We start from the raw sequence: 115343 nt of genomic DNA, 5'->3' as shown, positions 1-115343 counted from the left end.
TCATGACCGCGTAGCCCCACCCGACGGCGCACAGCACGGCGAACGCCGCCGCGATCACGAAGAAGACCGGCCCGTTGCCGTGGCGTTTGCGCAGGGCGGGCGCGGTCTCCGCGGCGGGGGCGGCCGCGTCGGCGGCCGGTTCGTCGGCGCTCTTCACGGCGTCTTCCTCCGGGGTGGTGGGCATCGGGAATCTCCGTACACGGGGACGGTGTTGTCTAAGATATCCCCGACCTGACAGCCCCCCCGCGCGGCCCGCACCAAGTCGCCGGATGTGCCGTGATCAGGGGAGCAGGACGGTACGCCCCTGCGACCGTCGACCGAGTCAAGGAGAACCCTTCGTTGTCCGAGCGCCTGCGGCTCATGGCCGTGCATGCCCACCCCGATGACGAGTCCAGCAAGGGCGCGGCCACCATGGCGCGCTATGTCGCCGAAGGAGCCGACGTGCTGGTCGTCACCATGACCGGTGGTGAACGCGGTGACATCCTCAACCCGGCCATGGAGCGGCCCGACGTCCGCGAGAACATCGCGGAAGTGCGCCGCCGCGAGATGGACCGGGCCCGCGAGATCCTCGGGATCCGGCAGGAGTTCGCCGGTTTCGTCGACTCCGGCCTGCCCGAGGGCGACCCGCTGCCCCCGCTGCCCGAGGGCTGTTTCGCCCTCACCCCGGTGGAGGAGGCCGCCGCGCCCCTGGTGGAGTCGATCCGCCGCTTCCGTCCGCACGTGATCCTCACCTACGACGAGAACGGCGGGTACCCCCACCCCGACCACATCATGACCCACAAGGTGTCGATGCACGCCTTCGACACGGCGGGGGACCCGGACGCCTACCCGGGCACCGGCGACCCCTGGCAGCCCCTCAAGCTGTACTACTTCGTCTCCTTCCCGTTCGAGCGGTTCGAGGCGATCGCCGCGCTGCTGGAGGAGAAGGGGCTGGAGAACCCCTACCAGGAGTGGATCGACCGCATCAAGGACCGCGGCGACCGGCCCACCTGGGAGATCACCACGCGCGTGGAGTGCGGCGAGTACTTCGACCTCGCCGAGAAGGCGCTGAAGGCGCACGAGACCCAGGTCGACCCCAACGGGTTCTGGTTCGCGGTGCCCAACGACCTCCTCGCCCAGGCCTGGCCGACCGAGGACTACCACCTGGTGCGGTCCCTGGTGGACACCGAGGTCCCGGAGACGGACCTCTTCGCGGGTGTCCGCGACGCAGTGAGAGTATGAACCCATGAACAGCCTTCTCGTGTCCGCCGCCGCGAACACCGACACGTTCACCCTGGACAAGTACACGGTCACCCCGGGCGTCCTGGGGTTCCTCGTGATCTTCGCCGTCGGTGTGGCCCTGTACCTGCTCATGCGCAGCATGACCGGCAAGCTCAAGACGGTGCGCGGTGAGCGCACCATCGAGGAGCCGGTGGACGTCGCGGCCGCCCCGACCCTGATCGAGGACGACGCCGCGAAGCGGAAGGACTCCTAGGACGCGTTCGGCGGATCGTTCCGGGTCGCGGCCGCGGGGCCGCCTCTCGCCGCGCCGCCCGCGCTCGGACGGCCGGCCCCGGGCCGACCCGCGCCGGTCGTCTCGCGAGAGACCGCCCCGCGGCCGCTCCCGGCGTCCGGCGCGAGCGCCGGAACGCTCGAGAGCATCCGCCGAACACGCCCCGGCCGGGCACCCGGCCCGCGGCGCGCCCGGACCCCTCCGGTCGCGCGGCGGGCCGCGGACGGCGGGCCCGGAACGGCCCGCCGGACACGGCCTACGATGGGGTCCATGCCGCCCGCGCCCTCACCGTCCCCGTCGCTGCGCGACCGGGCCTACGCCGAGCTCAAGTCGCGGATCATGGACCTGCACCTGCCGCCGGGCCACCGCATCACCGAACGCGAGACGGCCGCCGAGCTGGGCGTCTCCCGGGTGCCCCTGCGCGAGGCCCTGCGGATGCTGGAGGCCGAGGGGCTGATCGTCCTGGTCCCGCGCCAGGGCGCCATGGTGGCCGGCTGGTCGCGGGAGGACATCGTGCACCTCTTCGAGGTGCGCGAGGAGCTGGAGCCGCTGGCCGCGCGCCTGGCCGCCGCCAAGCGGAGCGAGGACGACCTGCGCCTGATGCGGCGGTGCCTCGACGAGGCGGCCCGGGCGCTGGACGCCGGTGACGACTCCGCCACCGCCGCCGCCAACGCCGGGTTCCACCGCGCCGTGCTGGGCGCCTGCGGCAACCCCCTGCTCCAGGAGATGATGGCGCCGCTGGACGCCCGCGTGCAGTGGCTGTTCCACCTCACCCGGCACCGCGACACCCGCGAGCAGCGGGAGGAGCACGTCCGGCTGCTCGGGCTGATCGAGCGCGGCGACGGCGAGGGGGCGGCGGCGCTGTACCGCGAGCACGTCGCCGCGGGGCTGGAGCCCACGCTGGCCATCGCCGAGACCTGGGAGCGCTTCGACCCGGTCGACGTCACCCGCACCCGCACCCGCAGGTAGCGCCGCCCGTCGGGCGGGCCGGCCCGGTGCGGGGAAACGCGGTGTTTCCCGGCGGGCAACACGGAGGTCACGGGCCGCTCCCATGCTGAATTTAGTGGTATACCGCTAACTCGGCAGAGGAGCACGTCATGTCACCCCGAACCACCCGAGGCGCCGCCTGGGCCGCCGCCGCACTGACCGGATCCCTGACCCTGGCGGCCTGCGGCTCCGGGGGCGGCGGGGGCACGGACGACCGGCTCCGCGTCTCCGTCCTGCTGCCCGGGTCCATCAGCGACACCGGGTTCATGCAGTCCGGGCACGCGGGTGTGGAGCGCATCCGGGCGGAGCGCTCCGACGAGGTGGACATCACCTTCGTCGAAGAGGTCGCCGCCGCCGACTTCGAGCAGGTCCTGGGCCGGATGGCCGGGGAGTCGGACCTGGTCGTCTCCGTCGGCGGCCAGACCGACGCCGACGTGCGCGCCGTCGCCGCCGCCGCGCCGGACGTCACCTTCGTGGAGATCGGCGGACCCGCCGACGCCGAGCCACTGGAGAACCTGGCCTACTACGACCCCCGCCAGCCGGAGGGTGCCTACCTCGCCGGGGTCGTCGCGGCCCTGACCTCCCGGAGCGGGAAGATCGGCTTCATCGGCGGCGCCGAACTGCCCGAGATCGTCAACTCCTCCCACGCCTTCGAGAACGGCGCCCGCAGCGCAGACCCCGGCATCGAGGTCGTCGAGCCCCAGTTCCTCGGCGACTTCAACGACCCGGCCCGCGCCCTCCAGGCCGCCTCGGCCGACCACGGGGTCGGCGTCGACGTGATCGGCCAGATCCTCAACCTCGGCAAGTCCGGCCTGGAGCAGGCCGCGCTGGAGGCCGGGGCGCACGTGGTCGGCGGCCCCATCGCCGGCGACTGCGCGGACGGCTCGCCCTACGTCGGATACGTCGTCACCGACACCGGCGTCCAGATCGAGTACGCCGTCGACGCCGTCCTGGACGGCACCTGGGAGGCCGCCCAGGTCCCCTTCGGCCTGGCGGGCGACCGCGTCGGCACCGACTTCGTCCTGTGCGCCGACGACCCGGAGGTCGAACAGGCCCTGGACGAGGCGGCGGAGGCCATCGCCTCCGGCGCGGTCGAGCCCTACTAGACCGGTGCGAACGGAAAGGCCCCCCATGACCGGCTCCGACGGCCGCCCCGCGGTCCTGCGCCTGGACGGCGTCACCCGAAGCTTCGGCGACCTGGTCGCCCTGGACGGCGTCGACCTCTCCGTCGCCGCGGGCGAGATCCACTGCGTCCTGGGCGAGAACGGCGCGGGCAAGTCCACCCTGTGCAACATCGTGTTCGGCGGCACCCCGCCCCTGCGGGGCCGGATGCTCCTGGACGGCGAGCCCTACGCCCCCGCTTCGCCCGCCGACGCCGCCCGCCGCGGCATCGCCATGGTCCACCAGCACTTCAGCCTCGTCCCCACGCTGACCGTGGAGCAGAACCTCCTGCTCGGGCGGTCCCGGTTCCGCCCCGACCGGCGCGCCCTGCGCCGCAGGCTCGAACGCATCGGGGAGGAGTACGGGCTGACCGTGGACCCCGGCGCACGGGTCGACCGGATGTCGGTGGGGCACCGCCAGACCGCCGAGATCGTCAAGGCCCTGGTGGACGGGCCGCGGCTGGTCCTCTTCGACGAGCCGACCGGGGTCCTGGGCCCCCGGGAGATCGACGCGTTCCTGGCCACCGCGCGGCGCATCGCCGACTCCGGCACCGCGGTCGTGCTCATCACCCACAAGCTCCAGGAGGTCCGCGCCGTCGGCGACCGGGCCACGGTGCTGCGCCACGGCCGTGTCACCGGCGGCGGGCGCCTGGCCGACCTCGCCGACGACGACCTCGTCTCCCTCATGGTCGGCCGCCCGCCGCGGGACCCCGCCTCGGCCGCCGCCCTGGGCCTGCGGGGCGGCGCCGGGCGCGCGCGGCGCGGGGAGGCCGGCCCGCCCGCCCTGGAGGTGGCCGGGCTGCGCGCCCGCGACGCCCACGGGGCGAGCGCCGTCGACGGCGTCGACCTCACCGTCCGGGCCGGGCGTATCACCGGGATCGCCGGTGTGGAGGGCAACGGCCAGTCCGCCCTGGCCGACGCGCTCTCGGGGGCGGTCCCGGTCGGGTCCGGGACGATCCGGCTGGCCGACCGCGACATCACCGCGGCCTCCCCGGGCGAGCGCACCGCCGCCGGACTGGCGGTCATCCCCGAGGACCGCCACCACGAGGGCGTCGTGGAGGACCTGAGCCTGGCCCAGAACCTCATGCTGGGCCGCCTGCGGGAGTTCACCGGCCGCTTCGGGGCCCTGGACCGCCGCGCCCTCCGGGACCGGGCCGCGGACCTGGCCGCCCGCTTCGACGTCCGCGCCCCCGGGCCGGACGCCCCGATGTCCGCCCTGTCCGGAGGCAACCAGCAGAAGGCCGTCCTGGCCCGCGAGCTGTCGCTGGACCCGCTGGCCTGCGTGGTCGCCGCCCACCCCACCCGCGGCCTGGACGTCGGCGCGGTCGCGGCCGTGCTCGGCCACCTGCGCGCCGCCGCGGACCGGGGCGCGGCCGTCCTCGTGATCTCCGGGGAGCTCGAAGAACTGCTGGCGGTCTGCGACGAGGTCCGCGTCGCCTACCGCGGGACGCTGGCCGGACCGGTGGACCCCGCGGACCCCGCGGCCCGCGACCGGATCGCCCACCTGATGGCGGGGGCCGCCGCATGAGCCCGCTCCGTCCCGACCCCCGCCACCCCCTCTCCCTCGGACTGCTCTGCGGAGCCGGGGCCCTGCTGTTCACCGTGCTCGCGGCGGTCGCCGCCGGGTCGCCGCCGGGCACCACCCTGAACGCGCTGTGGACCTCGACCGCGGGCAACCCCTTCGCGCTGGGGGCGGCCGTCAACACCGCGGCCGCGATCCTGCTGGTCGCCTGCGGGTTCGTCATCGCGTTCCGGGCGAACCTGGTGAACGTCGGCGGCGAGGGGCAGTTCGCCCTCGGGGCCGTCGGCGCCACCGCCGTGGGGGTCCACCTGCCCGAGTCCGCCCCGGCCCTCCTCGCCCTGCCGCTGGTGCTGGGGGCGGCCGCCCTGGGCGGCGCCGCCTGGGCCGCGGTCGCCGCCGGGCTGCTGGTCCGGCGCGGGGTCAACGAGATCATCACGACCCTGCTGCTCAACTTCATCGGGCTGGCCCTGCTCATGCTCGCCGTCCACGACGAGCGGCTGCTGCGCCAGCCGGTGACCAGCGCGGAGACCCTGCCCCAGTCCGAACCGCTGGTCGAGGCGGCCCGTATCCCGCTGCTCGGGCTGCCCGGCTCTCCGATGACGGCCGCCGCCGTCCTCGCCCTGCTCGGCGCCGCCGGAACGGCGTTCCTGCTGCACCGGACCGCGACGGGGCTCCGGCTCACCGCGGTCGGGCGGGGCGCCGCGGCGAGCCGCCGCCTGGGCGTCCCCGTGGGCCGGGTGCGCTTCGGCTCGCTGACCGCGGCCGGGGCCTTCGCGGGCCTGGCCGGGGGGACGGTCGTCGCCTCGGCGCCGTACGTCCTGGCCGACGGGATCGCTGCGGGGTACGGCTTCACCGGCCTGGTGGCCGGGCTGCTCGCCCGCGGGTCGATGACGGCCCTGATCCTCATCACCCTGGCCCTGGGCCTGCTGGCGGCCGGGGGCATCGGCGTCCAGCTGGCCGCCGGGGTGCCCGCCGCGATCAGCCAGATGACCGAGGCCGTGCTCGTGCTGCTCGTGGCCGGCACGGCACTGCTGGTCCGCACCCGGCCGAGGGCGCGCCGGACCGCGGGGCCGCCGCCCGCCGGCCCCGTTCCCTCGGCCGCGCCGCCGGAGAAGGGGACCGCGCGATGATCCACACCCTCACGGAACTGCTCGCCATGAGCGTCGCCCTGGGCCTGCCGATCATGGTCGCCGCGGCGGCCGAGGCCGTCTCCGAACGCGCCGGGGTCCTGAACATGAGCGTCGAGGGCATGATGGTCACCGGCTGCCTGGCCGGGGTCCTGGCCGCGGTGGCCACCGGCTCCCCCTGGACCGGACTGGCCGCCGGGACCGCGGCGGGCGTCCTGGTCGGCGTCCTCCAGGGCCTGCTGAGCGTGACCTGGCGGGCGGACCAGATCGTCACCGGCCTGGCGCTGAACACGCTGGCGCTCTCCGGCACGGTGTTCGCGGCCCGGCTGCTCCTGGACCGGGACACGGTCACCCCCGGCTTCGACCGGGCGGCCCTGCCGCTGCTCTCCGACCTGCCGGTGCTGGGCCGGGCGCTGTTCTCGCTGCCGGCCCCGGGCTACCTGCTGATCGGCGCGGTGGTCGCGCTGACCCTGCTCACCTCGCGGCGCACCGCCTGGGGCCTGGCCGTCGACGCCACCGGGGAGGACGCGGTCAAGGCCGACCGGGCCGGGCTGCCGGTGGCCCGCATCCGCCACCTGGCGGTCCTGCTGGTCGGCGGGGCGGGCGGGCTCGCCGGAGCCTACATCGCCCTCGCCCAGGTCAAGACGTTCACCGACCACATGACCGCGGGCGTGGGCTACCTCGCCGTGGTCGCCGTCATCGCCGCGCGGTGGCGGACCGGGCGCGTGGCCGCCGTCGCCCTGGTGTTCGGCGCGGCCCAGGCGCTCCGGTTCACCCTCCCCGCCCTGGGCGTCGCGCTGCCCGCGGCCCTGCTCGTGGCACTGCCGTACCTGCTGGCGCTCGCCGCCGTGGCCGGGCTGGTCTCCGGATCCCGGCGCCCCTCCGACCTGACCGTCCCGTTCGTCCGAGCCGGACGCACCGGCTGAACCACCGGAAAGGCCCCCATGACGCTCATCCTCACCCGTTCGGAACTCACCGGCCTGGTCGCGCCCGCCCGGGTCGCCGCGGCCGTGGAGGCGGCCTTCGCGGAACTGGCCGGCGGCCGGGCGGCGCAGCCGTACGGGGAGCCCGCGCGCGTCGCCGGGCTCGACCCGCAGTTCGTGCCGATGACCGCGCTGCTGCCCGCGAGCGGCCTGGCCGCGGGCAAACTGCTCAGCGACATCCCCGGCAACCGCGCCCGCGGGCTGCCCGCCCAGCAGTCCGTGCTGGTCCTGGCCGACGCCGAGACCGGCGGCCCGCTGGCCGTGATGGACGGCGCGGTGCCCACCCGGCTGCGCACCGCCGCGACCACGCGCGTGGCCACCCGGCACCTGGCCCGCCCGGGCCCGTACGTGCTGGGTGTGGTGGGCGCCGGCCCGCTGGCCGCCGCCCACGTGGTCGCGCTCGCCGACGAGCGGCGCCCCGAGCGGGTCCTGGTGTGGTCGCGCCGGGAGGAGACCGTGCGGGCCCTGCGCGAGGAGGTGGCCGCCCACGTGCCGGGCCTGGAGGTCGCCCCCGCGGACTCGCCGCGCGCGGTGGTGGCCGGGGCGGACGTCGTCTGCACCGTCACCCCGTCCAGGGAACCGCTGGTCGAGGGCGCCTGGCTGCGCCCGGGGCAGCACCTCAACGTCGTCGGGGCGCCGCCGCGCACCGACCACCGCGAGGTGGACGCCGCCGCGCTGGCCGCCGGCCTCCTGGTCGTGGACTCGTCCCCGGTCGCCCTGCACGAGTCCGGGGCCGTGGCCACCGCGATCGCCGAGGGTGCGATCACCGCCGGGGACTGCGCCCTGGACCTGGCCGCGGTGGTCTCCGGGCGGCACCCCGGCCGGACCTCCGAGGCCGGGATCACCGTGTTCGCCTCCGTCGGCCTGGGCCTGGAGGACGCCGCGGTCGGCCGCCTGCTGCTCGACGCCGCCCGGGAGAGGGGGCTGGGCACCGAGATCGCCCTGGCGGGCTGACCCCGCCGTCCCGGTACGGCCGTCCGCTCCCCGCCGCGGGCGGCCCCGGGATGGCAGAGTGGGGACATGTCCAACCGCCTGCGCGACGCGACCAGCCCGTACCTGCTCCAGCACGCCGACAACCCCGTCGAATGGTGGCCCTGGGGGGAGGAGGCCTTCGCCGAGGCGCGCCGCCGCGACGTGCCCGTCCTCATCTCCGTGGGCTACGCGGCCTGCCACTGGTGCCACGTCATGGCACACGAGTCCTTCGAGGACCGGGCGACCGCCGAGCGGATGAACGCCCTGTTCGTCAACGTCAAGGTGGACCGCGAGGAGCGCCCCGACGTCGACGCCGTCTACATGGAGGCCACCCAGGCCATGACCGGCCAGGGCGGCTGGCCGATGACGGTCTTCGCCACCCCCGACGGCGCGCCCTTCTACTGCGGCACCTACTTCCCGCGCGACCACTTCCAGCGCCTCCTGGAGGGCGTCTCCCAGGCCTGGCGGACCAGGCGCGGGGAACTGCTCGACCAGGGCCGCCGGGTCGTCGAGGCCCTGGGCGCCCCCCGGGCCCTGCCCGACGCGCCCCCGCCGGACGCCGCCGTGCTCGACCTGGCGGTGCGGGCGCTGGTGCGCGACTACGACACCCAGGAGGGCGGGTTCGGCGGCGCGCCCAAGTTCCCGCCGTCGATGCTGCTGTCGTTCCTGACCGCGCACGACGAGCGCACCCGGCCCCTCCAGAGCGCGGCCGAGCCCACCCCCTCGTGGCTGATGGCGCTGGGCACCGCCGACGCCATGGCCCGCGGCGGCATCTACGACCAGCTCGGCGGCGGGTTCGCCCGCTACTCGGTGGACCGGGAGTGGGTGGTGCCGCACTTCGAGAAGATGCTGTACGACAACGCCCTGCTGCTGCGCGCCTACGCCCGGATGGCCCGCCGCCCCGCCGAGCCCGGCCCGGCCGGGGAGGCGTCCGCGGCCCTGCTGCGCCGGGTCGCCGGGGAGACCGCCGACTGGATGCTGCGCGACCTGCGCACCCCCGAGGGCGGGTTCGCCTCCGCGCTGGACGCCGACAGCGACGGGGAGGAGGGCACCTACTACGTGTGGACCCCCGGTCAGCTGCGCGAGGTGCTGGGGGAGGAGGACGCCGCCTTCGCCGCCGAGGTGTTCGGGGTGACGGAGGAGGGCACCTTCGAGCACGGCTCCTCGGTGCTGCGCCTGCCGTCCACGCCCGCCGACACCTGGCGCTACGAGCGGGTCCGCGCCGCCCTGCTGGCCGCCCGGGAGGAGCGCACGCCGCCGGCGCGCGACGACAAGGTGGTGGCCGCCTGGAACGGGCTGGCGATCGCGGGCCTGGCCGAGGCGGGGGTCCTGCTGGACCGGCCCGACCTGGTGGACGCCGCCCGGGAGGCCGCCGACCTGCTGCTCTCGGTGCACCTGGGCGGGGGGAGGCTGGTGCGCACCTCCCGCGACGGGGCCGCCGGGAGCAGCCCCGGTGTCCTGGAGGACTACGCCGACGTCGCCGAGGGGCTGCTCGCCCTGCACGGCGTCACGGGGGAGGCCCGCTACGCCCGGGCGGCCGGAGAGCTGCTGGACGTGGTGCTGGAGCGCTTCGTCGACGACGAGGGCGGTTTCTACGACACGGCGGACGACGCCGAGAAGCTGTTCAACCGCCCCCAGGACCCCACCGACAACGCCGTGCCCTCGGGCCGCTCCGCGGCGGCCGGCGCGCTGCTGTCCTACGCGGCGCTCACCGGCTCGCGCCGCCACCGGGAGGCCGCCGAGCGGGCGCTGGTGCCGGTGGGCCTGCTGGCGGAGAAGGCGCCCCGGTTCGCCGGGTGGGGGCTGGCGGTCGGCGAGGCGCTGCTGGCCGGTCCGCTGGAGATCGCGGTCGTCGGCGACCCCGGGGACCCGGCCACCGGCGAGCTGGTGCGCACCGCGCTGACCCACGCCCCGCTGGGCACCGTGCTCTCGCGCGGCGACGGCCTCGACGACGGGGGAGTGCCGCTGCTGCGCGACCGCGTCCGGGTGGACGGGCGGCCCACGGCGTACGTGTGCGAGGGGTTCGTCTGCCGCCTCCCGGTCACCTCGCCGGACGACCTCCGCGACCTCCTCGCCCGCAGGGCGTGAGGGCGGGCCCCCGGGCCCGCCGGCGGGCCCGGTGGCGGGGCACGCGCGGGAGGCGGCGGCCGGCCGTCAGCCCAGGACCGTGTTGTCGATGATCTCGTTCACCAGGTCGGGCCGGTAGTCCGGCTGGCGGATCTCCATGTACACCGTGGAGGGCTCCCCGGGCCGGTGCACGGCGGCGCTGGTGAAGGCCCCGTTGCCGTTGCACTCGGGCCAGTCCCACACCGTGCCCTGCCAGTCGCCGGTGTCGACCCGGCGGCTGGCGGGGTCCCCCGGGCAGGGGTCCTGGTCGGCGACCCCCGACAGGTCGCGGGCCCCGGGCATCACGGTGGCGTACACGCCGTAGGACGGGACCTCGGTGGAGTGCCAGTCGTCGGCGTCGGTGGCCACCAGCAGGCCGGGCCCGGCCCCGGCGTCGGCCGCGGCGGGCTGTGCCTCCAGGTCGGTGTGGAACTCCCGGGCCCACACCGCGGGCACCCCCATGCGGATGTTCTGCCCGGCGTGGCGCACCGTGGTCAGCGACAGCCCCGGGGCCCCGCCGGACATGGTGAGCACGCCCGCCCCCAGCACGGACGCCGCCACCAGGGCGGCGGCCCGACGCCACGGCATCCGGTACCGCTGCCACCACTGGTCGGCCCGGGGCAGGTCGGGGGCCATACGGATGGCGCGGACCCGGTCGGTGAAGGTCTTGGCGTCGGCCGGGCGGCTCTCCCGGTCGACGGAGAGCGCCGACAGGATGAGCTCGTCCAGCTCCCGCGGCAGCCCCGGCCGGATGCGGCCGGGCGGGACGCGCACCGGCGGGCGGGAGGGCGGCTTCCCGGTGATCAGCTCGTAGGCGACGGCGCCCAGCGAGTACACGTCCGAGCGCACGTCCAGGTCGCCGCCGGGGATGCTCTGCTCCGGCGACATGTACCCGGGGGTCCCGGCCGCGGCGGTGAACCCCGACGCCTCGTCGATGGCCTTGGCGAAGCCCAGGTCGGCGACGAGCACCCGCTGGCCCACCGGGGAGGACTGGAGCAGCACGTTGGACGGCTTGATGTCCCGGTGGATGGTGCCGTGGTTGTGCAGCACGGTGATGCCCTGGCCGATCTCGGTCAGCAGCCTCAGCGCCTCGTCCAGCGGCAGCGGCCCGCGGCGGATGAGGTCCGCGACGCTGCCTTGGTCGGCGTAGGTCATGACCATGTACGGGCGGCCGTCGGGGAGGACGTCCACGTCGTGGACCGCGACCAGCCACGTGGAGTCGGTCTGGCGCAGGATGCGCGCCTCCTCCAGGAACCTGTGCTGGATGTCCATCTGGTGCGCCCAGTTCTCGGCGAGTACCTTGATGGCCACCGGGTAGTTCAGCAGGTCGTCCTGGGCCAGCCAGACCGTGGCGAAGGAGCCCGACCCCAGGCGTCTGATGACGCGGTAACGGCCGAAGGCCTCGGGTTGGCTCATTTCCGCCTCGGTCTGTCAGGGGTGAATACGCGGTCGTTGCCCACTAATACACCATCTACACCTTCGCGTTGACTCTTGCGGATATGATCCCCTCTCCGGGTGGCGCGGATCCCGCCGGGGGAGGGAAACTGGTGGAAACCCCCACGGGCACCCCCGCGCCCGCGGAATGGCAGTGTGAAATGTGAACTTTCGTTGTCCGTGGGACTCCGGGTGACGGAGAACCGGGAGGATGGAACGAGGCGGAGCCGATGGGGGCCCGTAGACGTCCTATTGACGTGTGACCCTCGAATCGTGGACGCACAGCGCCGAACAGCGGACGGCCGGACGTCTGCCGTCAGTCAGGGAGAGACCAGCCATGCGCAGTAGTGACAACAACGAGCACGAGGTGACCCCGGCGCCCCGTCGACGGGTGGCGAGCAACGTCGACGAGGAGCTGGAGGAGCTCGCCCGCAGGTCCAGGGACGGCGACGCCGTCGCCCTGGACGAACTGCTCCGGCGGATCCAGCCCGAGGTGCTGCGCCGGTGCGCGCGCTTCCTGCCCTACCGGCAGGACGCCGAGGAGGCCTGCCAGGACGCCCTGCTCCGGGTGGCCCGCAAGATCGACAGCTTCAAGGGCGACTCCCTGTTCACGACGTGGCTGTACACCGTCGTGTCCAACTCCGCCCGCCAGACCTACCGCTCCATGAAGCGCCGCGCCGCCGAGTTCCCGACCGAGGCCGAGCGCATGCCCCACCAGCGCGACCCGCGCACCACCAGCGTGATCGCCGGTTCCCGGATCGACCTGCTGGAGGCCCTCGACCAGCTGGAGAAGGACCGTCCGAACCTGGTGGCCCCCCTGGTCCTGCGCGACCTGTGCCAGATGGACTACAACGAGATCGCCTCGGAGCTGAACCTCGCCCTGGGCACCGTGAAGTCCCGCATCCACCAGGGGCGCAAGCACGTGCGCAAGTCCCTGGCCGTAACGTGACCTCTCGCGGCGAACTACCCTGGACGGTATCCCCGTCGGCACCTCCTGGCACAGGAGGGTGCTGTCCCTGATCCAGCTCTGAGAGGTTTTCGCCCATGGGGCTTCGCGACCCCTTGTACTGGCTCTACGAGCGGCGCCTGGAACGCCAATTGCAGGGCCGGCAGATTCCCCGCCATGTCGGTGTCGCCATGGACGGCAATCGCCGGTGGGCGAAGAACAGCGGTCTGGCGGAGGCGGCGGAGGGCCACCGGGCCGGAGCGGACAAGATCTTCGAGCTGCTCCGGTGGTGCGACGAGATCGGCGTCCAGGTCGTCACCCTCTGGATGCTGTCCACCGACAACCTCTCGCGCGACGAGGCCGAGCTCGGCGCTCTCGTGCAGATCATCGAGGAGACCATCGCCCGGCTGCGCGAGGAGGGGTGGAACACCCGGCCGGTCGGGGCCCTGGACGTGCTCCCCGCGTCGACCGCCCGCGCCCTGAAGGAGGCGGAGGAGGCCACATCCGGCAACCCGGGCCTGGTTGTCAACGTCGCCGTCGGGTATGGAGGTAGACGTGAGATCGCCGACGCGGTTCGGTCGCTCCTCCACGAGGAGGCGGCCAAGGGCACCGGTATCCAGGAGCTCGCCGAGCGCCTGGACATCGCCGACATCGCCCGGCATCTCTACACGCGCGGCCAGCCCGATCCGGACCTGCTCATCCGTACCTCCGGGGAGCAGCGCCTGTCCGGGTTCATGCTGTGGCAGAGCGTGCACTCGGAGTTCTACTTCTGCGAGGTCTTCTGGCCGGCTTTCCGCAGGGTGGACTTCCTGCGCGCTCTGCGCTCCTACGGCGCGCGCAACCGGCGCTACGGTTCCTGACCCCCGGCTCCCGTCACGGCATCGCCCCTTAACACGGTGTTCACCCCGCGGGGCGGAAACGGACTGGAAAACGGGTTCGCGGACGCGTAGCTTCGGAAGAAGCGGGTGGCGTTCGTCCACCCGTTCGGGAGGCCCCGGCTCATTGATCCCCTCCGCCACCGCGGAACGTCAACGAGGAGGGCCGGACCCGGCCCTGTGGGGCCTGGTCCCGGTCCTCCATGATCCCGTGACAGCGGGGCGCCCCCGCGGCGCCCAAGGGGAGAACGAGTGGCTAGTTCCTCGACCGATCGCCGTGACACCCAGTCCCCCATCGCCCCCTCTGCGGAGACGGGCGCGGAACGGCGCGTCTACGTGCTCGACACCAGCGTCCTGCTCGCCGACCCGCTGGCCCTGACCCGGTTCGCCGAGCACGAGGTGGTCATCCCCGTGGTGGTGATCACCGAGCTGGAGAGCAAGCGGCACCACCCGGAGCTCGGGTACTTCGCCCGCAACGCGCTGCGCTTCCTGGACGACCTGCGGGTCGCCAACGGTCGCCTGGACGTCCCGGTCCCCGTGAACGACGACGGCGGCAGCGTGCGCGTCGAGCTCAACCACAGCGATCCGGAGATCCTCCCGGCCGGTTTCCGGCTGGGCGACAACGACACCCGGATCCTGACCGTCGCCCGCAACCTCCAGGAGGAGGGCGGCGAGGTCGTGCTGGTGAGCAAGGACCTGCCGATGCGCATCAAGGCCTCCTCGATCGGCCTGGCGGCCGACGAGTACCGGGCCGAGCTGGCGATCGAGCACGGGTGGACGGGCATGGCCGAGCTGGACGTGGCCGCCCACCAGGTGTCGGAGCTGTTCGAGCACGGCGCCACCGACATCGAGGCGGCCCGCGAGCTCCCCTGCCACACCGGCCTGGTGCTGGTCTCCGAACGCGGCAAGGCGCTGGGGCGGGTCCGCCCGGACAAGTCGGTGCGCCTGGTGCGCGGCGACCGCGACGTGTTCGGCCTGCACGGCCGCAGCGCCGAGCAGCGCGTCGCCCTGGACCTGCTCACCGACCCCGAGGTGGGCATCGTCTCCCTGGGCGGCCGGGCCGGCACGGGCAAGTCGGCGCTGGCGCTGTGCGCCGGCCTGGAGGCGGTCCTGGAACGCCGCCAGCACCGCAAGGTGATGGTGTTCCGCCCGCTGTACGCGGTCGGCGGCCAGGAGCTGGGCTACCTGCCGGGCACGGAGAACGACAAGATGACCCCGTGGGGGCAGGCGGTGCACGACACCCTGTCCGCGGTCACCAGCGAGGACGTCATCGAGGAGGTCGTGGACCGGGGGATGCTGGAGGTCCTGCCGCTCACCCACATCCGCGGCCGGTCGCTGCACGACGCGTTCGTCATCGTGGACGAGGCGCAGTCGCTGGAGCGGGGGGTCCTGCTCACCGTGCTGTCGCGGCTGGGGGAGAACTCGCGGGTGGTCCTCACCCACGACATCGCCCAGCGCGACAACCTGCGGGTCGGCCGCCACGACGGTGTCGTCGCGGTGATCGAGAAGCTCAAGGGGCACCCGCTGTTCGCGCACATCACGCTGACCCGGTCGGAGCGGTCCCCGATCGCCGCCCTGGTCACGGAGATGCTGGAGAACTGACGCAGGGCACGGCGGCGGCCCGCTCCCGGCCGGGAGCGGGCCGCCCGCGTCAGCCGGGGCCCGGTCGGAGCGGCCCGCCGGTCAGCGCATGCCCCCGATGAAGTGCCCGAGCCTGCGCACCCGCTCCAGGCTCGCCTCGTAGCGGGCGCCGATCAGCAGCAGCAGCGCGCCGATCACCGCGAACGGCACCCAGTTGGGCAGCAGCCGGGTCAGGTCCCACAGCGGCGGGCCGAACGCCCGCAGCGCCGTGCCCAGCAGGGTCAGGCCGCCGATGACCAGCGCCGCCTGGCTGCGTCGGCGCAGGCCCCACAGGACCACGGCCAGTGCGGCGGCCAGCAGCGCGGGCACCCGCCACAGCGTGTCCTCGCCGGCCAGCACCATGCCCAGGCCGGGCAGGAGCAGCAGGCACAGGCCGCCGGACAGGGACGCCCAGCTCGACGGGGTCCGCTCCGCCTTGCGGGTCCACTCCCAGCCGACGACCAGGGCGGCCAGGGCAGGGAGCACGGTGTAGGCCTCGGGGACGGTCACGTCCCACGCGGCCAGTGCGGTCCACAGGGCGGCGAGCATGAGCAGCGCGCCGACCGCCGCGGCCCACCGGCGCTCCGGCCGGACCGCCGTGGCCAGGGCGATCACGCCGACGACCGCCAGCGCCAGGGCGGTGATCCCGCCGTGCGCGCCGTGGACCGCGGCGACCGCCACGGACACCGCCGCCCACAGCGCGGCCGGGACCTCGGCGGCCTCCACCAGCGGAGAGCGCATCCGCGGCGCGGCGGCGGCCACCCCCGCCACCAGGGCGATGGGTGCCAGCGCCGCGTACTCCGCCGGGGCGCCCAGGGCCAGGGCGAGCGTGAAGGCGAACCCGCCGGTGGCCGCGGTGGCCGCCGCCGTCGCCGCCACCGCGGGCGGGACGGTGCGGGCCAGCGCGGCCACCGCCGAGCCCAGCGCCGCGACGGCCAGCAGGACGGCGATGGTCGCGTACCGTTCGGCCAGCGCCCAGCCCAGCGCCTGGGCCAGGACCAGCAGGCCGGTGAGCCCCGGCAGCCAGGAGAAGGACCGGTCCCGGGACAGCGCCGACCACAGGGCCAGCCCCGCGCCGACCGCGACCGACACCGCCAGCGCCACCGCGAAGGGCGCGCCGACGAGCACCGCCACCGGTACCAGCGCGGGCGGGACGGCCAGCGCGGCCGTGTGCCCGGTCCACCGGCGGGCGGCCAGGGAGGCGGCGCCGACCGCGGCCGCGCCGGCCGCCACGACCCCCAGGGCCACCAGCGGGTCGGGCCGGTCGCCCAGGCCCAGGAACACGTACGCGGGGTCGAGCAGGGCGCCCGCTCCGGCCGCCGCCACCCCGTGGTTCCAGGAGACCGGGACCAGGGCGGTGGCCGCCGTCGTCCCGGCCACCAGCGGGGCGGCGCCGCCCAGCAGCAGGCCGACCGCGGTGAGCGGGAGCGCGTCCGTGCCCTCGCCCAGCACCAGCGCCGTCGCCCCGAGCAGGATGGGGACCGCCGCGAGCAGCCACCAGGCCGCAACCCCGGTCTCCGCACCCGCGGCGCCCGCCAGGCACAACGCCCACGCCGCCGCGGCCGGGAACCCGGTGCCCAGGGCCGCCCCGAAGGCCGTGCCGATCCTGATGCCCGGGGCGGCCCCCGCGGTGCCGGCCACCGGCCCGGCGGTCGGCACGGGCGGCAGGGCCCGGGCCTCCGCCGGGTGCCGGGGCGCGGCGGCCCGGCGGGAGAGCAGCGCGCAGCCCAGGGCGGCGCCCGCCGACAGCAGGACCACGAGCAGCGTCGTGTGCTGTTCGGGCAGCGACCAGTACAGCGCCGCCGCCAGGGTCAGCGGGCCGGTGACCGCCGGCGCCCACGCCAGGCGGTCGCGGACCAGGGCCGCGCCCAGGGCGAGCAGGGCGCCCACCGCGGCGGCCCACAGGACGGCGACGGCGAACGGCGCGCCCAGCATCACCGGCAGCGGGACCAGCGCGGGCGGGGCCGCCAGCGCCGCGGCGGGCAGCAGCCACCGGCGGTCGACGGCCCCGACCAGGGCCACGGCCAGCGCCCCGGCGACCAGCAGCCCGGCCGCGGTGCCCGGGCCGACGGCGACGGCGGTCCCCAGCACCTCGGTCGCGGGTTCGAGCATCACCTCGGGCGGCGCGCTCCAGACCTCCAGGGAGGTGCCCCCGCTCCACAGGGCGCCGCCCGGGGGCGCCAGCACCAGGGCCAGTGGCAGGAGCAGCAGCCCGAACACCGTGAAGGCGGTGCGGGCGTCGGGGGCGCCCGGCACGGCCGGGCGCGGGGAGGTGCGGCCCAGCAGCAGCGCGGTCACCCCGCTGAGCAGGATCGCGGCGGCGGTCCACCAGCTGCCCTGCGCGGGCATCACACCGGCGCCCAGCGCGGCCCACGCCGAGGCCCAGGCAGGCAGGCCCACCGCCCACAGGGCCAGGGCGGCGCCGTACAGGGCCCGGCCCGGCGGCACGGGGACCGCCGTCCCGGGCGGAACGGGGGCGGCCGGGGCCCCGAAGCCGGGGAACCGGTGGCGCAGGAGCAGCAGCGCGGCCAGGGCGACCAGGCCCACGCACGGCAGCGCGGCCATGAAGGTCCAGAACAGCCCTGCGGACCACAGCAGGGCGGTGACCAGGGTCGCCACCCCGGCCGCGGCGGACGCCCAGGCGTACGGGCGGGCGGGGATCGCCGCGGTGCCCAGGACCAGGAGCCCGCCCAGGCACAGCGCCCAGGCGACCGCGACCGGGTGCGGCAGGCCCAGTAGCAGCGGCGGGGCCAGCAGCACCGGCGGGGCCGCCAGGAACGCCACCGTCGGCAGCAGGTCGCGGCGCAGCAGCGCCGTCACACCGGCGGCCAGCGCCGCGCCGACCGCGATCGCCGCCAGGTAGGGCAGGCTCTCCGGCCAGGCGGTGCCGGGGCCGTCCACGCCCAGCACCGTGGTCGCCGGGACGTCCGCCGAGCGCAGGCTCCACGGTTCGCCGGCCGGCGGACGGGGCAGCACCGGCAGGACCGCCGGACCGGCGGCGAGCGGGACCAGGACCAGGGCGGCGACGGCGGGGAGGGCGGCGATCCGGCCGTTGGCGCGGTCGCGCGCCAGGACCAGCCAGGTCGACCCGGACAGCAGCAGGGCCAGGGCCGGGCCCCACCAGCCAGGCGGGTCCGCTTCCGTGACGGCGAAGACCAGCAGCGCGGAGACGGCGGCGGTGAGCACGGCGAGGACCACCGACAGCACGGTCAGCGTCCTGCGCGGCGCGTGTTCGCCGAGGGGCGCGGTCACGCGGGCCAGGACCAGGTCGGCGAGCCCGGTGGCGGCCAGGACCGGCAGGATCCAGGGGAAGGGGTCGTCCAGCGGCAGGGCGAAGAGCAGCAGCAGCGGCACCGGCTGGGCGGCCAGTGCCGCGATGATCCGGGGCGCGCGCAGCGGCACCAGCAGCGGGTAGAGGGCCGTCAGCGCGGCGATGCCGGCCAGCGCCCCGGCCGAGTAGCCGGGGCCCTCGGGCAGGCGTTCGGGCATGAGCAGCCACAGCGCCAGCGCGTCGATGCCCAGCAGCGCGGCGGCCAGCACGCCGAAGGTCTCGGCGGTGGCCTGGAGGCCCCGGCGGTACAGCGGCACGGCGACCAGGGCGAACGCGAGCGTGGTCGCCCCGAGCACCAGGGCCCGGGTGCCGGTGCCCATGTCGCTCCACGTCCAGATCGCGAACACCAGGGCCGAGATGCCGACGAGCAGGCCGCCCAGGCCGAGGATGACGTTCTGGGCGGAGCGGCGGCGCATCTCGCCGTCCGGCCGGGGCGGCACGGCGGCGTGCGGTGCGGCGGCGGGGACGGCCGCCGGATGGGCCGCGGGCGGTACGGGACCGGCCGCCGGGGGGACGGCGGCCGCCCGGCGGGAGGCCGCGCGCAGCGCGTGCAGCAGCCCCGAGCGTTCGCTGCGCAGGCGTCTCAGGTGCTCGTCGGCCCGGCCGATCTCGGTGTCGACCTCCCACAGGCGCTGGGCGAGCGGGCCGGTGAGCAGCAGTCCGCACCGGGCGCAGGCCGCGGACCCGGCCGCCAGCGGGGAGCGGCAGTCCGGGCAGCGCAGGGACGGCCCTGCTGCGGGCGGCGGGGATGCGTTGACGTCCATGTTGGCCATCCTGTCCCCGGGACCGGGCCGGGCACATCCGTACGCGTACTCAGTCCGGACCCGGATCCGGGGGCGGCGGCCGGAGTGGGAACGCCCACTCCTTGGAGTCCCCTTGGTCACCCCTTGACTCTCCGTGTCCCAGCGCAGGTCAGGGTCCGACAACGCGGACACGTTACGTGATGTGAGTCAAGCCACAGTATCTACGGTGTTACGTGGTCGTAATGATGGTGCAGGCTGAATCCGCTGCACAGAGCACCCCCACCGTGCGGACCCGCCGTGCGGGCGGAGCGCGATCGCGCCCGTCCCCCTTCTCTCCCGGCCCCGAGGCCGACGGCGGAGATCCACCGCACGCGCGCGGCCCCGGCCCGGCCGGGCGTCCCGTAGGCGCGTGCGGCCGTCTACGCGAAAGGGCGATCTTGCCACTCCCACGGATTCAGTTGCGTTACGCGGGCGCCGCAGGCGCCGCGGTCCTGGTCGCCGCGGGCACCTTCGGTGTCGCGGCCTTCGCCGACTCCGGGACCCCCGACCCCCGTGACGCGGCCTCGGCGGCCCTGCCGCCGGAGCCCTCCCCGGTCCCGACCGCCCAGGAGGACGACGACTTCTTCCAGACCCCGGCCGCCGCAGACCCGCAGCGCCGGCAGGAGGACCTCGAACAGGCCCGCGAGTCCGCCGAGCAGGCCGGGCGCGACGCGGTCCTCAGCGGCGACGCGCAGGCCTCCGACATCCTCGAGGAGCCCGAACCCGAGCCCGACCCCGAGCCGCGGGACAGCGGATCCTCCGGCGGCTCCGGCACCCCGGTCCCCGCCGGGTCGGCCAAGGAGATCGCCCTGGAGATGGTCCTCGCCGAGGGCTGGTCCGAGAGCGAGTTCACCGACTGCCTCGAACCGCTGTGGCAGAAGGAGAGCGGCTGGAACCACCTGGCCGAGAACCCGAGCTCGGGCGCCTACGGGATCCCCCAGTCGCTCCCCGGCGACAAGATGGCGTCCCACGGCTCGGACTGGCGGACCAACCCCGCCACCCAGATCGCCTGGGGCATCGACTACATCAAGGGCCGCTACGGCACCCCGTGCGGTGCGTGGGCCCACTCCCAGGCGAACAACTGGTATTAATAGGGCTTTCCCGCCCCATGACCCCCTCTTGGGAAAGGTAACCGTGTTACTCAACCGCATGTCGCTGCGCAGTACGGCGGCCATCGGTGCGGCCACCCTCGTCGCGGGCGCGACGTTCGCCGTCTCCGCGTTCGCGGACGAGGGCGTCGACCCGGAGGTGGCGGCCAGCGCCGCCCTCCCGGACGAGGAGGCCCCTGCCGAGGAGGCCGTCGAGGACGACTTCTTCTCGTCCTCCGAGCAGCCGACCGAGGAAGAACTCCAGGCCGCCCGCGACGAGGCCCGCGCCGAGCGCGACGCCGCCGTCGGGGCCCGGACCCAGACCACCGCCTCCGAGGCCCAGGACATCGAGGAGGAGCCCGAGGAGCCCGAGACCCCCGTCTTCACGGGCGACGCCCAGGGCCTGGCCCTGGACATGGTCCTCGCCGAGGGCTGGCCCGAGAGCGAGTTCACCGACTGCCTCCAGCCGCTCTGGCAGAAGGAGAGCAACTGGAACCACCTGGCCGAGAACCCCAGCTCGGGCGCCTACGGCATCCCGCAGGCGCTTCCCGGCAGCAAGATGGCGTCCCACGGCTCGGACTGGCAGACCAACCCCGCCACCCAGATCGCCTGGGGCATCGACTACATCAAGGGCCGCTACGGCACCCCCTGCGGTGCCTGGGCCCACTCCCAGTCCGTCGGCTGGTACTGATCCCGACGCGCACGACGGCCCCCGGCGATCGCCGGGGGCCGTCGCGGTGTCCGGCACCGGTCACAGGTGCGGCTCGAACGAGTCCATCACCTCGCCGGGCAGCTCCTCGTAGTAGCCCGAGTCGCCGCGCGGCACGTTGACCGTGACCATGTAGAACACCCGCTCGCCCTGGTGGTCCATGCTGACCGCGTAGGCCCAGAAGCGGCGGGCCGGGCTCGGCCACGTGTCATTGGTGAGGTTGGACCGGACCAGCGCGACGTCCCAGCCGTCCTCGTACTCGTCCTCCCCGAACTCGTGCAGGTTGAGCTGGAGGTAGTCGGTGGTCACATCGCCCTCGACGTCGGTGCCGCCCTTGGTCTCCTCCAGGTACTCGGCGCTGGTCCCGGTGAACTCCTCCTCGGTCCACCCGGCGACCCACACCTGGTGGTCGGACCCGGGGGCGACGAACACGACGAGGCTCTCGTCGATCCTGCTGTCGTCCACCGACCAGGTCTCGGGGTAGTCCACGTCGAACCACTGGGACTCGAAGGTCTCCATCTCCTCGTAGGACGGCGGGCCGTCCTGGTCGTCCCCGGCGTCGTCGGGCACGTTCGAGGGGGTGGGCTCCACGGGGGCGCTCTGCTCGCCGGGGAGCGCGCTCTCCGACGGGTCGGCCTGCGGGGCGGGGTCCTCCCCGCCGCCGTTCGACAACAGCATGCCGCCCACCGCGACCACCGCGATGAGCACCAGCGCGAGGACGCCGCAGCCCAGGCCGATGAGCAGCTTGTTCACACCGCCGGAGGACCGCGCCGGGGGCCGGGGCGGCGCCAGGGTGCCCTGCCCGCCGGTGGGGCCGCCGTGGCCCGGGCCGTGGCCGCCGCTGTGCGAGGCGAAGGACGGCTGCGGCCGCGAGGGGCCGAAGGGGGTGCCCGGGGTCGTCGGGCCGTGGGGCGGGAACGGGCGCGGCGGGGTGTGCGGGCCGCTCGGGCCGCCCATGCCCGGGTGCGGTCCGCTCAGGGGGCCGCTGGTCGCCCCCGGGCCGGGGCCGGCCGGGTGGCCGCCGGTCGGTCCCGTGACGGGGCCGCTGGGGTGGCCGCCGACCGGGCCGCCGGGGATCGGACCGCTGGGGTACCCGCTCCCCGGGCCGGGGACGGGACCGCTCGGGTACCCGCCGCTCGCCGCCGCCACCGGACCGCTGTCGGAGGCCGGGCCGGGACCCGGGAAGTGGCCGCCGGCGTACGCCGCGGCGGCGTCCGCCCCGCCGCGTTCGTCGAGCAGGGCCAGCGCACCGTCCACGGTCAGCCGCCGGTCGGGGTCGCGCTCCAGCAGGCCGGCGATCACCGGGGTGAGCCGGCCCGCCCTGCGCATGGGGGGCAGCGGGGAGCCCAGCACCGCGGCGATGGCCGCGGTGATGGAGTCGCGGCGGAAGGGCGAGAGCCCCTCCACCGTGGCGAACAGCGTCACGCCGATGCTCCACAGGTCGCCCCGGTGCTCGGCGGGGCCGCCCTCCAACCGCTCGGGCGGCATGTACTCGGGGGACCCGATCAGCGCCCCGGTGCGGGTGATGCTCGGCCCGCCCTCCATCGTGGCGATGCCGAAGTCGGTGAGGATGACCCGGCCGTCGGCGGACATCATGATGTTGCCGGGCTTGATGTCCCGGTGCAGGACCCCGGCGGCGTCGGCCGCCTGGACCGCCTTGAGCAGGGCCTCGGCGATGGTCGCGGTGGTCTCCACGTCCAGGGCGCCGCGCTGTTCGAGCATGTCCTGGAGGGAGCCGCCCTCGACGAGCTCCATCACGACCCACGGGTCGCCCTCGAAGTCGAACACGTCGTGGATGGTGATCACGGAGGGGTGCGAGATCCGGGCCGCCGACCGGGCCTCCCGGCGCACCCGGGCGTGGGCGTCGGCGCGCTCCTCGTCGGTGAAGTGATCGGGCAGGAGCACCTGTTTGATCGCGACCGTCCGGTCCAGGGAGGGGTCGAACGCCTCCCAGACCACTCCCATGCCACCCCGGCCGAGTTCTCGGCGCAGGATGTAACGGTTCGCGACGATGCGCTCACTGTCGCTGTTACTCGACATGTACTGCCCTCTCGGACGCGGGCTCGTGCTCACGGGTGCTCTGTCAAGAATGTCCGACGCCTCCCGAATGGGGAAGGTTCCTGAACAGTGGGCATCGGAACGGAAGTGTCACCTTCCCGCGCCCTCCCCGGGGAGGGCGCGGACACATGACGGGGCACCCCGCCCGGCGGGGTGCCCCGCGGTCACCTCGGGTGACCGGTGCCGTCGTGTCCGGCGTCCCGGAGGGCGGGGACCCCCGGCCCCGGGACCCCGGCGGCGCTACTGCGAGTTGGTCATCTTCAGGACGTCGAGGGCGGCGTCGAGCTGCTCCTCGGTGAGCTTGCCGTCCGCGATGTAGCCGCGCTCCAGGACCACCTGGCGGATGGTCTTCTTCTCCTTCAGCGACTGCTTGGCGACCTTGGCGGCCTCCTCGTAGCCGATGTAGCGGTTGAGCGGCGTGACGATCGACGGGGAGGACTCCGCGTAGGTGCGGCACTGCTCCTCGTTGGCGGCGATCCCGGCGACGCAGCGGTCGGCGAACACCCGCGAGACGTTGGCGAGCAGGCGGATCGACTCCAGCACGTTGCGGGCGATCAGCGGCAGCTGCACGTTGAGCTCGAAGTTGCCGCTGGCGCCGCCGAAGGCCACCGCGGCGTCGTTGCCGACGACCTGCGAGGACACCTGGAGCACGGCCTCGCACAGCACCGGGTTGACCTTGCCCGGCATGATCGAGGAGCCCGGCTGGAGGTCGGGCAGGAACAGCTCGCCCAGGCCGGTGGTCGGGCCCGAGCCCATCCAGCGGACGTCGTTGGCGATCTTGGCGAAGCCGACCGCGATGGTCCGCAGCTGGCCGGACAGCTCCACCAGGCCGTCGCGGGCCCCCTGGGCCTCGAAGTGGTCGCGGGCCTCGGTCAGCGGCAGGCCGGTGTGCGCGGCGATCTCGGCGATCACCCGGGCGGAGAAGCCCTCCGGCGTGTTGATGCCGGTGCCCACGGCGGTGCCGCCCAGCGGCAGCTCGGCCACCCGGGGCAGGGAGGCCTCCAGGCGCTCGACGCCGTAGCGGACCTGGGCGGCGTACCCGGCGAACTCCTGGCCCAGGGTGACCGGGGTGGCGTCCATCAGGTGCGTGCGACCGCTCTTGACCACCGAGGCGAACTCGACGGACTTGCGGGTCAGCTCGCCCTCCAGGTGGCGCAGCGCCGGGATCAGGTCGTTGATCACCGCGGAGGTGGCGGCGATGTGGATGGAGGAGGGGAAGACGTCGTTGGAGGACTGCGACGCGTTGACGTGGTCGTTGGGGTGGACGTCGAGGCCGGTCCGCTCCTTGGCGATGGTGGCGATGACCTCGTTGGTGTTCATGTTGCTCGACGTGCCCGAACCGGTCTGGAACACGTCGATCGGGAACTCGGAGTCCCACTTGCCGTCGGCGACCTCGAGGGCGGCCTCGCGGATCGCCTTGCCCAGGTCGTCGCCGATGACGCCCAGCTCGGCGTTGACCTTGGCGGCGGCGGCCTTGATCTGGCCCAGGGCGGCGATGTGGGCGCCCTCCAGCCCCTGCCCCGAGATCGGGAAGTTCTCGACGGCGCGCTGGGTCTGGGCACGCCACTTGGCGTCGGCCGGGACCTTGACCTCACCCATCGAGTCGTGCTCGATGCGGAACTCACTCATTGGCTACCACACTCTCCTGGGAAAACCTGTGAATCCCAGCCTGCCAGACGCACGGGGGCACACCGCCACCTCACCCCGCCAAGGCGGTGTTACGCGCATCATGTTGACATCGGGGCAGGTCAGGACCCGATGCCGGGACGCCGTTCGCGCCGCCGCAACCGGGTGAGGAAGGGCCGCCGGGGCGCCCTGATCCGGACGGTGCCCAGCAGGCAGAACCCGTTGATCTCCAGGACCGGGGGATCGGACAGGTCCGACCTCCGCGCCGTGGTGCTCCGCAGCCCCAGCACGGAGCGGCCGTTGACGCGCACCTCCACCCCGTCGGGCACCAGGATCTCCACCCGGCCCAGCACCGCGGTGACGGTCATCCGGTGGTGGCCGCGCAGCAGCAGCGCCTCGCGCATGTCCACCTCGACCCGGCCCGCCACGGCCAGGGCCAGGTCGCCGGGGTAGGCGACCCACCGCCCCCTGCGGACGGCCGTGCCGAACACCCCGAAGGCGGGCTGGTGGTCCAGGCGGATGGGCTGCTCCTGCGCGGGCAGCAGGTCGGCGGTGAGCGGCGGCAGCTCGCCCAGGGTCCTGGCCTCCTGGGCCCTGTCCGAGCGCTCTTGGAACTCGTCGAGGTCCAGGCGCCCGTCCGCGGCGGCCTCGCGCAGTACCTTCAGCACCCGTTCGCGGTCGCTGTGGGAGGCCCGCAGCCGTTCAGGGGGGATCCGCTCGCTCACACCGCCAACCCTAGACGACCGGGGTCCCCGGCGCCGGTACGGGTTCGCGCGCTGTTCCCCACACCGACGCCCGGCCGCCCGCGCCCGGTTCACCGGGCACTCCTAGCATCCGGTCCGTTGCTGCGAGTACGGACGCGGAGGACGGAGACCCCCCATGCGCGCGACCGGAACGTGGAAGACCCCGACCCACCGGGCGGTGGCCCTGGGAGCGGCACTGGCGGCACTGGCCGCCACCGCCCCGGCCGCCGCCGAACCCGCTCCCGCGGGACCCCCGGCCGACACCGCCACCGCCGCCGCGGCCGCCGCCGCGGACCTCCCGGCTTCGGTGGACGGCGGAGCCTGGGACTCCGGGCATGTCCAGGGCATCGGCCTGGACCCCGAACGCGGGCACATGTACTTCTCCTTCACCGACACCCTCGTCAAGACCGACCTGTCCGGCACGGTCGTCGGCACCGTCACCGGGCTCACCGGGCACCTGGGCGACCTCGACGTCGACGAACGCGACGGCCGGGTCTACGGCTCCCTGGAGTACAAGGCGGCGGAGGCGTTCTACATCGCCGTCTTCGACCCCGAGCGCATCACCCGGGTGGGCATGGACGCGGAGGACGACGGCGTGCTCACCACCGTCCACCTGTCGGAGGTCGTCGCCGACTACACCGCCGACATGGACGGCGACGGCGTCTTCGACGGCAACGTCGCCGACACCGCCGACCACCGGTACGGGTGCAGCGGCATCGACGGCGTCTCCTTCGGCCCCGAGTTCGGCCGCCCCGGCGGGCGGACGATGCTGACCGTCGCCTACGGCGTGTACTCCAACGCCGACCGCGGGGACAACGACCACCAGGTGCTGCTCCAGTACGACGTGTCCCGCTGGCGCGGCCTGGACCGCCCCCTGGACCAGGACGACCCGCACACCAGCGGCCCCCGCCGCCCCGAGGGCAAGTACTTCGTGTACACCGGCAACACCACCTACGGGGTGCAGAACCTGGAGTACGACGCGGCCACCGGCGACTGGTACATGGCGGTCTACAACGGGGTGAAGCCGGACTTCCCCAACCATTCGCTGTACGTCGTCGACGGGTCCCGCCGCCCCGTGCACGGCCCGATCCGGGGCCAGGCCCGGGACGAGCGGGGGTGGCTGCTGCACCTGAGCCGGGAAGGCGAGGTCCACGAGCCCTCCGGGGTGTCCGGCTGGCCGGTGAGCGGGGGGCCGTACGGACTGGCCTCCCTCGGCGACGGCCGCTTCTACGTGGTCGAACGCGGCCGCCGGGAGGAGGGCGGGACCACCCTGGAGACGGGCGTCGCCCGACTGCACCGGTGGACCGGCGCGGTCCCGGACCCGTTCGAGCCCCTGCGGGGCTGACCGGGTCCGGGACCCGCGCTCACAGCCGGACCAGGGCGTCGCGGGCCACGGAAGCGAACCCCGACGGCGCCCCGGCCAGCGGGCGGACCGCCAGCCGCACCAGGGCGCGGGCGTTGTCGTCGCCCGCGATCCGGTTGACGCTCAGCTCACCGCAGCGGGCGCAGCGGTGGACCAGCATCCATTCGCCGTCGGCGCGGCTGGCCATGCTCACCGCGGACATCGGGCCGCGGCAGTCCGCGGCCCGGTCGCCCGGGACCCGCAGGTCCACGTGCAGGCTGGTCAGGCAGTGCGGGCAGTGGTTGCGGTGGGAGGTGCCCGGAGCGGTCGCGGGCACCTCCAGCCGGCAGCCCGCGCAGCGGAACGACCCGGCCCGGCCCGCCTCGCCGTGGGCGTGCAGGACGGTCTTGGGCCGCTGGGGCCGCCGTTCGCGGCGGTCCCGGTTGCGTCGTGCCACGTCACACCTCCCCGAACAGGTCGAGCGGGAAGGGCGGGTCGGCCAGCGGCCGGACCGCGATGCGCATGAGCACGAGGTGGTTGTCGTCGGCGGCGACGGCCGCCTCGGCCAGCTCGTCGCACCGGGTGCACCGGTGGATGAGGACCCAGGCGCCGCTGCGCGGCACGGCGATGGAGATGGGCACCATCCGCCCGCCGCAGTCGGAGGCCCCGCCGTCGACGCGGTCGACGGTGTGCCGGGAGCTCAGACAGCTGGGGCAGTGGTCGCGCCCGCGCCCGTCGGGATCGAGGGCGGAGACGGTGAGGCCGCAGCGCACGCAGGTGAAGGTGGCGGTGCGCAGGGTGGGGCTCGGTTCGGTGGTGGACACCGGAGGAACTCCTCGCTGGAGGTGGAACGGGTCAGCGGGAGCAGGCCGAGCGCTACTCGGTGGTCGGGTCAGCGGCTCCGGTCGGAGCGGGCGTTCCGGTTCTGGTGAGGCGCGCTCGGCGCGTTCCGGGTCATCAAGACACTCTCCCCTTCACCGGGGAGGGTCCCTCGGTGTCCGTCGTTGCAAGGTCGCCGTCGATGGTAGGCCGCGGTCCGGGGCGGGGCAACGGATTTTCCGGGTGAGGCGGGACACCCGCCGGGCGGGCCGGGGCCCCGGACCTCCGGGCCGTCCGGACGGCGGGAAAGGCCGCGGTCCGTATGTCTCCGTGAAAGGCGGGGATTTTCCCGGGAAAAGCGGACGTCCGTTTTTCTCCGGGTGTTCCGGGCAATGGTCGGATCCCTTTTCGGCCGACCGCTCGACCGCCCGCCGACCGGCCCGCCGTGGCCGGGAAGGGGGAGGTGGAACGGTGTTCCGGCGCTGCCGGAATTCTCCGTGAAGGGGTGCGGACCGGTGTCCCGGGGCGCCGCCGCACCGCCCGCGGGCAGGGCCTCCCTTTTCGGGCACCGTGCCCCCGGCGGCGCGTAAAATCCGTGGATTTCCGTCACACCCACGACCTACCGTGGGCCCCATGACCTCTTCCGAACCCGGTCTCCACACCCCGGACCGCGCGGCGGCGTCGGCCGCCGCGGACGTCCCCGCCCTGCACCTGCGCGGAGTCGTCAAGCGTTTCGGATCCTTCACCGCGGTCGACGGCCTCGACCTGGAGGTTCCCCAGGGCGTCGTGCTCGGCCTGCTGGGCCCCAACGGCGCCGGCAAGTCGACGACCATGAAGATGCTCACCGCCCAGTCCATGGCCGACGAGGGCGAGATCCGCATCCTCGGCCACGAGATCCCCGCCGAGTCCAAGTGGGCCCGCGCCCGGATGGGCGTCGTGCCCCAGCACGACAACCTCGACGAGGAGCTCACCGTCGAGCAGAACCTCCGGATGTTCTCGTTCCTGTACCGGGTGCCCCGCGCCCGCCGGCGCGAGGCCATCGCCCGGGCCATGCGCATCGCCCAGCTCTCCGACCGCGGCGACACCGTGGTGGAGGACCTGTCCGGGGGCATGCGGCGCCGGCTCCTCATCGTCCGCGCCCTGCTGCACCGACCCGAGCTGGTCCTCATGGACGAGCCCACCGTGGGCCTGGACCCCCAGGTCCGCCAGGACCTGTGGGGCGTCATCGACGCGCTGCGCCAGGAGGGCGCCACGGTGCTCATGTCCACCCACTACATCGAGGAGGCCGAGCGGCTCTCCGACGAGGTGGCCCTGATGGCCGCCGGACGCATCATCGAACGCGGTACGCCCACCGACTTGGTCGCCAAGTACGCGGGCACCACCGTGGAGGAGTACCTCCCCGACGGGGAGGGCATCGACGCCCTGGAGGGACGCATCAGAAACCACGGATTCACCACCCGGCGCACCGGTACCACCGTTTCGGTCCTGCGCGCCGAGGAGCTACCGCAGTCGCTCCGGGACCTGCTCCCCGTGCCGCTGCGCCGCGCGAGCAACCTGGAGGACGTGTTCGTCACCCTGACCGGGGAGAACGTGGAATGAGCACCGACCAAGCCGACGCCCGGCGGCTGCGCGACCGGGAGGACGCCCGCCCCGACGAGCACGCCCGGCCCGGCCGGTTCGAGGCCGACGCCGTCCTGGGCGTCGTCGCCCGCGAGTGGATCCTCTACGGGCGGTCCTGGCGGGCCACCACCTTCGCCGCCGTCGTCGAGCCCACCCTGTACCTGCTCTGCTTCGGGTTCGGCATGGGCGCGCTCATCGGGACCCTGGCGGGCTTCAGCTACATCGACTTCCTGGGCACCGGCATCGTCGCGGTGTCGGTGATGTTCCAGTCGATGATGCCCGCCGTCATCAACACCTTCATCAAGCGCCGGTTCCTGCACACCTACGAGGGCATCCTCGCCGCCCCCGTCGACGTGCGCGAGCTCGTCACCGGCGAGGCCCTGTGGCTGGCGATGCGCTCGGGCGTCTACGGGTGCGTGCCGCTGCTGGTCGCCATGGGGTTCGGGCTGCGGCCCGGGTGGGGCGGCCTGCTGGTGCCGTTCATCGCGTTCTTCGCCGGGTTCGCCTTCGCCCTGTTCGGGATCTGGATCTCGGCGGTGATCAACTCGGTGCGGTCCATGGACTACGTGTTCAGCGGCCTGTTCACACCGCTGTTCCTGGTGGCGGGCACGTTCTTCCCGCTCACCGAGCTGCCGGACTGGGTCCAGGGGCTGGCGGTGGCCAACCCGCTCTACCACGCGGTGGAGCTCATCCGCGGCTCGGTCTTCGGCGGCCTGTCCGCCGGGGCGGCGCTGCTGCACGTCGGGGTGCTGCTGGCGTTCATCGTGCTCATGTGGTTCCTCGCCGGGTCGCAGATGCACCGCCGCGTGGTCACCTGACCGGGAGAGCGCGAAGGGGGGAGCGGCCCGCGGCCGCTCCCCCTGTGCGTGGTCCCGGTCAGCCCGCGCTGGGGGCCCAGCGCAGTTCGACGCTGCTGCGCTGCCCCTCGTCGGTGACGCTCAGCGCCAGGCCGAGCGCGCCCCACTCCTCGGGGGCCTGCACGTCCTCCGGGGTCAGGACCTGGCGCATGTCGAAGTACCCGGCCACGATCGCCTCGTCCATCTCCTGCATGGTCTGCTGGAAGACGGGGTCGTCGGACAGGCGGCCGGTGCCGCTGCTGCCCTGGGAGACCACCACGGCGTCGCCGTCGGAGGAGACGCCCGGGGGAGTGGAGTACGGGTCGGCGACCATGGCCTCGACGAAGTCGCCGATGACGGCCTCGTCACCGCCCACCGCCCGGTACTGGAACGAGAACTGCTCGCCGCCGTAGCCGCCGAAGAAGTCGTCCAGGCTGATCCCGGTGACGCCGAACGCGGTCGAGGAGCCCAGCAGGTCGCTGATGCCCTCCGGCATGGAGACGCCCATGCCGTTGAACTCGCGCTCGAACTCCTGCTGCTGGCCGGAGCTGCTGAAGAGCGGGATCTCGTCGTTGTTGTAGGCGTCGATCAGCGCCTGGTCCAGCCCGCTGGCGCCCAGGGCCATCACCGTGTCGTCCGGCAGCGAGCCCAGCGCCGCCACGCTCTCGCCCGGGGTCTCCGCCAGCCATGACAGGTCGGCCTCGTTGACCTCGAACGCGAAGGCGTCCATCCGTGCCTCCAGGTACTCGCCGTCCACGCGCACCGAAGCGGTCGCCCGGCCGGAGAAGTCGGCCGGCTCCGCGGCCAGGTCGGCGGAGAACTCGTTGGCGAACGACTCGATCTCCATCGCCGCGCCCAGGTCGGCCCAGGCCAGGGCCAGGCTGCCGTCGGGGACGCCCGCGATGTCGTCGGAGAAGACGTCGGCGTCGGCCAGCGACCCGTGCTCCTGTACCTGCGCCTCCAGGTCGGACAGGGCGGCCTGGGAGTGGGTGAAGACGACGTAGTCGCCGTCCACCGAGTAGAAGATGTCCTCCTCGGCGGCGGCGATGTCGGCGAAGTCCTCCTCCGCCATGCGCGGGTCCTCCACGGCCAGGGCGATGGCGAGGGCGACCCCCGCCCCCTCCTCCAGCTCGGCCTCGCCGGAGGCCGGCCACACCGAGAAGCCCGCGCGCTGGCCGATCCACTCCTCGACCCGGTCCTGGCTCGGGGCGCTGTCGGGGAACGCGTCCACGAACGTCTCGGCGAAGAACTCGGTCATGTCCCCGTCGGGGCTCCCGGTCTCCTCGACGACCTCGGCGGGGAGGCGGTCGACGAACTCCAGCAGCTCGATCGCCTGCGACCCGTCGATCGCCAGGTCGACCTTGCCGAAGGCGATGGAGCTGCCGGGCAGCACCTCCTCCGGCTGGGGGCCGCCGAAGGAGACCAGGGACACCGTGGCCCACACGGTCCCGGCCATCACCACGACGGCGGTGCCGGCCGCGGCCGGGATGAGCCAGCGGTTGCGCTTGCGCGGGGCCCCGGGCGGCACCGGTCCGCCGGGGAAGCCGGGTCCGGCCGGACCACCGGGACCACCGGGACCGCCGGGGAAGCCGGGTCCGCCCGGGCCGGCGTACTGCTGTCCGGGCACGCCGGGGGGCACGGCGCCGGGCGCCGGAGGCTGCCCGGGGACGGGGCCCGCGGGCTGGTTCGGCGGCTGCCACTGGGGCTGCCGGGGGGGATCGGGGTAGGACATCGGACCTCCGACGGATTTCTCACAGGCGCGGTGTCCGCGCTGCCAACGAACTTTCAGATGCCGCCTCCCCCCGCCGCGGTTCTCACAGGGAGGGGGGAACTCCCGCGCGACATGTGACACGGGTGGCCGGTGCGACGGGGTTCCGGGGCCCGTCCTCCGACCACCCGCCGGGGGTGGGGGCGGCCGTCAGGCCTGCGGGGCGGAGGTCAGGTCCACGCCGCTGTAGGCCGACAGCTTGCTCAGCCGGTGCTCGCTGAGCACCTGGCGGACGGTGCCGCTGCGGCCGCGCATCACCAGCGAGTCGGTGATGACCCGCGAGGACTCGTAGCGCACGCCGCCGACCAGTTCGCCGTCGGTGATCCCGGTCGCCGCGAAGAACACGTCGTCGGAGGAGACCAGGTCGTCGGTGTACAGCACCCGGTCCAGGTCGTGCCCGGCGTCGACGGCCTTGGCCCGCTCGGCGTCGTCCTTGGGCCACAGGCGGCCCTGGATGACGCCCCCCAGGCACTTCATCGCGCAGGCCGTGATGATGCCCTCCGGGGTGCCGCCGATGCCCAGCAGCAGGTCGACGCCGGTGCCGGCGCGGGCCGCCATGATCGCGCCCGCCACGTCGCCGTCGCTGATGAACTTGATCCGGGCGCCCGCGTCGCGGACCTCCTTGACGATCTGCTCGTGGCGCGGGCGGTTGAGGATGACGACCGTCACGTCCTGCGGCGACTTGCCCTTGGCCCGCGCCACCGCGCGGATGTTGTCGGCCACGGGCGCGGCGATGTCCACCACGTCGGCGGCCTCGGGGCCGGTGGCCAGCTTCTCCATGTAGAACACGGCGGACGGGTCGAACATCGAACCGCGCGGGCTCAGCGCGATGACGGCGATCGCGTTGGGCATGCCCATCGCGGTCAGGGTGGTGCCGTCGATCGGGTCGACCGCCACGTCCCAGTCGTGTCCGCCGCCGTCGCCGACGCGCTCGCCGTTGTACAGCATCGGGGCGTTGTCCTTCTCGCCCTCGCCGATCACGACGGTGCCGTTCATCGACACGGTGCTGATCATGTGCCGCATGCCGCGCACGGCCGCGCCGTCGGCTCCGTTCTTGTCGCCCTTGCCGACCCAGCGGGCGGCCGCCAGCGCCGCGGTCTCGGTCACACGGACCAGTTCGAGGGCGAGGTTGCGGTCGGGCGCGGTGGGACCGCCGGCCTGTGACATGGGAAGGTGCCTTCCGTCGGGGACAGGGTGGGATTCACGTCTTAGGGTAGTCACCCGGCATGATCGGCCGCCTCGGCGGGCACGCTCCCGTGTCCGGTCGGAAGCGTAAGGTCTACGCTGGCGTGATCCGGACGGGAGTGAGGCATGACAGTGGAAAAGACGGACCGGCCGACCCGGGTCTCCCCGCGCGGCGCGGCGACGCGTACCGCGCTGCTCAAGGCCGCCGCCCAGGTCTTCCGCACGGTGGGCTTCGCCAAGGCCGGGGTCAGCGAGGTCGTGGCCGTCGCCGGTGCCAGCGTGGGCAGCCTCTACCACCACTTCACCGGCAAGGCCGACCTCTACCTCGCCCTGTACGAGGAGTTCCAGCAGCGGCAGCAGGAGCGCACCCACCAGGCGGTGGTGGACGCGCGGGCCCGCGGCGAGAGCGACCCCACCCGGCTGATGAACATCGCCGCCCGCGCCTACCTGCTCGGCTGCATCGAGGAGAGGGAGACCACACGCCTGTTCTTCAGCGGTGACGGCCCGCCCGGTTTCGAGTACCAACTGCGGGCCCGGCTCACCCAGTGGACCGACCGCAACGTCGCCCTGTACCGCAAGGCCGACGAGCCGGTGGACGAGGCGCTGCTGATCGTGGTGAGCGGCGCGATGCTGCTGGCCGTCGCCGAGGTGGTCAACCGCGACGACGCCGACTCCCTGCGCCTGGCCGACGACATCACCCGGCTGCTCGACCAGCTCCAGCCGCTGCGCCGCGAGGACGACCGGCCGTGAGGCCCCGCCCGGCGCGCCGGACCCGCCCGACCCGCCCCGCGGGGCCGGGTCGGTAACCGCACCCCGGGTCGGAGCGGGCCGCGACCTGCGGCAAGCTGGAACCGTCATGAGTGAGTACAGCCGGTCCAGCGCGACCTTCAAGAACTACGCCATCTCCCTGGGCGTCATCATCGCCATCGTCCTGGCGCTGGCGTTCGTGGTCTCCACGCGATCGGGGGAGAACATCCCGTCCGTGGACTACCGGCCCGAGGCCGAGGTGCTGCGCGGGAGCGCCGACTACCCGGTGACGATGCCCGCGGACGACCTCGCCGAGCAGGGGTGGACGCCCACCAGCTCGACCCTGGAGACCGCCGGACCGGTCGAGTGGAGTGTGGGGTTCGCCACCGCCGCCGACAGCCACGTGATGTTCACCCAGAGCGACGGCGACCCCGACGCGGTGGTGGCGGACCGCTCCAGGGGGGCGGAGGAGACCGGCACGGTCGCGGTCGGCGGCCGGGAGTGGGAGCACTACGAGTCCGAGGACTGGTCGGCCCTGGTCCTGCGCGAGGACGGGTACACGCTGGTGGTGGCCGGCCCGGCCGACCTGGACGAGCTGGCGCACTTCGCGGGCGGGCTGGAGACGGACGCCGAGGGGGGCGACGGGGCAGGGGCCGCGGAGGAGCCGGCGGGGGACTCCTGAGGGGGACCCCCGACGACGTACGGAAGGGGGCCCGGACCGCATGGTCCGGGCCCCCTTCGCCGTTGGGTCCCGCTACTCGGCGCGCAGGTCGCGGCGCAGCTCCTTGGGCAGCGAGAAGGTCAGGGTCTCGTCCGCGGTGGTCACCAGGGACACGTCGCCGTAGCCGTACCCGGCCAGGCGGTCCAGCAGCTCCCGGACCAGGATGTCGGGCACCGAGGCGCCGCTGGTGACGCCCACGGTGGTGACGCCCTCCAGCCACTCCTCCTTCAGGAGGGAGGCGTTGTCGATGAGGTGGGAGGCGTCGGCCCCGGCGGCCAGGGCGACCTCCACCAGCCGCACCGAGTTCGAGGAGTTGTCCGAGCCGACCACGATCACCAGCTCGCACTCGGGCGCCATCGTCTTGACGGCGACCTGGCGGTTGGTGGTGGCGTAGCAGATGTCGTCGCTGGGCGGGTCGAGCAGGTTCGGGAACTTGCGGCGCAGGGCGTCGACGGTCTCGTTGGTCTCGTCCACCGACAGGGTGGTCTGCGAGAGCCAGGACACGTTGTCGGGGTTGCGCACCTGGAGCCGGTCGACCTCGGCCGGGCTCTCCACGATCTGGATGTGGTCGGGCGCCTCGCCGCTGGTGCCCTCGACCTCCTCGTGGCCGATGTGCCCGATGAGGACGATGTCCCGGTCCTCGGCCGCGAAGCGCTTGGCCTCCTTGTGGACCTTGGTGACCAGCGGGCAGGTGGCGTCGATCGTCTTGAGGCCGCGGTCGGCGGCCTCGACGTGGACGGCCGGGGAGACGCCGTGCGCGGAGAACACGACGATCGCGCCCTCGGGCACCTCGTCGGTCTCCTCGACGAAGATCGCGCCGCGCTCCTCCAGGGTCCGCACCACGTGCGTGTTGTGCACGATCTGCTTGCGGACGTAGATCGGGGCGCCGTACTGCTCCAGGGCCTTCTCGACGGTGATGACCGCGCGGTCCACACCGGCGCAGTAACCCCGGGGGTTGGCGAGCAGCACGCGGCGTTGCTTGGTGGCGGTGGTCGTCGCTGTCATGCAATACATCCTAGGTGGGGTACGCGGGTGCGCCGCGCGGGCGTGGGGGAGCGCACGTCCGGACAGGGCGGAGGACCCGGGCGGCCGCGGTGGGCCGTGTCCCGGCGTCAATGGTGACGGTATCGCAACAGGAGGCCTCCGGTTCCGCTTCGAAGTGGCGAAATCGTTCACTTATCCCCTGCTCATGGTGTTCTCCCCTCCTCTATCCTGGTTCACCATCGCATTGTGTTATAGGCGGTTCGCCCTCACCCGGTCCGGCCGGATCACGGGGTGCGATTCGCCCCGCCGAGAGCAATCAGGAGCCCCCGCCCCATGTCGAACCCGACGTTCGCCACGAAAGTCGCGACCCTGTTCAAGGGCCTTTTCGGGCGCAAGGACACGGCCGCCGCGCCCGAGTCCGCCGCTCCCCGCGCCGAGGAGGCCGCCGCCGCGGAACCCGCCGAGGCCGCCGCCGCTCCGGTGAAGGCCGGGGAGAAGGCGGAGGCCGAGGAGAAGGCGCCGGCCGCCGAGGCGGCGCAGGAGGCCGGCGAGACGGAGGAGGCGGCCCCGGCCGCTCCCGCGGCCGAGCCCGCCGCCGCGGAGCCCGTCGAGGAGAAGCCCGTCGCCGCCGAGCCGGCCGAGGCCGCCGCGCCGGTCGAGCCTGCCGTTGAGAAGCCGGCCGCCGAGGCCGCCGAGCCCGTGGCGGAGAAGCCCGCGGAGGAGGCCGGTCCGGCCGTCCCCGCCACCGCCGACCTGCCCGACGGCGGCGAGTCCGTCGCCGAGGAGCTCGCGGTGGCCGAGGCCAAGACCGAGGTCGCCGACTCCGAGGTCCTGGAGAAGGTCCGCCGCGAGAACGCGCCCGCCGTCGAGGACCTGGCCGTCCCCACCTACGACGAGCTCACCCTGCCCTCCGTCCGCGCCCGCCTGCGCAAGCTCACCGTGGAGCAGGTCCGCGACCTGCGCGCCTACGAGGTCGCGCACCAGGGCCGCGCCGAGTTCATCAAGATGTACGACAACCGCATCGCCAAGCTGGAGGACGCCGAGGCCTGATCCCGGCCCCCGCGCGCCGTGCCCGAACGGGGGAACCGGGCGCGGTCCGGGGACCGGCGGGGCCGCCGGGGACGGCGGCCCCGCCGCCGCACCGGGAACCCGGACGGCGCCCGGAGCGTCACATCCGGTGAGAGACATCTCCGTTCCCGGCTCGAAAGGCCCACCGCCATGACCGCTTCCGCCCTCCGCACCCCGGCCCGCCTGGCCGCCGTGCTCGCCACGGCCGCGGCCTTCGGGCTCACCGGCTGTTCCTTCTCCCTCCCCGGCGGACAGGACGTCTCCGTCGACCCCGACGGTGTGAGCGTCCGCGACGGCGAGAGCGAGGTCTCCGTCGACGGCGAGGGCGGGGTCAGCGTCGACAACGGCGAGGGCGAGGTCTCCGTCGACGGCGAGGGCGGCGTGGGCGTCGGCGGCGACGAGGTCCTCAACGTCACCGGGGGCGACCTCACCGAGGACTGCGAGGGCCGCGCCGTCAACATCGCCTCCGAGGACGCCGTGGTCGTCCTCAACGGCTCCTGCACCACCGTCACCGTCGCGGGCAGCAACCTGACGGTGCACATCGGCTCCGCCGACTCCATCCACGTCATCGGCGCGGACAACACCGTCCACTACGCCTCCGGCGAGCCCGAGGTCACCGACCTGGGCGGCAACAACTCCGTCTCCTCCGGCGGCGACGCCACCCCGTAGGGCCCGCCCGCCCCGGGCCCGGAACCCGCCGGGCGCCCGGGGCTCGGGGGAACGGTCGCACCCCTGGCCTAGGCTCGGGTGTCATGGGCATGGAGAGTTCCCCCGAGGCGCCGCAGCCGGTCCGCGTGGTCCTCAACGCCGTCGGCGGCTGGATCGGCCGGCTGGGCCGCATCTGGGTCGAGGGCCAGATCGCCGAGCTGAACCGGCGCGGCCGCATGGCCTACATCACCCTGCGCGACCCGGTCGCCAACGTCTCGGTGCGGGTGGTCTGCCAGACGTCCGTCCTGGACGCCCAGCAGCCCCCGCCGGAGGCGGGCGCCCGGGTCGTGGTGCACGCCAAGCCCGACTTCTACGAGGTGCGCGGCACGTTCTCGCTGCGCGCCCTGGAGATCCGCCACGTCGGCCTGGGCGAGCTGCTGGCCCGCCTGGAGCAGCTGCGCCGCACGCTCCAGGCCGAGGGGCTGTTCGCCCCCGAGCGCAAGCGCCCGCTGCCGTTCCTGCCGGGCACCGTCGGCCTGATCTGCGGGCGCGACTCCGCGGCCGAGCGCGACGTCCTGGAGAACAGCCGGCGCCGCTGGCCCGCCGTGCGCTTCGAGGTGCGCCAGGTCGCCGTCCAGGGCGACCGCGCGGTCCGCGAGGTGGTCGACGCCCTCAAGGACCTCGACTCCCGCCCCGAGGTGGACGTCATCGTGATCGCCCGGGGCGGCGGCTCCCTGGAGGACCTGCTGCCGTTCTCCGACGAGGCCATGGTCCGCGCGGTCGCCGCCGCCCGGACCCCGGTGGTCAGCGCCATCGGCCACGAGCAGGACGCCCCGCTGCTGGACCACGTCGCCGACCTGCGCGCCTCCACCCCCACCGACGCGGCCAAGAAGACCGTCCCGGACGTGGGGGAGCAGCTGGAGATCATCCGCCAGCTGCGCGACCGCGGCCGCCGGGTGCTGGCCGGGGCCCTGGAGCGGGAGAGCGCCTGGCTGGCCTCGATGCGCTCCCGGCCGGCGCTGGCCGACCCGGTCCGGGAGATCGACCGCCTCACCGAACAGGTCCTGGACCTGCGCGAGCGCTCCCGGCGCAACCTCGCGGTGTCCCTGGACCGCGCCGCCGAGAACCTGGGCCACACCCGGGCCCGCCTGCACGCCCTGTCCCCGGCCACCACCCTGGCCCGCGGGTACGCGATCGTGCAGCGCGCCGACGGCACGGTGGTCCGCTCGGCGGCCGAACCCGACCTGGGCGAGACCCTGCGGGTTCGCTTCGCCGAGGACGGCCTGGCCGTCACCGTGGACGCCGTCGAGACCGACCCGGAGACGGGCGACGAGACCGCAGACAGCACCGGAGGAGAAGAGTAGACATGGCGAAGAAGGACGCGGGCCGCGAGGCCGGGGCCGACGAGCCCGAGCTGAGCTACGAGGAGAGCCGCGAGGAGCTCAACACCGTGGTGCGGCGGCTGGAGTCGGGAGGGCTGAGCCTCAAGGAGTCCCTGGCCCTGTGGGAGCGGGGCGAGGAGCTGGCCCGCATCTGCGAGCGCTGGCTGGAGGGCGCCCGCGCCACGATGGCGGCGGCCATGGACGAGCGCGGGAAGGACGACGCGCCCCAGGACGCGGACACGCCCTTCTGAGGGCGCCGTCCGGCGGCGGACCGCCGGGGCCGCCGGGGCGGGGGCGAGGGGATCCGGGGCCGGTGCGGCCCCGGCTCACTTGCGGCCGTTGAGTTCGTCGCCCAGGTCGCGCAGGTTGCCGGGCAGCCCCCGGAACACCCCGATGACCAGCACCAGCGCCGTGCCCAGGAACAGCCAGGGGGCGACCTGGGCCAGGCGCGAGGCCAGGGCGAGGAGGAGCACCCGGGCGAAGCCCTCGTTGCCCAGGGCGAGCACGCTCTCCGTGGCGACCACCGCCACGAAGAACGCGATCGGCGGGCTGACCGACAGTGAGAGCAGGTCGCCCGGCCGCACCAGCGACACCGTCAGCAAGCAGGCGAGGGTGAAGGCGACGCCCGGGGCCGCGGGCAGCGCGGCCACGTGCGCGATCACCGTGCCGGCGACGCTGAACAGGGCGATGACGAGGACGCCGCCGCGGCCGGTGAGCCGTGCGGCGCCCGTGGCGGGGCGGGTGCGTGGAGCGGTCGGCCGCGGCCCGGACGCGCCGCCGGGGGGACCGGCGGGGTGGACGGGCGCGGGCTTCCTCGTCTTCGGCGCGTTGCGGGAACGGCCCTCGGGCCGCACGAAGTACGGTGCCCGCCCGGGTTCCGGGCCGTCCGTCTTGCGCGGGGGCATGGCCGTGCGCCTCCCAAGTGTGTTACTCACAGTGTTTAGTGTGTCACTTCTCGTGAGCGTTCGGTGTCTTTTCCGGGGAACGTGTCGTCATTTCGTCCACTTGCCCCTTCCGCACCGAACACGCCTTCCTCCCGTTGGACACCGGGATGCGGTGCCGCGGTTCACCATGTTCGCGGATGAAGTGTCCGCATTCGTCCCGCGGGTCGCCGGGGGTGCCCTGACCTGGTTTTCTTTCGGTCGGGGGAGGCCATTCCGGCCCGCCCGGGCGGGGATCTTTCTTTTTAGGTCGCGCTGTTGTGGCCGTTATTTGTCAGCCGAATGGCGGCGTCCTCGACCAGTTCCGGTGCCGCGACCGTCCGGGGCGGCTCCTCCACCCCGCGCGGGCGCTCCAGGTCGCCGTCCACCAGGCCCAGCTCCCCGAACCGGCGTGCGGTCACCAGCACCCGGTTCTCCAGCGACCCCACCGTCTGGTTGTAGGCCGACACCGTCCGGGACAGCGCCCGGCCCAGCCCCTCCACGTGCCCGCCCAGGGTGGACAGCCGCGCGTGCAGCTGCTTGCCCAGCTCGAACACCTCCCGGGCGTTGCGGCTCAGGGCCTCCTGCTGCCAGGCGTACTGGGCGGTGCGCAGCAGCGAGATCAGCGTCGTGGGCGTCGCGATGTGCACCCGCCTGCCCATGGCGTACTCCAGCAGCGCCGGGTCGTGCTCCAGCGCCGGGGCCAGGAACGCCTCGCCCGGGATGAACAGCACCACGAACTCCGGCGCCGGGCTCAGCGCCGACCAGTACGCCTTGCCGGCCAGCTGGTCCACGTGCGTGCGCAGGTGCCGGGCGTGCGCGCGGAGCCGCTCGCGGACCTGAGCCTCGCCCTCGGCCGCCACCGCGTCCAGGTACGCCGACAGCGGCACCTTGGAGTCCACGACGATGTTCTTGCCCCCGGCCAGGCGCACCACCATGTCCGGGCGGCGCGCACCGCCCTGGACCGCCACCTGCTCCTCGAAGTCGCAGTACGCGCTCATGCCGGCCAGCTCGGCCACCCGGCGCAGCTGCACCTCGCCCCACCGGCCCCGCGCCTCGGGGCGGCGCAGCGCGGTCACCAGAGCCTGCGTCTGGTCGCGCAGCCGCTCGGAGCCCTCGCGCACGAACTCCACCTGCTTGGCCAGCTCCGCGTGCGCGGCCGCCCGGCCCGCGTCGGCCTCCCGCAGTTGGCGTTCGACCCGGTCCAGCATCTCGGTCAGCGGCTCCACCATGCGCTCGACGGCCCTGCGCCGTTCGTCCATGTCGTGCCCCGCCTGCGCGCCGACCGCGCGCAGCCGCCCCTCGGCCAGCTCCAGGAAGTTCCGGTTGGTCTGGTCCAGGGCCTGGGCGGACAGCGCCCGGAAGCGCTCGGCCAGCCGCTCCTCCATGAACTCGGCCCGGTCCCGGGCCGCCTCGGCCTCCGCCCGGGCCTGCGCGCTCTGCCCCCGGGCCCAGAGCAGGCCCAGCGCGACGCCCACCGCGATGCCGACGAGGAGTACCGCCATCAGTGAGAGGAGATCCATGGCGCCCTATGGTGTCAGTCCGTGTCCGGCCGGGTCCCCCCGCCACGCAGGACATCGGTGAGCAGAGCCAACAAGTCGGGCATGTCCGCCGCCTCCGGGTCGTAGGACCACTGGAGCTGGAGCCCGTCCATCGCCGCGATGAGCAGGGCCGCCGCCTGTTCGGGGGTGGCGCCCGAGGGCAGGCGGTCGCCGTGGGCGCCCCGCAGGACGGCGGCGATCCGGGCGCGCAGGACGGCGAAGCGCTCCGCGAAGTAGCCGTGCGCGGGGTGGTCCTCGGCCAGGCCCTCGGCGGACAGGAGGGTGTAGAGGCGCACGATCCCGGGGCGGGAGGCGTTGCGCTCGGCGACGTCGCGCAGGCGGTCGAGGTCGTCCAGGGAGCCGAAGTCGGCCTCGTCGATCTCGTCGCGGCGGCGCAGGACGGAGACCAGCAGGGCCTCCTTGGTGGGGAAGTGGTGCAGCAGCCCCTGCTGGCTGAGGCCGACCCGCTCGGCGACGGAGGCCAGGGAGCTGTTGTGGAACCCGTGCTCGGCGAACTCCTCCAGGGCCGCGGTGACGATCTGTTCGCGGCGGGCGGTGGCGGGCGGGCGGCCCCGGCCGCGGCGGGCGGGGGCCGGGGCGGGGTCGGCCGCGGGTCCGGGGGCGGGTGTCTGTTCGGTCATCGGGTCCCAGGCTAGTCCGTCGCGACTCGGGGGCGCCGGGGCTTCACAAGGCTGAGTTAAGCGTTTAACCTGAAGGTCATAATTTGCCGAGTGCTCGGTAGGTAAATTCCGTGCGCGACCCTCGGAGGTTCACCATGCACGCATCCGACGCCGACCGCGAACGCCGCGTCGAGGAGGCCCTGGCCGCCCTCGACCTGGAGGGCAGGGTCGCCCTCCTGTCCGGCGGCTCCATGTGGGCGGTCCCCGCGAACCCGGCCATCGGCCTGGGCCGCCTCGTCATGTCCGACGGCCCCGTCGGCGTGCGCGGCGAGCACTGGACGCCCAGCGACCCCTCGATCCAGCTGCCCAGCCCCACCGCCCTCGCGGCCACCTGGGACCCCGGCCTCGTCCGCACCGTCGGCCGGCTGCTCGCCCAGGAGGCCCGGCGCAAGGGCGTCCACGTCCTGCTCGCCCCCGCCGTGAACATGCACCGCTCCCCGCTGGGCGGCCGCCACTTCGAGACCTACTCCGAGGACCCCCTCCTCACCGGCGAGATCGGGGCCGCTTACGTCCAGGGCGTCCAGGAGGGCGGTGTGGCCACCACCGTCAAGCACTTCGTCGCCAACGACTCCGAGACCGACCGCTTCACCGTCGACGTGCGCGCCGACGAGCGCACCCTGCGCGAGATCTACCTCGCCCCCTTCGAGCGCATCGTCGCCAAGGCCCGCCCCTGGGGCGTCATGGCCTCCTACAACAAGGTCAACGGGACCACCCTGACCGAGCACGCCGAGCTCAACGCCGTACTGCGCGAGGAGTGGGGCTTCGACGGGTTCATCGTCTCCGACTGGACCGCCGCCCGCGACACCGTCGCCGCCGCCCTGGCCGGGATGGACGTGGCCATGCCCGGGCCCAACACCGTCTACGGGAGCCACCTCGTGGACGCCGTCCGCGACGGCCGCGTCCCCGAGGAGGCCGTCACCGGGATGGCCCGCCGGGTGCTGCGCCTGGCCGCCCGGGTGGGGCTGCTGGAGGGGGCCGAGCCCGTGGTGGCCCCGGCCGACCGGCCCGCCGCGCTGGACGGCCGCTCCGTGGCGCGGGAGGCCGCCGCGCGGTCCTTCGTGCTGCTGCGCAACGAGGGCTCCGCGCTGCCGCTGGAGCCCCAGCGGATCCGCCGGGTGGCGCTCATCGGCCTGCCCGCCTCCGAGGCCCGGACCAGCGGCGGCGGCAGCGCCAGCGTGTTCGCCGAGCGCACCGTCTCGCCGCTGGAGGGGCTGCGCGCCGCGCTGCCCGGGGACGTGGAGCTCGTGCACGCCGTGGGCACCGACCCGCGCACCGGGCCGCCCGCCGTGGCCGCGCCCCTGAGCGCCGCGTTCCTGGCCGCCGACGGCCGGGTCCTGGCCACCGAGCCGCTGCCCGACGGCACCGCCCGGTGGATCGGCGAGCTCCCGGCCGGGGTGTCCAACGCCGAGCTCGACCGGATCGAGCTGACCGGCGAGTTCACCCCGGACGTGGACGGCGACCACCTGATCGGGGTCTCCGGGGCGGGCCGGTACGTGCTGGCGGTCGGCGGGGAGACCGTGTTCGACGGGGAGCTGAAGGCGGAGGGGGACGACCCGGCCGCCGCCATGTTCGCGCCGCCGACCGCGGCGGTCCCGGTCGCGCTCACCGCGGGGCGGCCGGTCCGGCTCTCGGTGGTCAAGGCCCACGAGGACCTGGGGATGGGGGACTTCGCGTTCATCGGGTTCACCGTCACCCACCGGGCGCCGCTGGCCGACGACGCCACGCTGCTGGCCGAGGCGGTCGAGGCCGCGCGCGGCGCCGACGTCGCGGTGGTCGTGGTGGGGACCACCGACGAGGTGGAGTCGGAGGGCTTCGACCGGGACTCGCTGGCCCTGCCGGGGCGCCAGGACGAGCTGGTCGCCCGGATCGCCGAGGTGAACGACCGCACCGTCGTGGTGGTCTGCGCGGGCGCCCCGGTGGAGATGCCCTGGCGGGAGGACGTGGCGGCGGTGCTGCTCGCCTGGTTCGGCGGGCAGGAGGTCGGCGGGGCGCTGGCCGACGTGCTGCTGGGCGGGGAGGACCCGTCCGGGCGGCTGCCCACCACCTGGCCGGTCGCCCTGGCCGACGCCCCCGTCACGCGGGTCGTGCCGGAGGACGGGGCGCTGGAGTACTCCGAGGGCGTGTTCGTCGGCCACCGCGGCTGGGAGCGGTCGGGCGCCGAACCCGCCTACTGGTTCGGGCACGGGCTGTCCTACACCCGGTGGCGCTACGACGCCCTGGAGGTGTCCGTCGGCGCCGACGCGGCCGGTGGGGCCGGCGGCGCGGGTGGCGCCGGTGACGTCGACGGTGCCGTCGGTGAGGAGGCCGCGGTGGCCCGGGTGCGGGTGCGCCTGACCAACGCCGGCGAGCGGGCGGGCCGCGAGGTCGTCCAGCTCTACCTGGCCCCCCACGAGGCGGGCGACCGCCCGGCCCGCTGGCTGGCCGGGTTCGCGGCCGTGTCCGCCGAGCCGGGGGAGACGGTCGACGTGGAGATCGACGTCCCGCGCGATGCCATCCGGACCTGGGCGGAGGACGCCGGTGAGTGGGAGTACCCCGCGGGCGGCTACGACCTGCTGGTCGGCCGCTCCTACGCGGACGTGCGCCTGACCGCCCGCGCCGAACTCGGCTAGCCGCCGGGGGCGGACGGACCGGGAGGGCCGGGGCGGGGTGCCCACGCCCCGCCCCGGCCCGCTGCGTCGCGGTCCGGGGGGCGAGCCGCGGCCGGGGCGGCGTTCGTCCACAGGGGCGGGGGGTGTGGGTGGCGCGCGGGGGCGCCGCCGTGGTCCGCTATAGGCAAGGGGACCTCGTGCCCTCCCCTCCCCTCGGTGTGCCCGGGGTCAGGTCCGGCGGGGGACCGGGTGGGCGGTCCAGGGGGAGAGGTGCACCTCGGCCCCCTCGGTGATCGCCTCGGTGATGCGGCGGGCGATCTCCTCGGGGCTCTCGCTCCGCAGGCGGACGCTGGTGAGGGCCGGGCGGAGCATCTCGCAGAGCATGAGGTCGTCGGCGCCCACGAGGCCGACCTCCTCGGGGACCCGCACGCCGGCGTCGAGGAGGGCGCCCAGCAGCAGGCCGGAGAACTCGTCGTTGTAGCCGAAGACGCCGCGGGGCAGGCCCTCGGCGCGCCAGGCGGCGACGATCCCGGCCGCGGAGGCGGGGGAGTAGTCCATGTCGTGGAGGCGCACGGCGGCGCCGGCCTCGGCGGCCGCCTCGCGGACGCCCGCGAGGCGGCCCTCGCCCATGGTGCGCAGCGGCGGGTCGGTGGGCAGCACGACGGCCAGGTCGCGGTAGCCGCGGCCGGTCAGGTGGCGGCCCGCGGCCAGGCCGACGGCGTGGTGGTCCATGACCAGGGTGGATAGGCCCGTCCCCTTGGCGCGCGCCGGGTCCGAGCCCAGGCCGATGACCCGGATGCCCGCCTTGGTGAGCAGCTCGACGCCCGCGGCGGTGAGCCGGTCGTCGCCCGCCAGGACGGCGGCCGGGCGCAGCGCCGCCCAGGCGCGGGCCGCCTTGACTCCGCGGTTCTTCTCGGCGCCGTACTGCATGAGCGTGTAGCCCAGGTCGCGCAGCGCGCGGGCGAGCGCGTACAGGAACTCCGACGCCAGCGGCCCGTGCGCCACGTCGAAGTGCACGTACAGGACCAGGTCGCGGGCGCCCGTGCGCAGCGACCGCGCGCTGGCGTGCGGCACGTACCCCAGGTCGTCGGCGGCGGCGCGGACCCGGGCCCGGGTCTCCTCGGGGATGCGCGCGCCCGCGGGGGCGTCGTTGAGCACGTACGACACGGTCGCGGTGGACACTCCCGCCCGGCGGGCGATGTCGGAGATGGTCGCGGGTCGGGGGCGGATCGAGGTCATGCGGCTAGTGTGCCCTGTCTTCTCAGGAGGGTGTGAAGTTCCGGTCACCGGACCGTTGACAATAGTTAAACGTGTAACTAGCTTAAACGAATAACCAGACCTGAACAGGTGTTTCTCCTCACTCCGGCCAAGGATGATGCGACATGTCCGAATCCGTTTCCCCCCTCTCGGACCAGAGGCCGCCGGCCACCGGCCGCCGGAGCCTGCGGCGCCTGATCCCGGTGCTCGGCGTCGGCAACCTCGCCGTCTACGCCTTCTACCTGGGCATCGGCGCCGTCCTGCTGCCCCTCCAGGTGCAGGGCCTGACCCCCGGCGACGAGGAGGCCGCCGTCTCCAACCTCGGCCTGGTCTCGGGCGTCGCCGCGGTCTTCGGCACCGTCTTCAACCCCATCGGCGGCGCCCTGTCCGACCGCACGCGCTCGCGGTGGGGGCGCCGCAACCCGTGGATCCTCGGCGGCGCCGTCGCCGGGCTGCTGCTGGTCCTCGTGCTCGGCTTCGCCGACTCGCTGCTGATGATCGCCCTGGGCTGGTGCCTGGCCCAGGGGGCCATGAACCTCCACCAGGCCGCCGTCACCGCCGTGATCCCCGACCGCGTCCCCCACGAGCGCCGCGGCACCGCGGCCGCGGCCATGGGCATCGCCGTCGCCGCCGCCGGGGTGCTGGGCACCGGGGTCGCCACCCTGTTCACCGGTGCGCTGCCGTTCGGCTACATCGTCCTGGGCGGCCTCGTGGTCGCCGTCGCCGTCGTGCTCACCACCACGACCCACGACCCCCGCGGCGACGAGCTGCCCCCCGTCGCCGCCGGTGGGCGGGTCGGCCCGCTCGCCGCCCTGGGCCGCTTCCTGTCGGCCCTCTCCCACCGCGACTTCACCCTGGTGTTCGTCGGCCGGGCGCTGCTCTTCCTCGGCTACTTCCTGGTCCTGGGCTTCCAGCTCTACATCCTCGACTACTTCGTCGAGATGCCCGAGGGCCTGGCCCCCGCCGCCGGGGTCACCGTCCTGAGCCTCGTCACCGCCGCCGCCACCGCCGTCACCACCGCGGTCGGCGGCCCGCTCTCGGACCGCCTCGACCGGCGCCGCCTCTTCGCCCTGGTCTGCGGCGTGGTGTCGGCCGGGGCGATGCTCATCCCGTTCTTCCTGCCGACCTGGACCGGGATGCTGGTCTTCGCCGTCGTCAACGGCAGCGCCTTCGGCTGCTTCATGGCCGTCGACACCGCCCTGGCCACCCTGGTCCTGCCCAGCGGGGCCGACGCCGCCCGGGACATGGGCGTGCTGAACATCGCCGCCGCCGGGCCGCAGGTCATCGCCCCGTTCATCGCCTCGACGATCATCCTCCACCTCGGCGGATACGGCTCCCTGTTCCTGGTCGGCTCCGCCGTGGGCCTGCTCGGGGCGCTCGCCATCGTCTTCGTCCGCGGCGTCCGCTGACACCGCCCGCAACCGAAGGGAAACCCATGGAACTGGCCACCTACGACACCGGTACCGGTGACCGCACCGCCCTGCTCGTCCACGGAGCGATGTCCGACCACGGCACCTGGCACGCCGTCGAGGCGCACCTGACCGGCCTCGGCTACCGGGTGATCGGCGTGGACATGCGCGGCCACGGGGCCAGCGGCCGCGGCGGCTACAGCGTCCAGGCGCTGGGCGACGACCTGGTGGACTCCCTGCCGGTCGGCGCGGACCTCGCCATCGGCCACTCCATGGGCGGCCTGGCGCTGTCCCTGGCGGTGGAGCGGCTCGCACCCGCCCGCGTCGTGTACTCCGACCCCGCCTTCGGGTTCGCCCAGGTCACGCCGGAGGCCTCCGCGGCCATGCGGCGGATGGTCGCCGAGGCCACCGCCGAGTCCGTGCACGCCATGAACCCGCGCTGGAGCGACGCCGACATCGCCGCCGAGCTCGCCGGCTTCGCCGCCTTCGACCCCGCGTTCTTCGACGTCGTCGCCGACGCCGCCGCGCACGACCCGATGCCCGCCGCGGCCGCGGTGCCCTCCCTGGTGCAGCTGGCCGACCCCAGCTTCACGGTGGACGCCGAGGGGGCCCGCCGCCTGGCCGAGCGGGGCTTCGAGGTCCGCACCGTCGCCGGGGCCGGGCACTGCATCCACCGCGACGACCTGCCCGGCTTCCTCGCCTCCCTCGACGGCTGGATCTGAGCCGCCCCCCGCGCGGCGCCCGGCCCCCGGGTGCCGCGCCCCCACCCCCGCCCCCCACCCCCCACCCCCCAAGAAGGAGACCCCCGTGTCGCCGAGACCGCTGCGCCGTGCCGCGGCAGCCCTCGCCCTGCTCCCGCTGGCCGCGGCGGCGTGCACCGCCGCCGACCCTCTGCCCGCAGCCGACCCCGCGCCCACCGCCGCCGACTTCCCACCCGTCCCCCTCGACGGACTGCGGGTGCTCGTCGGCAACGACGACTCCATGCGCGGCGAGGAGGCCGACGGCACCGACGGCCTGGGCCTGTACGCCCTGCGGGCGGCCCTGTGCGAGGCCGGGGCCGACGTCGTCGTCTTCGCCCCCTGGGGACAGCAGTCGAGTATGAGCGCCGCCCTCTCCCACGAGGCGGAGTTCGGCCTGGGCACCCCGCCCGACCCTCCCGAGGAGTACGCCGACGCCTGCTCCGACGCGCCCTCCGGGGGAGCCGTCCACGGAGTGTGCCTGGCCCAGGGCCCGTGCCGCCCGGATTCGCCGAGCGCGACCCCGGTGGACGCGCTCTCCTTCGCCCTCGCCCACGGCCTGCCCGAGGTCGTCGGCTGGGACGGCCCGCCCGACCTCGTGGTCTCGGGGGTCAACTCCGGGCCCAACGTCGCCTCTCAGATCCCGCACTCGGGCACGGTCGGGGTGGCCTCCACCGCGGTCGCCTCCGGCATCCCGGCCGTCGCCCTGAGCGCGAGCGTCGACGAGGACCTGGTGGTCACCCCCGAGACCCTCGCCGCCACAGCGGCCTTCGGCGCGGACCTCATCGCCCGGATGCGCGGGGCCGACCTGTTCGACCCCGGCTACGTGGTCAACGTCAACCACCCCGCCTCGCCCGACGGCTCGCCCGGCACCGACGTCCGCTGGACCCGGGCGGGCACCGGGTCGGTGCTGGCCGTCGACTACGAGGGGGAGGAGTCCTTCACCCCGGTCGTGCGCCTGTGCGAACCCGGCGCCTCCGGCTGCGTCGCAGAGACCCGGGAGGACGCCGACGCCGTGGCACTGCTCGCCGAGGGCGCCGTGTCGGTGGGCGCGCTCGGCGTCGACCGCGCCTACGCCCAGGAGGAGGACGCGGCCCGGGTCGAGGGGCTGACGGCGCTCGTCGCGGCCCTGGGCGCCGACTGACGCCCGCCGGTTCCGGGCGCGGGACGGGGCCGGTGCCGTGGCCGGGGAGGAAAGCTGCGCGCGCACGTCCGCTTCCGGTCATTTCCTTCTCGGTCCCCGGATTGTCCGAGAGGCTGAGATGACCGCTCCGGTCGACCGGTCCCCTCCCGGTCCCGGGGCGGCCTCTCGTCCCTTCGCAAGGAGTCCCATTGAACCTGGAGACCTACACCACCGGCACCGGAGAAAGAACGGCCCTGCTCGTCCACGGGGCCGGGGCCCACCACGGAACCTGGCACGCCCTGGTCCCCGCCCTCGTCGAGCGGGGGTACCGCGTCGTGTCCGCGGACCTGCGCGGCCACGGGGCCAGCGGCCGCGGCGGCTACAGCGTCCAGGCGCTGGGCGACGACCTGGTGGACTCCCTGCCCTCGGGGGCGGACCTCGCCATCGGCCACTCCATGGGCGGCCTGGCGCTGTCCCTGGCGGTGGAGCGCTCGGCCCCCGCCCGGGCCGTCTACTTGGACCCGGCGTTCCGGCTGCCGCCGATGCCCGCCGACGCGGGGGAGCGCATGCGCCGGGTCTTCGAGACCGCCGACGCCGCGCACGTGCGGGCCATGAACCCGCGCTGGAACGACCTCGACGTGGAGCAGGAGCTGGCGGGCTTCGCCGCCTGCGACCCGGAGTTCTACGCCTTCGTCGCGGCCGAGGTCGCCGGGCGCGACCTGCTGCCGGACAAGGCGCACGTCCCGTCCCTGGTGCTGCGGGGCGAGGACGCCATCACGATCGACGACCGGGCCGCCGCCGAACTCGTCGAGCGCGGCTTCGAGGTGCGCAGGGTCGCGGGGTCCGGGCACTGCATCCACCGCGACAACCCCGCCGGGCTGCTGGCCGAGCTGGACTCCTGGCTCTGACCCGCCGGCCGGACCGGGGGCGGGGCGCACGCCCCACCCCCCGGACCGAACTCCGCGTCCCGCGGACCGCGCTCCGCATCCCGGCCGCACCCCGGCGGCGCCCCGGCCTCAGGAACAGGCGGCCAGCGCCTCCCGCCAGGCCCGCGCCGCCGCCCAGAAGCCCTCCCCGGCCGGTTCGGGGGTGAGCAGCCACATCCGCTCCCACGCCGGGGACGAACGCGCCGCGATCTCCCGGCTCGGCTGGTACGGCGGCCGCCCGTTGACCGGGTACCACGTGTACTCCAGCGGGTCCAGCAGGGCCATCAGCCGTTCCTCCAGGCCCCGGTCCGGGCGCACCCTCACCAGCAGCCACGGCCGGAACCGGCGCAGCACCCCCAGGCCCCCGGCCACGACGTCGGGCTCGGTGCCCGCCGTGTCGATCTTCACCACGGCCGGGGAGCAGCCCTCCGACTCGCACCACCGCGACAGCGTGGCCGCCCGCACCGTCGTCCCCGACAGGTCCTGGCGCCGCGGAAGCCCGATCGTGTTGCACATGTCGTTGTGCCGGGCGCGCCGCAGGTAGGCGCTGCCGTTGTGGTTGCTCAGCGCGGCCTCCACCACCGTGAAGCCCCGGCCCGTGGCCTCCGCGGCCGACCGGGCCGCCAGGGCGATCTCCGGGGTCGGCTCGAACGCGAACACCGGGCGCCGCGACCGCGTCGCCGCCAGCATCGCGTACACCCCGACCCCCGACCCCACGTCGAGCACCGCCCCCGGCCGGGTGCGGTCCAGCATGGCCAGGAAGCAGGACAGGGCGTCGGGTCCGTGCCCGGCCAGCCCGTTGGCGGCCAGTCTCCGCGGCACCGTGAGGTAGCCGGGCAGGTGCAGCGTCAGCTCCCGCGGATCGCCCGCCCCGCCCCCGGGCAGGGCCAGGGTGAAGGTGCGGCTCCACGGCGGCACCCGGCCCGGGTCCAGGCCGCCCATGCTCCGGGGCAGCCGGACGCGCAGCCGCCGTGCCGCGAACCTCACCAGCGGGTAGCGGCGCACGATCTCGCGCAGGTGGTCGGTGACCATGTTCCCCCCAAGAAACGGGTCGGGGGCCCGGGCGGTCGTCCGCGCACCGGCCCGCGCTCCGCGTGGTGCGCGGGCCTCCCCGCCGCCGGGACCCGCGGCCGTGGCTCGCAGGCCGGGGTACCGGGGAAGGGGTCGGCGGGTCGGACATCTCCCGCCCGGGTCCCCGGCGACATGAATCGAACCTACTGTGCGTAGTGATGCCTGCGCAGCGTGTTTCGGCGATCGGTCCGGTTTCCCCCCCGGGAACGGATCGGCCGGGCCGCCGGGCCGCATAGACTCTCACCTTGTGAGTCTGTCTATCGGGATCGTGGGACTGCCCAACGTCGGCAAGTCCACCCTCTTCAACGCGCTGACCAAGAACGACGCTCTGGCCGCGAACTACCCGTTCGCGACCATCGAGCCCAACGTCGGAGTCGTCGGCGTGCCCGATGCACGGCTCGGCCGGCTCGCCGAGATCTTCGGTTCCGCCAAGGTCCTCCCGGCGACCGTCGACTTCGTGGACATCGCGGGCATCGTGCGCGGCGCCTCCACCGGTGAGGGGCTGGGCAACAAGTTCCTCGCCAACATCCGCGAGAGCGACGCCATCTGCCAGGTGATCCGGGTCTTCGACGACCCCGACGTCACCCACGTGGACGGCGAGGTCGAGCCCTCGCGCGACATCGAGACCATCAACACCGAGCTGATCCTGGCCGACCTCCAGACCCTGGAGAAGGCCCTGCCGCGCCTGGAGAAGGACGCCAAGCGCAACGCCAAGGACAAGGACTCCCAGGAGCTGCTGGCCGCCGCCCGCGCCGCCCAGGAGATCCTCGACGGCGGCACCTCGCTGTACGCCGCCGGGGACAAGGACGTCGACCTGGCCCGGCTGCGCGAGCTGAGCCTGCTCACGGTCAAGCCGTTCATCTACGTGTTCAACCTCGACAGCGGCGAGCTGGCCGACGAGGCCCTGCGCGCCAAGCTCCAGGAGCTGGTCGCCCCCGCCGAGGCGATCTTCCTGGACGCCAAGATCGAGGCGGAGCTGGCCGAGCTGGACGACGACGAGGCCCAGGAGCTGCTGGAGTCCATGGGGCAGACCGAGTCCGGCCTGGCCCAGCTGGCCCGCGTCGGGTTCGACACCCTGGGCCTGCAGACCTACCTCACCGCCGGGCCCAAGGAGGCCCGCGCCTGGACCATCAAGAAGGGCGCCACCGCGCCGGAGGCGGCGGGGGTCATCCACACCGACTTCCAGCGCGGCTTCATCAAGGCCGAGGTGGTCTCCTACGACGACCTGGTCGCGGCCGGCGACATGCAGTCCGCCCGCGCCGCGGGCAAGGTCCGCATGGAGGGCAAGGAGTACGTCATGGCCGACGGCGACGTCGTGGAGTTCCGCTTCAACGTGTAGCCCCACCGCGCGACCACGGGCCCCAGGGGCCGGATCCACCGGATCCGGCCCCTCCCCGTTCCCGGACCTCCCGCCCCCGCCGCCCCGCCCCGTCCGGCCGGTGCCGCACCACTGCGGCGGAGACGGGGCCGGGCCGACTCGAAGCGGGCCTCGGGTCCCCCGTCCACCTGAAGCCGAAGGCGCTGCCCCGGCCCTGCGGCGGTGCTGCGGAAACCGGTCCGGACCGGACGGGTTCGCGGGCCGCGGTCAGGAGGCGGGCGGCGCGGGCACCGGGTAGCGGACGACCAGGACCGCCTCGACGTCCCCGTGCGGCGCGCTGTAGACGTGCGGGACGTCGGAGGTCCAGCAGCCGTGCTCGCCGGGGCCCAGCTCCAGGGGCGCGGAGGCGGCGCCCGCGCGGGCCGTGCCGCTCAGGACGATGAGGCGCTCCGTCGTACCGGGGACGTGCGGCGGGGACTCCTGGACGGCCCCGGCGCGGATGCGCAGGCGGTAGGTCTCGGTGGTGGCGGCGCCGTCCTCGAAGCGGTCGATGAGGACGGCGTCCACGGTGCGGCCGGAGATCTCGGAGCGTTCGGCGACGGGCCCCAGCACGGAGCCGAGCGGCTCCCCGAGCGCGGTGGTGAGCGCGTACAGCGTCTCCAGGGTGGGGTTGCGCCGACCGGACTCCAGTTCGGAGAGGGTGCCCTTGCCGACCCCGGAGCGGCGCGCCAGCTCGGACAGCGACAGGCCCCGCCGTCCGCGCAGCTCCCGCAGCCGCAGCCCCACCCGCACGGCGAGCTCCATGGCCTCTCCTCCCGTGTCCGTATCCGGCTTGATCCGCCACCGGCGTTCTCCTATCGTTCCATAGACAGAACGATGTCGAGGAGAGTCATGGAAGCGCACGCCGTCGAGTCCCTGCCCGCCCGCAGCCGGGAGGTGGCCCGCGCCCTCGCCGCCGCGGGCGTCCCGGGCCGGGTGCGCGAGCTGTCCGAGTCCGCGCGCACCGCGGCCGAGGCCGCCGCCGCGCTGGGCTGCGAGGTCGGCGCCATCGCCAACAGCCTGGTGTTCGTCTCCGACGGCGTGCCGGTCCTGGTCATGACCAGCGGCCGCCACCGGGTGGACACCGCCGCCCTGGCGGCCCGCTGGGGCCGCGGCGAACTCCGCCGCGCCACGCCCGACCAGGTGCGCGAGGCCACCGGGCAGGCGATCGGGGGCGTGGCCCCGGTCGGCCACCCCGCGCCGCTGCCCACTGTGGTCGACGAGGCCCTGACCGACTACGAGCGGATCTGGGCGGCGGGCGGCACCCCGCACACCGTCTTCCCCACCACCGCCTCCGAGCTCGTCCGCCTCACCGGCGGTACGCTGCTGCCCGTCACCGCCTGACCCGTCGCCGAAGGGACGCCCCGTGGCCGTCGTCCACCGCACCACCATGACCCCCACCAAGCTCGAACTCCTCCAGGCCTGGCTGCCCGCGCAGCCGTGGTACGCGGGGGAGCGGCCGGACCCGGCCAAGGCCGGGGGGTTCCGGCTCGACGACCCGCAGGGGGAGGTCGGCATCGAGTTCATGGTGGTCACCGACGGCGCGGCGGCCTACCACGTGCCCCTCACCTACCGCGGGGCACCGCTGGAGGGCGCGCGGGACGCGCTCCTCGGCACGGCCGAGCACGGCGTCCTGGGGAAGCGGTGGGTGTACGACGGGACCCGCGACCCGGTCCTGGTCGGTCAACTGCTCGCCTTGCTCCTGGGGGCGGCCGAACCGCAGCAGCAGAGCGTGAGCGACACCCCGGACCCGTCCGTGCTCGTCCGTCCGGCCGCCGTGGCCCCCGGTGCCGCGGTCGCCTCGTTCTCCACCGCCCACGGCCCGGGCGGCACCGTGATCGACCTGGAGTCCACCGCCGGCGACCGGCTCGCCCTGCGCGTCGCGCGCGCCCTCGCCCCGGCCCCGGCGCCGGACGGCGCGGGCCACGTCTCCGCCACCTGGCGCACCCCGGACGGCGCCGAGCACCGCGCCCCCTTCGTCACCGTCGCCTGACGGCCCCGGCCGGGACGGCCGGTCCGCCGGGGCGGCGCGGACGGGCGTTCCGGCACCCCGGCCCGGGCCGCGGGCGTGCTCCGGCGCAGCCCGGTCGATGCCGGGGAGTCCGTCGAACACGGGCCCTGCACCGCCGGGCGCGGTCCACCGGTACGTCTTCTAGGGGCGTCCCGTCGGACACGGGCCCTGCCGTCCCGGCCCCGCCGGCACCGCGTCTCGGCCCCCGGCCCCGCACGGGACCGGGAACCCCCTGCCGGCCCGCGCCTCAGGCGGGGACCTCCTCGGCGGGCTCGCGGTCGCGGGCCAGGACCCCGAGCACGATGAGGGCCTGCGCCGCCGCGTACGTCAGCATCACCCAGACCCCGCTGAGCGGCAGGTCGAACCCGGGACTGAACGCCCGCAGCGCGATCAGCCCGTCCGACAGCAGGAACAGCGCCCCGCCGATCGCCGTCCACCGGTGCACCCCCACCGACAGCACCGCCGTCGTCCCCAGCAGCAGCCCGTACACCAGCACCGGCACCAGCAGCGCCCCGGCCCCGGGCGCGCACAGCACGACCAGCCCCGCCACCACCACCCCGTAGGGCACCAGCAGCGTCCGGTTGGTGCCCAGCGGGCTCCGGGCCCACCACGGTGCGAACGCGGCGATGTACACCACCTGGGCGACCAGGAAGAACCCCACCATCACCAGGAACGCCGCGTCCCCGGACGCCAGCGCCGGGGCGGTGTCGCCCAGCCAGGAGAAGAACAGCGCGACCAGGACCAGGCGGACCGGCCGCCCGTGCGGGCGCGGGGCCGCGGTCCAGACGAAGGCCGCGAGCAGCGGCATGAGCAGCGCCTGGGTGGGGCGCGACCAGGCTTCGGCGCCGAGGGCCTGCACGGCCAGGTGCACGGCCGTCACCAGGGCGAACAGGGAGAACAGGACGCGGGGGAGGGTCTCGCGGGGGATCATCGGGTCATCATAGACACCCCCGTCCGGCGGCCCCCAGGGGAGACCCCGGTCACAATCCGGCGGCCGTTCTCTGTCCCCGGGGACACATGTTGCTCGCCAACAGGTGACTAATCCATTTTCGGGCCGACCATAAAGCCCGGACGGGGGACAACCGTCAGATGAGTTCGTCTGCTTATTGCCGTATTGTTCCGTCTTTGGGAACTTCGACTGTTGCGTGCAATGCGCGGTTGACGGGGAAACGCGGAGCGCCCATGCCCTCGCCCAACCCGCACAATGCCTCACTATAGGGATGGGGTAGACAAGGGCGTGGCGGATACGCCGTCCGAACGGGCGGCGCGGAACTGTGTGCAGGAGGTCGGGGATGGCGAACGCACCACGGCGCGGTGCCGCCGTGCGCGAACGGCACGACGACGCGGACCACGAGGCCCCGCCCCCCCGGCGGCGCCCCCGCCCCGGCGCCGGCGGCCGCTGGTGGGTCGGCGTGGGCCGCGCCGTCCTGTGGGCGTTCCTCATCGTCGTCATCTTCAACGGCATCTGGTTCCCCCTGCGCGGCGGCCTCGCGCTCCCCGCCCCCGACCCCGAACCCGAGCAGGCCCAGGCCCCCGCCTTCCCCGAGACCTCGGCCGCGGACTTCGCGCTCCGCTTCGCCGACACCTACCTCACCACCGACGACATCGAGGCCCGCCGCACCGCCCTGGCCGCGTTCGTCCCCGAGGGCGAGGCCGAGGGGCTCGACGTCCCCGCGGGCTCGCTCGCCGGCGAGAACCTCGCCGTCACCGCCGTCGACGTCAAGGACGACAACAACGCCCTCGTGGTCGTCCGCGCCGACGTCAACGGCGAACCCGTGAGCCTGGAGGTCCCCGTCTACTCCGACGGCGACTCCCTCGTGGTCTCCGGCCGCCCCGCCCTGCTGGCCGCGCCCGCCCGCGCCTCCCTGCCCGAGCAGGCCGCCTTCGACACCGACCCGGCCGCCGCCGAGCAGCTGGAAGAGGTGCTGACCGGGTTCTTCGGCGCCTACGCGCAGGAGCCGGGCCACCTGGAGCGCTACGTCGAACCCGGCGTCACGATCGCCCCACTTCCGGCGAACACCCTGGAATTCTCCGAACTGTCCGATATCACGGTGCCATCCCGGAGCGAGAGCGGGGATGATGACGTACGAGAGGTGGCCGTCACCGTGCACTGGACCGCTCCCGCCCCCGAGGGGGAGGCGGCGGGCACCTTGAGGCAGAGCTATCTGGTCACCGTCGTGGACTCCGGCAACGAGTGGCACGTGCGTGACATCCAGGGAGCCCCCCACTCGTTCGGCGAGTGACGGGGCACGTAGGCAAGGAGACGAGAAGGACCATGAGCACAGCAGAAACGACACCGGGAGGCGGCGCCTGACATGCTCCCCCTGTTGTCCACCGCGGCCGAGACCGTGACCGTGCTCGGCGGGGCCGACCCCCTCGTCCTGGCCGACTCGCAGGCCCCCGACACCGGCGGCCTCGCGGAGTTCCTGCGCGGCTTCTTCGGACCCCTGTTCCTGGTCATCGTGTCCATCGTCGCGATCTTCTTCCTGTTCACCAGGGAGATCACGCGGTTCGCTCAGTTCATCATCCTGGCGATCTTCATCGGGATCGTCTTCTACGTCCCCGGCATCATCGAGGTCATCGCGGTGGCGCTCGCGCGAGCGATGGGCGTTTCGACGGAATAGGCGAGGGAGGCCGGGAACGTGGATCTGCCCACGTACACCAACATCTGGCGTATCGAGAAGCGGCTCTACAAGCTCTACGATTTCCGGCTGCCCATGCCGCTCCCGGTGGGCACCTTCGGTGTCGCCGTGGGCGTGTTCCTGGTCTGGGTGATCCTGCTCGGGATCCTCAACGCCCCGTTCGTGTTCGGCAACGGGTGGCACCTGGTGCTGTGGGTGGTGCCGCCCGGCGTGATCACGGTGCTGGTCACCAGACCGGTGATCGAGGGCAAGCGCCTCACCGAACTGCTGCTGTCGCAGGCCCGCTACCTCGCCGAGGCGCGGGTGTACACCCGGCTGGCCCCGGAGTACGAGCCCGCCGAGGTGCGCGTCGCGGTGCGCGTGTGGCACCGCGACCCGGCGGCGGGCCCGCTGCCGCTGCCGCGCCGCCGGGCCGAACGCGAGGCCGAGCCGGTCGAGGCGGCGGAGACACCCGAGGCCGTCGAGGCCGAGCAGGTGCGGCCCGCGCCGGAGCAGGCGCCGCCGCTGCGCCGCGTCCGCGAGGCGGGCCCGGTCCGCGCGCCGGAGCCCGTCGCGGTCGAGCCGGTCACGGTCGAGCAGCCGGTCGCGCCCGAACCCGTCGCGCCCGAGCCCGCCCGGGAACCGGTCCTGGCCGAAGCGCCGTCCGCGCCCGCCGACGAGGCGGAGCGGGCGGAGCCCGCGCGGTCCGCGGTCGCCACGGTGACCGCCGTGGAGCGCCCGGCGGACACCGGCGGAACCGGGGACGGGGACCGGGAGGAGAAGAAGGGGGCGGAGGCCCCCGGGGGCCCGGGCGTGGGCGTCCGGGTGCTCAACTACTTCGGTTTCGCCCTGGACCGCGCCCCGGCGCAGGCCCCGGCAGAGACCGGCGGGAACGACTTCGAGGAGGGGTTCGCCGAACCCGTCTACGACACCGCGGGCCAGGAGGAGCGCGACAGCGACGAGTGGTTCTCGCGCCTGCGCGCCTCCTCGGGGCACACGCCGGTGAACCTCAGCTCCAAGAGCGCCTACTCCGTGGGGGACACCTCCGCGCTCAGCCGCGAGGAGGTCGCCGGGGCCGTCGGGGGCGAGGAGGACGACGACGAGACCCCGGCCGCCCGCCGCCTGCGCGGCCGCACCCAGGGGATCCGGGTGGCCCGCGAGCTGGAGGAGCGCCGCGCCACCGGGGTGCCCGCCGAGGAGGAGGCGTCGGCGCCGGAGCCGGTCCGGCCCCGCCGCCGGGGGCGGCCGCACGCCGCCCCGTGGGAGCTGGGCGAGACCGCGCGGGAGGAGCGGGCGGAGGAGGCGCCGGGCTACGACGTGTCCGACTACGCCGCCCGCTACGCCGCCGCCACGGGCCGTCCGGCCGCCAAGCCCACGTCCGCCCCCTGGCTCCCGCAGCCGGCCGAGGACGAGGCGGACCCGGTGCGCACCGCCGAGGGCTCCCTCGCCTCCGAGGCGCCCGCCGCGGGCCCGGACGCGCGCCCGGTGGGTCCGACGCGTGCCGACGCGACCGCTCCGGTCCGTCCCACGGACACCGCTCGTTCCGCTGATGCCGACGCGGACGCGGACGCTGTCGTGCGGCCGGTGGCCCCGTCCGCCGCCGCACCCGCCGCCGAGGCGGACGCGCGTCCGGTGGGTCCGACGCGTGCCGATGCGGTCGCTCCCGTCCGCCCCGCCCGTTCCTCGGGCACCGCCCGTCCCACGGCTGAGACCGGTGCCGACGAGGACATGCGGCCCACGCGTGCCGATGCGGTCGCTCCCGCCCGCCCCGCCCGTCCCTCGGGCACCGCCCGCCCCACGGTCGAGACCGGCACTGCCGCCGAGGCGGATGCGCGTCCGGTGGGTCCGACGCGTGCCGATGCGGTCGCTCCCGCCCGCCCCGCCAGTTCCACAGACGCCGCCCGTCCTACGGCCGAGGCCGCTGCCGACGCTCCGGCCCGTCCCTCCCGTCCCATGGGCACCTCTCGTCCCACGGCTGAGACCGGCACTGCCGCCGAGGCGGATGCGCATCCAGTGGCTCCGGCGGCCGCCGCGCCCGCTTCCGAGACGGAGTCCCGCCCCGGGGCTCCCGAGGACGGGGCCGCCGACGGCCGGGAGGCCGCGGACGCGGCGCCCGTACCGGGCCCCACAGGCACGAAGCCCCCGCTGGAGCTGGACCACGGCACCGGCGAGCAGGAGTCCATCCCGGTGCGCCCGCAGGAGGCCGAGGACCGCGGGCCCGAGTGGAACGAGCACATGAACGTGCTCGACCGCCACCTCAGCACCGCCGACACCCCCGCCCCGCCGCGCCCCAAGTTCGCCGACGTCGTCCCCGGGCACACGCGCGGGGCCAAGGACCCCTCCGAGTGGTTCGACGACGGCAAGAAGCGCCACCCCGACCAGCCGCGGGTCGGCGACAAGGACAACCCCGTCATCCCCGCCGGGGAGCTGCGCGAGGGCGACGCGGCCCCCGCGGCCAAGCCGCCCACCCAGCTCGACCACGGCACCGGCGAGCTGGCCGGGTTCGCCGAGGTCCGCGACGCCCCCGAGCGCCGCCGCACCGCGGCCGACCTCGAAGCGGCCGAGGCCGCCGCCCTGGCCCGCCGCCGGACCCCGGACCCCGGGCCTGCGGCCGCCGACGGCGAGCGCCCGGCCCCGGTCAAGTGGAGCATGCGGGCCTCCGGCGCCGCGGAGCCGGACGCCGCCGCGGAGTCCGCCGACCCGGCCGCCCCCGCCGCCCGGGAGTCCCGGGAGGCGGAGCAGGAGCCGGGCCACGACCCGCACGACGGCATGTTCCACCGGGTCGCCCAGAACGCCCGCCGGATCGGCCGCCTCTTCGGCCAGCCCGCCCCCGGCGAGGAGCCCGAGCCGCCCCGGCGCGAGCCCCGCCCCGACCTCGAACTCGACCACGGCACCGGCGAGCAGGAGAGCCTGGGCGACACCCCGCACGGCTCGCCCACCGCCGGCGACGCCACCCCGGCCGGCGCCTCCGCCGTCCGCACCGAGGCCCCCGCGCCCGCACCGGCCGCGTCCTCCGACGACTCCGGCGGCACCCGCGGCTGGCGGCGCCTGGCCAAGGTCGTCACCGGCGGCGCCGCCCCGGTGCGCTCCGAGCTGTCCCCGGAGGACGTCGAGCGCCTGCGCACCCCCCTGGCGGGCCCCCGCAGCCTGGTCGTCCTGGGCTGCACCGGCGGCGCGGGCCAGACCGTCACCACGCTGATGATCGGCCACACCCTGGCGGGCTACCGGGACGAGCGCATCGTCGCGGTCGACGTCAACCCCGGCCCCAACGGCCTCTCCCGCCGCATCGGCGCGCAGGCGCCCGAGACCCTCACCGCCCTGCTGGCCAACGCCGACGGCATCGGCGACCAGGAGGCGATGAGCGCCTACACCGGCCGCACCCAGACCGGCCTGGAGGTCGTCCAGACCCTCGACGACCCCTACGTCCAGACCCTCGACGACCGCGACTACGCCCAGCTCACCGGGCTGCTCGGCCGCTTCTACGCGGTGACCGTGCTGGACCCGGCGGCCACCGGCGTCGCCCGCGCCCTGCCCGCCGCCGACGGCCTGGTCCTGGTGACCCCGGCCAACGCCGACGCCGAGCGCGCGGTCTCCATGACCTTCGACTGGCTCGACGGCAACGGCCACGGCGCCCTGCGCGCCAGGTCCGTCCTGGTGGTCAACGGGGTCAGCAAGCGCAGCCTGCCGGACGTGGACGCCGCCGAGCGGGTCGCCCGCGGCCGCTGCCGGGCGATCGTCCGCATCCCGTGGGACGACCACCTGGGGTCCTCCTACACGCGCATCGACGTCGGCGCCCTGCGGGCCAGCACCAAGCGCGCCCACGGCGCCCTGGCGGGCGTCATCGTCGACAAGCTCCTCACCTGAGCCCGGCCCCGTCCGCTCCGGCCGGGTCCGCTCCGACCCCGCCCGCCGTGGCCGCGACCGCCCCGCCCGCCCCGCGCCCCGTCCGGCCCCCGGGCGGGGCGCCCGCGTGTCCGGCCCGGCCCGCACACGGCGGTGCCCCGCCCCCGTTCCCGGGAGGCGGGGCACCGGCGCGTTCACCTCCCGGCTGGGGTGAAGTCGCGCGAGGCCAGGAACCCCGGCCTGGGGTCATCGCCCCCGAACGGCTTCTCGCAGGTGTTCTCCACGCTGTTGTAGACGACGAACACGCTCGACCGCGCCCACGGCGTGATGTTCGCCCCGGCCGCGTACATGCAGTTGGCGTCCAGCGCCGTCACGTCCCCGGGCGTCGCCTGGAGGGCGTCGATGCCGTGCCGGTCGGCCAGGATCGTCAGCGTCGCCCGGTCGGGGGTCCCGGCGCGGCCGCCGTCGCCCTCCTCCAGGCAGGAGACGTAGGTGCGGTGCGAGCCGGGCATCACCAGCGACGCGCCGTTGTGCGGGTGGTGGTCGGTCAGCGCCACGGAGAAGCCGACGGCGCGCATGCGCGGCATGCCGTCCTCGGCGTGCCAGGTCTCGAAGTCCGAGCGCCAGTACAGGGGGCCGCCGCCGAACCCGGGGCGGTGGTCGAGCCGGCTCTGGTGCACGTACACCTCCGAGCCGAGGATCTGGCGGGCGGGCTCCAGCAGTCGGGGGTCGTTCACCAGGGCCTCGAACGCCTCGCTCACCCGGTGCACCTCGAACACGGAGCGGACGCCCCCGTCGGAGGGGTCCACGACCGCGCGCTCGTCGTCGCGCAGCCCGGGGTCGCCGACGAGCCGGTCGGCCTCGTCCAGGTGCCCGGCGACCTCGTCCTCGCCCAGCAGCGACGCGAACCGGGTGTACCCGCGGCGGTCGTGCTCCTGGAGGCGCTCGTCGGTGAGGGGCCCGTCCTCGGCGGTGCCCCAGACGGTGGGGTCCCTCCGGTAGAGGAGCGCGGCCTCGGTGCCCTTGCGGGTGGGGTAGTCGTCCAGTGTCGGGAGATCCATCTGCAACGTCATGGCCGAACCCCTGTGCGGGGTGATCCTTTCGGTGTCGCTTCGGTGTCGCTGTCTCTTCGTTGGACGGGTCGTACGACATCCGAACGTAACAAACACCTCGCAGGGTGATTTCAGGCGATTTCCTCCGCCTGGTTTATCGGCTTTCGGCGGGGGTAAAACGGGCCTACTCTGGGGCGCCCGGCGGAAAGGTCAAGGGCGCCTTTCGTGTTCTTGCCGTCCCTTGGTACGGCGTTCTCCCATGTGCCCCCGCCCTTCGCGCACCGGCCGCGACACCGTGTGCTCCGCGCGGTGACACCGCGTTCATCGCCGCAGGTGCGGGAGGGGCGGTCCATCCGCCCAAACCCCGGTCCGGCCACGCGCTTTTTTTAAGTGATCCACTTCACATGGATATGGTGCGGAGTCTGGTGCAAAAGCACCGGCCCGGAACCCGGGGCCGTAACACCGGATTCTCCGGGAATTCCCGTACGGGGGTCTGGTGCGAAAGCCCCGGCCGCCGCACAGTGGTGGAGGTCCTTCCCTCGAACCCGCTCAAGAGGAGAGAACAGAATATGACCCCCACCCCCCGCGGGCTGCGCGCCGCCCTGGCGACGGTCTTCGCGCTGGCCCTCGCCGTCGTCGTCGGCTGGGCCGCCCCGGCCGCCGCGGCCCACAGCCTCCCCCCGGGCATCCCCTCCACCTCCACCGCGCAGTCGCAGCTCAACTCCCTGACCGTCGCCGCCAAGGGGCCCCAGACCGGCTACGACCGCTCGCTGTTCCCGCACTGGGCCGTGGTCGACAGCCCCTGCACCGCCCGCCAGTACGTCCTGGTCCGCGACGGGCACAACGTGGTCACCGACTCCGACTGCCAGCCCACCTCCGGCAGCTGGTACAGCTTCTACGACGCCGTGACCTGGACCGGCGCCGTCTCCCAGATCAGCGTCGACCACATGGTCCCGCTCAGCGAGGCGTGGAAGACCGGGGCCGCCTCCTGGACCACCGGTGAGCGCCGCGCCTTCGCCAACGACGTGAACTCGCCTCAGCTGTGGGCGGTCACCGCGTCCGTCAACAGCTCCAAGGGCGACAAGGACCCCTCCCAGTGGATGCCGCCCAACACGGCCGTCCACTGCGACTACGTCAAGGCGTGGGTCAACGTGAAGTACCGCTACGACCTCACCGTCACCTCCAGCGAGAGGTCCTCCATCCAGAGCACCATCAACAACCGCTGCTGATCCGCCCCGGCCCGCGGCCCGCCCCGGCCCTCCGGGGCGGGCCGTCGCGCGTCCACGGTCCGGCCGTCAGGGGCGGGCGCCCGGGCCCGCCGCCCGGCCGCCGGCCCGGCCCTGCCGGCCCGGTCCCGCAGGCCCCGCGCGACGCGCCGCACGGGGCTCCGCCTTTCGGGGCGGGGCGCCGCGGTTTCCGGCTCGCCGTAAAGCGTTCCGCTTCTACCGCCGGGTACCCATGCAGCACACTATGGGGGTGGCACAGGCACGGCCGCGCCCCCCGCCGGGCGCGGTCGCCGCGCGACGCGACCAGGAGGGGCGGCAGAAGATGACCGGCACATGGGGGACCCGCGGCTCGACCCGCCTCGCGGTCCGCTACTTCGACGACCGCGTGCTGTTCAGCGAGAGCGAGGCCTGGGCCTACTTCCGGCTGCCGACGGTCTCCTACGAGTTCACCACCCCCGAAGAGCGCCAGGCCCTGGCCACCAACATCACCATCGCCCTCGCGGCCATCCGCATGAACGACGCCGAGGTCCACCTCCGCATCGCCCACCGCACCTACCCCGCCGCCGAGTGGGCCACCCGCCTGGACGAGACCTCCGACTCCGGCCCCGGCTGGTACGACCACCTCGACGAGACCTACCGCCACGTGTGGGCCAAGGACTTCTGGACCAAGGAGGTCTACCTCGGGGTGCGGCTCGGCCTGCGCGGCTCCGGCACCGGCCTGGGCCTGTTCTCCCAGTTCCGGGGCGCCTACCAGCGGACCGAGGAGATCCTCGGCATCGTCGACGACGCCGTCGACGACAAGGAGCTCGCCCGCTGGACCGACCAGGCCGAACGCCTGGGCCGGGCGCTGGCCGCCAGCTCCCTGCACGCCCGACACGCCACCGCCGACGAGATCGCCTGGCTCATCCGCCACTCCGTCACCGGCAGCTCCGAGGAGCCCCGCCCCTCCGCCGCCGGGCGCCGCACCTGGGGCCGCGGCGAGATCGAGGCCCTGGTGGACGGCACCCTCCACAACGGCCGCTCCATGCTCCGCCTCGAACAGCCCTCCGGCTCCACCTGGGTCGCCTTCCTGTCCTTCGCGCGCTTCCCCGACCTCATGCCGTTCCCCGACGGCGAGCCCTGGCTGCACCACGCCGACTCCCTGCCCTTCCCGGTGGAGATGTCCCTGCGGATGAAGCTCATCCCGCCGGCCAAGGCGTCCAAGGACGTCGGCCGCAAGCTCGCGCACGCCCGCGACATGGACGCCCACATCCGGGAGGCCGGGGTGGAGGCCCCCATCGCCCTGGCCGAGCAGATCGACGCCGCCCGCATGCTCGAACACGGCATCACCAAGGAGCGCCTGCCGTTCGTCTACGGCTGGCACCGCCTCATGGTGTCCGCGCCCACCGAGCGCCTCCTGGTCCAGCACGTCGAGGCCGTCATCGAGCACTACCGCGACATCGGCATCGACGTCATCAACTCCACCGGCGACCAGTTCTCCCTGTTCAACGAGTCCCTGCCGGGCGACCGCATCAGGCTGAGCGCCTACGCCCAGCGCCAGCCGCTGCGCACCATCGCGGGCGGCATGCCCACCGCCACCGTCGACGTCGGGGACCGGACCGACCGCTCCGGCGACGGCTGGGTGGGGCCCTACATCGGCGAGACCATCGGCCGGGCCCGCTCCATCGTCCACTTCGACCCGCTGGTCGCCGCCGCGCGCAACCGGCCCACCGCCATCGCCATCACCGGGGAGCCCGGCGGCGGCAAGACCACGCTGGCGCTGCTGCTCATCTACCAGCTCGCCCTGCGCGGCGTCACCGTCGCCGCCATCGACCCCAAGGGCGACGCCGAGTCCCTGGTGCAGCTCCTCCAGCGCCGCGGCCGCAAGGCCCGCATCATGTCCCTGGGGTCGGCCCAGCCCGGCCTGCTGGACCCGTTCGCGTTCGGCGACGACCTGGCCGCCAAGAAGACCATGGCCACCGAGACCCTGCGCCTGCTGCTGCCCCGCATGAGCGAGGAGCGCGAGTCGGCGATGATCCAGGCCGTGGCCGCGGTCGCCAACCAGCCCCGCCCCTCCCTGGCCAAGGTCGTCGACCACCTGTCGAACGCCTCCGACGCCGCCTCCCGCAACCTCGGCGCGGTCCTGGGCTCCATGTCGGAGATGCGCCTGGCGTCCCTGTGCTTCGACCCCCAGGGCGACGCGCAGATCGACACCGAGGGGTGGACCACCGTGTTCACCCTGGGCGGGCTCACCCTGCCCGACTCGGGGCTGCGCCGCGACGACTACTCCTACGAGCAGCGGCTGTCGGTGGCCCTGCTGTACCTGGTGTCCCAGTTCGCCCGCCGCCTCATGAACGGCCTGGACCGGCACCTACCCAAGGCGATCTTCCTGGACGAGGCGTGGGCGGTCACCTCCACCCCCGAGGGCGCCAAGCTGGTCCCGGAGGTGTCCCGGATGGGCCGCTCCCGCAACACCGCGCTCATCCTGGTGTCCCAGAACGCGGGCGACCTGCTCAACGAGCAGGTCACCAACTGCCTGTCCTCGGTGTTCACGTTCCGCTCCAGCGAACGCTACGAGGTGGAGAGCGTCATGTCGCTGCTGGGGGTGGAGCCCACCGAGGAGCACCTGGCGGTGCTGCGCAACCTCGGCAACGGCGAGTGCCTGTTCCGCGACCTGGACGGCCGGGCCGCCCGGATCTCCGTGGACCTGGTCTCGGAGGACCTGCTGCGCTGGCTGGACACCAACCCCACCCGCCGCCGCCCGGGCGCGGGGGACGAGGACCTGGTCACCACCACCCGCGAGGGCTGACGGCCCGGGCCGGGGCGGGGACCCGGCCCGCCGGTGGCCCGGGCCGTCGCCGTCCCGGGCCGCCACGTCCCGCCCCGGGCGACCGGTATCCCCGGCGGCGGGTGCGAGGCCGCCCCACCGAGCCGCCGTCTCCGGCCCGTCGCGCCCGGCCAGACGACGCCGCCCCGGGCCGCTCCGGGTGGTCGGCGCCCGCCCGCGGTCGGGTAGGGCGCGCGGTCCCGTCTCCCGTGCCCCGTCCCAGGTGCCCCGCTCCGGGCCTCCGGTGGCCGGAGCGGGCCAGCGGACGCCTCCGACCTGCGCCGACGGACCCGGCCGGGGCCGCCCGGCAAGCTCCGGGCACAGCCGTGTTCGGTGGGGGCGAAGGGTGGGCATCTCTTACCCTGTCGGGTTCCTCCCGCTGTGCCCGACCGCCGCCGCCCTCCCCGAACCGACACACTCACAAGGGACCGCCCATGAGTGAGGACGTCATCCGCCGGCCCAGACCCGTCATCGACCCCGCCCTCCCCGCCCCCCGACGGGACGAGCTGCGAAGGCGGGCCGCCGCCCCCCACCCCCTCGCGCAGTGGTCCGGCGGCGACCTCGTCACCCGCCGCGCCCGCCTGCGCGAGGCCGCGGTCCACCTGCTCGCGGTCGGGGGCACCCTCGCCCTCGCCCTGGCCACCGCGGGCTGGTACCTGGGCATGGCCGTCGTCAACATCGGCCTCGTCGCCCACGTGGCCGCCCTCGCCCTGCGCGGCGACGCCCACCCCGCCACCCGCGCCGCGAGCGTGGCGACGGGCGCGGGCGCCCTCGCCGCCATCCCGGTGTGGCTGCTCGACCTCCTGCCCGGCGACCCGGCCGCGGGCATCCCCTGGGGGCTGTTCGGCGTCCTGGTGGCCCTGGTCTCCGCCGACGCCCTCACCTCCCGCGTCCAGGAGGGCCCGTCCGACGACGCCCCGGAGGGGTCCGTCATCCACCCGGACGACGTCAGCGAGGCCGACCACGCCGCCCTCTGCGCCGTCCAGCGCACCATCGACGTGGTCGAACGCGCCCGCGAGGCGTTCGGCGGCGGGGACTCCCTGGACACCGACCGCGCCCTGGCGGTGCTGCGCGACCAGGAGTGGCGCATCGCCGTCCTGCTCGCCCGCCAGCGCGAGCTGCGCCGCGCCCACCTGCGCCGCTGGCAGCGCGCCGACTCCCCGCGGGTGCGCGAGGCGCTGCGGCCCCAGCGCGAGCACCTGTGCGCGGTGGAGGACGCCGTGCACGCCCGGGTCGAGCAGATCGTCGAGTACGGCCGCCTGGTGGAGCGGGCCGTGGCCGCCCACCGCGAGTGGGAGCAGTGCCAGGAGGCCGCCGACTCCACCGCCGCCTACGCCGAGCACCGCGCCGCCGCGGCGTTCCTGGGCGCCGGGGCGCCGGAGGTGTCCGAGCTGGCCGCCACCGCCGAGGCGGCCCGCCGGATCCGCGACGAGCACGTGGAGCGGCTCACCGGCCACTCCCTCCTCTTCTGACCCGCCGCCCGGGGGAACCCGGACGGCGGGTGCGGCCCGGTCGGCGGGCCCGGACCGGCCGGCGCCCCGCGGCGGCGGGGAGCGCCTGCGCGGCGGGGCCCGGGCGCCGGAGCGGGCCCGCCGCCTCCGATTTCCGTGCCCGGCCGCTTGCGGACAGCGATATCTCGGACGAACCGCACCGAGCACCCCCGGGTTCTGACACATTGGGCGCATGAGCGAACGCTGGGACGGCGAGGAACTGCTCGCCTCGGTGCGCAGGGGTGTCACGGTCCGGGCCGCCGCGGCCCGAGGCGGCTACACCGAGCTGCTGGACCGGGCCCGCCGCGACCTCGAATCCGGCCTGTCCGGACACCTGGCGCCGGACGACCCGCGGGCCCGCGCCCTCGCGGACTCCCTGCCCGAGTACGTCGACGCCGTCCTGGCCGACCACGTCCACCGCCAGCGCCGCCGCCCCTCCCGCACCGACTCCGAGCGCCTCACCCGCGCGTTCCGGTCCCTGGACGCCTCGGGGATCATCGCCCGCGAGGAGTTCCTCTGCTGCGACGGCTGCGCCTGCGCCGACCTCGACGCGCAGGCCGCCGCCACCGGTAGCCGCGGCTACGCCTACTACCACTGGCAGGACACCCTGGCCGCGGCCGACGGCGCCCCGCTGACGGTCGGGTTCGAGTCCACCCACCGGGTCCGCCGCGCCGCCGTCGGCGCGGAGGTGGCCGAGGCCCTGCGCGCCCACGGGCTCACCGCCCACTGGGACGGCGACCCGGAGCGCCGGATCGAGGTGGACATGGACTGGAGCCGCCGCCGCCACGACCGCCTGGCCGCCTTCCCCGGCCCCGCCTCCGAGGGCGAACCGCACGTGGACGCCGACTTCTCCAACCCCGGCCCGTACCGCCTCCCCGACTGGGTCACCCGCCACCGGGGCCGGGTGAGCGTCCGCGAACTCGCCCGCCTGGTGCTGCCCTGGCTGCCCCGCGGCGTGCGCGCCACGGTCGGCGCGGGCGGCCGTACGGCGGTCCTGACCCGCGACTCCGACCTCCTGCGCGTGGAGGGCGGCCCGGTCCTGGACCGCGACCGGATCGAGGACCTCCTGGCCCGCTGGGCGGTGGGCGCCGGCTGGCCTGCACCGCCCGGGCCGGACCCCCGGACCGCGGGCCCGCGCCCGCTGGACGTCACCTACGCCGACGCGGCGACCGGGGGCATGGGGTTCGTGGACTACGCCGAGCCCATGAGCGGCGCGGCCGCCCGCGACCTCGTCTACCGGCTGACGCCGGTCGACGGCACCTTCGGGGTGTTCGCGGCGCGCTCGGGAGCGGTGGTCCAGATGATGTGGCAGGAGGGGCCGAGGCTGTGGATGGAGAGCCCGTCCGCCGACGAGCGCCTGGCCAGCGGCCGCCACGTCACCCTCCCCGAGGCCGAGGAGATGGTGCGCGTCCTGGCCGACGAGGGCCGTGTCGCCCTCGCCGACCTGGGCGAGTTGCAGGTCACCCGCTGGTGAGGCCGGGCGGTGGCACCGGCTCGCGGTGCCGGCCGCGTCAGCCGAACGCCGCGCCCAGCCGGAAGTACGCCCGGGCTTTGGGAGGGATCAGCAGCAGGGCGCCGATCAGGGCGTTGAACAGCAGCAGCACCAGGTAGTACGGCAGGTCCCCGCGCGCGTAGACGACAACGCTGAACATGGTGAAGACCAGCACCACCGACACCACGGTCTGCAACAGCACCACCAGCCCGTACACCACCCGCGAGCGCAGCAGCAGGCCCACCACCGCGGCCGCCGAGAACCCGCCCCACAGGGCGAGCACGACCGGCCCGTCCCACCCGGTGAAGGCGGTCCCGGAGCCGGAGCCGCCCAGTGACAGCAGGGCCAGGACCAGCAGGTAGAGGGCGTTGAGACCGAGCATCGCGCACGCCGCGATCACCGACGGCGAGGGCTTGGGCGCCGGGGCGCCCGGGGTGGGGGCGGGCCCGGGGAGGTTGGTGTGGCCCACCCCGCGCACGAAGCCGCGCGCCGCGGTGGTCTTGTCGATCTGCGCCCCTGGGGCCGGGGGACCGAGGGGGCTGATGGGCGGGACCGGCACGGGCCCGTCAGGCCGGTGGCCGGGGCCGTGGGCGGGGTGCGGTCCGGTCGGCCGGACCCCGAAACCGGTGTGGCCCGCGTGGGCGGGGTCGCCGCCGGGCCCGAAGCCGGGGCCGGGACCGGTGTTGGGGAAGGGACCGGGCTGCGGCCGCGGGCCTCCGGGGTCGAATGGGGCGGGGTTCCCGCCGGTGCCGCCCGCCGCGGGCGCCTGCGGTCCGCCCGGACCAGGGGGACCGGCCTGCGGAGGACGGGCGGGGTACGGCGGCCGGGGGCCGCCGGGGGCGTAGGGGTTCTGCGGGCCGCTCGGGACATGGGGGACGGCCCCGGCGGGGGGCGCCTGCGGCCCGGAGGCGGCGTGCGCGCTGTACGGGGTGTGCGGCGGGGCGTGGGAGGCGTGCGGACCCGAGGCCGTGTGCGGCGGATACGCCGGGGCGTACGGGCCCGTCGCCGCACCGGCACCCGGCCCGCCGCCGGGGGCGCTGGCGGGGGTTCCGCCCGCCGCCACCGACCCGTTCCCCGCCGGTCCGCCCGGGCCGCCGTGCCCGGGAACCCCGTTCGGCCCGGTGGCCCCGCAGGGCGCACCCGCACCGTTGGGAACGCCAGCCCAGCTGGGCACACCTGCTTCGCCAGGCGCACCCGCACCGCTGGCAACACCTGCACCGCCCGGCGCACTCGTGCCACCGGGAACACCTGCACCACCGAAGTCAGTGGTTCCGCCGGGAACTCCGACGGCCCCGCGTGCTCCCGCACCATCGGGCGCACCCGCACCGCCAAAGTCAGCGGCCCCGCCAGGCCCGCCCGCGCCACCCGGCCCGGCGGTTCCGCCCGTGTCCACGGCCTCCTCGCCGTTCCCGGGCCCTTCCCCGCTCTCGGATCCGGACCCGGTCGCCGCTCCAGTCCCTCCGGGGACCCCCGTCACCCGGGTGGTGCCCCCGTCGCGGACCCTTTCCTCCCTGGCCCGGTCCAGCAGCTCGACGGCCTGCGCCGCCGACGGCCGCGAGGCCACGTCCCGGTTCAGCAGCGCCTCGATCAGCGCCCGCAGCGGGGCCGCCGCCACCTCGTCCACCCGGCCGGGGACCACCTGGCGCGGCGGCATCGGCGCCGTCAGCACCGCGCTGATGATCCCGGTGATGCTCTCCCGCTTGAACGGCGAACGCCCCTCCAGCAGCGCGTAGAGGGTGACGCCCAGGCTCCACAGGTCGGACGCGGGCAGCGCCCGCTCGCCCTCGAACCGCTCCGGCGCCATGTACTCGGGCGAGCCGATGTACACGCCGGTCTGGGTCAGCGCGGTGCTCCCGTCGACGTTCGCGATGCCGAAGTCGGTCAGCACCGTCCGGCCGTCCTCGGTGAGCATGATGTTGGCGGGCTTGACGTCCCGGTGGGTGACCCCGGCCGCGTGCGCCGCCCTCAGCCCGCCCAGCAGCGACCGGGCGGCCTCCTCCACCCGGGCCACCGGCATGGGGCCGTCCCGGTCCAGGTGCTCCTGGAGCGAGTGCCCGCTGAGCAGCTCCATCACGATCCACGGGCTGCCGTCGTGCTCCAGCACGTCGTGGACCGTCACCACGGCGTCGTTCCTGATCCGCGCGGTGGCCTGGGCCTCCCGCAGGGTGCGCTCCCGCGCCTCGTCGTGTTCCTCGGGGCTCATGCCGTCGGGGAGGACGACCTCCTTGACGGCGACGTCGCGCTGGAGGGCGGGGTCCCAGGCGTGCCACACCGTTCCCATCCCGCCCGCGCCGAGCCGCTCGCGCAGCTCGTACCGGCCGACGGAGGAGCGGGGGGTGGACATAGGGGCGCATCCCTTCTGGGGGTCGGGGGACGATGCGCAGGCCAATCTATCCGAGAAAGGACCCGCCACCGGAGTTATCGGTGGTCACCGACACTTTCCGAAGCATTCTCACTGTGAAATCCCGCCCTCTCCCCGCACGGGGGCGACGGAGGGCGACCGGTAACGGTCATCGGTCGAACCCCCTTCGCCGCCCCGTGTCCAGGGGTCGCCGGGTCGGCTCGAAACGGTCGTCGAACACGGAGTCATTGCTGTTCACCGGTTATCCGGTGCCTCGGCGGGGCACGGTTCCCACACTTTTCGGCGGTGCCTTTCCCCGCCTCACGGAACCCGCCCGGACGCCCCCGGTGCTTCACGCAGGGTGACCCCGAAACGGATTCGCCTATTCCTCCTCTCGGACGGCCGCCGTCCCGCCCGCCCGACCCCGCCCCGCCGGTCTCCGCTCGGGCCTACCCCTCTCGGATGCCGAGGGCGTCCGGGGTGAGCCCCAGGGCCTCCAGGCGGTCCGGGTCGGCCAGGACGTCGATGGCGGCGATCCGGTCGCCGACCACCGCGAACCCCATGACCGACAGCACCCGGCCGCCCGTCGCCACCACGACGCCCTCGGCGCCGTTGACCGACGCAGGGTGCACGAACGGCGCGAACCGGTGGAACGTGACCGCCTGACCCGCCACGTCCGCCGCCCCCGTGATCCGGGTCGTGTACCGGCCGCGCACGCCGCCCTCCGAGCGCAGCACCGCATCCGGGTGCAGCACCGACAGCAGTCCGTCGATGTCCCCCTCGCGCGCCGCGGCGAAGAACGCGTCCACCACCCGGCGCCGCCGCACGGGGTCCCCGTCCGGGACCGCGCCCCGCGTCCCCTGTTCGCGCACCCGTCGCCGCGCCCGGCTGGCCAGCTGCCGGGCGGCGTCCTCGCTGCGCTCCACCAGCGGGCCGATCTCCGTGTACGGCACGGCGAACAGGTCGTGCAGCACGAACGCCACCCGCTCCAGCGGGTTCAGCTCCTGGACCACCACCATGAGCGCCCACCCCACCGAGTCGGCGGTCAGCGCCGCCGACTCCGGGTCGTCCCCGGCCGCCGCCGGCCCCACCACCGGGTCCGGCAGGCGCTCCGCGCCCCACGGCCCGGCCTCCAGGGGCTCCTCGCGCCGCTGCTCGCGCGAGCGCAGCATGTTCAGGCACACCCGCGCCGTCACCGTGGTCGTCCACGCGCCCAGGTCGTCGATGTTCTCGATCCCGGTGCGCTCCAGCCGCAGCCAGGTCTCCTGGACGGCGTCGTCGGTCTCGCCCACCGACCCCAGGATCCGGTAGGCGACCGCCCGCAACCGGGGCCGGTGCTCCTCGAACCGCTGAGCCGCAGAAAAAAGTTCGCGCATTCCCGTCACGTTCCCCTCTCCGCCCGGGTCACGTCAACGAACCCGGTGGTGGGCCCGAGCCCACCGCACACCGACACAGAGGAGAATCCACCATGAACGCACCCGTTCTCGTCACCGGGGGTACCGGAACGCTCGGCTCCCTGGTCGTGCCGCTGCTGCGCGAGGCCGGCCACGAGGTCCGCCTGCTCACCCGCGGCTCCCGTCCCGCCCCCGAGGGCCTGGCCCACGTGCGGGCCGACCTGCGTACCGGGGAGGGGATCGACCCGGCCCTGGAGGGGGTCGGCACGGTCCTGCACCTGGCGGGCGGACCCAAGGGCGACGACGTCGCCACCCGCAACCTGGTGGCGGCCGCCGAACGCGCCGGGGTGGGCCACCTGCTGCTCATCTCGGTGGTCGCCGCCGACAGGGTCCCGCTGGGGTACTTCCGCGCGAAGCTGGGCGCGGAGCGGGCGGTACAGGAGTCGGCGGTGCCCTGGACGGTGCTGCGCGCCGCCCAGTTCCACGACCTGGCGCTGACCGCGGTGCGGGCCCTGGCGAAGGCGCCGCTGGTCCCCGTCCCCGGCCTGCGCTGGGAGTCGGTGGACGCCCGCGACGTCGCCGAACGCCTCGCCGCTCTGGCGGCGGGCGGACCCGCGGGCCGGGTCGCGGACCTGGCCGGGCCGGAGGTGCTGCCGATGGCGGACCTGCTGCGCACCTACCTGGAGGCGCGGGGCGTCCGGCGCCCGACGGTGCCGCTGCGCATCCCCGGCGCTGCCGGGCGCGCGTACCGGGCGGGGGAGAACCTGGCGGGCCCGGACGCCGACCGGGGCACCCGCACCTGGGCCGCGTTCCTGGCGGAGCACCTGGGGGCGGTGTCCTCCCGTCGGTGAGGTGGGGTGTGGCCGGTCAGGGGAGTGTCCGGCAAGGGGTGTGCCCGATAAGGGTTGTGGCCGGTCGGGGGGTGTGGACGTGTGGGGATGTGGGCGTGTGGGGCCGGGGGCGGCGCGGTGCGGGATCCGGGACGATGCGGGCCGGGATATCCGGGCCGCGCGGCCGTCCCGTCCCCGCCGGAACCCGTACGGTCCGAGCGGAGCGCGGCCGAGGGTCCACACCGGCGCTCCATGGGGACCTGCCCCTTCCGGTGCGGTCGCCGTACGACCACGGGCAGTCAAGCGCCAGTGCCCTGCGTCCCGCCCCTCCGGTGCGGTCGCCGCGGCGGACGTCAGACGCTCCGCCACAGGGGCGGGCGGATCACCTCGTCCTCATCGAGCAGGCAGTTCTCGCCCACCACGACCTGGTGGTCGTCCAGGCTCCACGCGGTGATGCCGTGCCCCTGGCGGCCCAGCTCGATCACGCGGGCGCGCTCGGTGCCGCTCCCCGTGTCGACGTCGCAGAACATCACGGTCGTCCACGAGTGCCCGTTCACCGCCACGCCGAACGCCACCAGCGGCAGCACGATGACGGTCAGCGCCAGAGCCGCGATCCGCCCGGCGTCGGCGACGCCCTGCCAGAGGCTGCCGACGGCTTCACCCGTGCGTTTCCCGCTCTCCGGTGAACGCCGGCCGGTGCGGTACTCCAGGAACACCGTCAGCCGCAGGAGGGCGGCGAGCGCGCCCGTGGCCGTTCCCCACACCGGCCCGTTGATCGCGCCCACCACCACGCCCACGGCCACCGGGACGACCATGGCGGAGCCGACGGCCAGGGGGATCGGGGAGCGCAGGTGGCGCAGGGCTCCGCCCCTGGCGGAGAAGTAGGAGTAGCTCATGTGCGAGACGACGACCGCCAGCGACGCGGCCAGCAGCGGTTCCGCCAGGAACAGGTCGATCGCCACTTCCATGATGTTGCTCGGCCCCATGGCGTACAGGGCCTCGCGGGCCGCCGAGCCGCCGCCGAGGGTCCAGGCCAGCTTGACGACCGGGACCGCCAGCACGAGTGCCGCCACCACGATGCGCGCGGCGCTCCGCCGTGAGTCCTCCACCGCCGTGCTCTCCGCCATGCGGCCAGTCTCCGGCCCGGAGGGGGCCGCCCGGGGCAGCGACACCCGGTCTCGATGGGGGCGGGTGGGACGGCTCGGAGGCTCGGGGCAGGCGGGGGCGAGCGGGGCGGGTGGACTCTCCGTGCCCCCGCCCGCTCAGTGGATCTCCTCCAGGGAACGGGTATCGGCCTCCGCGAGCGCCCTGAGGTCGTCCGGTCCGGCCGGGCGCAACCGGTCCAGGAGTCCCACCAGTTCCTCGGCGGCGGGGTCCGGGAACGGGCCGGTGCGGGTCTCCATCGGATCCCGGTGCGCCCGGTGGACGAGGGTGACCACGACCCCGTCCACCTCCATCCGGATCCGGTCGTCCTCATCGGTCCGGTCCGGGCCCGGGATCCGCAGCACCGCCGTCCCCTCACCGAGGGCCGCGGGCACCGGGTACTCGAAGCACTCCGCGTCCGGGTCGTCGCACCCCTCCCGCGGCGGGTCGTCGGCGCCCGCGCCGTTCATCGGGTCCGTCCCCTGCACGACCAGCATCCGCTCCCCCTCCGGCTCCCCGTAGACGAGGATCGAGTGCAGGTCCGGTTCGGTGAAGACCGTCGCGTTCAGGGGCTCCCACTCCGGGGTGTCCAGCAGCACGAACCCGGGACCGCCGCCGTCCAGACCGTCCCGGTACCGTTCCAGGTCGGCGGTGGTCGTCTCCAGGTGCCGGGCCTGGACGTACGAGTGCCACCCCCACATCGTCAGCGGCCACGCCAGGAGCGGCACCGCCGCCAGACCCGCCGCGAACGCCAGGCCGCGCCCGCGCAACAGCGCCACCAGGGCGGTACCGCCGATGAGCAGGCAGCCGACCGTCGCCCACCACAGCCCTTCGGGGGCGAACGGGAACGAGAGCTCCTGAACGGCGGAGGCCACCGTGCACGCCACCGCGATCAGGGTCAGCAGACCCGTCGCGGCCAGGGGGTGGCGTACGCGCGCCCACCACAGCACCGCGGCCAGCACGAGGATGACCGGCAGGCAGAAGCGGAGCCCCACGAGCAGTGTGCCGCGGGCGAACACCGCCGGGTCGAACCCGCCGCCGTCGAGGTCTCCGATGCCGAAGAGGGCGAAGAGATTGAGGATGCCCCCCAGAAGGAACACCGCGCCGACCCCGACCACTCCGGCCACGGCGGTGACGACCGGGCTCCGGGGGCGGTCGCGCGGGTCGGGGCGGGTGCCGCCGCCGGGCCCGGACGCGCCGATCCGGCCGGTCGCATCGCTCGTATCGGTCACTTGGTAGGTCCTCTCGGTCGCGGACTCCGCGCCGCTCGTGCCGCTCGGGGGCCTGTGTCGGCGGGGCCGGGCGGTCGCCCTGTCGGCCCTGCCGTGCCGTCCGACCCTGCCGAAACCGCTGTGCCTCCCGGGGGCACCGTGCCGCCGGTGTCCGGGGGTGGTGTGCGGTCGTCGCCGTCGGAAGGCGGGGGCGTACGGTCGGTCTCCCTCTCCGCCCGGAGCGGCGTCGAAGGGGTGAGCGGATGCTCGGGTCATCGGACGGGGGCGGGCGGCGGAGGCGGATCGGGATGGTGGGAACCGCCGACCGGCAGGGGCGGCGAGGGAGGTGGGGGTCGTGGGGCGGGGAGTGCCGGCGCTGCCTGTGTGATGCGTGGGGGACCCGGGGCGTTGACCTCTCCGGAGAACTTCTTTTCGGTCCTGCGACAAACCCGGCTGCGGTTTCCGCAGAAGCCGAGGTCGGCACCGCGTACCAGTCCGATTGCCCGTCGAGTGTCCACTTTTGGACACGGGTGATGGTGTGACGCCGATCATAGAGAGTGGCTGGAGGGGTAATTGCGGATGGGAGTTTTTCCGTGCTTGTGCAAGGCCGATGATGTCCACTACCTGGGGAAACATTGATATGTGAACCCTTTGTCACCCCCGGTTCGGGTGTGGTCGGATAGAGAACCCGAAAACCCATCGCGTTGTGCCCGTACGCGAACCCGGTGATGGAGCACCATAGAGGATGGGGTAAAGACATCCGGGGGCCCTGTGGTCGCGCACGGCCGCACACCGGTGTGCGTTCGCGCGCATCCGGTGGGACGGCGTGCGCCGGCCATCGGGAGAGCACCGGGCCTCACGGTTGTCCGCCATCATGACCCCAGGGCACCGACCGACGACGCAGGAGCCAGCAGATGACGGATCAGAACGTCCGACGGCGGGGATGGCGACGCCTCCTGATCACGTTCCTCATGCTGGCCGGCCTCCTGGTACTACCGCTCACCTCGGCCCAGGCCAACCCGCTGTGCCCGGGCGAGCCGGCACCGCTGCCGGAGTCCGCGGGCAGCGGCTCCGACGGCCTGCTGGTGCCGCCGCAGTCCCAGTCGGCCATCGAGGGAGCGCCCGACGGCCTCCCGCCCGACGCCAGCATGTACGGGCAGTACGGGACGGCCGGGCAGCAGTGGCACATGATCACCGAGTCGTGCGTCGACGGGATCACCAACGGGCCTCAGGCCACCCTCGCGAACACGGCCTGGGACCTGTCCAAGACCATCAACCAGTCGACCATCACCGTGTACCAGGCGGCGACCTCCGACGGGCTGCTCGCCAGCTTCAACGAGCTGGTCGAGAACGTCGTGGTCACCCTCCGGGAGGGGATCTGGCGACCGCTGATCCCGACGGTGGTGATCCTGGGCGCGATCTGGCTGGGGTGGTACGGGCTCATCCGGAAGCGGATGACGCTCACCATCGAGTCGACGGTCTGGATGGTCGGGGCGACGGCGCTGGGGCTGTGGATCATGGTCAACCCGGCGCAGGTCATGGGGCTGGCGAGCAGCTTGGTGAACTCGGGCAGCCAGCTGGTGACGAGCACGGTCGGACAGATCCCCTACGGGGGAGGGTCGGGGACGTGCCCGCCTGGGGCGGAGGCCCCGGAGAGGGCGGACTGGGAGTCGGAGTCCGACTTCCAGGTTCGCCGGAACGCGGACATGCTGTGGTCGAGCCTGGTCTGCCAGCCGTGGGTGGCGGGGCAGTTCGGTAATGGGGACATCGCCGAGAACGCGGCCGTCCACCATGCCTCCGACCTGATCGCGGCCCAGGGGATCAATCGGATCGAGCAGCAGCAGCTCGCCGATGAGGAGATCGATGCGAATCAGCTGATCCAGGACAAGCAGGAGAGCTACGAAACGATCGCTTCGAGCATCGAGACGTCCTACCCCAGCGTCTACCCGCTCTTCTCCGGGCAGGACCAGGGCAGCCGACTGGGCGTCGCGACATTGGCCCTGTTCGCGTCGATCTTCGCCGGGGGCCTGATCCTCGCCGGATCGGTCGCCCTCATCGTCCTGAAGATCGCCTTCCTGGTCCTGTTCCTGTTGTCCCCGGTCTTCCTTTTGATCGGCATCCATCCGGGCTACGGGCGCATGGTCCTGCTGCGCTGGGTCGAGCTGATGGTGGGGTTCCTGCTCAAACAGATCTTCGTCGTGCTCCTGATCTCCCTGCTGGTCATGTGCTACGGCATGGTCATGTCCACCAGCCTGGGCTGGGGCCTCCAGATGATCCTGCTGGCCCTGTTCACGCTGGCGCTCTTCATCTACCGCAAGCCCTTCGCCTACCTGTTCTCCTCGGTCAACGCGAACTCCTTCACCTCCCGGGTCGTCGGGGACGCGGCGAACAGCCAGGTCCTCTCCAGGAGCGCGACGGTCCTGCCGCCGGTGGCCTACCTCAAGGCGCAGAACTGGGGGCGCCGCAACAGCGCCGCCATCGCCGGGGCCGCCGCCGGCATCCCGGCCGGTACCGGTGCCACGGCCGACCTCAGGGGTGCGGAGGAGGCCGTCGGCGAGGCCGCGGAACCGACCCGGGTGCGGGGGACCGGCGGCTACGGCAGGGTCCGGGACAACGGGGCCGCGCCGCCGCTCAACGTCAGCCGCCAGGACGGCGGCCCTCGTTCTGCCGGATCCCGGCGCACCGCCGACGACGCGCCGAGCCTGGGCGGGCGCAGCGGTGCGATCCCGCCGCGGCCCAGCGGCGGCTACACCGGTGCCGGTGACACCGGTTGGGCTTCGGTGTTCGGCACCGCCTCCGGCGGGCGTTCCGAGCAGCGGGACGACGGCGCGGCCGCGGCCGGGTTCGGCCGTGCGGCCGGCGCGGAACGGCCGGAGCCCAGCACCGGCCGGGGCATCTTCGGCGCTCGCGAGGACACCCCGCCCAGGGGCAACCTCGACGCGCGGGGGTCCCGCTGGGGGGCGCCGCGCGAGCGGCGGGAGCGTCCGGCTCCGCAGCGTCCGGGCCGCCCGGCACCGCCCGCCCCGGAGCGTCGGCGCGGCGACGGTGAGGGCGGCTGGTTGAGTGGTTCCGGCAAGCGCGGCGACAATGCTCCCATCACCCCCTTCTGGGGAGAGAGCTCCAACTCTCCCCGCAGGGACCGGAAGCGCGACGTGCCCTTCTGGTTGAACGACGACTGACCGACGACCCCCGACCGACGACGACAAAAGGCCCCTGACGATGCCCAACCCCCTCCCCGAGCGTGCCCAGAGGTTCGTGTTCATCGGACTCATCGTCGTGCTGGTCGGGGCCGGGGTGTATTTCAGCACGGGCGGATTCGGGGGCGGAGGGGGCGCTGAGGCCCCGGCCGAACCGGAGGTCTCGCAGGGGGAGAACGGCGGCAGCGCCGGGGCCCCCGACGCCCTGTCCAGTGTGGAGCCCAGCCCGCTGCCGACCACGGCGGCGGACGACGTGGACGTGCTGGAGTGGTTCCCCTTCCCGGAGGAGGAGCTCCGTACGGCAGGGACGACCGCGAAGGCGTTCGCCGAGGCCTACGGGACGATCGACTACACCGGATCCCCCGAGGCCTACTACGACTCGATGCGCGCCCTGGCGACCGACGAGTACGCCGACGTGCTGGCGGAGTCCTCCCGGGCCGGCGCCTTCTGGACGGAGATGGCGGAGGCCGAGGCGATCGCCGAGGGACGCGCCGAGGTGCAGTCCATCCGTACGTTCGGGGACAGCTCGATCACCTTCGTGGTGACGGCGCAGTCCATCACCGAGACGGCGAACCGCGAGTTCGACGAGGAACTCGGGGAGTTCGCGATCACCGTGGTCCAGGAGGGGCGGACCTGGAGGGTCTTCGACTTCCAGCCCGCCGATGTCGGGCAGTTCGGGGAGGAGTGATCCGATGCTCTCCTATTTCGGCGCTTCCGGTGACCGGGGGGCGGTCCGCTGGTGGCTCGGCGGCGGGGTCGCGATCGGCGCGGCGCTGCTGATCATGGTGGCGATGTTCGTCATCCCCGTGATCACCGGAACCGGGAGCCAGCTGGCGAGCCTCATGGCCAGCGGGCTGGTGTGCACGCCGAACGCCGACGCGGAGCAGCCCGGGGCGAGCGGGTACGCGATGGACTCGATCCCGGAGAACTACCTGGAGCTGTACCAGGAGGTGGGGGAGGACCGGGGGATCCCGTGGAACATCCTCGCCGGGGTCGGCCAGGTGGAGTCCCACCACGGCAGGTGGGAGGGTCCCGGGATCACCGAGGGCCACAACGACTGGGGCGCGGCCGGGCCGATGCAGTTCGGTTCCCTGGACGGTTCCGCTGCCGGGAACAGCTGGGGCGGCGAGCCGATCCAGCCGGTGGAGGACCGGCCGGAGAACGGGTACGGGGTGGACGGTAACGGCGACGGGATCGTCAACGTCTACGACCCCGCCGACGCGATTCCGGCCGCCGCCGACTACCTGATCGCCCACGGCATCGAGGACGACGTGCGGCAGGCGATCTTCGGCTACAACCACGCCTGGTGGTACGTGGACGACGTGCTGGAGTGGGCGGACCGGTACGCCGAAGGCGACTACAACACCTCGGACCCCATCCGGACCGCGGTGCTGTGCGAGCTGGACGAGCAGGGGGCGCCGATCGGGCGGGCCCCGGACGAGCTGACGCAGGCCGTGGTCGACTGGGCGCTGGCGCAGCGGGGGAAGCCGTACATCTGGGGCGGGACCGGGCCGGACGGGTTCGACTGCTCGGGCCTCACGATGAAGGCGTACGAGAGCATCGGCGTCACGATTCCGCGGGTGTCGCAGGACCAGTGGAAATTCGGACCGGAGATTCCCGCGGGTGAAGAGCAGCCGGGTGACCTGGTGTTCTTCGATGTGACCCGGGCGGGAGAACCGCCGGGACCCGGGCATATGGCAATGGTGATCGGCGACGGCCTGATGGTGGAGGCCTGGTGCACCAACTGTGGACCGATCGCGGTGCGCGAGTACGATGACCCCAATCGGTCGGAGATCGTGGGTTTCACCCGTCCGCTCGAGCACCCCGATGTGAAGGCCCAGTTGGAGGCGCAGGACAGCCGTGGTTGACGAGAAGGCACCACCCAAGAAGCAGGGGCTGCACGGGTGGAAGGCCGCACTCGCGGTTTTCGGCTGCGGAACGCTGGCGGCCTTCGGTGTGTTCGGTGTTCTCGTCGGTATCGCCGGGGCTTTCCTCGATCTCACTTCCTCGGGGATCGGATCGGAGCCGGGAGACGCGTCGACGTCCGCTGAATTGATCGGTGAGCCGCAGGCCTCGATCGAACCTGGCGACATCGACCTCTGCTCCAAGAACCTGGAGGCGTCCTCCAACCTCTCGTTGGCCCGGATCGACGGTGGAGGTAACTACGAGGACACCGCTGGAGCCGATGAGTGGCGTATCAGTGACCTCTGCCAATGGGAACTCGTACCCGACTACACGGTCGCGCGTCCGTGGGAGCTCGAGTACTCCTATGAAGCGATTGTTTCTGCCACGGGGGAGAGCCGTGTGGATGTCGCCTCGGAGGCCTATGACGCTCGGGTCGAGGAGATCTCCGCAGGCTTCCAGAGTGTTGCTTCGGAAGGGCCGGGTGACCTGGCGGACCGCTCGTACTTCGTGTACGGAGAGATATCCCCGGGGGTGACGGGGTACACCTTCCTGGCGCAGACGCGGAGCGCCGTCTACGAGATCAAGATCGAGGCGGAGTCGGAGTCCGAGACCGGAGAACTCGTTTCTCAGAATGCGATGCACCGCGAAGTGGCGAAGTTGGTCAGGATCTCCGAAATCGAGTTCGAGATTTGGATTCCCGGATCTGACTGAGCCGTTGCTTCTGGACCGGCCCCGGGGCCCCGGCCGTCGCCGCCCTCTCCCTGGACGGGGTCCTGTCGGGGTTCATGGGGGACGGCCGTCACCGAGGTCCCGAACGTCCCGGGCCCCCGCTCCCGCCCCACCCCCTAGAAACCCAATCCCCGGAGCCAGGCGAGCAGGTCGTCCTCGCGCCGCTGCGCCTCCTCCGGGCTCCACGGGCCCAGGCGGCGGGAGTCCACCACGGTGCCGTCGCGGAGGTAGACCACCCGGTCGGCGCGGGCGGCGCAGGACGGGTCGTGCGTGACCATGACGAGGGTCGTGCCCTCCCGGTGCACGTCGGTGAGGGTGTCCATGACCTCGGCCGTCATGGCGCTGTTCAGCGCGCCGGTGGGTTCGTCGGCGAACAGCACCGATGGCCCGCACGCCAGCGCCCGGCAGACCGAGGCCCGCTGCAACTGCCCGCCCGACACCTCCGTGACGCCGTGCCGCCGGACGTGCGCGATCCCGAACCGCTCCATGAGCGCGTCCACCCGGGCGAGCGCGGCGTCCCGGCCGGCCCGGTCGCCCCGGGGCACCGCCTTGAGGGCGGGCAGCAGGATGTTGTCCCGGATGTTCAGGTTCTCCAGGAAGTACGCCTGCTGGAACACGAACCCCATCCTCGTCAGCCGGACGCGGCTCATCTCCGCGTCGTCCAGCGAGGTCAGGTCGCGCCCCTCCAGGCGCACGCTCCCGTCCGTGGGCCGGTCCATGCCGCTGACGCTGTACAGCAGCGTCGACTTGCCCGAGCCCGACGCCCCCATGACCACCAGGAACTCGCCCCTGTCCACGCTCAGGTCGATCCCGTTGAGGACCCTGGTCGGCGGGTCGGTGGAGCGGTAGGCCTTGGTCAGCCCGCGGCATTCCAGCGCCGGGTGGCCGTTGTGCGTCTCGAGTGTTCCGGTCATCCCTGTCAGCTCCTGAGCCATGCACTCTTGTCGGTACCGCGCGGACGCGCGGTGAGGAACACGGCGCCGAGGTATCCGGCGCCGACCAGAAGCAGCGGGTAGGCCGCGTAGACCAGCAGTGGGTCCGGCAGCAGCGCCAGGTCCGCGATCCCCAGCCCCGCCGCAGCGAGCAGCGCCCCGACGACGGCCTCGCCGGCCGTCGCCGCGAAGACCAGTCCCGCCACCGTGCCGAGGACCACCGCGAGGAGGGTCTTGGCCCGTACCTGCGCGGCGATCTCGCGGGCCGAGAAGCCGAGCGCGGACAGCACGCCCGTCTTGCGGCGGTCCCGGGCCAGCCGCAGTTCGAGGAACAGGCTGGTGATGAACACCGCCACCCCCACCCCGAAGACCACGGACAGCACGGCGATCTCGTGCAGGGTGCCGGTCACGTGCGACAGGGTCTGCCGGACGAACTCCCGCATGGGGACCACGGAGGCGGTGGGGAAGCGCTCGCCGTAGTCGGCGGCGACGCCGGCCGGGTCGGTGACGCCGGCCGTGTCCGCGTAGACCACGTAGCCGGTGGCGCCGGACGTCACCTCGCCCTGCGCCTTGGCGGTGAACCCGCCGCTGGTGACGTCCTGGTAGACGCCGCTGACGGTGAGGGTCGCGGTCCCGCTCGGCTCCCCGGCCTCCCCGGTCCCGCCCTCTCCGGACCCGCCCTCCCCGGACCCGCCCTCCCCGGACCCGCCGTCCGCCCCGCCGCGGCGGATGGTCAGCCCGTCCCCGGCCGAGACCCCGAACGCTTGCGCGTTCAGCACGGACAGCGCGATCTCCCCGGCCCCCGGCGGCCCGCCCTCGACGAACTCGACCGTGTCGCCGGAGTGGTCGCCCACCTCGACGCGCAGTGTCTCCCAGCCCTCCTCGCCCCGGACCCGGTAGGGCACGGTGGCGAAGGCGCGCACACCCGTCAGCCGCTCGTCGCGGTGCATGTCCGCGAGCAGGGCCGCGCGGACGGCGTCGACGTCGTCGGAGAACTGGAGGTCGGCGCGCAGGTCGCTCTGCGGGGCGCCCATGTAGGTGACGAACCGGGGGTCCTCGAACGTGCTGAGCAGGTTGGTCGGCAGGGTCATGAGGACGGCGGCGAGGAAGAACACGGCGGGGACCAGCGCCCACTGCCCGAGTTCGGCCCGCAGGTCCAGCAGGACCAGGCGGCCGTTCACACCGAAGCCGGGGAGCGCGATCCCGGGGGGTCTTGTGGCCGCGCCGGTCGTCCCAGGGGCTGTCGGGGTCTCCGGGGCGAGGGCGGACCTCCGGACCCGGCGGGCCCGGCGGGCGGCCCGGCGCGCGGTCCCGCGTTCGTCGAGGAGGCTCCCGTGCACCAGCGCGTTGACGACCTCGATCCGCCCGACCCCGCGCAGGACCCCCCGGCAGACCAGCAGGACGAACACGTACACCGCCGCCAGCGCCAGCAGCGGCACCAGGACGGTCGCGGGCCCCGGCGGCGGCTCGGCGTAGTTCATCCGCACGCCCCGCGTCAGCGGCTCCAGCGCGAGGACGGCCAGGCCCCCGCCGACCGCGCACGCGAGCACCGTCATGAGGCCGTACTTCGCCAGGTACAGCCGGGACACCTCCCGGGCCGGGATGCCGATGGCCTTCAGCGCGCCGATCTCCCGGACCCGGTCCTCCATCGTCCCGCGGATGACGAAGCGCAGGTTGAGCAGGGAGATCGCGATGAGCAGCAGGCTCGCGAACACCAGTGCCACCGCCACCAGGCCGTCGCCGAAGGTGTTGAGCAGGCGGATCATCGCGAACGTCACCGCCTGCCCGTTCGCGGGCAGGTCCGCGTCGGCCTCGTACGCCCGTTGCAGGTCGGCGGCCCCGGCGGGGTCGGCCAGCCGGTACTCGACGATGATCTCGGGGGCGCCGCCCCCGGCCGCCGCCAGCGCCGCGTGGTCGGCCTCGGAGACCAGGAAGCGGGTGGACGAGGCCAGCGACGACGCCATCTGCGCGTCGCGCACGAACCCCTGGACGCGCAGCCGGTGGACGCCCCCGTCCGTGCCGACCCCGATCTCGTCGCCGACCCGGAGGTCGAACCGCTGCCGGTACGCCACCGGGACGTAGACCTCGCCCGGTCCGGGACGCGGGGCGGCCCCGGTCCCGTCGAGGAGGAAGTCGAACTCCTCGTTCTGCGTGACGAAGAGGTTGTCGATCAGGCTGTCGCCGAAGTCGCCGGTCTCGCCGGTCGAGGGGCGCCGCCAGGTGAGGGAGGCGCCGTCGTAGCCGAGCATCTCCTCGATGAGCCAGGCGTCGATCCCGGGCTGCTCGGCGGCGAACCGCGCCAGCGCCCCGGGGTCGTGGTCGCCCCGGTGCATCTGGAGGAAGTGCGGGGGTTCGGCCTGCTCGAAGAGGCGGTCGACCGCGCCGACGGTGCGCTCCATGACCATCGCGCCGGTGGCCATGAGGAAGGCGCTGAGGGTGAGGACGACGGTGAGCGCGAGGGCGACGCCCTTGTTCTTCCTGAGGTCGTTGTACGCATACCGGAAATACAGAGAATCCCTGGTCCGCACCTGCAACTCCCAACTTCCGGGATTCGCCGGCCGACGTGTTCGGCCTGATGGGGGAAAGGCTCGGAAACCGGTCCGCGCCGCCGCCGACCAGGGCCGAGGGCATGGCCGCCGACGTGCCGAACACCCCGGGGGCGGGGCGTTCCGGGCCGGTCCGGCGGCCGGTGGATTCCGGGAACGGAGGGTTCCGCGGTTCTCTCACCGGGGAATCCCTTTCCGCCCGGAGGGGCCGGGGCCGGGGCGAGGGTGGAGAATTCCGGTGTGGCCGCGGAATCGAAATTAGTCGCGGCCCCGGCCGGGGCACATCAGGGGAGAGCCCCGGTTCGGCGCGCCCCGCCCCCTGGTGTTCCACAGGGTGCGCGCGGGCGCCCTCAGGGTCGCGGCCCCGACCGTGCCTCCGATCGCGACCCTGTGACCCCGCGGTCTTCCGACTCCGCGGCCCTGCCCCGGAGTCCTGCCGAACCGCTCCCGTGTTTCCGCCGTCCTGTCCCGGGCAGTCCTGCGAACCGCCTCCGCCGTCCCGTCCCGCCCTGTCCGGCCCCGCTGCTCCGCCCGCGGAGCCCCGCGGCCCCGCGAACCACCCCCGCCGTTCCAGCCGCGGAGCCCCGCGAACCGCCTCCGCCGAGCCGCTCCCCGCGGCCCCGCCGAACCACCCCGGCCGCTCCGCCGTCCTACCCCCCGGAACCCCCACCGCCCTAGCGCAGGGCCCCGGACGCCGTGCCCGTGTGGCCGGAAGCGGACGGAGCGTGTCCACGGCGGTACGGCTCTGGCATGATCCACCCGACCCGACGGACGCCTCCCGCGGAAAGCGATGCCATGACGACCCCCCTCCAGGACGGCGACCCCGCCCGGATCGGCGATTTCACCCTCCACAGGCGCCTGGCCGTCGGCGGTATGGGAGTGGTCTACCTCGGCCGCTCGCCCGGCGGCCGCGTGGTGGCGGTCAAGACCGTCCGCCCCGACCTGGCGTCGGACCCCGAGTTCCGGCGGCGCTTCACCACCGAGGTCAGGACCGCGCGCAAGGTGGGCGGCTTCTACGGGGCCGAGATCGCCGCCGCCGACACCGAGGGGGACCCGCCGTGGCTGGCCACCACCTACCTCCCCGGCCCCACCCTCCACCAGGCGGTGGCCGGGAGCGGTCCGCTGCCGGCCGCGTCGGCGGCCGTGCTCGGAGCGGGCCTGGCCGAAGCCCTCAAGGCGGTGCACGCCAGGGACGTGATCCACCGGGACATCAAGCCGGGGAACATCATCCTCGGGGAGGACGGCCCCCGGCTCATCGACTTCGGCATCGCCCGGGCCCTGGACGCCACGTCGTACACCCGCACCGGCACCGTCATGGGCACGGCCGCGTTCATGCCGCCCGAACAGATCCTCGGGGACGCGGTCGGCCCGCCCGGCGACGTGTTCTCGCTGGGGTGCGTCCTCGTCTTCGCCTCCACCGGCCGCGGCCCCTTCGGCGACGGCCCGGCCCACGCGATGACGTACCGGATCGTGCACGGGGAGCCGGACCTGAGCGGGGTGCCCGACGGCTTCGCCCCGACCGTCGAACGCTGCCTGGCCAAGGAGGCCGCGGACCGGCCGACCCCGGACGAGGTGCTGGGCGCCTTCCGCGCGCTGGCCGACGCCGGGGACGTCCCCGGGGCGGGCGGTGCCTGGCCGCCCGAGTCGGTCACCGAGGTCATCACCCTGCACAAGACCCTGCTCATGACCCTCGTCGACTCCGAGCCGCAGGAGCCGGATCGGAAGAAGGAGGGGTCCGCCGCGCGGTCCGGAACCCGGGCGAAGGAGAAGCCGGGAGGGTCGAAGGGCGCCGAGGAACAGCGGAAGGGAACCAAGCAGGGAAAGGGGGAGGGGTCGAAGCAGGGGAAGAAGGGCGGTGGGAGCCGGCCGGAGGCCGAGGGGCACGACGCCCGCCGGGGGACCCACTACAAGGCCATGGCCGACGCGTTCCACGGCCGGGTCGACGACCTCGGGCGTGAGGGGGAGAAGGTCGGCTGGGACGCCACGGCCGAGCGGTTCCGCGGCCGGGACCACCACTCCTTCTCCTACGTCCTGCCGCCCGGAGGAACGAAGAACGCGGGTTCCGTCTGGGGCGACGGCATCTACAGCGACGATTCCTCGGTGGGCCTGGCCGCCGTCCACGCCGGTCTGATCACCCTCCAGAGCGGGGGCCGTGTCACCTTCACGGTCCGCCCGGGGCGGGAGTCCTACCGCGCCTCCACACGGAACGGGATCACGAGCAGGACGTGGGACGAGTGGTCGGGCAGCTTCGAGTTCGTCCGCGGACCCGGTGACTCCTGGAAGCCTCCCAAGGGGGCGGAGAGGTGGGGCACCTCCTCGAACGCGGTGTCCGCCGGGAAGCGTGACCCGAAGCCGGCCGCGCCGAAGAAGCAGCCGGAGAAGCCGCCGGAGCCCCAGGAGGACGGCGGCAACGGCTGGTGGTGGGCCCTGGGCTGCGCGGTCGTCTTCCTGCTGCTGTACGCCAACCACTTCGGGTTCGCGGCCTGGGTCGGCCAGGCGGTGAACGACGGTGTCTCGGACATCGAGGCGGGCGACTGCCTGGCCGTCTACGAAGAGGCGGAGTCCTCCGTGTACACCGAGGTCTTCTGCCTGGCGGCGAACAGCCGGTACGAGGTGCTCGCCGTCCGACCGGGGGAGGAGCTCTACGAGGCCGACGCCACGAGTGCCTCGGGCCTGCGCTCCCGGTGCGAGGACGTGTCGGAGAGCGATCAGATCGTCGTGCTCGGCGGGAACGCCCTGTGCCTGAAGGACGTCGGCTGATCGCGCGGCGCCCCGCGCCCCCGCCCCCGCCGCCCGGCGCCGCGTCCCGGACACGCGGCCCGGGGCAGGCCCCGTGCGCCCGCACCGCCCCGCCTCCCCCGCGCCCTCCGGCCCGGGCCCCGGTCCCGGTCCCCGCCCAGGGTCAGGCGACGCCCGCCATGAAGTGGTGGCGGCACAGGGTCGCGTACGACTCGTTGCCGCCGATGTGCACCTGTTCGCCCTCGTACACCATGACGCCGTCCACCACGCGCGCGTTGTGGGTGGCGCGCTCCCCGCACCAGCAGCGCGCGGACACCGGCAGCACCTCGATCTTGTCCGCCAGCTCCACGAGCCGCTGCGAGCCCGGGAAGAGCCGCCCCTGGAAGTCGGTGAGGATCCCGTAGCAGTACACGTCGATCCGCATCCCGTCCACGACGCCCGCCAGCTGGCCGACCTGCTTGGGTGAGAGGAACTGGGCCTCGTCGCAGATCACGTACGGCGCCTTGCGGTCGGCGACGTCGTCGTAGAGGTCGAGGTCGTCGGTCACCTCGACGGCCGGGGACACCAGTCCCAGGCGGGAGGAGATGATGCCCGCGCCCGCGCGGTCCTGGCGGGTGTAGAGCACGCCCTCGCTGCCGCGGGAGTGGTGCTCCTGGAGGGCCATGGTGCTCTTGCCCGAGTTCATGGCTCCGGTGAAGTACTTCAGCTCCGCCATGGCTCTCTTTCCTCGGTCGGGGGCGGGGTCCGGGTGCGGTCCGTCGGATCCCGGGTTCCGGACTCCGGTTCGCGCGGCGGTTCCGGCGGCCCTCCCGCTGGGCGGGACGGGCCGGTCCGGGCGCTGTCCCGGGACCGGTGCGGTCGAGGGGGCTGGGGACGGTGGGGGCCGGAGGCCAGCAGAGAAGATACCAGTGCGCCGCCCGTTCGCAGGAACCCCGACAGGGGTCCGGGCGTACCGGACTCCGGGGGCCTTCCTTCCGCTCCGGCTCGCGGATTTCCCGCCGTTGGCGCTTTTTCGGCCCGGTTTACGCGACGAGTGTGTTCCAGCCGGAATTGCCGATGTGGTGTGTTGCACCCGTGAATCGCCCCGGTCGTCATCCGCCCGTGACCGTCCGGCGCCGGTATGCGCCCGTGCGGGACCGGCGGCGCCGCGCGCCCGTGCCCGCCCGGCTCCGGGCGCCGGCCGTGGCGGTGTCCCGGGCCGCCCCGCCGGGACGGGGCCGCGGGCGCGGCCTCGGTGACCTGCGACGGAACGCCCCGTATCCTTCCTGGTCGGTCCCGGGCCCCGTCGGCGGCGGGCGGCGGCCGGGGCGGTGGCCGCCCGGGGCGACGCGCCGAACGCCGCCGGGGGACGCGCCGAAGAGTTGTTCGGTTGCTTTTGATATATCTGGGTGGCCACTGTCCGAATCGGGGGTGGAATTGCGGAGGGGAACGGCACATTGCGCAGGGAACAGGTCACCCGTGTGGTGGAGAGCCAGTGGTTCTCCAATGTGATGCTTTTGGTGATCCTGGTCAATGCGGGGATTTTGGGTTGGGCGACTTATGGGGGTTCCGCCCTTCCTTATCTTCTGGTCGCCGAGCACGTGATCGTCGGCGTCTTCGTCATCGAGATGGGGCTCAAGCTCTACGCCTGGCGCGGGGACTTCTTCCGCGCGCCCTGGAACTGGTTCGACCTCCTGGTCGTGGCGATCTCGGTGATCCCGGCGACCGGCCCGTTCTCCGTGCTGCGCATCCTGCGGGTGCTGCGGATCCTGCGGATCATCACGGCGGTCCCGCAGATGCGGATGATCATGACGGCGCTGTTCCGCTCCGTGCCGGGCATGGGGACGGTCATCGGGCTGCTGCTGGTGACCATCTACACCGCGGCGATCATCGCCCAGCAGCTGTTCGGCAAGGACGTGCCGGAGTTCTTCGGCGACCTGGGAACGTCGCTGTACACGATGTTCCTGCTGCTCACCACGGAGAACTGGCCGGACGTGTCGGACGCCGTCCTCGAAGACCACCCGCTGGGGTGGATGTTCTTCGTGATCTACATCGTGCTCACGGCGTTCATCATGCTGAACCTGGTCATCGGCGTCATCGTGACCTCCATGGAGCAGGAGGTCAACGAGGTGCGCTGGGAGGAGGACCAGGAGCTGGAGGCCGTGCAGCACGATCAGGTCATGGCGCGGCTGGAGCAGCTGGGCGCGCAGGTGGAGCGGCTGGACCGGATGCTGCGTGAGCAGCGCGGTGACGGGGGCGCGACCGACGGGGCCGGACCTGGTGCGGGGCCGGACACCGGCCCGGCCGGGGAGCCGGGCCTCGGGGCGGTCGCCGACGCCGGCTGCGGGGCGGGTGCCGCGGTGCAGGGGAACGGGCACCACCGCGAGGTGTGAGCGGGCCCGCCGCGCGGTGGAGGGTGCACCGGCGCGTCGGCCGGGGCCCACCGGCCCCGCAGCGCAAGAGGGGACGCGGCGGCCCGCGGGTCCGCGGGCCCCTCCGGGGTCCGGCGTCCGGGCGGAGCGGACACCGGCGCGGCCGTACGCCCATCCGCCGGTCCCGCCCCGGGCGCACCGGAACCGCCCGGTGGCCCGGCGGCGGAGCGGGGGCGTGTCCCGTGCGGAGCACGGGCGTTCCGCACGGGGTGCGCACGCGGTGTTCCCACCGGTCCCGCGCCGCCGTGCGGCGGTCCCACCGCCCGGCGGCCCCGCCGTCCCACCGCCCGGCCTCCGCCCCGCCGCCGGGACCCCTGCGTCCGCGGCGGGTCAGCGGCGGGCGTCGAGCCAGGGGGTGGGCAGGGCGCCGCCGCCGCGCAGGTACCGGTGGAGGGCCTCGAACGCCCGGTCGGCGCGGCGCAGGACGGACGCCGGGTCGACGGTGGGGTCGGCGGCGTCGCGCAGCAGCGAGGACAGCCGGTCGAAGAGTTCGTCGGCCCGCTCCCGCTGGGCCCGGGTGACGGGCCGGTCGGTGCGGCGCTCGCGGGCGGCGGTGGTCGGTTCGGGCATCGTGTTCTCCTTCTCGGTGGTGTGTACGGGCGTGCGGGTCGTGGAGGTGCGCCGGGGGAGCGGCCCGGCGGTCGGGGGCGCGGCGTCCTCGGGCCGGGTCCGGGGCGCGGCGAGGCGGGCGAACTCGGCCCAGGTGAGTCCGGTGCGGCCGTTCACAGGCGGCGCAGGAGTTCGGCGGCAAGGTCGCGGGCCAGGGCCTCCTCGCCGCCGGAGGGGGCGACCGGGAAGAGGACGTGCGGTCGGCCCGGCATCGGCCGCCACCACCGGCCGTCCGCGTGGCGGACGGTGAGCCGGCGTCCGGCGTGTTCGGCGCGTACCGAGCCCGGCGGGTCGCCGTCCGCCGCGGCGATCCCCCGGCGGCGCAGCGCCGAGCGCAGTGCGAGGGCCGCCGTTCCGTCATCGGCGACGGGGGTGTGAGCGGTGTCGTTCATGTCCCCAGGGTCGTCGCGCGGGGCGCGCTCCACCAGATAGATAAGTATTCCCGTAAAGACATGGTCGGGGTCGTAGCGCTCTGATTGGCTTTGCAACATGACTGCAAAGCAATTCCCGGCACGATTGGCCAAAGCACGCGAACTAGCAGGATTAACACAAAGGCAGCTCGCGGCGCGCGCGGGTACGTCGTCGGCTTCTGTATCCCGGTGGGAAGCGGGCAAGACCACGCCGCAACGGGACAACGTCCAGATCCTCGATGATGCGGTCAAGGCCTACGGCGCCCTGTTGAAGGCGTGGGTCGGTGACAGGGAGGGCGCGGGCCTCCCGGCGTACATGCGCGACCTGGTGCGGCTCGAAGAGCTCGCGCGCCTGATCGAGCTGGTCTCGCCGCTGCTGATTCCCGGCCTCCTCCAGTCGCCCTCGTACGCACGGCTGATCTTCGAAGAATCCCTGATGGGCGAGACCGGCGCCGACCTGGACGAACTGGTCGCGCTGCGGTGCGGGCGCTACGAGAAGCTCCGCAGCACCAACGACCCCAAGGTCGTCGCCGTGTTCCCGGAGACGGCGCTGACGCTGGTGCCCGAGGCGGTGCGCGTGGAGCAGGCGCGCCACCTGGTGGAGCTGACCGACACGGGGCGGGTGAGGGTCCACCTGGTCCCCTCCGGCTCCCTCCTGCTCGGGGTGACGTCCATGCTCCTCGTCTTCCACATGCACGACGGCGGAACGGCTGTTTCCAGCGACCACGTGGACGGTAACGTCGTCTACGCAGACTCCGACGGGTACGCCCGTTTGCAGGGTCTGGTGAAGCAGGCGCTCGGTGCCGCGCTTCCCGCTGGCCAGTCGCGAAAGGTATTGGAAGAACTACTGTGAGCAATGAACTCTGGCACAAGTCGTCCTACTCGTCTTCGGGGGGCAACTGCGTGGAGGTGCGCGAGCACGAGACCGGTGCCGACGTGCGCGACACCCAGAACCGCGAGGCCGGGCACCTGGCCTTCGGCCGTACCGAGTGGTCCGCGCTCCTCTCCGGGGTGCGCGCCGGCCGCTGACCCCCGGCCCGTCCCCCGTCCCCCGCGTCCGTGCGGGGGACTTCTCCATGCCCCGGGGCCGTGGCCGCCCGGCCCCGGCGGGCGCCGCCGGCCGACCGCGCGGCGGTGCGAGCCCCCGACCTGGAATTCCAGGACGGGGGCTTTTTTCATGACGAATGACCGAATGGCACCTTTGGTGAAAATAGCCAGAAAAATTCCCAGAGAGGCCCCCACCTGCACAGACGCCCCCCCATGAAATTTTCCCGGCCCGATCCCGCCCCAACAGGCCCTATCGTCTCTGCCATCGCATAATCTCTGCCTGACAACCGAAAACAGTGACCCCGCGACGCTCGTAAGGCGCCCGGGGTCGTGGCCAGCAATTCCACCTGATTGAACCCAAAGGATTGCCAGCGTGAGCCAGTTTAGCGCCGCGCTTTTGAGCCGTGCCCTGCACCTGCTCGAAGCGCTCCTCTCCCCGCCCCGGGGCCGCCACTCCCGGACCCGTCTCCTCGGGTTCCGCCGCAGGTCGGCCCGGGTCCGCCGCTACGCGGCGAACCCCGGACCCGCCCGGCGTTCCACCCCGCACCTCCCGGCCGCCCCCGCGCCGCCCGCCGAGGTCCTCCCGGCCGACGACGTCGCCCTGGTCCGGCCCTACTACACCGCCCACGAACGCTCCCTCGCGGCCGCCGAGGACGCCGACCGCGCGCAGGCCGACGCCCGCGCCCGCCTGGCCCGCTGGACCGGCGGACCCGTCGACCCCTCCGCGCCGCCCCGTATCCCGGCACCGCGCCCGATGCCCCCCGGGGACCTGCTCGCCCCCGTGCCGCCCCGGCCCGCCCCCGCCCGGGATCCGTTCGTGCCGCCGGACCTCGCCGACCTGGAGAGGGCCGTCCGGGTGTGGGTCGCCCGGAACCACCGCAGGGAGGCGGGCGTATGACCGGGGTCCGCGCCTGGCCGCCGCGCCGCTACCCGGGCACCACATCCGAGCTGGCCCGGATGCGCTCCGATCTGGCCGCCGACCTGCGCGGGTTCGCCCCCGACACGGTCGACGCGGTCCTCCTCTGCGGCAGCGAGCTGTTCACCAACTGTCTCAAGTACACCGCTTCCGGCCGCTCGGGCGGGCGGGTGGTCCGGACCCTGTGGGCGATCGGGGGCCGGGTCTGCGTCGGGTTCACCGACGACGGCGGCACCGGCGGCCGGGTCCCGCGCATCCCCTACGCCCGCACGGACGAGGAGTGGGCGCTGGCCGAGGGCGGCCGGGGCCTGCTCCTCATCGAGGCCACCGCGACCGTGTGGGGGCACCGGCCGGTCTGCGACTGCTGCGACCTGGGCCGCCACACCTGGGCGGCGTTCACCCTGCCCGATCCGCCCGACCCGCCCGACCTGCTCGAGACCGCGTGAACCCTCCGGGCCGCGGGCCCCGCCCGCGGCCCCCCACCCCGCACCCCTGCGACGAACGACCGAGGAGCCCGATGCCGAGTCGATCCCACGAGATCCCGCTCCGGCTGATCCAGAACAGGCCGGAGACCGTCCCGGCCCTGCTGCGCGAGGCCCTGGGATTTCCGGCCACCGGCCACACGGAGGCGGTCCTGACCTCCTCCGTCCTGACCAACTGCGATCCCAAGGAGTGGAACGCCGACGGCGCTGTCCTGCTCCGCGACGGCGGCCACCCCGTCCTGGCGGTGGCCGTGGAACGCCAGAACGACCGCGACACGGAGAAGCACTTCAGCCGGCCCGCCTACCTGGCCACCCTGTACGGGCGCCTCGAATGCCCCGCCGTGCTGGTGGTGCTCTGCCCGGACGAGGCGGTCGCCCGCTGGTGCGCGCGGCCGATCGAGACCGGCCACCCCGGGTTCACCCTGCGACCCCTGGTGGTCGGCCCCGACACCATGCCGGTGGTGGTGGACCCCGAACGGGCCCGCGCCCTGCCCGAACTCGCGGTGCTGTCCGCGCACGCCCACGGCGGGCACGACGGCCGGGTGCTGAAGGCCCTGGTCGAGGCGCTGGACTCCGCCGGTGAGACGAACCGTCCGTTCTACTATGACCACGTGCTGGCCGGCCTCAACGAGGCGGCCCGTAAGGAGCTGGAGGGCTTGATGTCCGTGGACACCTACGAATGGCAGAGCGACTTCGCCCGCAAGTACGTCGGCATCGGCCGTGAAGAGGGCCGCGAGGAAGGCCGTGAGGAGGGCCGCGAGGAGGGGGTCGCCGACAGCGTGCTCCGCGTCCTCGCCAAGAGGGGGATCGCGGTCTCCGACGGCGTCCGCACCCGGATCCGGTCCTGCGGCGACCTCGACACCCTGAACTCCTGGCTGGACAGGGCCCTCGACATCTCCCGGGCCGAGGACCTCTTCGACTGACACCGCCGCCCGAGGGCCCCGGACCGGCCGCCGGGGATCCGGCGCACCGGGCGCCCCCTCGCCCCGCGAGGGGGCGCCCCGCCGTTCCGGGCCGCGCCTACCAGGTCTGGCGTCCGCGCACAAGCGCTCACCGCCCCAGAGGGAACGCGTCGCCGTACTCAGGCGCCCCCGTCCCCGCGCGGTGAGGATGGGGGCATGACGAACCGAGCGAAGACCGCCTTCGGGGCCCTGGCCCTCCTCGCCCTCGCGGCCACGGCCTGCGCCCCCACCCCCGAGGCCGCCTCCGTCCGGGCTGTGGAGGAGGACGGGCTGCCGCTCCCGGGCGCGGACGGCCAGGCGCCCTCCGAGGACATGTCCCTGGAGGAGGCCGCTCCCTTCCTGGAGGCGCAGGGGTACCTGCCCGCCGAGGGCGACCTGAACGGCTACGAGATCGGCCACCTGCCCGACGACGTGACGGGCACCCCCTACGACCTGGACCACACGGCCCTGGCCGAGCGGGACGGCCACGTCGTTCCCGACACCCACGAGGTCGAGCGCTCCTGGCTGGCCGACACCATCCAGGTCGACCACCTGGTCGACGACTTCGGCGAGGTGATGGCCGAACGGGAGGCCGTCGCCGTCTCCAGCCTGTACGTGTCCGTGATGCGGCGCGACGACTTCACCGACATCGACGCCTACTACGAGGCCACCGGGACCGTGCTGGAGGAGGAGTTCCACGACTCGCCCGCCCGGGAGCTGCCGGACGGCGACGGGCACTACAACGGGTCGACGGCGATCTTCTCCCCGGAGCCCGGGGTGGTCGTCCACCTCTCCTACGTGGACGACGCCTACTGGGCCGAGGTGGAGGAGAGCGACGACCTCACCGCCGAGGGCGACCCCGAGGAGGTCCTGCGGATCGTCGAGGGCATCACCCCCGCCTGACGGTCCCCGCACGGGCGGCGGGGACGGGCGCCGTGCCGAGGCCGGTCGGCGGGCGGACGCCGCCCCGCCGGGCGGCCGGGCGCCGGGCCGTCGGCGGGGCCGTGCTCCGGGACCGGTGGCCGGGACCGGGCTCCGGGGCAGCATCCGGGCCGTCGACGGAGCCGCACGCCTGACCCTTGACGGTGCCGCGTGCCAGGGCCGGACGCCCGGGGGCCGGGTTCCGGGGCAGCATGCCGGGGCCGCACGCAGGCCCGCCGACGGGGCCGCGCCCGCGCGGCTCCCGGCCGACGCCCCTCGGCCGACGTCCCCGGCCGCCGCCCCCGGTCGGCGGCCGGGCTCAGGGGAGGCGGTCGGGACGGAGGTCCGGCAGGCCCGCGGCCTCCCGCAGGCGGGCGTACTCCCCGGCCAGGGAGGCGAGCGTCCAGTGGGCGTTGCGGCCGCTCGGGTTGGGCAGCAGCCACACCCGGGTGCCGCCGATCCCCTCCTCCTGCGGCCCCACCGCGGCCTTCCGCGCCCCGAAGGCCGCGCGGTAGGCGGTCACGCCCAGCATCGCCAGCCACTCCGGTTCCCACTTGCGCACCTTCTCGCGCAGCAGCTCCGCACCCCGGGCGTACTCCTGCGGAGTCAGCTCGTCGATGCCGCGGGAGGGCCGGGCCACCAGGTTCGTCAGCCCGAGCCGCCACCCCCGCAGCTCGCCCTCCCGCTCCGGGGGCAGCACCTCGGGCGTGAACCCGGCCAGCGCCAGCGCGGGCCAGAACCGGTTGCCCGGACCGGCGAAGTGGTGGCCGCGCACGGCGGTGGTCAGCCCCGGGTTCACCCCGCAGAACACCACCTTCATCCCCGGCGCGAGCAGGTCCGGCAGCAGCCGGTCGCGGGCCGCATCCAGTTCGGCGCGGCTGAGCCCGCCGACCCCGCGCAGCGGCCGGGTGCCCCGGCCGCGTCCCGACCCCGTGGCGTCGCCCATCGGTTCCCCCTTCACCGTCCGTGTGCCCTCCAGGGAGGACCTACCCCGTCCGCCGGAGCCGTCAGGGGCGCTCCGGATCGGCCCCCGGTCCGGACGGGCCGCCCAGGACGGCCGGGTCGGGGTCCCAGCCCACCGCCGAGGAGCCCGCCAGGGCGAGCGCCCGCGCGGGCACCCGGCGCAGCAGCGCATTGCGCACCGACTGCCGCCAGCCGCCGCCCAGGTCCGCGCCCACCCGGGCGATGAACGCGGCCTGCCGGGCGATGCTCCGGCACTTGGGGCGGCGCTCGGCGTCGAAGCGGGCCATCGCCTCCGCCTGGTCCGCGCCCGCCGCGACCGGGGCCGCGACCAGCGTGCCGAGCGCCACCGCGTCCTCCAGCGCGGTCGCCGCGCCCTGGCCCATGGTGGGCAGCGCCGCGTGCGCGGCGTCGCCGATCATCACGACCCGCCCCCGCACGTAGGTCGGCAGCCCGCCGCGCAGGTGGTGGACGTCGTGCCGCATCAGGTCGGCCGGGTCGGTGCGCTCGATGAGCCCGGTGACCTCCGGCGCCCAGCCGGCGAAGCGGGCGCGGGCCGTCGCGAGCTCGTCGGCCACGACCGCGCCCCGCGGGGCGCGCACGTAGCCGTACCAGTACAGCTCGGTGTCGCTCACCCGCATGACCCCGAACTCCGCGCCCGGCCCCCAGTACTCGAAGAGCCGCCCGTCGCGCTCGGTGTCCGGGACGATCGCCCGCCAGCTCGTGCTGCCGCTGTACGCCGGGTGCACCCTCGGGAAGAGGACGCCGCGCACCGCGCTCCACATCCCGTCGGCGCCCACGACCAGGTCGGCGTCGGCGCGCAGCACCTCGCCGCTCGCCGGGTCCCGCCACGACACGGCGGCGCGCGGACCGCCGGGCGTCCCGGCGGACAGGTTGGCGACCCGGGCGCCCGTGACCACCTCCACCCCGCTGTCGCGGGCGGCGTCGGCCAGGGCCGCGTGCAGGCGCCGGCGGTGGAAGCCCCGGATGGTGACGGCCTCGCGCACCTCTTCGAGGTCGTCCGGGATGAGCAGGATCGGGCGGCCGAGCGTGTCCCGGAACCCGGTGCCGACGGTCTCGTGGCCCAGGGAGGCGAGCCGGTCGCCGCCGATGCCCAGGGCGGCGAGGGCGGCGACGCCGTTGCGGGGGACGGCGACGCCCGCGCCGACCTCGGGCCCGCCGGTGCGGCGTTCCAGCACGGTCGTGCGCCAGCCCGCCCGGGCGAGCGCGGTCGCCGCGGCCAGCCCCGCGATGCCGCCGCCGACCACCGTCGCCGTCAGTGTTCCGCCGCCCATGATCCCTCCAAGCCTCGGTCCTCCACCACCATTCAATACGATGGTAGTGGTAAGCGGCCGAGTCCTATACTCGGCCCCATGCCACCCGCCAACCTGCGCCGACGCCGGGCCCTCGCCGACGCCGCGATCGCGCTGCTGGCGGAGGAGGGGATGCACGGGGTCACGCACCGGGCGGTGGAGGCCCGCGCCGGGGTGCCCGCCGGGACGGCCACCAACTACTTCCGGAACCGGGAGGCGCTGCTGGTCGCCGCCGCGGAACGGGTGCTGGAGCTGCACACCGCCGACATGGCCGCCGCGACGGAGGGGATGGCCGGGCCGACCGGGCCCGAGGAGCTGACCGACATGATCGCGGCGTCGCTGTGGGGCGCGGCGACCGTGCTGCGCGACCGCTACCTGGCGATCTTCGAGCTCCGGCTGGAGGCCCGGCGGCGGCCCGCGCTGGAGGAGGTGCTGGGGCGGCTGGAGCGGGCGGTGGTGGCCGACACCGTCGATCTGCACGAGGTGCTGGGGACGTCGGTGCCGCCGGGGGCGGTGGCCACCCTGGCCACGCTCTACGGGGGCGCGCTGTTCACACTGGTCACCGGTCCGGCGGGGGCGTTCGGCGAGGCGGACGTGCGCAGGCTCGTCGCGGCCATGGTGCGCGGGGCGGCGGGCCCGGACCGCGACCCCGCCTGAGCCCCGTCCTGAACGCCGACGGCCCCCGGCGCACCGTTCGGGCGGTGCTTCCGGGGGCCGTCGCGGGCCCGGGGGAGGGGCCGGGGGGTGGGGAGGGGTCAGGGGCGGGTGGCCTTGCCGTCGAGCCAGAGGGTGTCGGACTCGTCCCGGTGGGAGCCAGTGGTGCCGACGTGCTTGGCGTCGATCTTGGGCCCCTTCTTGATGACGTGGACCAGGGCCATGCCGTGGCCGCGGCCGAGGTCGTAGTCCTCCTTGAGCCAGGCGAGGATGACCCCGGCCTTGGTGTCGGGGGCGTCGAGACCGCGCTCCTTGGCGAGGTCGACCAGTTGCCGCGGGGTGAGACCGGTCTTGTCCTCGATGGTGTCGAGGTAGGCCTGGAACGACATGGGGAAGTCCTTTCATCGGGCGCCTTCCCGAGTCGTCCCCGGTGCGCCGTGCCGATGGGAAGAGCATGCCGCGCCCCTCGGACATTCCGGGACCGGCCGTCAGGCCCAGACGCGGTGGGCGCGGACGCCTCCGGGCTCCAGGGCCAGGTGGCGGTGGTCCGGCGGGGCCGTGTCGACGGCCTCGTCCACGTGGACCAGGAACAGCCGGAGCGCGGCGATCAGCGGCTCCGCGTCGGGGAAGACCTCCTGCGCCTCCCGGGCCGTCGTCCGCAGCCGGACGCCCAGGGCGGCCGGATCCACGTGCAGGATGAAGGGCTTCCCGCCGTCCCCGCCGTCCAGCAGCACCGTCGTGCGGTCCGGGGACGCGATCGCCGCGCGGTCCCCCGGGCTCAGGCGGTGCAGCAGCTCGTCGAACAGCTCCTCGTCGCCCCACTCCGTCCCGGTCACCGGTCGGCCCCCCGCGGCGGCGCCGGCGGCCACGGCGTGCGGCGGTCGGGCCCGGGCGCCCTCACGGGGCGGCCGCGGGCGACGGACGCGGCGGGCATCGTCGTCTCCACCACCTCAGGATCGCCGCGCGGGCCGTTCCCGCGACGCAACCGGAGGGCGTGTCGCGAAGAAGGCCATGCAACCCCTTGGTTGCACCTTGGTCTTCGCTGTGCAACTCTGGGGTTGCACCAGAGGAGGGCTCCACCATGACCGACACCGACCGGATCGAACGCTCCATCGACATCGACGCCCCGCCGGAGCGCGTCTGGGACCTGGTCACCCGGCCCGGATGGTTCATCAACGACGGCGCCGTCATCGACCACAGGATCGACCGCGACGGCGACACCGACATCGTCCGCGACCCCGTGCACGGCGACTTCCGCTTCCGCACCGAGAAGCTCGACCCGCACGGCTACGCCGCGTTCCGCTGGCTGGACGCCGACACCGACGCCTCCACCCTGGTCGAGTTCCACCTGGAGGAACGCCCCGGCGGGGTGCGCCTCACCGTGGTCGAGAGCGGGTTCGACACCCTCGGCGGAACCGAGGCCGACCGGCGCCGCCGCCTGGAGGAGAACACCGAGGGCTGGCGGATCGAACTGGCCGCCGCCCGCGAGCACGTGGACCCGCTGACCGTGCACCGGGCCGTCCACATCGACGCCCCGCCCGAGCGCGTCTGGGAGGCCGTCACCACGCCCGCGCACTTCGCCGCCTGGTACGCGTTCGGCGGCGCCGACTTCCGCCCCGAGGCCGGGGCGCCCATGACGCTGCACTGGGACGAGCACGGCACCTACCGGGGGCGGGTCGTGGCGGCCGAGGCCCCGAGCCGGTTCGCCTACCGCATCGCGGCCGAGCCGGACACCGAGCCCGGGGAGGACGGCTCCACCCTGGTCGAGCTGGCGGTGCGCCCCTCCGGGAAGGGGACCCTGCTCACCGTCGCCCAGACGGGGTTCGACGCGCTCGCGCCCCGGTTCGGCGCGGCGGCCGACAACGCCGCCGCGGAGGCCGACGGCTGGGCGGGGGGCTTCGCCGCGCTGACCGCGCACCTGGCGGGGGAGCCGAAGTGAGCGTCCCGGACGCCGGGGGCGGGGCCACCGCCACGGTGTTCGCCGCCCTGGGCGACGAGACCCGGTGGGCGGTCCTGGTGCGCCTGGGCCGCGAGCCCGCCTCGGCGTCGGCGCTGGCGGCGGAGCTGCCCGTCACCCGGCAGGCGATCGGCAAGCACCTGGAGGTGCTGCGCGCGGCCGGCCTGGTCGAGTCGCAGCGGCGGGGGCGCGAGGTCGTGTACCGGGCGATCGGCTCCCGGCTCGACGAGGTGGGCCGCGACCTGCAACGGGTCGCCGAGGCATGGGACCGCAGGCTCGCCGCCGTCAAGGAGATCGCCGAACGCGGCGACGGATGAGGCGGCCCCGGGGCGGGAGCGGGACCCGTTCCCGTTCCCGCAGCGGTCGCGGCCCCCGGTCGGCCGGGTGGCCGGACCGGGGGTCCGTCCGGCGCCCGGGGCGGGCCGTCAGCGCCAGGGGAGGGGGGCGAGGGCCTCGGCGAGGAGGTCGCGCTCGCCCGGGGACTCCGGGCGCAGGCGGTCGGCCGCGGCGGCGAGGTCGGCCCCGGGGCCGCAGCCCGGGGACAGGCTCACGATCCGCCCGTCGCCCATGGCGACGCGCAGCTCGGCCGGTTCGGTCGCGGAGTGGTGGACGGCGACGGTGTCGCCGCTGCGGACGCACCGCGTCCCCGGGTAGTCGCAGCCCTGGTCGATCCCCTCGGAGGCGCGGTCCCAGGTGACCACGTACAGCGGGGCGCCGTCGCCGTCGAGGTAGGTGAGCCGCAGCCCCTGGTGGGTGCGGTGGGCGGCGGCCAGCGTCCAGTCCGGGTGGTCCAGGACGGTGATCGGCCGCCCGTAGCCGCGGATGAGCGCCCCGGCCCGTTCGGCGGCGGTGTGGCCGCGCATCGCCTCGGACAGCACCGGGAGCAGGAGCAGCAGGACGAACACCACGGCCACGGCGGGCAGCGTGCCCGGGGCGCGGGCGCCCGGCAGCCGGGTGGAGAGCATGGCGGCGCCCAGGCCCAGGGTGGAGATCACCCCGGTCAGGAACGGGATGTTGACGTTGGGGCCGCCCGGCAGCGGGGCGGCGTCCGGGGCCAGGAACGACACGACGACCGGCACCGCCATGGCCGTGCCGGTCACCAGCACCGAGCAGGTCAGGGCGTGCACGACGCCGAACCCGGCCAGCCAGCGGTCGGCCATCCACGCCATGAGCAGGACGACCCCGGTGACCACCGGGGCGAGCAGGAACAGCCCCATGCCCGCGTCGCTCAGCGTCAGGGCGCGGGAGAACTCCCACAGCGCCAGCGGGAAGAGCGACATCAGCGGGGCGCCCACCAGGCACAGGGCGAGGATCGCACCGACCGCGGCGATCCGTGGCCGGCCCGTGGGAGCGCGGGGAAGCACACCGTCCATCAGGCCGAATCATCCTCCTGGCGGGGAGGCCACGTTACGCCTCTTGGGGCTTGAGCGCCAGATGTGCAACGCGGTGACAGGACTTGACCCGCGCGGCGCCCCCGGTGCGGGAGGGTCCGCACCGGGTCGTCCCACGGTCAACGGGAGTCCACGCCCGGCCCGCGCCGCTTGACGCGTCAGTTCTTGAAGAAGGAGCGGTAGGGGCGCAGCAGGCCGCCGAACACGCTCCGGGCCGGGTCCAGCTGGGTGCTGAGCTTGAGGTCGCCCTCGGCCCAGCCCTTGAGCTCCTCCTCGAACGGGGCCAGCGCGCCCGAGTCGGGGTCGAGGTAGTACAGCATGTCCTTGCGGCCGGGCACGGTCTGGTGCATGAACAGCGCGCCGTTGTCGCCCAGCACCCGGTTGAGCCGGTTCTCCAGGTCCTGGAGGGCCAGCTCGGACGACTCGCCGGGGCTGCCGTCGGCGGTGGTCTCGGCGTAGGGCACGATCACGCGCACGGCCAGGGTGAGCGCCGGGAAGTCGCGGCGGGTCAGCGGGTGGCGGGCGGAGAAGGTCACCCGCCCGCGGCCCGGGCCGGTCCCGTGCAGGGTGACCCAGCCGCCCTCGCCGCCGCCGAGCATGTCCACCATCTGGCGCACCGTCGCGGGGATCGACGTGGGCGGCAGCGGGTCCATGGGCGACTCGTCGAGCGGGTCCACCTTGGCGATGTAGCGCACCATGTCGTCCTCGCCCAGGGCGAGCATCACCACGTGGTCCGCCAGGGAGCGGCGCACCTCCTCGGACAGGAACATGTTGTCCGGGTGGTAGACGCCCACCTCGATCCGGCCCGTGGCGTGGTTCACGCGCATCGACACCGACACGTGGGACAGGTCCAGTTCGTGGCCGTCCCAGGTCACCGTCCGGGTCAGGCCGTCGTGGTCGGCGGGCCGCGCCGGGAGGAACCGCCAGGCGCCGTCCTCGGGGGCCGAGCGCGCCCAGCGCTCGGACTGGATGCGGGCGTCGTCGGAGGCGCCCGGACGCAGGGTGAGGGCGTGGGCGGCGGGCTCGGCCAGGGAGCCGGGGTCGTCCAGCGCGGCCAGCCGCGCCAGCAGCTCGTCGGGGTCGACGTCCATCGACAGGTCCAGGTCGGTCAGGTCGGGGGCGGGTGCGCTCGGCGCCGGCCCCACCTCCCAGTCCAGGTCCGGGTGCACGGCTTTGACCAGCGCGGTCACCCGTTCGGCGGCCTCGTCGGAGACCGGGCGGTCCGCCTCGGCGGCCTCGGCCAGGGGGTCGCGCAGGGACGGCCAGGCCTCCCAGAACGCGGTGATCGCGGCGGTCGAATCGGTGGTGTCGTTGGAGCGGCGACGACGGAACAGAGCCATGGGTCGATTTTCGCAGAGCGGACGACCACACCCGCCCCGCACACCCCCGGCGGGCGCATAGGCTGGAAGCACTATGACTTTGCGTGTACTGGCCGCCATGTCGGGCGGGGTCGATTCCGCGGTCGCCGCGGCCCGGGTGGCCGAGGCGGGCCACGACGTGACCGGCGTCCACCTGGCGCTCTCCAAGAACCCGCAGTCCTACCGCACGGGCGCCCGCGGGTGCTGCACGGTGGAGGACTCCCACGACGCCCGCCGGGCCGCGGACGTCATCGGCATCCCCTTCTACGTGTGGGACATGTCGGAGGAGTTCGACCGAGAGGTCGTGCAGGACTTCGTCGCCGAGTACGAGTCCGGCAACACCCCCAACCCGTGCCTGCGCTGCAACGAGAAGATCAAGTTCGAGGCCGTGCTGGACCGCGCCGTCGCCCTGGGCTTCGACGCGGTCGCCACCGGCCACCACGTCCGCAAGGTCGACGGGCGGCTGGTGCGCAGCGTGGACCGGGACAAGGACCAGTCGTACGTGCTGGGCGTGCTCACCGCCGAGCAGGTGGAGCACGCGATGTTCCCGCTGGGCGACTGCACCAAGGCCGAGGTGCGGGCCGAGGCGGAGCGGCGCGGCCTGTCGGTGGCCGACAAGCCCGACAGCCACGACATCTGCTTCATCGCCGACGGCGACACCGCCGGGTTCCTCAACCGCAGGCTGGGGGAGCGGCCCGGGGACATCCTCGACGAGGACGGCAACGTGCTGGGCTCGCACGGCGGGGCGCACGCGTTCACGGTGGGCCAGCGCAAGGGCCTGGGCCTGGGCGGCTCCCCGAACCCGCGCTACGTGCTGTCCATCGAGCCGGTGAACAACACGGTGACGGTGGGCCCGCGCGAGTCGCTGCGGGTGGACACGATCACCGGGGTGCGCCCGGTGTGGAGCGGCGCCGAGCCGCCCGCCGAGCCCGTCGGCTGCCACGTGCAGCTGCGCGCCCACGGCGAGGTGTACCGGGCCGAGGTGCACCAGCGGGACGGCGCGGACGGCCCCGAGCTGGTGGTGCGGCTGGCCGAGCCCGCCACCGGGGTGGCGACCGGGCAGGCCGTGGTGGTCTACGACGGGGACCGGGGCGACACGGTGCTGGGGTCGGCGACGATCTCCGCGACGTCGCGCGCGGCGGTGTCCGCCTGACCTGGGAGTGAGCCGCGGGCGGGCGGGGCGTGAGTCTCACCACCCATCGGACAAAAAGGGACGAACGGGGCAGCTTTTCGGTCACGTTCCGACCTTCGCCCCTTGCCCGGGTTAGGTAAGGCAATGCAAACTCAGGGGGGTCAAGGTTGGGAGACCCGTCCATGCCCCAGTTCGCTTTCCTCGAAGGACAACCCTTCTGGGTCGTCTACTTCACCCTGCTCGTCGTCATCCTGCTGCGCGCCCCCGCGACGTACTGGATCGGCCGCGGGCTGGGCGCCGGGGTGAACCGCAGCCGCATGGGCGCCCGCCTGGGGCCCCGCCTGGAGCGGGCCAAGAACCTCGTGGACCGCTACGGCGCCCCCGTGGTCACCCTGAGCTTCTTCACCGTCGGCATGCAGACCGCCATCAACCTGTCCGCGGGCGTGGTGCGGATGCGCTTCCCGCGCTACTTCGCCGCCGTGTTCCTGGGCGGCCTGGCCTGGGCGGGCCTGTGGGGCATGGTCATCTCCGGGATCGTCGGCACCTGGCTGGAACTCTTCCTGGACTCGCCGTGGACCGCCGTGGGCGTCGTCGCGGTGGCGGCCGTGCTGGTCACCGCCATGGTGCTGCTGCGCCGCCGGAGCCGCGGGGCGCGGGCGTCCGGGCACGGCGCCGGGGACGAGGAGCCCGAAGCAGAGGAGCCCGGGGCCGAGGACGGCACCGCTTCCGGGACCGGCTCCGCCCCCGAGCGCACCGCCGCCGGCTGACCCCGCCCCGCGAGCCGCCGCGCCGCCCCCTCCCGGCGCCGGACCGGCCGGGCGGCCGCGCCGTACCGTTCCTTGGCCCGCCGTTGCCCTAACCTTGGGCGATGTGAGCGAACAGCACCCCTACCCCTGGCCCGCCGCCTCCTCCACCGGGGTCGGGTCCTGGCCCGGAGAGGACCCCGACGAGGCGGTCCGCACCGTCCTGGGCGAACTCCCCGACCTGCCGCACCTGCCCGAGCTGCCCGGCCGCGGGGTCGGCGCCGACGTCATCGGCCGCACCGCCGGGCTCCTGGTGGAGTTCCCCGTCGAGGTACAGCCCACCGGCTGGCGCGTCGCCGACTCGCCCGGCCGCGACCTGTACCGCGCCCGCGGCTTCCTCTCCCGCGACCTGGACCTCCTGGCCGAGCACGCCCACGCCTACGAGGGCGCCCTCAAGATCCAGGTGGCCGGCCCCTGGACGATGGCGGCCTCCGTCGAACTGCGCAACGGCCAGCGCATGGCCGCCGACCCCGGCGCCTACCGCGACCTGGCCGCCTCCCACCTGGAGGGGGTACTCGCGCACATCGCCGAGGCCCGCAAGCGGGTGCCCGGCGCCCGCCTCCTCGTCCAGGTGGACGAGCCCTCCCTGCCCGCCGTCCTCATGGGCGCACTGCCCACCGCCAGCGGCTACGGGCGGCTGCGCGCGGTGGACCGGGTCCGCGTGGAGGAGGTGCTGCGCACCCTGTTCGGCGCCGTCGAGGAGGCCGGGGCGGTGCCCGCCGTCCACTGCTGCGCCGCCGACGCCCCGCTGGACCTGCTGCGCCGCAGCGGCGCGCGGGCGCTGGGCCTGGACGCCGCGCTGCTCGACCGGCGCCACGACGACATGGTCGGCACCGCCGTGGAGGCCGGTGTCGGCCTGATGCTGGGCGTCGTTCCGGCGGTCGATCCGCCCCCCGCGCAGCGCGACCGAATGTCCGACCCGGCGGCTAACGTCGAGGTCGTACGCGAGTTGTGGAACCGGCTGGGTTTCGGCCCTGACCTGCTGACCCGTGCGGTGGTGCCCACCCCCGCGTGCGGGCTGGCCGGTGCCTCCCCCGAGCACGCCCGGGCGGCCCTGAAGGCCGTCCGGAACGGGGCGCGCGTCCTGCGGGACGAGCCCCACCGGTCGTAGTCGAGCACGAGACGGAAAGGCGGCCACGTGGCGCCCGAGAACAGCACCGAGATCCCCGACGAGGCGCGCAACCGGCACGAGGAGCTCTCCCGGGAGCTGGACGACCACAGCTACCGCTACTACCTGGGCAACCCCGTCATCTCCGACGCCGAGTACGACGCCCTCATGGCCGAGCTGCGCGGCATCGAGGAGGAGCACCCGCAGCTCATCACCCAGGACTCGCCCACCCAGAAGGTCGGCGCGCCGATCAGCGTCGACTTCGCCGCGGTCGAGCACCTGGTGCGGATGGAGAGCCTGGGCAACGCCTTCGACTTCGACGAGCTGAACGCCTGGGCGGACCGCGCCTCGGCGGAGGTGCCCGTGGGCGCCTACCTGTGCGAGCTGAAGATCGACGGCCTGGCCGTGGACCTGGTCTACGAGAAGGGCCGCCTGGTGCGCGCCGCCACCCGCGGCGACGGCCGGGTGGGCGAGGACATCACCCTCAACATCCGCACCATCGACGTCGTGCCCGAGCGGCTCGACGAGAGCGTGCGCCCGGCGCCCGAGCTGCTGGAGGTGCGCGGCGAGGTGTTCCTGCCGGTGGAGGCGTTCGAGGCGCTCAACCGGCGCATCACCGAGACCGGCGAGCACACCCCCTTCGCCAACCCGCGCAACGCCGCGGCCGGCTCGCTGCGGCAGAAGGACCCGCGGGTCACCGCCACCCGGCCGCTGTCGATGATCGTGCACGGCGTGGGCGCCTATACCCCGGCGCAGGGCTCGGAGGACGTGCGGTTCACGAGCCAGTCGCAGGCGTACGCCCTGCTGGGGGAGTGGGGGCTGCCGCTCAGCGACCGCTACAAGGTCGTGTCCACCATGGACGAGGTGCGCGCCTACGTCGCCCACTACCAGGAGCACCGGCACGAGCCCGCCTACGAGATCGACGGCATCGTCATCAAGGTGGACGACTTCGCCCTCCAGCGGCGGCTGGGGTCGACCAGCCGCGCCCCGCGCTGGGCGATCGCGTACAAGTACCCGCCGGAGGAGGTCACCACCAAACTGGTGGACATCAAGGTCGGTGTGGGCCGCACCGGCCGGGTCACCCCCTACGGCGTGATGGAGCCGGTGTTCGTCGCCGGGTCCGAGGTGGAGTTCGCCACCCTGCACAACGCCCAGGAGGTCGAGCGCAAGGGCGTGCTCATCGGCGACACGGTGGTGCTGCGCAAGGCGGGCGACGTCATCCCCGAGATCGTCGGGCCGGTGGTGGAGAAACGCGACGGCAGCGAGCGGCCGTTTGTCATGCCGGAGAAGTGCCCCGAGTGCGGGACGCCGCTGGGCCAGCAGAAGGAGGGCGACGTCGACCTGCGCTGCCCCAACGCCCGGTCCTGCCCCGGACAGCTGCGCGAGCGGGTGTACTTCGTGGCCGGCCGCAAGGCCCTGGACATCGAGGCGCTCGGGTACGTGGCGGCCACCGCGCTGACCCAGCCGCTGGAGCCCGCCGACGCCCCGCTCAAGGACGAGGGCGACCTGTTCGACCTCACCGTCGAGCAGCTGCTGCCGATCCGCACCCACGTGCTCGACCCCGACACCTCCGAGCCCAAGACCGACCCCAAGACCGGCGAGCCCAAGGTCGTCTCGTTCTTCGCCAACCTCAAGGGCGAGCCCAAGAAGACCGTGGAGAAGCTGTTCGAGCAGCTGGAGATCGCCAAGTCGCGGCCGCTGTGGCGGGTGCTGGTGGCGCTGTCCATCCGGCACGTGGGCCCGCGCGCCGCCGAGGACCTGGCCCGGCACTTCCGGTCGATGGACGCCATCCGCGCCGCCTCGGAGGAGGAGCTGGCCGCGGTGGACGGCATCGGCCCGACCATCGCCCGCTCCATCCGGGAGTGGTTCGAGGTCGACTGGCACCGGGAGATCGTCGCCAAGTGGGCGGCGGCCGGGGTGCGCATGGAGGACGAGGTCGACGAGGCCCTCTCGGGCGTGCTGGACGGGGTGACCGTGGTGGTCACCGGCTCGCTGGAGGGCTTCACCCGGGACGGGGCCAAGGAGTCGATCGCCGAACGCGGCGGCCGGGCCACGGCGTCGGTGTCCAAGAAGACCGGGTTCGTGGTGGTGGGCGACAGCCCCGGGTCCAAGTACGACAAGGCCGTCAAGCTGGGCGTGCCGATCCTCGACGAGCAGGGGTTCCGCGTGCTGCTGGAGGCGGGGCCCGAGGCGGCGGAGAAGGTGCGGATCAACCCGCCGGAGGAGGAGCCCGGGGACGGGGGCGCCGCCGGAGCCGAGGCCGAGGCCGAAAAGGCCGGGGACGGCTCCGGGGACGCGGCGGAGGAGGCCCCCGCGCAGGAGTAGCGCACCGGATACGGCGGCCCGGCACGCCCGGAACCGCACGCCTGTTCTGCGGGCGTGCGGATCGGGGTTCGTTCCGGGCCGCCGTATCTTTTTCCCGGTTCACGTCACAATCGACCCGCGTCTTGGTTAACTGATAGTTCCGAACAGGCGACACTTGGTGACGAAGCGGCGTAAGGTGGACAACGCACCCCGTGAAACGGGCACCACCGATCCCGGGATTCGGTCATGGAGGGGTGACCGCTCCCGCAGGCCGGAACCATCAGGAGCGGTGGCACCGACGGTGCCGCCGGTCTCCGCGTCCCCCTCATGAGGACAGCACGCATGAGAGACCCCATCAGCACCCGGGACATCGGCCCCCGCGCCGGCACCCCGCTCTGGCTGTACATGGCGGGCACCGTCGTCTCCGGGACGCTCCTGCTCGCCGCCGCCCTGCTGTGGGCCGGTCCCGACCTGCTCCGGTACGCCGTCGAACCCCTCACCTGGGTCCTGCTCGTCATGGTCGTACTGGGCGAGCTGCGCCCCATCGCCATCCCCGGACAGGCACCCGGCGACGGCGTCCCCACCTCGCTGCCGTTCTCCCTGGCCCTGGTCATCTTCCAGGGGCTGCCCCTGGCCGGGCTCGTCCAGGCCGCCGCCACCGTCATCGCCGGGTTCGCCCGCGGCCACGCCGCCCACCGCACCGCGTTCAACGCCGCCCAGTACGTGCTGTCCCTGGGCGCCGCCGACGCCGTCCTGCGCCTGGTCCTGCCGCCGCTGCGCGCCACCGGCTGGATCCCCGCCGGAGAGGGCCTCATCGCCGTCGGGCTGGCCGGGGCCGCCTACTTCGCGGTCAACCGGGTGCTGGTGACCTGCGCCGTCGCCATGCACGAACGCGTGTCGCTGTCCCAGGTCCTCTTCAAGGGCATCGGGCGCCAGGCCCGGGTCAACGCCGTCCTCATCACCCTGGCGCCGCTCGTGGCCGTCACCGCGACCCACTCGGTGCTGTACGTGCCGCTGTTCGCGCTGCCGCTGCTCGCCCTGCACGGCAGCGCCCTGCTGTCGGTCAAACGCGACCACCAGGCCAACCACGACGAGCTGACCGGGCTGGCCAACCGCAAGCTCCTCACCGTCCGGGCCCACCAGGAGATCGACGCCGCCCGGCGGCGCGGCGGCCGGGTCGGCCTGCTCCTACTCGACCTGGACCGGTTCAAGGAGGTCAACGACACCCTGGGGCACCCCACCGGCGACCGGCTGCTCCAGACGGTCGCCGGGCGGCTCACCCACAGCGTCCGCCCCGGCGACCTCGTCGCCCGGCTCGGCGGCGACGAGTTCGCCGTGCTGCTGCCCCAGATCCGCGACACCGAGGCCGCCGCCGAGGTCGCCGCCCGGCTGCGCGGCGCCCTGAGCGAACCCGTCCGCCTGGACGGCATGGACCTCGACCTGGAGGCCAGCATCGGCATCGCCCTGCACCCCGAGGACGCCGTCGACTTCGAGCACCTCATGCAGCGCGCCGACGTCGCCATGTACGTCGCCAAGTCCGCCCGCTCGGGGGTGGAGTCCTACGACCCCGGCAAGGACCGCAACTCCACCGCCCGGCTCAGCCTGTTCAGCGAACTGCGCCGCGGGCTCACCGAGGGCGCCCTGGAGATGCACTACCAGCCCAAGGTCAGCCTGGACGACGGGCACGCCGTCGGGCTGGAGGCCCTGGCCCGCTGGCGGCACCCCTCCCGGGGGCTGCTGGAGCCGGGGGAGTTCATGCCGGTCGTGGAGGAGTCCCACCTGTTCCGGGCGTTCACCGGGCAGGTCCTGGACATCACCCTGGCCCGCGCCGCGCGCTGGCGCGAGCGCGGCGTCATGCTGCCCGTCTCCGTCAACCTGGGCGTGCGCGAACTCCTGCACCCCGACCTGCCCGACACTGTGGCCGCCGCCCTGGCCGAACACGGGGTCCCGCCCGAGCGGCTGGTGCTGGAGATCGGCGAGAACGCCCTGATCACCGACACCGAGGCCGCCACCGCCGCCGTCCACCGGCTGCGCGACCTGGGGGTGGGGCTGGCCCTGGACGACTTCGGCACCGGCCACTTCACCCTGGTCCAGCTCGCCGGGCTGCCGCTGGACGAGGTCAAGATCCACGGGTCGTTCACCGCCCGGCTCACCGACGGCACCGGCAACGGCCCCACCGTCGTCCGCGCCGCCATCGCCCTGGTGAACGCGCTCGGCATGCGCGCCACCGCCGAGGGGGTGCAGACCCGGGCCCTGGCCGAGGCGGCCCGCGACACCGGCTGCCAGGCCGCCCAGGGCCACTACTTCGCCCGGCCGATGCCCGCCGCCGACGTCCCCGCCTGGCTCGCCGGACACACGGCGGATATCGACACCCGATCGCGCGGATGACCGTTTTCGGCCACCGGAAACCGTCATTCTGTGAAATCACCTTGGGTGTCCGACTGCTAACTTGAACGGCGTCCCAGTTTCCCGGAGCCGACGGAAGCCTTCCCCCATGCCCCAGAACACGGTCGGTGTCAACGTCGAGGACGCCCACGGAGCGGGTGGTGCCGCTGGACGGTATGCGGCCGGATTCAACGGTCTGCACGCCGATTTCAATGACGTCCTCCAGTCCGCGGAGGATGCCTGTAAGGACGATCCCCAGGTCACCGGCTGGTCCACGTACGGATCGGAGCAGGCCGGCGTGATCGCGGAAGTCGAGGAACACGGAGTCTCCTTGGCGGAGAACGTCCAGGGCGGTGCCGCGGGGGCGGCCAACACCGATGCAGAGTCCGGCGAACTCTACGAGTCGGTCGATGTGCCGCTCCCCCGCTCGATCAACCTCTACTGATCGCTCTTCGAAGGAAACCCGTGTACTTCTCTCCCCCGCCCTGTGACATCGACACGGGGAAACTCGATCAGGCCGCAGAAGACATGCTCGGCATCGTTTCCCGGATCACTGGAAAGAACGGGAACCTGGAGGCGCTCTTCAACAGCGCTGCCAGGGAGTTCTCCGACCTGATCGCCGAAGACATCTACGCGACCGCGAACGACAACCACTCGGCATGGACCTCCGCACTGACCGTGTGCTGGCACGTGTGGGGCGTGCTCACCAAATGGAGCGGGGACGTTGATCGCTACAAGTCCCGTATCGCGGGGCTACAGGAGGAGTGGGACGCCGCACTCCGCGACAACTTCGGCCTTCCTCCCGATGACGCGGGAGTGATCGAGGCACGCCGGGGATTGGCCGGTGTCCTCAACGATCGCGCCATCGGCTATTGGGAGACCCTCGAAGGGGAGGCCGGGGACAACTCCGCCAACCTGAGGGGCGGGCCCACGGTGGAGAACCTCCGAGAACTGATCGATGCCGGAGTGCTCGGGTTCGCGGCCTACAACTCCACGCGAGAGATCCTGTACTACCCGGCTACCTTCGGCACCGGAGGCAGGGACGCCGAGAACCTGCTGCCGTACCTGACCGGTGAGAAGGAACCGGACGACGAGTACCACCGCCTGATGGACCAGTTGGCGGCGGTCAACGCCCTCGCCATGGACGCGAAGCGGAACGGGGAGAAACCACTCGACTACCAGATCGAGTATCTGGAGGAGTTCTACGCCGCCTTGGACGAGGCGTCCGAGGGCGGAGTGGTCGGTCTTCCGGACCGTCTCGACGGTGACCACCTGACCGAGGAACAGCGCAATGAGGTCCTGGGGACTCTGGGCGACGGTCTCCTGACCTTGTCCGACCAGAGTCTGGGTGGTGGGTACGACGTCCTTCCGGAGAGCGTGCGCGACGTCGTCGAAGGACCCGACTTCAGTTCGGACATGTCGGGCCGGGGTGTGCCCACCCTCTACCAGGCCTGGCAGGAGCAGGCCGCGGGACTGAACGAGCTGCTCTCCCACGCCGACGAGGAACTCGAGGGCGGTGCGGAGTTCTCGACGCGCCTGATGGACTGTGTGGGCAGGGAGGCGGAGCGCCTCGGCATGTGGGGCGACGACCTCGGCGGGGACGACGGGCCGATGTCCGGTCTCCTGGAGGTCGCCACACGCAACGACGACGCCAACTACGCGCTTCTCACGGGAGAGTACCCGCCCGGAGTGAACGCCGGACTGCCCTGGGGCGGGGAGAACGCGGAGGACCAGCGCACCGAGACGCTGGAGCACCTGTACACCTACGACTGGGGGGATGACGGGGCCGCGATCCGGGGGATCACCGACTGGATCGCGGAGGGAGGTCCCAGCGCCGGTGATGACGACACGGCGGGGGGCCTCCGCGAAACCGCCTTGCTCGGGCTGATGGGCCTCCTGGAGAACGAGGATTTCCGGGAGTCCATGTTCGGCACCGGGGAACACGTGGAGGACGAGGACGGGAATACCTGGCACAACGTCTCGGCGGGGCACTTGAACCCTCAGTTGGCGGATGGGTTCGCTGACATCTTCATCTCGTTCCAGGATGCCTTCGCTAATACTGATGGCCTGCCGGATAACGTCGAACTCGGGCATGGCGAAAGCCCTGAAATACCGGCAGAGACTCGAATGGCATTCACTCAGCTCGTCGTGGCGGATCCGGATGCTGCGGTCAAGGTTTACGTAGAGGCCGCATATCGTACTGCGGAAGCAATGGAAGAATACTCGACCAATGTCGGAGACAGGGATTACGTGGCGATCAATGATGCGGCCAGCCTCCAGGGCCTGGTGGAAGTGGCATTGTTGAACGAGAGCGTCATTCGCGGATCCAACGATGAAGACTTCATTGACTATCGGAACAGAGTGAATGGTGCGGCGATCAATGCTTTGGGTGGGATCGCCGGAGACCAGGATGTGTCCGGTCTGATCGTGGAGATAGCCAAAACCGCCATGGGTGAGGCGTTCCGGGTCTCGGGTGAACCAGCTGAGCCGCGGGTCGAGGTCAATGGGGACTGGGTCGATTCCGAGCGCATGATGGGATACGCGCTCGGTGCTGCGGCTGAGCGGGATCCAGAGTTGATGGAAGAGCTCGAAGAAGAGGGCATTGCGAGGAGGAATGGATCTGGTGAAATCTATGTTCCCCCGGACCACTCCACTTGGGGATTGTCCGGATCCGATAGCCTCCTCTCGCAATACTACAGCGACATCGATGATCTTCCTTGGCCGGATGGTGAGAGCGATACCAGGGAGGCTGTGGAGGATTTCATTCGAGATTTCCAGAAGACCGGTAACAAGTGGGGCAATGTCCCCACGCAGTGATTGAATTTTTTGTGGGCGGTGGGGTCTGTGAACAGGGTTGGTTGAGGTTTTTGAGAATTTCTTCATTGGGAAATCGTTTTTCTGTGTCGGCTGTCGCTCTGCTTCTTGTCGCCGGGTGCTCCCTCTCTGGTGCCGCGTCCAGCACACATGAGCCTGGGGAAGCGCCGGCGTACCGGGAGAGGGTCGATGAGGTCGCCTGGACTTGGTCGGCTCCGCGGGGCAGCGAACCGGTAGCCGTTGCTCAGGCGGGGGAAGGAGTGCTGGTATTTCTGGACAATGGTGTCGTCGCACTGGCGGGGGAAACCGGGGAAGAACTCTGGACTTACCGTGACACAGGCCGGGAGCTTCTGGGTGCTGTCACGGATAACGGTTCCTATGTCGTACTCCACGATGAAGAAGGGTCTTGGACTGTCGTCCTGGAAAAAGACACCGGGCGGGTCGCCTACGAGTACACTGTCGATCTTTCCGAACTCGACCACGATTGGATTTTCTCCTCCTGGAACCTGAACGCCGCGCTATCCGGTGTCACAGGGGGCACCTGGGTCCTCGCTGACTCGCCGGACTCGGTCAGTTCCTTTGAACTGGACACGGGCGAGACGCTCTGGGCCACTGAGGACGTTCCGAACTGCCCGCACGAGGGATGGGTCGACGACCTGATCGCGTGGGACGAAGTGGTCGTGGCCGCGACTACGTGCTTTGAGCAGCCGGAGGGCGAGGACAGCGTTGCCATGACCGTCGGCCGGGAATTCACCTCGGAATTCGTGGGCCTGAACCCGGAGACAGGGGAAGAGCTCTGGCGTGTCGAGCATTCCGTCGGCGAAATGCCCTACGACTCTCTCGAAAGGGAGCTCGTTCCCCGTCCCGGCGGTCTGGTTCTCATCCGCCATGCTTTCCCCCACAAGTGGGGGATCTCGCTGTTCGACGTCGAGGCGGGCGAGGCCACGAATCTGAAGGGAACCGAGTTGCTGTGGACCTCACCGGACGGCTCGATGATGGGGCTGTGGGACACCGAGACGGGTGAGTATCGCGTCCAGGACCGGTCCGGGAACGTCGAGCGGACGCTGGACCGCGGCGACGTGGCCATGAGCAGTGACCTTGTGTCCGACGGCCACCGGGTCGGCTTGGCCGACGGGGTTCTCTATCTGGGCGAGTACTCCGAGAGTCCATCGGGTCCTGAGGGGTTCGGCCGCTTCGAGGGGGCCGACGGGTCCGCTGTCCTCACCCTGGACACGGAAGGCGGTATGACCGTACACGACGCGATCAGTGTTCCCGGCGCCGTCGTCGTCCACTACGACGCCGCCGAGAGGGAGAGCGTCATGGGCCTCCGGTGACGGCGACCGGGGACGCACGGCGGACTCGGGCCAATAGGATTGTGCTGATCACCCGTCCGCCGAAGAAACGGTTAGACACTCATGACCGCCATCACCCGCGATGAGGTCGCGCACCTCGCCCGGTTGTCGCGGCTGGCGCTCGACGAGAGCGAGCTCGACACGCTCGCCGCCCAGCTCGGTGACATCCTCACCGCCGTGGCCAAGGTGCAGGAGGTCGCCAAGGGCGACATCCCGCCGAGCTCGCACGCCCTGCCGCTGACCAACGTCTTCCGCCCCGACGAGGCCCGGCCGTGCC

At 73.9% G+C, this 115343-nt stretch carries 97 protein-coding genes and 1 pseudogene (2 of these 98 cut by a window edge); 64 read left to right on the top strand and 34 right to left on the bottom strand.

What is annotated here, in order from left to right; translation table 11 throughout:
• Positions 1-184 carry the beginning of a DUF4307 domain-containing protein gene (locus ABZ249_RS07630; RefSeq protein WP_355258647.1) on the bottom strand. The gene continues 269 nt to the left of window position 1, outside the view, so the window shows 184 of its 453 coding nt (coding positions 1-184); it begins with the start codon at positions 182-184; its stop codon lies off the left edge, out of view.
• 155 nt (positions 185-339) lie between these two features.
• Between ABZ249_RS07630 and mca the strand changes: the two genes are divergently transcribed.
• The 9 genes from mca to ABZ249_RS07585 all read left to right on the top strand — a co-directional run bounded on the left by mca (position 340) and on the right by ABZ249_RS07585 (position 10331).
• Entirely contained in the window at positions 340-1221 is an 882-nt protein-coding gene (gene mca, locus ABZ249_RS07625; RefSeq protein WP_355258644.1) for a mycothiol conjugate amidase Mca, read from the top strand.
• 4 nt (positions 1222-1225) lie between these two features.
• Positions 1226-1474 (top strand): hypothetical protein, encoded by a 249-nt coding sequence (locus ABZ249_RS07620; protein ID WP_355258641.1) that lies wholly within the window; start codon positions 1226-1228, stop codon positions 1472-1474.
• A gap of 288 nt (positions 1475-1762) precedes the next feature.
• Positions 1763-2461, top strand: a complete 699-nt coding sequence (locus ABZ249_RS07615; protein ID WP_355258638.1) for a GntR family transcriptional regulator — start codon at positions 1763-1765, stop codon at positions 2459-2461.
• 128 nt (positions 2462-2589) lie between these two features.
• On the top strand, positions 2590-3585 hold the full coding sequence (locus ABZ249_RS07610; protein WP_355258635.1) for a BMP family protein: 996 nt from the start codon (positions 2590-2592) through the stop codon (positions 3583-3585).
• Between the two features lie 25 nt (positions 3586-3610).
• On the top strand, positions 3611-5167 hold the full coding sequence (locus tag ABZ249_RS07605) for an ABC transporter ATP-binding protein (protein WP_355258632.1): 1557 nt from the start codon (positions 3611-3613) through the stop codon (positions 5165-5167).
• Positions 5164-6291: an ABC transporter permease gene (locus ABZ249_RS07600; protein WP_355258629.1), complete on the top strand. Its 1128-nt coding sequence runs from the start codon at positions 5164-5166 to the stop codon at positions 6289-6291. Before ABZ249_RS07605 ends, ABZ249_RS07600 begins: the two co-directional genes overlap by 4 nt.
• On the top strand, positions 6288-7214 hold the full coding sequence (locus ABZ249_RS07595) for an ABC transporter permease (RefSeq protein ID WP_355258626.1): 927 nt from the start codon (positions 6288-6290) through the stop codon (positions 7212-7214). Before ABZ249_RS07600 ends, ABZ249_RS07595 begins: the two co-directional genes overlap by 4 nt.
• An 18-nt stretch (positions 7215-7232) precedes the next feature.
• On the top strand, positions 7233-8225 hold the full coding sequence (locus tag ABZ249_RS07590; protein WP_355258623.1) for an ornithine cyclodeaminase family protein: 993 nt from the start codon (positions 7233-7235) through the stop codon (positions 8223-8225).
• Between the two features lie 66 nt (positions 8226-8291).
• Positions 8292-10331 (top strand): thioredoxin domain-containing protein, encoded by a 2040-nt coding sequence (locus ABZ249_RS07585; RefSeq protein ID WP_355258620.1) that lies wholly within the window; start codon positions 8292-8294, stop codon positions 10329-10331.
• A 66-nt stretch (positions 10332-10397) separates the two neighbouring features.
• On the opposite strand, the gene ABZ249_RS07580 is transcribed toward ABZ249_RS07585, so the two are convergent.
• Positions 10398-11765, bottom strand: coding sequence for a serine/threonine-protein kinase (locus ABZ249_RS07580; RefSeq protein WP_355258617.1), 1368 nt, complete (start codon positions 11763-11765; stop codon positions 10398-10400).
• A 355-nt stretch (positions 11766-12120) separates the two neighbouring features.
• On the opposite strand from ABZ249_RS07580, the gene ABZ249_RS07575 reads away from it, so the two are divergent.
• The 3 genes from ABZ249_RS07575 (at position 12121) to ABZ249_RS07565 (ending at position 15206) form a co-directional block, all read left to right on the top strand.
• Positions 12121-12732, top strand: a complete 612-nt coding sequence (locus ABZ249_RS07575) for a sigma-70 family RNA polymerase sigma factor (RefSeq protein WP_355258614.1) — start codon at positions 12121-12123, stop codon at positions 12730-12732.
• A gap of 95 nt (positions 12733-12827) precedes the next feature.
• Complete coding sequence (locus tag ABZ249_RS07570) at positions 12828-13589, top strand: isoprenyl transferase (RefSeq protein ID WP_355258611.1); 762 nt, start codon at positions 12828-12830, stop codon at positions 13587-13589.
• Positions 13590-13856: 267 nt separating this feature from the next.
• On the top strand, positions 13857-15206 hold the full coding sequence (locus tag ABZ249_RS07565) for a PhoH family protein (RefSeq protein ID WP_355258608.1): 1350 nt from the start codon (positions 13857-13859) through the stop codon (positions 15204-15206).
• An 81-nt stretch (positions 15207-15287) separates the two neighbouring features.
• On the opposite strand, the gene ABZ249_RS07560 is transcribed toward ABZ249_RS07565, so the two are convergent.
• Positions 15288-19319 carry a hypothetical protein gene (locus ABZ249_RS07560; protein ID WP_355258605.1) on the bottom strand — a complete coding sequence of 1344 codons (4032 nt, stop codon included), beginning with the start codon at positions 19317-19319 and terminating at the stop codon, positions 15288-15290.
• Positions 19320-19735: 416 nt separating this feature from the next.
• Between ABZ249_RS07560 and ABZ249_RS07555 the strand changes: the two genes are divergently transcribed.
• Both ABZ249_RS07555 and ABZ249_RS07550 read left to right on the top strand, forming a co-directional pair.
• On the top strand, positions 19736-20428 hold the full coding sequence (locus ABZ249_RS07555) for a lytic transglycosylase domain-containing protein (RefSeq protein ID WP_355258602.1): 693 nt from the start codon (positions 19736-19738) through the stop codon (positions 20426-20428).
• Between the two features lie 58 nt (positions 20429-20486).
• Complete coding sequence (locus tag ABZ249_RS07550) at positions 20487-21116, top strand: lytic transglycosylase domain-containing protein (RefSeq protein WP_355258776.1); 630 nt, start codon at positions 20487-20489, stop codon at positions 21114-21116.
• Positions 21117-21176: 60 nt separating this feature from the next.
• Here the strand turns inward: ABZ249_RS07550 and ABZ249_RS07545 are convergent, their stop codons facing one another.
• From ABZ249_RS07545 to ABZ249_RS07535, 3 genes are all read right to left on the bottom strand, one after another.
• A complete protein-coding gene (locus tag ABZ249_RS07545; protein WP_355258599.1) occupies positions 21177-23174 on the bottom strand; it encodes a serine/threonine-protein kinase in 1998 nt (665 codons plus the stop codon).
• 258 nt (positions 23175-23432) lie between these two features.
• Positions 23433-24821, bottom strand: a complete 1389-nt coding sequence (locus ABZ249_RS07540; RefSeq protein WP_220563228.1) for a class II fumarate hydratase — start codon at positions 24819-24821, stop codon at positions 23433-23435.
• Between the two features lie 119 nt (positions 24822-24940).
• Positions 24941-25531, bottom strand: a complete 591-nt coding sequence (locus ABZ249_RS07535) for a DUF1707 domain-containing protein (RefSeq protein ID WP_220565345.1) — start codon at positions 25529-25531, stop codon at positions 24941-24943.
• A gap of 166 nt (positions 25532-25697) precedes the next feature.
• On the opposite strand from ABZ249_RS07535, the gene ABZ249_RS07530 reads away from it, so the two are divergent.
• Positions 25698-26906: a hypothetical protein gene (locus tag ABZ249_RS07530; protein ID WP_355258596.1), complete on the top strand. Its 1209-nt coding sequence runs from the start codon at positions 25698-25700 to the stop codon at positions 26904-26906.
• 19 nt (positions 26907-26925) lie between these two features.
• Here ABZ249_RS07530 and ABZ249_RS07525 read toward each other — a convergent pair whose 3' ends face one another.
• Positions 26926-27360, bottom strand: coding sequence for an RNHCP domain-containing protein (locus ABZ249_RS07525; protein WP_220563226.1), 435 nt, complete (start codon positions 27358-27360; stop codon positions 26926-26928).
• A gap of 1 nt (position 27361) precedes the next feature.
• Entirely contained in the window at positions 27362-27727 is a 366-nt protein-coding gene (locus ABZ249_RS07520; RefSeq protein ID WP_220563225.1) for an RNHCP domain-containing protein, read from the bottom strand.
• 628 nt (positions 27728-28355) lie between these two features.
• On the opposite strand from ABZ249_RS07520, the gene ABZ249_RS07515 reads away from it, so the two are divergent.
• The gene (locus ABZ249_RS07515) at positions 28356-29321 is read left to right on the top strand and encodes an ABC transporter ATP-binding protein (RefSeq protein ID WP_355258592.1); all 966 of its coding nucleotides are present in this window, start codon (positions 28356-28358) and stop codon (positions 29319-29321) included.
• Complete coding sequence (locus ABZ249_RS07510) at positions 29318-30160, top strand: ABC transporter permease (protein ID WP_355258589.1); 843 nt, start codon at positions 29318-29320, stop codon at positions 30158-30160. Before ABZ249_RS07515 ends, ABZ249_RS07510 begins: the two co-directional genes overlap by 4 nt.
• Before the next feature lie 58 nt (positions 30161-30218).
• Here ABZ249_RS07510 and ABZ249_RS07505 read toward each other — a convergent pair whose 3' ends face one another.
• Together ABZ249_RS07505 and glpX are read right to left on the bottom strand one after the other, a co-directional pair.
• Positions 30219-31910 carry a hypothetical protein gene (locus ABZ249_RS07505; protein WP_355258586.1) on the bottom strand — a complete coding sequence of 564 codons (1692 nt, stop codon included), beginning with the start codon at positions 31908-31910 and terminating at the stop codon, positions 30219-30221.
• A 186-nt stretch (positions 31911-32096) separates the two neighbouring features.
• Positions 32097-33113: a class II fructose-bisphosphatase gene (gene glpX, locus ABZ249_RS07500; protein ID WP_220563221.1), complete on the bottom strand. Its 1017-nt coding sequence runs from the start codon at positions 33111-33113 to the stop codon at positions 32097-32099.
• Positions 33114-33263: 150 nt separating this feature from the next.
• On the opposite strand from glpX, the gene ABZ249_RS07495 reads away from it, so the two are divergent.
• Together ABZ249_RS07495 and ABZ249_RS07490 are read left to right on the top strand one after the other, a co-directional pair.
• Positions 33264-33881 carry a TetR/AcrR family transcriptional regulator gene (locus ABZ249_RS07495; protein WP_355258773.1) on the top strand — a complete coding sequence of 206 codons (618 nt, stop codon included), beginning with the start codon at positions 33264-33266 and terminating at the stop codon, positions 33879-33881.
• Positions 33882-33987: 106 nt separating this feature from the next.
• Positions 33988-34560, top strand: coding sequence for a DUF4245 domain-containing protein (locus ABZ249_RS07490; protein ID WP_220563220.1), 573 nt, complete (start codon positions 33988-33990; stop codon positions 34558-34560).
• Between the two features lie 72 nt (positions 34561-34632).
• On the opposite strand, the gene ABZ249_RS07485 is transcribed toward ABZ249_RS07490, so the two are convergent.
• Positions 34633-35604: a 4-hydroxy-3-methylbut-2-enyl diphosphate reductase gene (locus ABZ249_RS07485; RefSeq protein ID WP_355258582.1), complete on the bottom strand. Its 972-nt coding sequence runs from the start codon at positions 35602-35604 to the stop codon at positions 34633-34635.
• Between the two features lie 312 nt (positions 35605-35916).
• Here ABZ249_RS07485 and ABZ249_RS07480 point away from each other — a divergent pair, with 312 nt between their 5' ends.
• The 4 genes from ABZ249_RS07480 to ABZ249_RS07465 all read left to right on the top strand — a co-directional run bounded on the left by ABZ249_RS07480 (position 35917) and on the right by ABZ249_RS07465 (position 38932).
• A complete protein-coding gene (locus tag ABZ249_RS07480; protein WP_355258579.1) occupies positions 35917-36633 on the top strand; it encodes a hypothetical protein in 717 nt (238 codons plus the stop codon).
• Between the two features lie 168 nt (positions 36634-36801).
• On the top strand, positions 36802-37320 hold the full coding sequence (locus ABZ249_RS07475; RefSeq protein WP_220563217.1) for a DUF3060 domain-containing protein: 519 nt from the start codon (positions 36802-36804) through the stop codon (positions 37318-37320).
• Between the two features lie 83 nt (positions 37321-37403).
• Positions 37404-38663, top strand: coding sequence for an exodeoxyribonuclease VII large subunit (gene xseA / locus ABZ249_RS07470; protein WP_355258575.1), 1260 nt, complete (start codon positions 37404-37406; stop codon positions 38661-38663).
• Positions 38664-38665: 2 nt separating this feature from the next.
• Positions 38666-38932 (top strand): exodeoxyribonuclease VII small subunit, encoded by a 267-nt coding sequence (locus tag ABZ249_RS07465; RefSeq protein WP_355258572.1) that lies wholly within the window; start codon positions 38666-38668, stop codon positions 38930-38932.
• A gap of 75 nt (positions 38933-39007) precedes the next feature.
• Here the strand turns inward: ABZ249_RS07465 and ABZ249_RS07460 are convergent, their stop codons facing one another.
• The 3 genes from ABZ249_RS07460 to ABZ249_RS07450 all read right to left on the bottom strand — a co-directional run bounded on the left by ABZ249_RS07460 (position 39008) and on the right by ABZ249_RS07450 (position 41783).
• Positions 39008-39586: a DUF6542 domain-containing protein gene (locus ABZ249_RS07460; RefSeq protein WP_355258770.1), complete on the bottom strand. Its 579-nt coding sequence runs from the start codon at positions 39584-39586 to the stop codon at positions 39008-39010.
• Positions 39587-39867: 281 nt separating this feature from the next.
• The gene (locus ABZ249_RS07455) at positions 39868-41124 is read right to left on the bottom strand and encodes a DNA recombination protein RmuC (RefSeq protein WP_355258569.1); all 1257 of its coding nucleotides are present in this window, start codon (positions 41122-41124) and stop codon (positions 39868-39870) included.
• Between the two features lie 14 nt (positions 41125-41138).
• Positions 41139-41783 (bottom strand): TetR family transcriptional regulator, encoded by a 645-nt coding sequence (locus ABZ249_RS07450; protein ID WP_355258566.1) that lies wholly within the window; start codon positions 41781-41783, stop codon positions 41139-41141.
• A gap of 134 nt (positions 41784-41917) precedes the next feature.
• Between ABZ249_RS07450 and ABZ249_RS07445 the strand changes: the two genes are divergently transcribed.
• On the top strand, positions 41918-44431 hold the full coding sequence (locus ABZ249_RS07445; protein WP_355258563.1) for a glycoside hydrolase family 3 C-terminal domain-containing protein: 2514 nt from the start codon (positions 41918-41920) through the stop codon (positions 44429-44431).
• Positions 44432-44638: 207 nt separating this feature from the next.
• On the opposite strand, the gene ABZ249_RS07440 is transcribed toward ABZ249_RS07445, so the two are convergent.
• Positions 44639-45649: a LacI family DNA-binding transcriptional regulator gene (locus ABZ249_RS07440; protein WP_355258560.1), complete on the bottom strand. Its 1011-nt coding sequence runs from the start codon at positions 45647-45649 to the stop codon at positions 44639-44641.
• A gap of 143 nt (positions 45650-45792) precedes the next feature.
• Here ABZ249_RS07440 and ABZ249_RS07435 point away from each other — a divergent pair, with 143 nt between their 5' ends.
• The 4 genes from ABZ249_RS07435 to ABZ249_RS07420 all read left to right on the top strand — a co-directional run bounded on the left by ABZ249_RS07435 (position 45793) and on the right by ABZ249_RS07420 (position 49844).
• Positions 45793-47076 (top strand): MFS transporter, encoded by a 1284-nt coding sequence (locus ABZ249_RS07435; protein WP_355258557.1) that lies wholly within the window; start codon positions 45793-45795, stop codon positions 47074-47076.
• Positions 47077-47102: 26 nt separating this feature from the next.
• Positions 47103-47798 (top strand): alpha/beta hydrolase, encoded by a 696-nt coding sequence (locus ABZ249_RS07430; RefSeq protein WP_355258554.1) that lies wholly within the window; start codon positions 47103-47105, stop codon positions 47796-47798.
• An 85-nt stretch (positions 47799-47883) separates the two neighbouring features.
• Positions 47884-48957: a 5'/3'-nucleotidase SurE gene (locus ABZ249_RS07425; RefSeq protein WP_355258551.1), complete on the top strand. Its 1074-nt coding sequence runs from the start codon at positions 47884-47886 to the stop codon at positions 48955-48957.
• Positions 48958-49145: 188 nt separating this feature from the next.
• On the top strand, positions 49146-49844 hold the full coding sequence (locus ABZ249_RS07420; RefSeq protein ID WP_355258548.1) for an alpha/beta hydrolase: 699 nt from the start codon (positions 49146-49148) through the stop codon (positions 49842-49844).
• A 108-nt stretch (positions 49845-49952) separates the two neighbouring features.
• On the opposite strand, the gene ABZ249_RS07415 is transcribed toward ABZ249_RS07420, so the two are convergent.
• Positions 49953-50894 (bottom strand): FkbM family methyltransferase, encoded by a 942-nt coding sequence (locus ABZ249_RS07415; RefSeq protein WP_355258545.1) that lies wholly within the window; start codon positions 50892-50894, stop codon positions 49953-49955.
• A gap of 286 nt (positions 50895-51180) precedes the next feature.
• On the opposite strand from ABZ249_RS07415, the gene ychF reads away from it, so the two are divergent.
• Positions 51181-52272 (top strand): redox-regulated ATPase YchF, encoded by a 1092-nt coding sequence (ychF, locus tag ABZ249_RS07410; RefSeq protein WP_220563206.1) that lies wholly within the window; start codon positions 51181-51183, stop codon positions 52270-52272.
• Positions 52273-52518: 246 nt separating this feature from the next.
• Here ychF and ABZ249_RS07405 read toward each other — a convergent pair whose 3' ends face one another.
• Positions 52519-53055, bottom strand: a complete 537-nt coding sequence (locus ABZ249_RS07405) for a helix-turn-helix domain-containing protein (RefSeq protein ID WP_355258541.1) — start codon at positions 53053-53055, stop codon at positions 52519-52521.
• An 87-nt stretch (positions 53056-53142) separates the two neighbouring features.
• On the opposite strand from ABZ249_RS07405, the gene ABZ249_RS07400 reads away from it, so the two are divergent.
• Positions 53143-53634, top strand: a complete 492-nt coding sequence (locus ABZ249_RS07400; protein WP_355258538.1) for a YbaK/EbsC family protein — start codon at positions 53143-53145, stop codon at positions 53632-53634.
• A gap of 22 nt (positions 53635-53656) precedes the next feature.
• Positions 53657-54283 carry a 1,4-alpha-glucan branching protein gene (locus ABZ249_RS07395; protein ID WP_355258535.1) on the top strand — a complete coding sequence of 209 codons (627 nt, stop codon included), beginning with the start codon at positions 53657-53659 and terminating at the stop codon, positions 54281-54283.
• A gap of 265 nt (positions 54284-54548) precedes the next feature.
• On the opposite strand, the gene ABZ249_RS07390 is transcribed toward ABZ249_RS07395, so the two are convergent.
• Positions 54549-55232 (bottom strand): lysoplasmalogenase, encoded by a 684-nt coding sequence (locus ABZ249_RS07390; protein WP_355258532.1) that lies wholly within the window; start codon positions 55230-55232, stop codon positions 54549-54551.
• Between the two features lie 361 nt (positions 55233-55593).
• Here ABZ249_RS07390 and ABZ249_RS07385 point away from each other — a divergent pair, with 361 nt between their 5' ends.
• From ABZ249_RS07385 to ABZ249_RS07375, 3 genes are all read left to right on the top strand, one after another.
• Positions 55594-56544, top strand: coding sequence for a conjugal transfer protein (locus ABZ249_RS07385; protein WP_355258529.1), 951 nt, complete (start codon positions 55594-55596; stop codon positions 56542-56544).
• 72 nt (positions 56545-56616) lie between these two features.
• On the top strand, positions 56617-56925 hold the full coding sequence (locus ABZ249_RS07380) for a hypothetical protein (RefSeq protein WP_220563197.1): 309 nt from the start codon (positions 56617-56619) through the stop codon (positions 56923-56925).
• Positions 56926-56943: 18 nt separating this feature from the next.
• A complete protein-coding gene (locus tag ABZ249_RS07375; protein WP_355258525.1) occupies positions 56944-60786 on the top strand; it encodes a TcpE family conjugal transfer membrane protein in 3843 nt (1280 codons plus the stop codon).
• A 173-nt stretch (positions 60787-60959) separates the two neighbouring features.
• On the opposite strand, the gene ABZ249_RS07370 is transcribed toward ABZ249_RS07375, so the two are convergent.
• Positions 60960-61826, bottom strand: coding sequence for a phytanoyl-CoA dioxygenase family protein (locus ABZ249_RS07370; RefSeq protein WP_355258522.1), 867 nt, complete (start codon positions 61824-61826; stop codon positions 60960-60962).
• 560 nt (positions 61827-62386) lie between these two features.
• Between ABZ249_RS07370 and ABZ249_RS07365 the strand changes: the two genes are divergently transcribed.
• The 4 genes from ABZ249_RS07365 to ABZ249_RS07350 all read left to right on the top strand — a co-directional run bounded on the left by ABZ249_RS07365 (position 62387) and on the right by ABZ249_RS07350 (position 68813).
• Complete coding sequence (locus tag ABZ249_RS07365; RefSeq protein ID WP_355258519.1) at positions 62387-63046, top strand: HNH endonuclease family protein; 660 nt, start codon at positions 62387-62389, stop codon at positions 63044-63046.
• 319 nt (positions 63047-63365) lie between these two features.
• Positions 63366-65831 (top strand): ATP-binding protein, encoded by a 2466-nt coding sequence (locus tag ABZ249_RS07360; protein WP_220563193.1) that lies wholly within the window; start codon positions 63366-63368, stop codon positions 65829-65831.
• A gap of 452 nt (positions 65832-66283) precedes the next feature.
• The gene (locus ABZ249_RS07355) at positions 66284-67321 is read left to right on the top strand and encodes a hypothetical protein (protein WP_355258516.1); all 1038 of its coding nucleotides are present in this window, start codon (positions 66284-66286) and stop codon (positions 67319-67321) included.
• A 211-nt stretch (positions 67322-67532) separates the two neighbouring features.
• Positions 67533-68813 carry a hypothetical protein gene (locus tag ABZ249_RS07350; RefSeq protein ID WP_355258513.1) on the top strand — a complete coding sequence of 427 codons (1281 nt, stop codon included), beginning with the start codon at positions 67533-67535 and terminating at the stop codon, positions 68811-68813.
• A gap of 37 nt (positions 68814-68850) precedes the next feature.
• Here the strand turns inward: ABZ249_RS07350 and ABZ249_RS07345 are convergent, their stop codons facing one another.
• Together ABZ249_RS07345 and ABZ249_RS07340 are read right to left on the bottom strand one after the other, a co-directional pair.
• Positions 68851-71175, bottom strand: coding sequence for a serine/threonine-protein kinase (locus ABZ249_RS07345; protein WP_355258510.1), 2325 nt, complete (start codon positions 71173-71175; stop codon positions 68851-68853).
• Between the two features lie 446 nt (positions 71176-71621).
• Entirely contained in the window at positions 71622-72548 is a 927-nt protein-coding gene (locus tag ABZ249_RS07340) for a sigma-70 family RNA polymerase sigma factor (protein WP_355258507.1), read from the bottom strand.
• Between the two features lie 92 nt (positions 72549-72640).
• Between ABZ249_RS07340 and ABZ249_RS07335 the strand changes: the two genes are divergently transcribed.
• Positions 72641-73417, top strand: a complete 777-nt coding sequence (locus ABZ249_RS07335; protein ID WP_355258504.1) for an NAD(P)H-binding protein — start codon at positions 72641-72643, stop codon at positions 73415-73417.
• Between the two features lie 332 nt (positions 73418-73749).
• Here ABZ249_RS07335 and ABZ249_RS07330 read toward each other — a convergent pair whose 3' ends face one another.
• On the bottom strand, positions 73750-74523 hold the full coding sequence (locus ABZ249_RS07330) for a hypothetical protein (RefSeq protein WP_355258501.1): 774 nt from the start codon (positions 74521-74523) through the stop codon (positions 73750-73752).
• 135 nt (positions 74524-74658) lie between these two features.
• Positions 74659-75771, bottom strand: a complete 1113-nt coding sequence (locus ABZ249_RS07325; RefSeq protein ID WP_355258498.1) for a hypothetical protein — start codon at positions 75769-75771, stop codon at positions 74659-74661.
• 893 nt (positions 75772-76664) lie between these two features.
• On the opposite strand from ABZ249_RS07325, the gene ABZ249_RS07320 reads away from it, so the two are divergent.
• The 4 genes from ABZ249_RS07320 to ABZ249_RS07305 are packed head-to-tail and all read left to right on the top strand — an operon-like array spanning position 76665 to position 81563.
• Complete coding sequence (locus ABZ249_RS07320; RefSeq protein ID WP_355258495.1) at positions 76665-78929, top strand: conjugal transfer protein TrbL; 2265 nt, start codon at positions 76665-76667, stop codon at positions 78927-78929.
• 40 nt (positions 78930-78969) lie between these two features.
• Entirely contained in the window at positions 78970-79635 is a 666-nt protein-coding gene (locus tag ABZ249_RS07315) for a hypothetical protein (protein WP_355258492.1), read from the top strand.
• A 4-nt stretch (positions 79636-79639) separates the two neighbouring features.
• Positions 79640-80815 (top strand): C40 family peptidase, encoded by a 1176-nt coding sequence (locus tag ABZ249_RS07310; RefSeq protein WP_355258489.1) that lies wholly within the window; start codon positions 79640-79642, stop codon positions 80813-80815.
• Entirely contained in the window at positions 80808-81563 is a 756-nt protein-coding gene (locus ABZ249_RS07305; protein WP_355258486.1) for a hypothetical protein, read from the top strand. Before ABZ249_RS07310 ends, ABZ249_RS07305 begins: the two co-directional genes overlap by 8 nt.
• 134 nt (positions 81564-81697) lie before the next feature.
• Here the strand turns inward: ABZ249_RS07305 and ABZ249_RS07300 are convergent, their stop codons facing one another.
• Both ABZ249_RS07300 and ABZ249_RS07295 read right to left on the bottom strand, forming a co-directional pair.
• Entirely contained in the window at positions 81698-82495 is a 798-nt protein-coding gene (locus ABZ249_RS07300) for an ABC transporter ATP-binding protein (RefSeq protein ID WP_355258483.1), read from the bottom strand.
• 5 nt (positions 82496-82500) lie between these two features.
• Positions 82501-85041 (bottom strand): ABC transporter permease, encoded by a 2541-nt coding sequence (locus ABZ249_RS07295; RefSeq protein ID WP_355258480.1) that lies wholly within the window; start codon positions 85039-85041, stop codon positions 82501-82503.
• An 813-nt stretch (positions 85042-85854) separates the two neighbouring features.
• Here ABZ249_RS07295 and ABZ249_RS07290 point away from each other — a divergent pair.
• Positions 85855-87819, top strand: a complete 1965-nt coding sequence (locus ABZ249_RS07290) for an LCCL domain-containing protein (protein ID WP_355258477.1) — start codon at positions 85855-85857, stop codon at positions 87817-87819.
• A gap of 142 nt (positions 87820-87961) precedes the next feature.
• Here ABZ249_RS07290 and ABZ249_RS07285 read toward each other — a convergent pair whose 3' ends face one another.
• The gene (locus ABZ249_RS07285; RefSeq protein ID WP_220563177.1) at positions 87962-88513 is read right to left on the bottom strand and encodes a thymidine kinase; all 552 of its coding nucleotides are present in this window, start codon (positions 88511-88513) and stop codon (positions 87962-87964) included.
• Positions 88514-89234: 721 nt separating this feature from the next.
• Between ABZ249_RS07285 and ABZ249_RS07280 the strand changes: the two genes are divergently transcribed.
• Positions 89235-90170, top strand: coding sequence for an ion transporter (locus tag ABZ249_RS07280; protein ID WP_355258474.1), 936 nt, complete (start codon positions 89235-89237; stop codon positions 90168-90170).
• A gap of 369 nt (positions 90171-90539) precedes the next feature.
• On the opposite strand, the gene ABZ249_RS07275 is transcribed toward ABZ249_RS07280, so the two are convergent.
• Positions 90540-90935 carry a hypothetical protein gene (locus tag ABZ249_RS07275; RefSeq protein ID WP_355258471.1) on the bottom strand — a complete coding sequence of 132 codons (396 nt, stop codon included), beginning with the start codon at positions 90933-90935 and terminating at the stop codon, positions 90540-90542.
• Positions 90932-91210, bottom strand: coding sequence for a hypothetical protein (locus ABZ249_RS07270; RefSeq protein ID WP_355258468.1), 279 nt, complete (start codon positions 91208-91210; stop codon positions 90932-90934). The genes ABZ249_RS07275 and ABZ249_RS07270 overlap by 4 nt, the downstream gene beginning before the upstream one ends.
• Before the next feature lie 97 nt (positions 91211-91307).
• Between ABZ249_RS07270 and ABZ249_RS07265 the strand changes: the two are divergent.
• The 7 genes and pseudogenes from ABZ249_RS07265 to ABZ249_RS07235 all read left to right on the top strand — a co-directional run.
• A pseudogene (locus tag ABZ249_RS07265) lies at positions 91308-91493 on the top strand (helix-turn-helix transcriptional regulator); the annotation flags it as partial.
• Positions 91494-91496: 3 nt separating this feature from the next.
• Entirely contained in the window at positions 91497-92081 is a 585-nt protein-coding gene (locus ABZ249_RS07260) for a DUF5753 domain-containing protein (protein ID WP_355258767.1), read from the top strand.
• Complete coding sequence (locus ABZ249_RS07255) at positions 92078-92257, top strand: DUF397 domain-containing protein (RefSeq protein ID WP_355258465.1); 180 nt, start codon at positions 92078-92080, stop codon at positions 92255-92257. Before ABZ249_RS07260 ends, ABZ249_RS07255 begins: the two co-directional genes overlap by 4 nt.
• 391 nt (positions 92258-92648) lie before the next feature.
• Entirely contained in the window at positions 92649-93173 is a 525-nt protein-coding gene (locus tag ABZ249_RS07250) for a hypothetical protein (RefSeq protein WP_355258462.1), read from the top strand.
• Positions 93170-93637, top strand: a complete 468-nt coding sequence (locus ABZ249_RS07245; protein WP_220563170.1) for an ATP-binding protein — start codon at positions 93170-93172, stop codon at positions 93635-93637. The genes ABZ249_RS07250 and ABZ249_RS07245 overlap by 4 nt, the downstream gene beginning before the upstream one ends.
• A 71-nt stretch (positions 93638-93708) precedes the next feature.
• On the top strand, positions 93709-94596 hold the full coding sequence (locus ABZ249_RS07240; RefSeq protein ID WP_355258459.1) for a hypothetical protein: 888 nt from the start codon (positions 93709-93711) through the stop codon (positions 94594-94596).
• Between the two features lie 195 nt (positions 94597-94791).
• Positions 94792-95517 carry a hypothetical protein gene (locus tag ABZ249_RS07235; RefSeq protein ID WP_220563168.1) on the top strand — a complete coding sequence of 242 codons (726 nt, stop codon included), beginning with the start codon at positions 94792-94794 and terminating at the stop codon, positions 95515-95517.
• A 337-nt stretch (positions 95518-95854) separates the two neighbouring features.
• On the opposite strand, the gene mug is transcribed toward ABZ249_RS07235, so the two are convergent.
• Together mug and ABZ249_RS07225 are read right to left on the bottom strand one after the other, a co-directional pair.
• A complete protein-coding gene (gene mug, locus ABZ249_RS07230; protein ID WP_355258456.1) occupies positions 95855-96481 on the bottom strand; it encodes a G/U mismatch-specific DNA glycosylase in 627 nt (208 codons plus the stop codon).
• 61 nt (positions 96482-96542) lie between these two features.
• On the bottom strand, positions 96543-97790 hold the full coding sequence (locus tag ABZ249_RS07225) for an FAD-dependent monooxygenase (RefSeq protein WP_355258453.1): 1248 nt from the start codon (positions 97788-97790) through the stop codon (positions 96543-96545).
• Between the two features lie 78 nt (positions 97791-97868).
• On the opposite strand from ABZ249_RS07225, the gene ABZ249_RS07220 reads away from it, so the two are divergent.
• Positions 97869-98465 carry a TetR family transcriptional regulator gene (locus ABZ249_RS07220; protein WP_355258450.1) on the top strand — a complete coding sequence of 199 codons (597 nt, stop codon included), beginning with the start codon at positions 97869-97871 and terminating at the stop codon, positions 98463-98465.
• Between the two features lie 98 nt (positions 98466-98563).
• On the opposite strand, the gene ABZ249_RS07215 is transcribed toward ABZ249_RS07220, so the two are convergent.
• Both ABZ249_RS07215 and ABZ249_RS07210 read right to left on the bottom strand, forming a co-directional pair.
• Complete coding sequence (locus tag ABZ249_RS07215) at positions 98564-98851, bottom strand: DUF4287 domain-containing protein (RefSeq protein WP_355258447.1); 288 nt, start codon at positions 98849-98851, stop codon at positions 98564-98566.
• A 99-nt stretch (positions 98852-98950) separates the two neighbouring features.
• Positions 98951-99298, bottom strand: coding sequence for a hypothetical protein (locus tag ABZ249_RS07210; protein ID WP_355258444.1), 348 nt, complete (start codon positions 99296-99298; stop codon positions 98951-98953).
• Positions 99299-99543: 245 nt separating this feature from the next.
• Here ABZ249_RS07210 and ABZ249_RS07205 point away from each other — a divergent pair, with 245 nt between their 5' ends.
• Positions 99544-100401, top strand: coding sequence for an SRPBCC domain-containing protein (locus ABZ249_RS07205; protein WP_355258441.1), 858 nt, complete (start codon positions 99544-99546; stop codon positions 100399-100401).
• A complete protein-coding gene (locus ABZ249_RS07200; RefSeq protein WP_355258438.1) occupies positions 100398-100736 on the top strand; it encodes a metalloregulator ArsR/SmtB family transcription factor in 339 nt (112 codons plus the stop codon). Before ABZ249_RS07205 ends, ABZ249_RS07200 begins: the two co-directional genes overlap by 4 nt.
• 108 nt (positions 100737-100844) lie before the next feature.
• On the opposite strand, the gene ABZ249_RS07195 is transcribed toward ABZ249_RS07200, so the two are convergent.
• Together ABZ249_RS07195 and ABZ249_RS07190 are read right to left on the bottom strand one after the other, a co-directional pair.
• A complete protein-coding gene (locus ABZ249_RS07195) occupies positions 100845-101792 on the bottom strand; it encodes a hypothetical protein (protein WP_355258435.1) in 948 nt (315 codons plus the stop codon).
• Positions 101793-101968: 176 nt separating this feature from the next.
• Positions 101969-103150: a DUF695 domain-containing protein gene (locus ABZ249_RS07190; RefSeq protein WP_355258432.1), complete on the bottom strand. Its 1182-nt coding sequence runs from the start codon at positions 103148-103150 to the stop codon at positions 101969-101971.
• Positions 103151-103223: 73 nt separating this feature from the next.
• Here ABZ249_RS07190 and mnmA point away from each other — a divergent pair, with 73 nt between their 5' ends.
• The 9 genes from mnmA to gatC all read left to right on the top strand — a co-directional run.
• Complete coding sequence (gene mnmA / locus ABZ249_RS07185; RefSeq protein WP_255646837.1) at positions 103224-104321, top strand: tRNA 2-thiouridine(34) synthase MnmA; 1098 nt, start codon at positions 103224-103226, stop codon at positions 104319-104321.
• 161 nt (positions 104322-104482) lie between these two features.
• On the top strand, positions 104483-105067 hold the full coding sequence (locus tag ABZ249_RS07180; protein ID WP_355258428.1) for a VTT domain-containing protein: 585 nt from the start codon (positions 104483-104485) through the stop codon (positions 105065-105067).
• Between the two features lie 103 nt (positions 105068-105170).
• Positions 105171-106214: a methionine synthase gene (locus tag ABZ249_RS07175; protein ID WP_355258425.1), complete on the top strand. Its 1044-nt coding sequence runs from the start codon at positions 105171-105173 to the stop codon at positions 106212-106214.
• A 27-nt stretch (positions 106215-106241) separates the two neighbouring features.
• A complete protein-coding gene (ligA, locus tag ABZ249_RS07170) occupies positions 106242-108536 on the top strand; it encodes an NAD-dependent DNA ligase LigA (RefSeq protein ID WP_355258422.1) in 2295 nt (764 codons plus the stop codon).
• Between the two features lie 321 nt (positions 108537-108857).
• Complete coding sequence (locus ABZ249_RS07165; RefSeq protein WP_355258419.1) at positions 108858-110903, top strand: EAL domain-containing protein; 2046 nt, start codon at positions 108858-108860, stop codon at positions 110901-110903.
• A gap of 106 nt (positions 110904-111009) precedes the next feature.
• A complete protein-coding gene (locus ABZ249_RS07160; protein WP_355258416.1) occupies positions 111010-111345 on the top strand; it encodes a hypothetical protein in 336 nt (111 codons plus the stop codon).
• Between the two features lie 20 nt (positions 111346-111365).
• Positions 111366-113717 (top strand): hypothetical protein, encoded by a 2352-nt coding sequence (locus tag ABZ249_RS07155; RefSeq protein WP_355258413.1) that lies wholly within the window; start codon positions 111366-111368, stop codon positions 113715-113717.
• Complete coding sequence (locus ABZ249_RS07150) at positions 113693-115048, top strand: PQQ-binding-like beta-propeller repeat protein (protein WP_355258410.1); 1356 nt, start codon at positions 113693-113695, stop codon at positions 115046-115048. Before ABZ249_RS07155 ends, ABZ249_RS07150 begins: the two co-directional genes overlap by 25 nt.
• An 81-nt stretch (positions 115049-115129) precedes the next feature.
• Positions 115130-115343, top strand: the 5' portion of a protein-coding gene (gene gatC, locus ABZ249_RS07145; RefSeq protein ID WP_220563153.1) for an Asp-tRNA(Asn)/Glu-tRNA(Gln) amidotransferase subunit GatC. Its footprint extends 86 nt past the window's final position; only the first 214 of its 300 coding nucleotides appear in the window; the start codon lies at positions 115130-115132; its stop codon lies off the right edge, out of view.

The organism is Nocardiopsis sp. NPDC006139, from assembly GCF_040614155.1.
Lineage (GTDB): Bacteria > Actinomycetota > Actinomycetes > Streptosporangiales > Streptosporangiaceae > Nocardiopsis > Nocardiopsis changdeensis.
The sequence above is the reverse complement of the archived record's forward strand: the minus strand, read 5'-3'. Positions and strand labels throughout refer to the sequence as shown.

Excerpts from the sequence above, each read along its gene's own strand:
- ABZ249_RS07300 (WP_355258483.1), bottom strand. The coding sequence starts at position 82,495 with ATGACCGGAACACTCGAGACGCACAACGGCCACCCGGCGCTGGAATGC.
- ABZ249_RS07400 (WP_355258538.1), top strand. The coding sequence starts at position 53,143 with ATGGAAGCGCACGCCGTCGAGTCCCTGCCCGCCCGCAGCCGGGAGGTG.
- ABZ249_RS07595 (WP_355258626.1), top strand. The coding sequence starts at position 6,288 with ATGATCCACACCCTCACGGAACTGCTCGCCATGAGCGTCGCCCTGGGC.
- ABZ249_RS07485 (WP_355258582.1), bottom strand. The coding sequence starts at position 35,604 with ATGACAGCGACGACCACCGCCACCAAGCAACGCCGCGTGCTGCTCGCC.
- ABZ249_RS07165 (WP_355258419.1), top strand. The coding sequence starts at position 108,858 with ATGAGAGACCCCATCAGCACCCGGGACATCGGCCCCCGCGCCGGCACC.
- ABZ249_RS07270 (WP_355258468.1), bottom strand. The coding sequence starts at position 91,210 with ATGAACGACACCGCTCACACCCCCGTCGCCGATGACGGAACGGCGGCC.
- ABZ249_RS07600 (WP_355258629.1), top strand. The coding sequence starts at position 5,164 with ATGAGCCCGCTCCGTCCCGACCCCCGCCACCCCCTCTCCCTCGGACTG.
- ABZ249_RS07335 (WP_355258504.1), top strand. The coding sequence starts at position 72,641 with ATGAACGCACCCGTTCTCGTCACCGGGGGTACCGGAACGCTCGGCTCC.
- ABZ249_RS07235 (WP_220563168.1), top strand. The coding sequence starts at position 94,792 with ATGACGAACCGAGCGAAGACCGCCTTCGGGGCCCTGGCCCTCCTCGCC.
- ABZ249_RS07390 (WP_355258532.1), bottom strand. The coding sequence starts at position 55,232 with ATGATCCCCCGCGAGACCCTCCCCCGCGTCCTGTTCTCCCTGTTCGCC.
- ABZ249_RS07585 (WP_355258620.1), top strand. The coding sequence starts at position 8,292 with ATGTCCAACCGCCTGCGCGACGCGACCAGCCCGTACCTGCTCCAGCAC.
- ABZ249_RS07465 (WP_355258572.1), top strand. The coding sequence starts at position 38,666 with ATGGCGAAGAAGGACGCGGGCCGCGAGGCCGGGGCCGACGAGCCCGAG.
- ABZ249_RS07460 (WP_355258770.1), bottom strand. The coding sequence starts at position 39,586 with ATGCCCCCGCGCAAGACGGACGGCCCGGAACCCGGGCGGGCACCGTAC.
- ABZ249_RS07290 (WP_355258477.1), top strand. The coding sequence starts at position 85,855 with ATGACGACCCCCCTCCAGGACGGCGACCCCGCCCGGATCGGCGATTTC.
- ABZ249_RS07580 (WP_355258617.1), bottom strand. The coding sequence starts at position 11,765 with ATGAGCCAACCCGAGGCCTTCGGCCGTTACCGCGTCATCAGACGCCTG.
- mnmA (WP_255646837.1), top strand. The coding sequence starts at position 103,224 with ATGACTTTGCGTGTACTGGCCGCCATGTCGGGCGGGGTCGATTCCGCG.
- ABZ249_RS07610 (WP_355258635.1), top strand. The coding sequence starts at position 2,590 with ATGTCACCCCGAACCACCCGAGGCGCCGCCTGGGCCGCCGCCGCACTG.
- ABZ249_RS07205 (WP_355258441.1), top strand. The coding sequence starts at position 99,544 with ATGACCGACACCGACCGGATCGAACGCTCCATCGACATCGACGCCCCG.
- ABZ249_RS07240 (WP_355258459.1), top strand. The coding sequence starts at position 93,709 with ATGCCGAGTCGATCCCACGAGATCCCGCTCCGGCTGATCCAGAACAGG.
- ABZ249_RS07570 (WP_355258611.1), top strand. The coding sequence starts at position 12,828 with ATGGGGCTTCGCGACCCCTTGTACTGGCTCTACGAGCGGCGCCTGGAA.
- ABZ249_RS07195 (WP_355258435.1), bottom strand. The coding sequence starts at position 101,792 with ATGGACGGTGTGCTTCCCCGCGCTCCCACGGGCCGGCCACGGATCGCC.
- ABZ249_RS07365 (WP_355258519.1), top strand. The coding sequence starts at position 62,387 with ATGACCCCCACCCCCCGCGGGCTGCGCGCCGCCCTGGCGACGGTCTTC.
- ABZ249_RS07605 (WP_355258632.1), top strand. The coding sequence starts at position 3,611 with ATGACCGGCTCCGACGGCCGCCCCGCGGTCCTGCGCCTGGACGGCGTC.
- ABZ249_RS07405 (WP_355258541.1), bottom strand. The coding sequence starts at position 53,055 with ATGGAGCTCGCCGTGCGGGTGGGGCTGCGGCTGCGGGAGCTGCGCGGA.
- ABZ249_RS07550 (WP_355258776.1), top strand. The coding sequence starts at position 20,487 with ATGTCGCTGCGCAGTACGGCGGCCATCGGTGCGGCCACCCTCGTCGCG.
- ABZ249_RS07510 (WP_355258589.1), top strand. The coding sequence starts at position 29,318 with ATGAGCACCGACCAAGCCGACGCCCGGCGGCTGCGCGACCGGGAGGAC.
- ABZ249_RS07220 (WP_355258450.1), top strand. The coding sequence starts at position 97,869 with ATGCCACCCGCCAACCTGCGCCGACGCCGGGCCCTCGCCGACGCCGCG.
- ABZ249_RS07310 (WP_355258489.1), top strand. The coding sequence starts at position 79,640 with ATGCTCTCCTATTTCGGCGCTTCCGGTGACCGGGGGGCGGTCCGCTGG.
- ABZ249_RS07355 (WP_355258516.1), top strand. The coding sequence starts at position 66,284 with ATGAGTGAGGACGTCATCCGCCGGCCCAGACCCGTCATCGACCCCGCC.
- ABZ249_RS07345 (WP_355258510.1), bottom strand. The coding sequence starts at position 71,175 with ATGTCCACCCCCCGCTCCTCCGTCGGCCGGTACGAGCTGCGCGAGCGG.
- ABZ249_RS07340 (WP_355258507.1), bottom strand. The coding sequence starts at position 72,548 with ATGCGCGAACTTTTTTCTGCGGCTCAGCGGTTCGAGGAGCACCGGCCC.
- ABZ249_RS07560 (WP_355258605.1), bottom strand. The coding sequence starts at position 19,319 with ATGGACGTCAACGCATCCCCGCCGCCCGCAGCAGGGCCGTCCCTGCGC.
- ABZ249_RS07490 (WP_220563220.1), top strand. The coding sequence starts at position 33,988 with ATGAGTGAGTACAGCCGGTCCAGCGCGACCTTCAAGAACTACGCCATC.
- ABZ249_RS07430 (WP_355258554.1), top strand. The coding sequence starts at position 47,103 with ATGGAACTGGCCACCTACGACACCGGTACCGGTGACCGCACCGCCCTG.
- glpX (WP_220563221.1), bottom strand. The coding sequence starts at position 33,113 with ATGTCACAGGCCGGCGGTCCCACCGCGCCCGACCGCAACCTCGCCCTC.
- ABZ249_RS07620 (WP_355258641.1), top strand. The coding sequence starts at position 1,226 with ATGAACAGCCTTCTCGTGTCCGCCGCCGCGAACACCGACACGTTCACC.
- ABZ249_RS07415 (WP_355258545.1), bottom strand. The coding sequence starts at position 50,894 with ATGGTCACCGACCACCTGCGCGAGATCGTGCGCCGCTACCCGCTGGTG.
- ABZ249_RS07350 (WP_355258513.1), top strand. The coding sequence starts at position 67,533 with ATGAGCGAACGCTGGGACGGCGAGGAACTGCTCGCCTCGGTGCGCAGG.
- ABZ249_RS07445 (WP_355258563.1), top strand. The coding sequence starts at position 41,918 with ATGCACGCATCCGACGCCGACCGCGAACGCCGCGTCGAGGAGGCCCTG.
- ABZ249_RS07545 (WP_355258599.1), bottom strand. The coding sequence starts at position 23,174 with ATGTCGAGTAACAGCGACAGTGAGCGCATCGTCGCGAACCGTTACATC.
- ABZ249_RS07285 (WP_220563177.1), bottom strand. The coding sequence starts at position 88,513 with ATGGCGGAGCTGAAGTACTTCACCGGAGCCATGAACTCGGGCAAGAGC.
- ABZ249_RS07440 (WP_355258560.1), bottom strand. The coding sequence starts at position 45,649 with ATGACCTCGATCCGCCCCCGACCCGCGACCATCTCCGACATCGCCCGC.
- ABZ249_RS07225 (WP_355258453.1), bottom strand. The coding sequence starts at position 97,790 with ATGGGCGGCGGAACACTGACGGCGACGGTGGTCGGCGGCGGCATCGCG.
- ABZ249_RS07215 (WP_355258447.1), bottom strand. The coding sequence starts at position 98,851 with ATGTCGTTCCAGGCCTACCTCGACACCATCGAGGACAAGACCGGTCTC.
- ABZ249_RS07475 (WP_220563217.1), top strand. The coding sequence starts at position 36,802 with ATGACCGCTTCCGCCCTCCGCACCCCGGCCCGCCTGGCCGCCGTGCTC.
- ABZ249_RS07330 (WP_355258501.1), bottom strand. The coding sequence starts at position 74,523 with ATGGCGGAGAGCACGGCGGTGGAGGACTCACGGCGGAGCGCCGCGCGC.
- ABZ249_RS07385 (WP_355258529.1), top strand. The coding sequence starts at position 55,594 with ATGGCGAACGCACCACGGCGCGGTGCCGCCGTGCGCGAACGGCACGAC.
- ABZ249_RS07315 (WP_355258492.1), top strand. The coding sequence starts at position 78,970 with ATGCCCAACCCCCTCCCCGAGCGTGCCCAGAGGTTCGTGTTCATCGGA.
- ABZ249_RS07320 (WP_355258495.1), top strand. The coding sequence starts at position 76,665 with ATGACGGATCAGAACGTCCGACGGCGGGGATGGCGACGCCTCCTGATC.
- ABZ249_RS07515 (WP_355258592.1), top strand. The coding sequence starts at position 28,356 with ATGACCTCTTCCGAACCCGGTCTCCACACCCCGGACCGCGCGGCGGCG.
- ABZ249_RS07180 (WP_355258428.1), top strand. The coding sequence starts at position 104,483 with ATGCCCCAGTTCGCTTTCCTCGAAGGACAACCCTTCTGGGTCGTCTAC.
- ABZ249_RS07530 (WP_355258596.1), top strand. The coding sequence starts at position 25,698 with ATGCGCGCGACCGGAACGTGGAAGACCCCGACCCACCGGGCGGTGGCC.
- xseA (WP_355258575.1), top strand. The coding sequence starts at position 37,404 with ATGGGCATGGAGAGTTCCCCCGAGGCGCCGCAGCCGGTCCGCGTGGTC.
- ABZ249_RS07450 (WP_355258566.1), bottom strand. The coding sequence starts at position 41,783 with ATGACCGAACAGACACCCGCCCCCGGACCCGCGGCCGACCCCGCCCCG.
- ABZ249_RS07190 (WP_355258432.1), bottom strand. The coding sequence starts at position 103,150 with ATGGCTCTGTTCCGTCGTCGCCGCTCCAACGACACCACCGATTCGACC.
- ABZ249_RS07370 (WP_355258522.1), bottom strand. The coding sequence starts at position 61,826 with ATGGATCTCCCGACACTGGACGACTACCCCACCCGCAAGGGCACCGAG.
- ABZ249_RS07615 (WP_355258638.1), top strand. The coding sequence starts at position 1,763 with ATGCCGCCCGCGCCCTCACCGTCCCCGTCGCTGCGCGACCGGGCCTAC.
- ABZ249_RS07435 (WP_355258557.1), top strand. The coding sequence starts at position 45,793 with ATGTCCGAATCCGTTTCCCCCCTCTCGGACCAGAGGCCGCCGGCCACC.
- ABZ249_RS07455 (WP_355258569.1), bottom strand. The coding sequence starts at position 41,124 with ATGGATCTCCTCTCACTGATGGCGGTACTCCTCGTCGGCATCGCGGTG.
- ABZ249_RS07575 (WP_355258614.1), top strand. The coding sequence starts at position 12,121 with ATGCGCAGTAGTGACAACAACGAGCACGAGGTGACCCCGGCGCCCCGT.
- ABZ249_RS07360 (WP_220563193.1), top strand. The coding sequence starts at position 63,366 with ATGACCGGCACATGGGGGACCCGCGGCTCGACCCGCCTCGCGGTCCGC.
- ABZ249_RS07590 (WP_355258623.1), top strand. The coding sequence starts at position 7,233 with ATGACGCTCATCCTCACCCGTTCGGAACTCACCGGCCTGGTCGCGCCC.
- ABZ249_RS07540 (WP_220563228.1), bottom strand. The coding sequence starts at position 24,821 with ATGAGTGAGTTCCGCATCGAGCACGACTCGATGGGTGAGGTCAAGGTC.
- mug (WP_355258456.1), bottom strand. The coding sequence starts at position 96,481 with ATGGGCGACGCCACGGGGTCGGGACGCGGCCGGGGCACCCGGCCGCTG.
- ABZ249_RS07160 (WP_355258416.1), top strand. The coding sequence starts at position 111,010 with ATGCCCCAGAACACGGTCGGTGTCAACGTCGAGGACGCCCACGGAGCG.
- ABZ249_RS07380 (WP_220563197.1), top strand. The coding sequence starts at position 56,617 with ATGCTCCCCCTGTTGTCCACCGCGGCCGAGACCGTGACCGTGCTCGGC.
- ABZ249_RS07480 (WP_355258579.1), top strand. The coding sequence starts at position 35,917 with ATGTCGAACCCGACGTTCGCCACGAAAGTCGCGACCCTGTTCAAGGGC.
- ABZ249_RS07505 (WP_355258586.1), bottom strand. The coding sequence starts at position 31,910 with ATGTCCTACCCCGATCCCCCCCGGCAGCCCCAGTGGCAGCCGCCGAAC.
- ABZ249_RS07245 (WP_220563170.1), top strand. The coding sequence starts at position 93,170 with ATGACCGGGGTCCGCGCCTGGCCGCCGCGCCGCTACCCGGGCACCACA.